We start from the raw sequence: 115,343 nt of genomic DNA, 5'->3' as shown, positions 1-115,343 counted from the left end.
CCTTGATAGGCATCTGCTCCGCCATTTCCAACAAGGTGGCATCGTTAAACACCACATAAGGCGGGATATTTTCTTCGTCGGCAATCGATTTTCGCAACTTGCGCAATTTGGCAAACAGTTTGCGATCGTAATTGCCGCCGTAGGACTTTTGGTTACTGCTGCTGCGGGCCTTCAGGCTCTGGATGCGCGGTACCGCCAATTGCAGTTCCAGCTCACCCCGCAGCACCGGGCGCGCGGCCTCGGTCAGTTGCAGCGCCGAGTGCATGGCAATGTTCTGGGTGATAAAGCCCAGGTGGATCAACTGACGCAGCACGCTGGTCCAGTGTTCGGTGGTCTGCTCGCGGCCAATGCCGTACACCGGCAGTTTCTCGTGTCCGTATTCGCGAATACGCTGGTTATTGGAACCGCGCAGCACCTCGACAATGTATCCCAGCCCGAAACGCTGGCCGACGCGATACACACAGGACAACGCCTTGCGCGCATCTTCCAGCCCATCGTAACGCTTGGGAGGATCCAGGCAGATATCGCAGTTGCCGCAGTTCTGGTGTTTACCTTCGCCAAAATAGTTGAGCAGCACCAACCGGCGGCAGGTTTGCGCTTCGGCAAAAGCCCCCATGGCGTTTAACTTGTGGCGCTCGATATCCAGTTGCTGCCCGGCGGGCTTTTCCTCCAGACAGCGGCGCAGCCAGGCCATATCGGCCGGGTCATACAGCAGGATCGCCTCGGCCGGTAAGCCGTCACGCCCGGCACGGCCGGTTTCCTGATAATAAGATTCGATATTGCGCGGAATATCAAAGTGCACCACAAAGCGCACGTTGGGTTTGTTAATGCCCATGCCAAAGGCGACGGTGGCGACCACTACCTGCAAATCGTCGCGCTGGAACGCTTCCTGCACCTGCGCGCGGCGGTCGTTGTCCAACCCGGCATGATAGGCTCCCACGCTCAGCCCACGGCTTTGCAGGCGGGCAGTGGTGTCTTCGACCTTGGCGCGGCTGTTGCAGTAAATGATGCCGCTTTTGCCACGTTGGTCCTGCACGAAGCGCCACAGTTGGTCGAGCGGCTTGAATTTCTCCACCAGCGTATAGCGGATGTTTGGCCTGTCAAAACTGCTGACCTGCACCAGCGGATCCTGCAGCGCCAGCAGGCGCACGATATCGCCACGGGTGGATTCGTCGGCGGTGGCGGTCAGGGCGATCACCGGCATATCAGGGAAACGTTGCTTCAACAGCCCCAATGCACGGTATTCAGGCCGGAAGTCGTGACCCCACTGCGAAATACAGTGCGCTTCATCCACCGCCAGCAAGGCAGGTGGGTTGCCGCCGAGCTGATCGAGGAAACTGTCCATCATCAGCCGCTCGGGGGCGATATACAGCATTTTGATCTGGCCGCTGCGGCAACCCGCCATCACCTCGAGCTGCTGCTCACGCGTTTGCGTTGAGTTATAGCAGGCAGCGGCGACGCCATAGGCCAGTAACTGATCAACCTGATCTTTCATCAATGAGATCAACGGGGAAACCACTAACGTCAGGCCATCCATCACCAGCGCCGGGATTTGGTAACACAACGATTTACCGCCGCCGGTCGGCATAACCACCAGGCAATCCTGCCCGCCGATCGCCGTGTTGATAATCGTTTGTTGACCCGGTCGGAATTGCTGGTAGCCGAAGGTATCGCGTAATACCTGCTCGGCCAGCAACTCTTTGTTTATCACTGCTGCGGTTGACACACACTTCCCCATTTTTTGCTGCGATACGCCGCCTTTATGACGGCCGGATTACATAATATCGTTAAGCATGACACCAACGCCAACCCGTGTCTGCCGGAAGTTGTAATCAATCAAGGATTCGCCGTAACCGCTGAACACCTGAGTGTAGAAACGCACGTGCTTGCTGATCGGGTAGCTCCAGCCTAATTCCGCGCCGCCATAACCGCTGTTCCAGTTGTAATGGCTGTCGACACTGAACACGCTGTCACCCCAGGCATAGCCCACTTTCAGACGGTAATAGCCCATGTATTTGGTGATGTCCGGGTTATCGTCACTGCTGTCGCTTTCCGAAAAGCGGAACCAGGGCTTGAGATCCACCTGCCAGTTGCCGTTTTGTGCCATAAAGCGCGCATAACCCCGGTTCCAGCTGCGTGAAGTGGGATCAGAACGGCCGTTGGACTGGTGATTCAAGCCCACTTCAACGTCACGCAGCGTCCAGCCGGCGAAGCTGTAATCGGTCGCCCACCCCAGGAACACCTGCGGTTCGTAGTTGGTCTCACGGAACGGGGATGACTCACTGTGGTTAGAAAGCTGCCACCAGGAGCGCTGAGTATAAGAGGCGCCCAGCACCGAGTTATCACCGGCAATGCCACGCCACAGTGGGAACGCCAGGCTGAGTTGGAATTTGACCTCGTCCTTGCGGGCATTATCGGCCCAGTTATAGGACTGGATGGCCTCTTTGTTGATATTGCTGGTATCGGTATACAGCACATAGTTGGTGTCATACGGATACAGCGTGAATGGGTTGTCGTGATCCTGCAGCATATTGGCAATAATGCTGCCGCGCACCGCCGGCTTATCATGAATTTGCTGCTCTTTGGCTTCTTCCGCCTGAGCCAGCGGAGCCGCCGCCAGCGTGGCCAAAATGAACCCTGACAAAATGCGCATAACGTTCCTCACCCCAACAAAATTGACAAATTCTGAAATAAAAACAGGCCATTTTACACACAAAGGGAGTTTTACAGCAGTGCGGCGTGTATTTATTGGATTAGTCTGGAAAGCAACAAAATATAGGCATAATATCAACAAACGGTTAACCTGGACTGACCAGTTAGCTTCCCCTACTACACAGAAAAGAATGGGTATTTATGTCTACCACACCACTGACACTTGAAGCCGCCCGCCAGAAAATTGGCGAGATCTTTGTTTATCACATGCCGTTTAACCGCGAGCTGGGCCTGGAACTGCGCCGTTTTGACGACGACTACGTGGAGCTGAGTTTCACCAACCAGCCCAAGCTGGTGGGCAATGCCGCCCAGAAAATTCTGCACGGCGGCGTGATCGCCTCGGTGCTGGACGTCGCCGCCGGGCTGGCGTGCGCCGGCAGCGTACTGATGCGTCTGGATCCGTTGATCGAAGAAGAAGTCGCTACTCGTCTTTCCCGCATGGGAACCATAGATTTGCGCGTTGATTATCTGCGCCCTGGCCGTGGCGAGCATTTCGTCGCCGCCGCCAGCGTATTGCGCAGCGGCAATAAAGTCGCGGTCGCCCGCGTCGAACTGCATAATCACGATGGCCTGCATATCGCCAGCGCCACCGCTACCTACCTGGTCGGGTGATTGTGTGCGGTGAGCGTCTTAAGTACACTCACCGCATCTCCGTTTTACCCATCTGAGTAACGTCATGGACGCACAGCAAACACGGCAGGGCATCTTCTTTGCTCTGGCCGCCTATTTTATTTGGGGCATCGCCCCTGCCTATTTCAAGCTGATCCAACAGGTGCCTGCCGATGAGATCCTCACCCATCGGGTGATTTGGTCGTTCTTCTTTATGCTGGCGCTGATCACTCTCGGACGTAACTGGTCACAGGTGCGGGCCGCCTGCCACGACCGTAAGCGGCTGTTGCTGCTGGCGGTGACCGCGTTGCTGATCGGTGGCAACTGGCTGCTGTTTATCTGGGCGGTGAATAACCACCATATGCTGGAAGCCAGTCTGGGCTATTTCATTAATCCGCTGGTGAATGTGCTGCTGGGGATGTTGTTCCTGGGCGAACGCTTCCGTCGGATGCAGTGGTTGGCGGTGGCACTGGCTTTTGCCGGTGTCCTGATCCAGCTATGGCAGTTCGGTTCACTGCCGATTATCGGCCTGGGGCTGGCGTTCAGCTTTGCCTTTTACGGCCTGCTGCGCAAGAAGATCGCCATCGACGCGCAGACCGGCATGCTGATCGAAACCCTGTGGCTGCTGCCGGTAGCGGCCGCCTATCTGTTCCTGTTCGCCGACAGCCCGACCAGCCACCTCGGTGCCAATGCCTGGTCGCTGAACCTGTTGCTGGTGGCCGCTGGTATCGTCACCACCATACCGCTGCTGTTCTTTACCGCTGCGGCTACTCGTCTGCGCCTGTCAACGCTCGGCTTCTTCCAATACCTCGGCCCCACGCTGATGTTCCTGTTGGCCGTGACCTTCTACGGTGAAACCGTCGGACAGGACAAGCTGGTCACCTTCGGCTTTATCTGGGCGGCGCTGCTGCTGTTTATCCTCGACGCGCTCTACACCCAGCGTAAACTGCGCTGAGGTCAGAGCTAGGTTGAAGCCGGCGTGGCGTGGTTGGAAATAAACCGCGCCATCGCCGGCCCCGTCAGCAGAATAGTGAACAGCCGCAGTGTCTGCATCGCCATCACAAAAGACATGTCTACCCGGCTGCCGGCGGCAATGATCGCCACGGTATCCAATCCGCCTGGGCTGGTCGCCAAATAGGCAGTCATCAGGTCTACCGGCAGAAAGTGCGTCAGCATCCACGCCAGCAGGCCACAAAACAGCATCAGCGCGACGATCGACACCACCATCTGCGGCAGAGTCCGCAATGCCAGTAGAAATATCGGCCGGGTAAAACGCAGCCCGACGCTCCAGCCAATCAACGTATAAGCCAAGGCCAGTAGCCACTCTGGTATCTGCAGCGCCATAGTACCGCTGGAATGCAGCGTCGCACCGATGATCATCGGCAACAACAGCGCGCCGGACGGGATACGCAGCCGAGGCCCTAGCCAGGCACCGACCATGGCTACGCCCAGCGTCGCCGGAAAGCGCCAATCCAGCGACGGGAACCATTCCAGCGCCGCATTGCCGTGACCCGCTTCATCGCCCAAACCAATGCGGGCCACCATCGCCGCTGCGGTCGCGACAAACAGTACCCGCAGATACTGCATAAATGCCACCAATCGAACGTCTGCGCCAAAATCACCGGCCATCGCCACCATCGCCGACGCTCCGCCGGGGGATGAGCCCCAGGCACCGGTCGGCCCAGGCAGGCCGCTAAAGCGCACCAGGCACCAGCCGGAAATGCCACTGGCCAGCAGCGTGGCGATCAGCACCAGCAGCACCAGCGGCCAGTCATCGAGTAACGGCGTGAGAATAGCGGGAGAAAGGCTTTGTGCAATCATGCAGCCCAGCACCGCCTGCGCAGCGATAAACAGGTAGCCGGGAATGCGCACCGTGGCGCCCAGCAGCCCCATGGCTACGCCGACAATCATCGGCCCCAGCAACAGCGCAGCAGGAATATGGAAGGTTTGCAGGCCAAATCCCAACACCAGCGAAGCCAGCAGCAGGATTGACCATTGAATCAAGCGGGGGAACTTCTCCATCAAAACGCATGCCTTACAGACAGATAAGCCGTGGGGGCATTCTAACCCTATTTAGCAGGCTAAGCGTTGGCCAACGGCAGAAATATCGGGCGAACAGGTTCGCCCGTCAGCTTACAGCCAGTTCTTGCGTTTGAAGTACAGATAAGGGGCCAGCCCCGCCAGGATCATCAAACTGATGGCGCCGGGATAACCGAACGACCACTTCAGCTCCGGCATAAACTCAAAGTTCATCCCGTAGCTTGAGGCCACCAGCGTTGGCGGCAGGAACACCACCGAAACCACCGAGAAGATCTTGATGATGCGGTTCTGTTCGATGTTGATAAAGCCCATCGCCGCCTGCATCAGGAAGTTGACCTTCTGGAACAGCGATTCGTTGTGCGGCAACAGGGATTCGATGTCGCGCAGCACTTCACGCGCCTGTTCCAGCTGACCGGTTGGCAGCCGCGCCTTGCGCACCAGGAAGTTCAGCGCCCGTTGGGTATCCATCAGGCACAGACGGACCTTCCAGCCGATATCTTCCAGTTCGGCCAGCGTCGACAGCGCCTCGTCGTATTCATCACCCTGATGGCCTTCCATGATTACCCGGCTGAGCTTTTCCAGATCGCTGTAGACGTTTTCGATCTCGTCCGCCAACTGCTCAATCTTGGTTTCGAACAAATCCAGCAACAGCTCGTAGGCGTTGCCGTCAACCATCGTCAGATTACGGGCACGCATGCGGTACAGGCGAAACGCCGGCAGTTCACGCTCACGCAGGGTATACAGGCGACCATCGCGAATGGTGAAAGCCACGGTGGAGTTGCCGGCATGGTCTTCCGCATCTTCAAAATAGAAAAAGGAGTGAATATGCAGACCGTCTTCGTCTTCGAAGAAACGCGCGGAAGCTTCGATATCGTCCAGCTCCGGGCGTGTCGCCAGGCTTTGGCCCAGCTCGTTTTGCACGCGCTCACGTTCGCCTTCTTCCGGCTCAACCAGGTCAACCCACAGTGACGTAGTGAGGTCATCGGAGTCATCCAACTCCAGACGGGACAGGCGGCTGTTATCTAATTTAAACGCGCTTAGCATCTGCTAAAACTCCCTTGGGGTGACAGGGGTAAACAACGCGTGGAAGCACAGAAACAGGGGGATGTTGTATCACCAGCTTGTTTCAGACCATGTAAGGATCTGACTCATAGCGACACTGAAGAGGTCGCCGACAACCACGAAGGCTATCAGCTCAATGGGATAGCCTTAGAAGTTGCACCTGTTGTTGTCCAGGTCAGTGAGCCAGTATCTACTGGGTGTGTCCAAGGCGTATGTCCTCATTGATAATAGTGCGCGCATGTTACGCCGAGAAGAAAAAGTCTGTCAACCGGTTAGGTCCGATAATTGCGCAACAATTCATCGCTATAACCGATGGGGGAAATCAGCAAAATCGGCGATAAAGGGTAACGAAAAAGCTGCGACGATCTCTGACCACGCGCAAGAATGTTGCTAAGATTAGGCCACGATAAGCTTGCGGACTTTACCGATGAAACAAATTACCGCCCACGACCTGACCGCCATGAGTGAACAGGCCGCTAAAGTGGCACGCCTGCGCGCGCACCGTACGTTACACGAAGAGTTGAGCGACCCGGTGCAGCGACTGGCAATTGCCATGGAACCCGGCACCTATATCCGCCCCCACCGCCATCCGCAAACCTGGGAGCTGCTGACCCCGCTGCGCGGCCGTTTTGTGGTGCTGCAGTTTAACGAGGACGGCGTCGTCACCCAGCGCACCCTGCTCGGCGAAGAAACCAAAGTGCTGGAGATGCCGGCGTTTACCTGGCATGCCGTGCTGTCGGTTGATCCGGGTGGCGTGGTATTCGAAGTGAAGCAAGGGCCTTATCAGGCGCTGTCGGAAGAAGACTGCATGCCGTGGGCACCGCAGGAAGGGGCCGAAGGTACCGAAGCGGTGATGCGTTGGTATGCCACCGCGCAGATCGGCGATCGCTATACCCATACTGTTTGATGTCACCATAGGGGCGATAACTCGCCCCTGCCGGCACCGGGTTTACACCGCCTCCAGGCGGGCGTAAGCGGCCACCAGCCACTTGATGCCTTCACCCGGAAAAGCAATCTGCAGCCGGCTGTGTTCGCCGCTGCCTTCCAGATTGACGATAGTCCCTTCGCCAAACTTGGGGTGGCGCACTCGCTGGCCCAGCTTGTAACCGGTGTCGTTTTCGCTGATCGGCGTGCCCATGCGGCGATGATTCGCCGGCCGTGAGACGCTGGCGCGCAAACGCACTTCTTCCACACACTCCTCCGGCAGTTCGCCGATGAAACGTGAAGGCCGGTGATAAACCTCTTTGCCGTACAGACGCCGGGTTTCGGCATAGGTCAGCGTCAGTTTCTGCATGGCGCGCGTCAACCCAACGTAGGCCAGACGGCGCTCTTCTTCCAGCCTGCCGCCTTCGTCCAGCGACATTTGGCTCGGGAACATCCCCTCTTCCATTCCGACGATAAACACCTGCGGGAACTCCAGCCCCTTGGCCGAGTGCAGGGTCATCAACTGCACCGCGTCCTGATAGGCATCGGCCTGCCCCTCGCCCGCTTCCAGCGCAGCATGTGACAGAAACGCCTGCAGCGGCATCAGATCCTGATCTTCATCCTGATAGCTGTACTGGCGCGTTGCCGTCACCAGTTCCTCAAGGTTTTCGATACGTGCCTGACCTTTTTCGCCCTTCTCCTGCTCATACATAATGAACAGCCCCGAATCGCGGATCACCCGATCGGTCTGAACGTGCAGTGGCATATCGGCGGTTTCGTGCGCCAGTGAGTCCACCAGCTCGGTAAAGCGTTGCAGCGCAGATGCCGCCCGCCCGGCCAGCACCTTGTCCTGCAACAGTGCGCGGGTGGCCTGCCACAGGGTCAATTGACGATCGCGGGCCGTACGACGCACTTCGTCCAGCGTCCGGTCACCAATGCCACGCGTCGGCGTATTCACCACGCGTTCGAACGCAGCATCGTCGTTACGGTTGGCGATCAGCCGCAGGTAGGCCAGGGCATCCTTGATCTCCTGACGCTCGAAGAAGCGCTGTCCGCCGTAAATACGGTATGGCATCGCCGTTTGCAGCAGCGCCTCTTCCAGCACGCGTGACTGGGCATTGCTGCGATAAAGGATGGCGCAATCATTCAGCGCACCGCCGTTTTCCTGCCAGGCTTTGATACGGCCCACTACGAAGCGCGATTCATCCAGCTCGTTGAAGGCACAGTAGACTGAGATAGGCTCGCCTTCGCCGCCTTCGGTCCACAGATTTTTCCCCATGCGTCCGCCGTTGTTGGCGATCAGGGTGTTGGCCGATTTCAGGATATTGCTGGTCGAACGGTAGTTCTGTTCCAGAAGTACGCTTTGCGCACCGGGGAAATCCTTCAGGAAGCGTTGGATATTTTCCACCTGAGCGCCGCGCCAGCCGTAGATCGACTGGTCATCGTCGCCGACGATCATCACGTTGCTGTTATTGCCGGCCAGCAGGCGGATCCAGGCGTACTGAATGCTGTTGGTATCCTGAAACTCGTCCACCAGCACGTTGGTGAAGCGTTCGCGGTAATGATTGAGGATATGCGGCTTGTTCAGCCACAGCTCATGGGCACGCAGCAACAGCTCGGCAAAGTCCACCAGCCCGGCGCGATCGCAGGCTTCCTGGTAGGCCTGGTAGATACGCAGCCAGGTCGCTTCCACCGGGTTGTTGTAGGTTTCAACGTGCTGCGGGCGCAGGCCCTCATCTTTTTTGCCGTTGATGTACCACATTGCCTGACGCGGCGGCCATTGCTTCTCGTCGATATTCAACGCTTTGACGATACGCTTGAGCAGGCGGAACTGGTCGTCGCTGTCAAGAATTTGGAAATCCTGCGGCAGGTTGGCATCCAAATGATGAGCGCGCAGCAGCCGATGAGCCAGACCGTGGAAGGTACCAATCCACATGCCGCCCTGGCTGGTGCCAATCAGGTGTTCGATACGGTGGCGCATTTCCGCCGCCGCCTTGTTGGTGAAGGTCACCGCCATAATGGAATACGGCGAGCAGTTCTCTACCGCCAGCAGCCAGGCGATGCGATGCACCAGCACCCGGGTTTTACCGCTGCCCGCGCCGGCCAGTACCAACAGGTTGCCACGTGGCGCCGCCACGGCTTCGCGTTGTTTTTCATTCAGGCTGTCGAGCAGATCGGAAACGTCCATAGGCACCATTAATTGGTAAGGGAAAGCGCGTCAGAGACGCGATTCCACTGGGAATTTATACAGAGTTCTGGCAGGGATTATAACAATGCTGTCAGCGATGCCAACTGCGAAATCTCAATATGTGGCAGCAGACGGCTGTCGGCGGCCTGCATCAGGCTGCGCTGGCGGTCGTTGATCCAACAGGCCTGCAGACCGGAACGCAATGCCCCGGCGACGTCGGTGGTCAAATCATCACCCACGTGAAGAATGCGTTCCGGAGCCACTCCCAACCGCTCGGCGGCCAGTTGATACATGTCCTGATAGGGCTTGGCGCGGCCATCCGGCCCGGAACGCAGCACAAACTGGAAGTAACCATCCAGCCCGCACAGTGCCGGGTCGGCATTGCCGTTGGTGATCGCCACCAGCGGGAAACGTTCACCCAGCGCTTTCAGGGTGGTATGGGTTGCTTCCGGTACCTCGATGCGGCTGCGCCACAGCGCAAAGTTCTGCATCGCCGCATCGGCGCCGTCGGCGGCTTCGGCATCGCGCAGCCCCTGACGACTCAGCGCCAAATGGATAGCGCGCCAGCGCCACTGGGTGACATCGTGGTAAATCTCTGGATCCTGTTCGCGCAGCTCCTGGCGCAGGCGATGAAAATCCGCCGACTGGAAGTGGTTCAGCCCAGGATGATAATTCTGCAGAAAAGCCACCGACTGCAGCTCGGTCTGTTTGATCACCGGCCGATTGTCGTACAGCGTGTCGTCCAGATCAAAAGTCAGCGCCGCCAGCGGTCGCAGCGGACGATAAAAATGCATCAGGATTTCCCCCGTTTGGCGCGTGGATGCGCAGCATCGTACACGTTCGCCAGATGTTGAAAGTCGAGGTGAGTGTAGATTTGAGTGGTGGTCAGATTGGCGTGGCCGAGCAGTTCCTGCACCGCACGCAGATCGCCGCTCGACTCCAGCATATGGGTGGCAAACGAGTGGCGCAGCTTGTGCGGATGGATATGGCTGTTAACGCCCTGTTTGACGCCCCACTCGGCAAAACGCTTTTGCACGTTGCGGGTCGAGATGCGCTTGCCCTGGTTGGACAGGAACATCGCGTCGTCTGACGGCCCGAACAGATCGCGCATCGCCAGCCAGTGTTCAAGCCAGGTCACCGCAGTGCGGCCCACCGGCAGTTTGCGTTCCTTGCTGCCCTTACCCAACACCCAGATTTCACCGGCGGCCAGATCGACATGGCGACAGTCCAACCCCACCAGTTCCGAAAGACGCAGCCCGGCACCGTACATGACTTCAAGCATGGCGCGATCGCGCACCGCCAAAGGATCGTTAAGATCGATATTCAGCAGCTGATTCATTTCATCAACGTCGATGTTTTTCGGCAGATGACGGCCGCTGCGTGGCGTTCGGATCCCTTTGGCCGGGTTTGCAATCAGCATACCCTGGCTGACCTGCCAGTCGAGAAAACTGCGCAACGCCGACAGGCGCAGCGCGAGGCTGGAAGACTGTAATCCGGCACGTTTACTGCGCGCCGCAAGCTGACGGACTTTGGCGGCGTCCAGCAACGGCCACTCCGTGACGCCAATTTCCTGCGCCAGCGCCATCAGCGCCTGCAGTTGACGCGAATAACTCAGTTGGGTGAGCGGGCTGAGCTGGCGCTCGACCTTCAGATAGCGCAAAAAAGCGTCCACCGGCTGTTGCAGGCTGGCCGCCAGCGGGATCATGCGCGTTCGACCCAGCGTTCCAGCAGTTCCGGCAGCATGCGCGCCAGTTGATTGAGCATCACGGTGCCCATGCCCTGCTGATAGTGTTGCGTATCGCGGCTGCTGAAAATCACCATGCCCAGTTCGCCGTCTTCACCCAACATCGACAGCGCTACCGAGCCGACCAGCTTGGCCTGCGGCAGCAGCAACAGCAGCTCAGGGCCATTGAGGCTGCCGAGGAAATGCTGTTGATCACCCAGGCGCTGAATGCGCAGCGGTTCGAACGACGAACGCGTCAGGGCAAGGTGGGTGAAATCGGAAGGCGCACCGATTTTCCAGCTTTCAGAAAACAGGCGAATATTGGCGCCGGCCAAACCGAAACCGCGCGCCCAACGCTGCAGGCGGTTGAGCATATCCTGCAGGCTGTCGGCGGTGGCCAGATTGGCCTGCAAATGCAGCAGGCTGGCAAACAGCGTTTCGTTGGCGCTGGCCTGCTCCATCAGCAGGGTGATTTCTTCTTCCAGCCGGTTGATATGGTTGCGCTGGCGGGCCAGATGCCACTCGACCAGCGACACGGTACCGCGAACGGGATGGGGAACGCGCATCTGTTCCACCAACCGCGCATTGCGGATAAAGAAGTCCGGGTTTTGCAGCAGAAACTGCATCACGGTGTCGTCGTCAAGCTCAATGCCTGCGACAGCCTGGTCCTCAACACTCTTCATAGATGAATAAATCCGTCATATACATGGGTTGCCGGGCCGGTCATAAACAGCGGGCTGCCCGGTCCTTTCCAGCGAATATGCAGGCTGCCGCCCGGCAGTTCTACATGCACCTCTTCTGACAGCAATTCCTGTTGGATCCCCACAGCCACTGCCGCACAGGCGCCGCTTCCGCAGGCCTGGGTTTCGCCGGCACCGCGCTCATACACGCGCAATTTGATGTGCTCACGGCTGACAATTTGCATAAAACCAATGTTGGCCCGTTCAGGGAAGCGCTCATGCCCTTCCAGCACCGGCCCGAGCAATTCCACCTTGGCGGTTTTTACATCATCTACCTGTAAAACACAATGTGGGTTGCCCATCGACACCACGCCGCACAGCACCGTATGTTCCGCCGCGCGCATGATGTAAGTCTTTTCTTCTTTGGTCGCGCGAAAGGGCACCGTCTGTGGATCAAAGTTCGGCTCGCCCATGTTCACACACACCAAATCGTCATCGGTGACACTCAGCACCATACGTCCGGTCTGGGTGCTCACGCGAATATCGCGCTTGTTGGTCAGCCCTTTCAGCCGCACAAAGCGGGCAAAACAGCGAGCGCCGTTGCCGCACTGCGCCACTTCACTACCGTCGGCGTTAAAAATGCGGTAGTGGAAATCCAGTTCCGGATCGTAAGGCGGTTCTACCACCAGCAGCTGGTCAAAGCCAACGCCCAAGTGCCGATCGGCCAAACGGCGGATCAGCTCGGGTGAAAAATAGACATTCTGTGTAACGGCATCGACCACCATAAAGTCGTTGCCCAGACCGTGCATTTTGGAGAACTGCATATCATACTCCGCTATCCGTCTTGGTTTGCGGTGGCCTGTGCCGCCGCAAATAGGGTGTTACTGAGCGCTCATCGACGGTTTTTGCTGAGAGCTGGAAAGTTCCTGCTGATTTTTCTGTACCTGTTCGCCAGTCTGAACCTGAGTGGCCGGTTTCTTAGTGCTGGCCGGATCGGCTGGAGGGAAGTACAGCGGGCCTTTCAGACCACAGCCGGAGAGCCCGGCAAGCAGAACTGCCATCAGCGCATAGCGTAGTTGTTTTTTCATTTGCATTAATGCCTGTAATTCATGCGTCCAAGGTCTCTATAATCGCAGGTGGATCATGAAAAGCAATAGGAATTGATTATGAACGACAGTGAGTTTCACCAGTTGGCTGACCAACTGATGCTTAATATTGAAGAGACACTGGACGATTTTGACGGCGATGCGGATATCGATTACGAAACCAACGGTGGCGTAATGACGTTAAGCTTCGAAAATGGCACCAAAATTGTCATCAATCGCCAGGAGCCACTGCATCAGGTTTGGCTGGCAACCAAGACCGGCGGCTATCACTTTAACTACCGTGATGGCGTGTGGCTCTGCGATCGCAGCGATCGTGCGTTCTATCCGTTGCTAAGCGAAGCCGCCAGCGCACAGGCCGGCGAAGAAGTGAAATTTGCCTGAAAATAGCCGCACTCACCGGGGTTCAGTTAACTGAGCCCCTGTGATATCAGTGCAGCTGGAACTGCTGTTTCAGCGGCTGAGCCGCGCCGTCAGTCAGCGGAACGCACAGGCTCGACAACACGTTACTGCGGAACGGGATCACCTGAGTGCGGCCATCAAGCTGCACTATCTGGTAAAACTGCGGCAAATTGAAGTTGATGAAGCTGGAACCGTAGGTGAAGCGATCGTGCGAGGAAGAGTAGAAGCGGCTGACGTCGCGCACCAGCTCCTCTTTACTGCCTTCACAATGGTGATAAACCTCAACGCGGTTCGACTCATCCAAAATATAGATGTTAAAGCCCTTGTCGTCCGACGTGTCCTCAAAGAAGAACTGAATGATCCCCTCACTGGCGAAACCATCCACCACCGGCGGCAAATGCACCTGATCGGTTTCCACTTTGATCGACAGGCCATGCAATTTGTTGTTGGAAATCGCCCCGTAGAATTCCACCGCGTTTTCCAGCTTTTGCACCGACACGCTCAGCCGCTCGAAGAATAGCCCCCAGGTCTGGCCGGCAACCCGCACCGCTTTAAAGCGGCCCGGTTCCAGTCGGGTGCTGGACAAGCGCAGCTCAATGCACTCTGACACCAACTGCTGAATACGGGTACGGATCAAACCGCGCAGATGCTGGCTGTAGCAGAACACCTCTACCGATTCTGGTGGGGCGGCGTCCTGATGCATTTTGCCAAGAATGGTCTTCAAGGCTTCCAACACCGATTGCTCTCCGCTGAAATGCAGGGTACGCACTTCGTTCCAGGAGTTGCGGTACAGCAGATCGATACTGCCCACCAGGCACTGTTGCTGCTGGCCGAAGCTGAACACATCGAGCTTGCGGAAATCGAAATGCACCACCTGATTGCGGAAGGCGGCGGTCGGATCGTTTTCCAGATTGACAATAATCGCCAAATGGCGAATTTCACATGGGCTGTACAGCGCTTTTGGCGTCGGTGCCGCCAGCCGCAGCGGGAAGTGGTGCGACACATCGGCCACCAACTCCTGCAGTTTGGCGGTGTCACACAGGTTGCCGCTCTTGATATGCAAACGGGTCTTCGGCGTCAGCAGGCCGTTGAAATAAGCCCAGGCCACCAGCTTGTTCAGGTAACGGTTATATTCCAGCGGTTGATGGCTGACAATCGAGTCCATGGCCGGTGCCTGGTTGTACAGGTACCAGCCGGTGCGGTTGGCGCGGCCAACCGGCACGTGAATAAAGGTTAAATCGTCTTCTGACAGGTCCGGCGAAATCTGCGGGTTCACCAGCGTCACCTTGCCGGGCAGCGCTTCAAACGCGGCGTACAGCTTGCGGGTCAGCACGCCGATATCCTGCGGGCTGGCACTGACGCTGAGGTTGTTGCGACGGGCGAAGCGGATCAGGTTGCGGTAGCTTTGCATCATCGCATCCAACAGTTCGTTGTGCGCTTCCCGCACCCGTGCGATTTTCCAGTTGGCGCGATTATCCAGGATAGCCAGACGCTCTTCGTCCCAGCCCCATTCGCTGACCAACTGGCTGAGGATCTCACGGCGCCAGCCGACGCATGCGTTGGCACGCGACAGTTTTTCACAGACTTTAAGGTAGAAACAGCGGCGGACCAGATCGAGGCGGGTGGTATCGTTGATGGCGTTCAGATAATGCGTGACGCGTTCGAGCATCATACAGTAGGCGTCAAGACCAAAGCAGACGATTTCACCCTGATGCAGACGCTGTTTGATGTCCATCGCCAGCAATTGAGTATTCGGGTATTCCCAGGAGTACGCTTCCAGCAACAGGGTCTTCAGCACCGCCTTGTATGGCGAGTCGATGCTTTTGTACAACTGCCACAGGCTGGCACCGAAATATTCTTCCGCCGACAGCGTACCCAAACCACCGAGATCCAGCCATTCGTTCGGCGTTAGCGCGCCTTGCGAGTACAGCGACAACACATATTCATCGTAATGTGATTCTTCGTCGCCCGGCACCATGTTCCACAAAATACGTTTGCCGGCCAGGCGCACCGCGGTACGGTAAAATTCGTCCAGCAGCAGGATATGTTGGGTAGAACCGCAGTCTTCACCGCCCAGGCTGCCGCTTTCGTTATGGCGGAACCGGTTTTCATCGATCAGGAAGAAGCTGACTTCCACCCCCATCGACGCCGCCCATTTTTCCAACAGGCTGCATTTCTGCTGCAGGCGGTTACGCTCTTCGTTATCCAGCCAGGACTGGTGGCACACCCAGATATCGAGATCTGAGCTGCAACTCTGGCCGATCGACGACGTGCTGCCCATCGAGTAAACCCCGGTAATCGGCAGTTCACCACTGGCAGGCTTGTCAAACGGGCTGCCCCATTTGTCTTCTAAATCGTTGAGGTATTCTTGCTGGGTTTCATCAGGCGTGTAGATGCAAACGCCATGGGGAACGTTACCGTTCAGATAACCTGGCATCAGTGGGTGGTGGTGGTGCAATAAGGTAGGCAGCAGACTGTATACCCGTTGGAACGCGGGCTTCATGGCCGCTAGGGCGCGATCGATTCTTAATTGATTGATCGCATCCAGTCTCTGCTTCAATGTCTCGATGTAGAGGTACAAGACGTCTCGCCTGATTATCCCGGTATTTAGAAAAAAACCCGTATTCCATAAGCGCCGTTAGTGTTGGAAGAATATTTGGCAACTTATTGCTGGAAACGTGATCAATCTAACACCTTGCTGATTGACCGTAAAGGAAGTAACGCTTCACTATTATTGTAGCGCCACTCCAAACGATTTACCCGCAGTGTTAACTGCCCCAAAACACATCACACGTCCCGTTGATTCCGTTGTCCTTTCTTCGCCTGCGGCTTCTTGCACTGACAGTTTTCACACTCAGTGGTAGGATGAACGGCGAATTATAAAAACGGTAACAAGCATGTTAGACAAAATTATTCGAATTGCCACCCGACAAAGCCCACTCGCTCTCTGGCAGGCACATTATGTGCAGCAGCGCCTGATGGCCAGCCACCCTGGCCTGCAGGTTGAACTGGTGCCAATGGTCACTAAGGGCGACATTATTCTGGATACGCCACTGGCGAAGGTCGGTGGTAAAGGGCTGTTTGTTAAGGAACTTGAGCTGGCGTTACTCGATGGCCGCGCCGATATCGCCGTCCATTCGATGAAAGACGTCCCGGTAGATTTCCCCGCCGGCCTGGGTTTGGTGACCATTTGCGAGCGCGACGATCCACGCGACGCATTTGTATCCAATCGTTTCACCTCGCTCGATCAACTGCCGCAGGGCAGCGTGGTTGGCACCTCCAGCCTGCGCCGCCAGTGCCAGTTACGTGAGCGTCGTCCGGACCTGATCGTGCGCGATCTGCGCGGCAACGTTGGCACCCGTTTGTCAAAACTGGACAACGGTGATTACGACGCCATTATTCTGGCGGTCGCCGGGCTCAAGCGCCTGGGACTGGAACAACGCATCCGCAGCCCGCTTAGCCCGGAAGAGTGCTTGCCGGCGGTAGGTCAGGGTGCGGTGGGCATTGAGTGCCGCCTCGACGATGAAACCACCCGTGCGCTACTGGCCCCGCTCAATCATGCCGTCACCGAAACCCGCGTTCGTGCCGAACGTGCGATGAATACCCGGCTGGAAGGCGGTTGTCAGGTGCCGATCGGCAGCTATGCCGAACTCGATGGCGACAGCCTGTGGCTGCGTGCATTGGTAGGCTCCCCGGATGGCAGTCAGATGGTGCGCGGCGAACGTCGCGGCCCGGCAGCGCTGGCGGAACAAATGGGCATTGAGCTGGCGGAAGAGTTGCTGGCGCAGGGCGCTCGCGAAATTCTACAGGATGTTTATCAGGGAAATCCTCCGGCATGACGATTCTGGTAACCCGCCCTTCTCCTTCGGGAGAGCAATTGGTAAGCCGACTGCGTGCGCTCGGCCGGGTTGCCTATCATGCCCCGCTGATCGATTTCGCCCCTGGCGGCGATCTGCCCAAACTGCCGCAGGCGTTGCAGCAACTCAATGATGGCGATTTGGTGTTTATCCTGTCGCAACATTCGGTCAGCTACGCCAACTCGGTGATGGGTCGCGTTGGGCTGCCATGGCCGGCCAGGTTGGCCTATTATGCTATCGGCCGTAACACCGCACTGGCGATGCACCGCATCAGCAGCCTGCCGGTGGAATATCCGCGCGAGCAGGAAATCAGCGAAACGCTGCTCCTGTTGCCGGCGTTGCAGAATCTGGACGGTAAGCAGGCATTGATCCTGCGCGGCAACGGCGGGCGTGAGCTGCTCGGCAACAGCCTGAGTGAGCGCGGCGCCGCCGTCAGCTATTATGAATGTTATCAACGCAGCCCGGTGCATTATGATGGCAGCGAGCAAAGCGCCCACTGGCAACGTGCCGGTGTTGATACGCTGGTAGTCACCAGCGGTGAAATGTTACAACAGCTCTATACTTTAGTTCCTGATTACTACCGTTCATCGTGGCTGTTGCGTTGCCGCCTGGTCGTAGTGAGTGAACGCCTGGCTACCCTCGCCCAGGAATTGGGCTGGAGCACAATTCGGGTAGCTGATAACGCCGATAATGACGCGCTGATCCGCGCGCTACAATAAACCTGACTATGGGATGTGCCACTATGACGGAACAAAATACCCCCTCCGCCCCGGTTGAAGAGCCAACCCCAGTGGCTGATAGCCCCAAGCCACCAGACGCTAACCAGCGTAAAGGTAAAAATACCGGCCCGATATTGGGCGCGATCGCCATCGTGCTGGTTATTGCCCTTGGCGCGGGTGGCTATTACCACACACATCGACAGGCACAGCAGTTGATCTCCGCCAATCAAAACTTGCAGCAGCAGCTCGAAGCGCTGAAACAGAGCCAACAGCAGGAAAAAAACGCGCTGGAAGGCCTGTTGCAGCAACAGGGAAAAACGCTGGATGCCGCCGACCGCGAGCAAGCGACCCTGACGCGACAACTGAGTGAACTGCAAGAAAAAGTCGCCATCATCTCCGGCAGCGACGCCAAAACCTGGTTACTGGCACAGGCCGACTTCCTGGTGAAAATGGCCGGCCGTAAACTGTGGAGCGATCAGGACGTGACTACCGCCGCCGCCCTGCTGAAAAGTGCCGATGCCAGCCTGGCAGACATGAACGATCCGAGCCTGCTCGAGGTTCGTCGGGCGATCACCGAAGACGTCAGCACGCTGTCCACCCTGACCCAGGTGGATTTCGACGGTATCATCCTCAAGACCAATCAGTTATCCAATCAGGTTGATAACCTTCGCCTGGCGGATAACGACAGTGACGAAGCGCCGATGGATCAGGACAGCGGTGAGCTGTCGAGTTCGATCAGCGAGTGGCGACAAAACCTGACCAAAAGCTGGCACAACTTTATGGCCGACTTTATTACCGTTCGCCGCCGTGATAGCAGTGCCGAACCGTTGCTGGCGCCGAACCAGGACATTTATCTGCGCGAGAATATCCGTTCGCGCCTGCTGGTTGCCGCTCAGGCGATCCCACGCCACCAGAACGAAGTGTATAAACAGTCGCTGGAAACCATCTCGACCTGGATCCGCGCCTACTTTGATACCACCGACCCGGCCACGAAAGCTTTCCTGGAAGAGTTGGATGCCCTGAGCCAGCAGTCAATCACCATGGACGTGCCGGACCAGTTGAAAAGCCAGCCACTGCTGGAAAAACTGATGCAGACCCGGGTGCGTAATCTGATGACCCAGTCCCCTGCCGCTCATCAGGAGGGATAAGCCATGTTACGCGTGCTATTTCTGTTCCTGGTGCTGATCGCCAGCGTGGTGGTCGGGCCGATGTTGGCCGGCCATCAGGGCTATGTGCTGATTCAGACCGATAACTACAATATCGAAACCAGCGTCACCGGCCTGGTGATCATGGGCGTCCTGCTGTTTGTCGTGCTGCTGGTGATCGAATGGATCCTGCGCCGCATCTTCCGCACCGGTGCTCATACCCGCGGCTGGTTCCTGGGGCGTAAACGTAGCCGTGCGCGCAAGCAGACCAAGGCCGCGCTGATCAAACTGGCTGAAGGCGATTACAAGCAGGTCGAAAAACTGCTGACGCGCAACGCCGATCACGCCGAACAGCCGGTGGTGAACTACCTGCTGGCCGCCGAGGCCGCGCAGCAACGCGGTGACGATTTCCGCACTAACCAATACCTGGAACGCGCCGCCGAAGCCGCCGACACCGACCAGTTGCCGGTAGATATCACTCGCGTGCGTATCCAACTGGCGCAGGGCGAAAACCATGCCGCACGTCACGGTGTCGATCGCCTGCTGAACCAGGCGCCGCGTCACCCGGAAGTGTTGCGTCTGGCCGAGCTGGCTTATCTGCGCACCGGCGCTTTTGCCTCGTTGCTGGAGATCCTGCCGTCGATGAGCAAGATCAACCTGCATACCGAGGCTGAACTGCAGGTCCTGCAGCAGCAGGCCTATATTGGTTTGATGAATCAGGCCATGGCAGATGAAGGCAGCGAGGGTCTGAAACGCTGGTGGAAAGATCAGAGCCGCAAAACTCGCCATGAGGTTCCGCTGCAAATCGCGATGGTGGATCACCTGATCGAATGCAATGACCATGAATTGGCGCAGGAAATCGTACTCGATAGCCTGAAGCGTCAGTACGATGAGCGTCTGGTGTTGTTGATCCCGCGCCTGAAGTCCGGCAATCCGCAGCAGTTGGAAAAAGCGCTGCGTCAGCAGGTGAAGCAACACGGTGCCACACCGCTGCTCAACAGCACGCTAGGTCAGCTGTTGATGAAACACGGCGAATGGCAACAGGCTGCCGATGCATTCCGGGAAGCACTGAAACAGCGCCCGGATGCCTACGACTACGCCTGGTTGGCGGACGTGCTGGATAAGCTGCACCGCTCGGACGAAGCGGCCCAAATGCGTCGCGAAGGTCTGATGTTGACCCTGAAGCAGAACGGCGAGTCATAACGGCATTATCGAAAGATCAAAGCGCGGCATGGTTGCCGCGCTTTTTTTTCGCCTGTCGCTTATATTCAGGCAAAAAAAAACACTTGCCGCGGTGGCAAGTGTATAAAAAAGCAATCAGGTCTAGGACAACAGGGGCGGTGCCTCACTCAACGTTATGCCCGGAGTGTGATGTCTGCGGCTGCAAGCAACGCTGACATCGTTCTGGTGGGCAATAGGCACCTTAAATCGGCTCTGCGTCATTCCCAGGGTTTATGAAGCCTAAGGCAAACATAAGAGGTGGAATGAGCATCTACGAAATAGATATTGCACTTGGCGTGCCAACTTTGGGAAAAGTGCCATTTAGCTTGAAGGAAAAAATTTAATTCTTTGAATTAAAAGAGATTTAATCGTCATATTAAATTTATCGCCTCTCATCGGATATAAACCCACTCTCCCCCTGGCCCCAGCAGATATGTCGCCTTATAACGACGACTTAAGCCAAAGTGATTTTTATCTTATTAAATCATAATGTTATATGTCTCAACCTGGCGACAATGCGCCATGCCGATGTCGCTGAAAACCAACACGGCTCCAGAAACCCATAGCAGGACAACAGGAAGTTAAAAGTGAGGTTTACCGAATGGCAGAAAGCGAAAAGCCCGTTCATTGCTGAACGGGCTTTTCTGAATGTGGTCGGCGAGAGAGGATTACTGCATCTGCGATGCCGCCCTGCGGGCCGTTGCTAAAGCAACGTTGTCTCGCTGCGCTCGGCTCAAACCTCCTTCGGAGGTGCTCATCCTATAAACTACAGACGTAAAAAAACCCGCTAAAAGCGGGTTTTCTTGAATGTGGTCGGCGAGAGAGGATTCGAACCTCCGACCCACTGGTCCCAAACCAGTTGCGCTACCAAGCTGCGCTACTCGCCGATTTCTTGTTGCAGATACTACCGAATTTTATCGCTTATGTCTATGTAAATATTAAATTTATTAGACATTTTGTGTGTGGTGCGAAGAGAGGGACTTGAACCCTCACGTCCGTAAGAACACTAACACCTGAAGCTAGCGCGTCTACCAATTCCGCCACCTTCGCACAGTCACAAAACAGCTTACAATTCTTCACTTCTCTTAGGAAGTGGGGTGGCTAATGGGACTCGAACCCACGACAACTGGAATCACAATCCAGGGCTCTACCAACTGAGCTATAGCCACCATTACTTCTTAACTACTTCACGCGGTAATACTACCACCGCAGCTCTTGCACACAAACTTAATGGTGCGCCCGACAGGATTCGAACCTGAGACCTCTGCCTCCGGAGGGCAGCGCTCTATCCAGCTGAGCTACGGGCGCATAGCGCCGTTGCGGGAGGGGATACTACGGTTTTAACCCAATCCTGTCTAGTGCTTTTTCGCAGAAATGTCGCGTTTGATTACGCTTTGCTCAGTCCCGCGCAGGAAAGGGCTATCCGTAGCCCTTTTTCACCGGTTATTGCTGGGTTTCTGTCCGTTTTTCAGCCGGATGATGTTTCTTGTGCATCCCGAAAACAAAGTAGCACAGGCTGACTGCCGCCAAGAATATTGCCCCGACCAGCAAAGAAATACGAGTATCCGGGTTAATTCCCATGCCGATCAGCACGCAGACCAGAAAAGCGATGGTCAGATAGTTCACATAGGGGAACATGATCGACTTAAAGCTGTGGGTTTTGATCGCTTCCTTATGGGCTCGGCGGAAATACAGTTGGCTAATCAGCACCACAAACCACGGCACCATACCCGGCAGCACGCTGGCGCTGTAGACATAGACAAACACCGCCTGCGGATTGGGGATCAGATAATTCAGGCCAGAGCCGACCAACAGACAGGCGATGGTCACGGCAATACAGTTCACCGGCACGCCGTTGGCAGACAGCCTGGTCAGTGAGGCAGGGAGTTGACGGTTTTTGGCCAGCGCATACAGCATGCGCCCCCCGCTATACATACCGCTATTGCAGCCAGAGAGTGCAGCGGTCAACACCACGAAGTTAATGATACCGGCAGCGGCAACGATGCCGATTTTGGCAAAGGTCAGTACAAATGGGCTGCCGGTGGTGCCGATACCGTTCCATGGGAAGATGGTGACAATGACAAAAATAGCGCCGACGTAGAAGATCAGGATGCGCCACAGGATGTTGTTAATCGCGCGTTTCAGCGTCACCTGCGGGTTCTTGGCCTCACCGGCGGTAATGCCGACCAGCTCAACCCCCTGATAGGACGCCACGACAATACACAGCGCAAACAGGAAGCCCTTCCAGCCGCCGGCAAAGAAACCGCCGTGCTCGGTCAGGTTGGCAAAGCCGATAGGCTGCCCCCCATTGCCAAAGCCAAACAGGATCACTCCCAGCCCCACCAGAATCATCACAATGATGGTGGTCACCTTAATCATGGCAAACCAAAACTCCAGCTCGCCGTACAGGCGTACCGCCGCCACGTTAGCCAGCGCTACCATCGCCACCGCGATCAGCGCCGGCAGCCACTGCGGGATCTCCGGGAACCAGAACTGCACGTAGACCCCAATGGCGGTAATTTCCGAGATGCCGACGGCAATCCACATAAACCAATAGCCCCAGGCCGTCAGATAGCCAAAGTAAGGACTCATATATTTATGTGCATAAACGGCAAAGGAGCCTGCGACCGGTTCAAGGAACAGCATCTCGCCCATCGAACGCATAATAAAGAACACGAACAGCCCGGCGATGATATAAGCCAATAATACCGACGGCCCCGCCCATTTCAGCGTGCTGGCCGAGCCCATAAACAGGCCAACGCCAATGGTGCCGCCCAGAGCAATCAGCTCGATATGCCGGGCTTCCAGCCCCCGGTGTAGTCCTTGCGGTTTTTCAGTGTGTGGCATAAATCCTCGATAATATTCTTTTGATTGTGTCTGCATGCCGGCCGTTACCGGTCGTTATTGTTTTATTGAAAAATAGCGTAAATCATCTCCCGCCGCTCTGGCGGACATCAGCTTGTGATAGGACGGTCTTACGGCGGAGAAAAACGTCGTTCAATGCGGCCACATCTGGCGCCAACAGCTGGGGATAATTTCTGGGCGGTATCGTTTCGCATTTTGCCGCTATAAGCAAACCGCAATTTAAAACTTTATGGAATAAACATGGAGGGGTTTAGCGGCTGAGGTTATAGAGTGCTGGATAATTGGCCACAAAGCAGATTAATTGAACAACTCATTGCGTCGGGGCAGAAAATCCGCCCCAACGCCTTGATTACATCTTGCCGCGATAATAGTAACTCACGAACTTCAGCAACCGCAGTTGGCGCCCAAGACGGCTCGGCTGGCTGAGCAGCCGGTAGAGCCATTCCAGGCCGAGGTTCTGCCAGACCTTTGGCGCACGCTTAACGTGCCCGGTAAATACGTCGTAGGTCCCGCCTACGCCCATATACAGCGCTTGCGGATGCACCTTGCGACAATCACGCATCAGGATCTCCTGTTTTGGCGATCCCATCGCAACCGTCACTATCGCGGCCCCGCTGGCACGGATACGTTCAAACAGGGGTTCACGTTGCTCCGGCTTGAAATAACCGTCCTGGCTACCGACCAGATTCACATTCCACTGGCTGCGCAGCTTCTGTTCGGTTTCTGCCAACACCGACGGCTTGCCGCCAATCAGGAACACCGGCGTGCCTTCACGACCGGCGCGCTGCATCAGCGCCTCCCACAGATCGGCTCCCGCTACCCGAGACACGTCGGCACCCGGATATTTACGGCGGATTGAGCGCACCATGCTGATGCCGTCGGCATACTTATACTCAGCCTCGTCCAGCAAGGCATGCAGCTCAGTGTCCTGCTCTGCCGTCAGGATTTTTTCGGCGTTCATGGCAACCAGCGTGCCGCGCTTGACCCGGCCGCCGTCAAACAGAAAATCCATGCATTGCGCCATATCGCGAAATCCCCACAGGCTGAAACCGCGCAGCTCATATTTGGGAACCGAGATTTTTGCTTCCATCTTATTATTACCCTTACAAAAGGCCGTCGGCCCGCACAGAAGAAGCAGGCGGTGTCAGCGTTCGCGAACGCTGCACTCGCGCCTTAATCAATCCGGCAGTATCAAACAGCCAGTACAGCAATTTTGCCATCAGCAAACAGACGCCGAAAATGAGGCAGAAGAACACCACCCGCGAGACAAACGAATCCACCCCTTCTCGCGCCAATACGATGATGTTGAATACCGCGCCAAAGCAGAAGCCCTGCAATATGGCGGCTTTATAACGGTTCGATTCGCTTTTGCCCATCTCATACAGCCAGTCGAACCACTTGATGATCATACCCACCAGCACCGCGCCAACAGGAATAAACAGCGCGCCCCCCATCACCACCAGCGAACCGATCAGCGTCGGTGAGATCGCCAGGCCAGAATGGTTATCCAGCACTTCCCAGGTGAAATAGTTGGCAGTATTGAGCACCGTGTCCGGTCGGCCCGGCCATAGCCAGCTCGGAATAAACACATAGAAATCACGCACTATCGGCGCCAGCCCCTGGAAATCAATCTTGTCGTAGTTTTGCAGCAGCAACGCCAAATTTTCCCACGGCGAGAAGGTGTCACGCGTCAGATAGAGGAAGGTATAAAACGCCTCGGGGCCACTGACGTCCAGGCTGTAGCGCTTTAACGCCAGCCAGAACATGCCGACAATGCCGAACACCCCCGCAGCAACCAGCATCCACAGCGAGATCCAGCCGCGCACGATACCGATAAACAGGAATAGCGAGAAAGCGATAATGATATTGGCGCGGGTGCCGCCAACAATCACATAGGTGAGGATGCCAAAAGCTACCGTCGCCGCCAGGAAAAAGAACCAGGCTCGCAGATCCTGCTTCAGGAAATACACCACCAGCATCGCCGGAATGAAGAAATAGAAGAACCGCTTGAGCGCCACGCCCGACACGTCACTGGAGAAAATCTGGCTGTATGAGTTGAGCTTGAACAGCAGAAAACCGTTTTGCAAAAAGAAAATGCCGACGGTAACGATCGCCACCAATGCCAGTAAAATCCAGGTCAGATGGGTTTCAACCCGGTTCATGCTGAATACCGCTTTACGCGGTTGCACGCTACGCTTGCGCAGCCGGGTTTTATAGCTGACGTAGTAAATCGCATAAAACGCGGTGGCCGAGAGGATGGCATACAGCAAGAACTCGACCGGCACCACCTCAACGTCAAACTGAAACACCAGCAGGCAGGTCAGCGGGAAGCCGAAGTAAAACGTCAGCAAATACAGCAGCGAAAAGAACACGTTGAAGTTAAAACGGACGCGCCGAAACTCCTGATAGGTCAACGTCAGAACAAACAACGTGCCAATCAGGTAGACGACAAATAACCCGCCAAATTGCGCCAGCGTCATGAGTTATCCCCTGCCGCCAGGGCTAATGCCTGTTGCCAGCCATCAACGTAGTTGGGATTAAAGAACGCGATCGCCTGCTTGTCCACTGACGCCAGTTGGCGTTGCGCTTCACGCACTACCGCCTCATCCAGAGAATCACCGTAGAACAGCACCGGCAGGTGCTGCTCCGCCAGATCCTGCCAGAACGGGTTCTGCCGGCTCAGCACGAACGGCACGCCAAACTGGATCAACAGGCAAAGCGTGCCGATACCCTGCTGGCGGTTAAAGATAAAGTAGCCAAGATCGCACTCGCGCAGAATGTTCAGGTAGTCGTCGAACGCCACCTGCTGCGTCAGCACCTGCAGATTGCTGGCACTGAACAGCGCCAGCCCGGCAGTGCGGACCTGTTCAATATAAGCCTCGTTGTTGGCCGGATAACCCATCGGCAGGATCACGCGTACATCTGCGCCAAACTGTTGATGAATCGCTTTCAGTGCCTCAACGTGCCGGTTGGTGCGATCGCCGGAGTTACCCACCAGAATGGTCATCGGCCCAGCCAGATTTTTCTCGACGCTGATACCGGTCAATGCCGGATCCATCCGCGTCGGGAAATACAGCAGGGAGGCGGGCACACGCGCATGCCGCTGTTGATAGTGGATCACATCGCCACGGGTAGCGAATACGCGTCCGACGCGGCCTTGTGCAATGCGGCGCAGCAAATAGAACAGGCGGAATTTCCAACTGGTGGCGTTTTCATACAGGTCAGCGCCCCAGATATGCCAGCTGACCTGATGGGCTTTGATTTTGCCGCTCAGCAATGCCAGCCACAACGTCGGGTTAAACTGCCCATGGAAGAAGAAACGCTGGTCGCGATCGGCCTGAGCACGGGCTATAACCGCCATCGCCAGGCTTTTCTTGTCCGGATGACATTCAAGGTTCAGCTCGGGGAACGGCCCTAACGCAGCGGTATCTTTGGCAGCCACCATGAAATGGCGTGTCTGATCGGACGGCAAGCGTTTCGCCAACACGTCGTTGAAGAAACGCAGCACCGTCTGATTGTGATGCGGGATGTCAGATCCCAATACGTGAATCAGTGTAGTCATACTCGTCTACGATAAAGAATAAATACGCAGCTACAGAGCGTGAAATACACGATGTAGGTTGCCATGTAGGCCTGTGCCGCACCCAGCGCGCCGTGCAAAGGGATCAACCAATGCGAGAACAGCGTCAACAGCAGGAACTGGCTGACTTCGGTCAGGATATAAAAACGCAGCGACGCCTTGGCAATAACCAGGTAGCCAAATACATAAGCACCCACCTTCAGCACATCCCCCACCAGTTGCCAGGCGAACAAATCGCGCATCGCGACGAACTTGTCCGTAAACAGCAACCAGATAGCGAAATCGCGTAGCAACCAGACCGTGAAGCTTGCTGCCGCCACCGCAGGCAGCACAAATTTTAGTGAGCGTACAATCTCCTGCGAGATAGCGCTTTTTTCCTTTAACCGCGACAGCGTTGGCAGCAGATAGACGGTAAACGAGGCGGTAATAAACTGCAGATACGCATCGGAAATGCTGCTGACGCCCTGCCAAATCCCCACCTCTTCCCAACTGTAATGGCTTGCCAGCAGGTTACGCATCATCACATAGGCCACCGGCAGCGTCACTGAGGTGATCAGCGCCATAATGGTGAACTTGCCGAGATGGCTGGCCAGCGCCTTGTCCCATGCCAGCGCCAAATAGCTCAGCGGCAGGGTTTTGCGTCGCCACAGCATAAAACCGGCGGGCAACACTACCAATGCCGGTACCAATGCCAACCCCGCCAGCGCACCTTCATAACCGCCCAGCTTGAAGCACAGGTAGTAGGCCACCACGCCAATCAGGCTGCCGCCAATCACCGCCAGCGCATTGCCCATCGCATCGCGGTAGCCCTTCAGCACCGCCATAAACAGGTTGGCGTAAGCAATACCCATCTGAATAAACGCCACCGCCCGCACTACGCCGACATAATCAGCATGGCCGAATAGCCCGATACTGATAGGTTTGGCCGCGAACAAGAACACCAGCGCCAACAGCGTGGAAAAAACCAGCACGATGGTCGACGCCGTGCCAACAGCCAACCGCAACCGCTGCGGATCCTGATGATATTCGGCAACGTATTTTGTGATGCCGTTAAAAATCCCGGCACCGGACAACACGCCCAGCACGGTAATCAACTGGCGGAAGTTACCCGCTTGCCCCACCCCGCTGGGGCCAAAGGCCACCGCCAGCAGTTTCACCACCAACAGCCCCACGCCAATCTTGATAAGCGTAGAGCCGGCGGTCCAAATCGATGCTTTTGCCAGCGACATATCAGGCGAAGAAGTTGAGAATGGTATTGATCACCGTGCGCTGAGTGACATCAGTCATATTGTAGAACAGCGGCAAACGTACCAACCGCGCGCTCTCCTGGCTGGTGAAGCGATCTTCCCCGGCAAAGCGGCCAAAGCGATCGCCCGCCGGGCAATCATGCAGTGGGATGTAATGGAATACCGTCATGATCTCGGCTTCTTTCATATAATCGATAAACGCCGTACGGTCTTCAACATCGCGCAGTTTGATATAGAACATATGCGCATTTTGCACGCAGTCTGCCGGGATGCTCGGTAGCACGATACGGCCCGCCTCGGCTAACGGCAGGAAACTGTCGTAATACTTCTGCCACAGCGCCAGACGGCGTTGGTTGATGCGGTCAGCCGCTTCCAGTTGGCCCCACAGATACGCGGCCTGCAGGTCGGACATCAGATAGCTGGAGCCGATATCACGCCAGGTGTACTTATCCACCTGCCCACGGAAGAACTGGCTGCGGTTGGTGCCTTTCTCACGAATGACTTCCGCCCGATCAATCAGCGCCGGATCGTTAATCAGCGTAGCGCCACCCTCACCGCCTGCGGTGTAGTTTTTGGTTTCGTGAAAGCTAAAGCAGCCAATATGGCCGATGGTACCCAGCGCTTTCCCCTTGTAGGTGGACATCACGCCCTGCGCCGCATCTTCCACCACAAACAGCTCGTACTTCTTCGCCAGCGCCATGATGGTGTCCATCTCGCAGGCTACACCGGCGTAATGCACCGGTACAATGGCACGGGTCTTATCGGTGATGGCCGCTTCGATTTTGCTCTCATCGATGTTCATGGTGTCAGGGCGCAGGTCGACAAACACCACGGTGGCACCACGCAGCACGAAGGCGTTGGCGGTTGAAACAAAGGTGAAGCTCGGCATGATCACTTCATCGCCCGGCTGGATATCCAGCAGGATCGCCGCCATCTCCAGCGAGGCGGTGCAGGACGGCGTCAACAGCACCTTCGGGCTGCCAAAACGCTGTTCCATCCACTGCTGGCAACGACGGGTAAATCCACCGTCACCACACAGCTTGCCACTGCCCATCGCAGCCTGCATATAGTCAAGTTCAGTGCCAACAACCGGTGGTGCGTTAAATGGGATCATGTCTTCCTCTGTATAACCAATACGAGGTGCTTTCAATAGCAGCACCCTGTCGTTGATAGAGCCGTAGTGCGGCGATGTTACCGAACTGGGTCGCAACCCGCAGACGCTGCAGTGACCGTTGGCGGCACTCGGCAATAACCGCCGCCATTAATCGAGAGCCAATTCCTTTGCCTGCCGCGCCGGGGAACGCCGCCAGTAGACCAATGCGGGCCTCCGAGCCACCGAGTTCACGCAGGCTGACAAAGCCTTCCGGCTGCCCAGTATCGTCGAGTACCAGCAGGCATTGATGGTCAAAGGTGCCCAATACCGCCTTTTCTATCCATTCGGCATAAAAGCGGCCGCTGTCCTGGGAGTGATACCAGGGGGCGCGGAAACGGCTGGCGGTGAATACGCCGGCTGCCGCTGCGCGCAGCATCGGGATATCGGCCGGCACCGCCGGGCGAATGGCCTGCGTAACCTCGGTATGAAGTGATGCACATTCCGTGCCGATATTCAGCACCAGATCGACTTCACCCTCAACCAGTTGGAAGCCCAAACGGGTCAAGCCGTCCACCAAAGCAGTCTGATGCGCCGGAATTTTGGCCTGCACTAATGCGTAGCCATCCAGTTCGGCCTCGGTGAGCATCGGAGCCGCCGTAGAGAAATTGAGTTTGGCGCTGTTAAGGGCGAAAAACTCAGTTTCCCAGGCTAATGGCTCAATACTGGCGTGGGCGTGCATGCAGCAGATCCAGCAGATATTTTCCATAACCGGTTTTGAGCAACGATTGTGCGGCGCGTTTCACGCCCTCATCGTCCAGCCAGCCGTTACGCCAGGCAATTTCTTCCAGACAGGCAATTTTAAAGCCCTGACGTTTTTCCACCGTCTGCACAAAGCTGCTGGCTTCCAGCAGGCTGTCATGAGTACCGGTATCCAGCCAGGCGAAGCCGCGCCCCAGCAGTTCAACCGTCAGTTCGCCACGCTCCAGGTACATCTGGTTAATGCTGGTGATCTCCAGCTCTCCGCGCTCCGAAGGTTTCACCTGTTTGGCGAACTCCACAACCTGGCTGTCGTAGAAATACAGCCCAGTCACCGCCCAATTGGATTTAGGCGCTTTCGGCTTTTCTTCGATCGACAGCGCACGGAAATTATCATCAAACTCCACCACGCCAAAGCGCTCGGGATCCATTACCTGATAACCGAACACGGTAGCGCCCTGCGTACGGGCGGCAACCGTCTTCAGTTTCGGACTAAAGCCCTGGCCAAAGTAAATGTTGTCACCCAGCACCAGGCAGCTCGGCTCGCCGGCGAGGAATTCTTCGCCAATCAAAAATGCCTGCGCCAGGCCGTCAGGACTGGGTTGTTCGGCATAACTGAGGTTAATGCCGAACTCTTCGCCGCTGCCCAATAAGCGTTTGAACGAGGGTAAATCTTCTGGGGTAGAGATGATTAAAATGTCGCGGATCCCCGCCAGCATCAAAACTGACAGTGGATAATAAATCATCGGCTTGTCGTAAATAGGTAATAGCTGTTTGGATACGCCGCGGGTAATCGGATGCAAGCGTGTGCCGGAACCGCCCGCCAGAATAATACCTTTCATACTCACTCCAGAATCCACAGGGCTACCGCTTAAGCGGTGGCCTCGCTAAATTTAGTCGGATAAACCTAAACGTTCACCCGCATAGGAACCGTCCTGAACGCGACGCCACCAGATTTCATTGTTCAGATACCAGGAAACCGTTTTGCGGATGCCGCTTTCAAAGGTTTCCTGCGGGCGCCAGCCCAGCTCCCGGTCAATTTTTCCGGCATCTATCGCGTAGCGCATATCATGGCCCGGGCGATCCTTGACGTAGGTAATCAGGTCGCGGTATTTCTCCACGCCCTGTGGCTTGTTCGGCGCCAACTCTTCAAGCAGGTCGCAGATGGTCTGCACCACTTCAATATTCTTGCGCTCATTGTGGCCGCCGATATTGTAGGTTTCCCCTACCACGCCTTCGGTAACCACCTGGTACAGCGCGCGAGCGTGGTCTTCGACATACAGCCAATCACGCACCTGCGCCCCATCGCCATACACCGGCAAGGGTTTACCGGCAACGGCATTGAGGATCACCAACGGGATCAGTTTCTCCGGGAAGTGATAGGGGCCGTAGTTATTGGAACAGTTGGTGACCAGGGTCGGCAGACCGTAAGTACGCAGCCAGGCGCGAACCAGATGATCGCTGGAGGCCTTCGAGGCCGAATACGGGCTGCTTGGCGAGTAAGGCGTGGTTTCGGTAAACAGATCGTCCGTACCGTGCAGATCGCCATACACTTCGTCGGTGGAAATGTGGTGGAAACGGAAGCTTTGCTTCTTTGCCGCGTCCAGCGGCTGCCAATAGTGGCGGGCCGCCTCCAGCATGGTGTAGGTGCCCACCACGTTGGTTTCAATAAATGCCGCCGGGCCGTCGATAGAACGGTCAACGTGGCTTTCTGCCGCCAGATGCATGATCACGTCCGGCTGGTACTCGGCAAACACCCGATCCAACGCCGCGCGATCGCAGATATCCACCTGTTCAAACGAATAACGAGGGTTATCGGCAACCACCGAAAGCGACTCCAGATTGCCCGCGTAGGTGAGCTTATCCAGCACCAGGACACTGTCCTGCGTGGCTTCGATAATATGCCTCACGACCGCGGAACCAATAAAGCCGGCGCCTCCAGTGACTAAAATACGTTTCAACGCCAAACCCCTTTGGTATCCACGATCCAGGACTGCGTAATCTCTTCCGGCTTGATCGCCTTGAACTGTTTATGATCGACCAGCATCACGATCACATCCGCCTGCTGCAGCGCTTCTGGCAACTCTTTCAGCGTCACGTGGCCTACCAACGATTTCGGCAACTGTTCCACGTTCGGCTCAACGACCAGCGTTTCTCCCACGTGCCAATCGGCAATCAGATGGGCCACTTCCACCGCCGGACTTTCGCGCAGATCGTCGATATTTGGCTTGAAGGCCAGGCCGAAACAGGCAATTTTCACTTCTGAAGCGCGCTTGTCGGTCGCCGCCAGACAGTCGGCAACGGCCGCTTTCACGCGATCCACTACCCACAAAGGTTTTCCGTCATTCACCAGACGCGCAGTATGAATCAAACGTGCCTGCTGCGGGTTTTGCGACACGATAAACCAAGGGTCGACCGCGATGCAGTGTCCGCCAACGCCAGGGCCTGGCTGCAGGATATTCACCCGCGGATGGCGGTTGGCCAAGCGAATAAGCTCCCAGACATTGATGCCCTGATCGGCGCAAATCAACGACAGTTCGTTGGCAAAGGCGATGTTCACATCACGGAAGCTATTTTCGGTGAGTTTGCACATCTCTGCAGTACGTGAATTGGTAATGACACACTCGCCTTCGAGGAAAATCTTGTACAACGCGCTGGCGCGCTCCGAACATTTTGGCGTCATGCCGCCAATAACGCGGTCGTTCTGAATCAGCTCAACCATCACCTGCCCTGGCAGAACGCGCTCTGGGCAATAAGCGATATTCACATCAGCGGCTTCACCCGCCTGCTGCGGGAAGCTGAGATCGCTGCGCGCCTCGGCCAGCCACTGCGCCATCTGCTCGGTGGCGCCGACCGGAGAGGTGGATTCCAGGATAACCAGATCGCCCTTTTTGAGCACCGGTGCCAGAGATTTGGCCGCAGCTTCTACATAAGCCAGATCCGGCTCATGGTCACCTTTAAACGGCGTTGGCACCGCAATCAGGAAAGCGTCCGCAGCCAGGGGTTGGGTCACCGCCTGCAGGTAGCCGCCGTCGACCGCGTCTTTCACCACTTTATCCAGATCGGGTTCAACGATGTGGATCGCGCCGCGATTAATGGTATCCACCGCATGTTGGTTAACATCTACGCCCACCACTTTTTTCTTGCGGGAGGCAAACGCCGCCGCCGTTGGCAGACCGATGTAACCCAGGCCGATAACCGAAATAGTGTTAAAACTCATAGTGTCACCTGATGATTCTTCAAAGCTTCGAGAATACGCTGGCAGGCATGCCCGTCACCGTAAGGGTTATGCGCCCGGCTCATGGCGTGATATTCGTCTTCGTCCGTCAGCAACTGGGTAACCGCATCAACAATTTTGGCTACGTCGGTTCCCACCAGACGCACCGTACCCGAATCGACCGCTTCCGGCCGTTCGGTGGTATCGCGCATCACCAGCACCGGTTTGCCCAATGACGGCGCCTCTTCCTGAATACCGCCCGAGTCGGTCAGGATCATATAAGCGTTGGCCATCAGGTACACAAAGGGCAAGTAATCCTGCGGGTCGATCAGGATGATGTTATCGATCCCTTTCAGAATGCGGTTGACCGGCTCGCTAACGTTGGGATTGAGATGTACCGGGTACACCACCTGCACATCGGGATGAGTGCGGGCAATTTCTGCCAGCGCGCTGCAAATCCGCTCAAACCCGCCGCCAAAACTTTCACGACGGTGGCCGGTCACCAGGATCATTTTTTTGTCGGCATCCAGGAACGGGTAGCGTTGTGACAGGCTGTCATGCAATGCCACATCATTCATCACCCGATCGCGTACCCAGAACAGCGCGTCAATCACCGTGTTACCGGTGACGAAGATATGATCGTCCGGTAACAGTTCGCGCAATAGGTTCTGACGTGAGTTTTCCGTCGGGGCAAAATGATACATCGCCAGATGGCCGGTCAGCTTGCGGTTAGCCTCTTCCGGCCATGGGGAGTAAAGGTCGCCGGTACGCAGACCCGCCTCTACGTGCCCAACCGGGATACGCTGGTAAAACGCCGCCAAACTGGTCGCCAGCGTGGTGGTGGTATCACCATGAACCAGCACCACGTCCGGTTTGAATTCTTCAAGAACGCCTTTCAGGCCTTCCAGAATACGGCAGGTGATCTCACTCAATCCCTGGCCGGGCTTCATGATGTTCAGGTCGTAATCAGGCACTATCTCAAATAACCGCAATACCTGATCCAACATCTCACGATGCTGTGCCGTAACGCAGACTCTTGATTCAAAGGCTTCATCCTGAGCCAGGGCATGTACCAGCGGGGCCATTTTGATGGCTTCAGGTCTGGTGCCGAAAACAGTCAACACTTTCACAGCGAATCTCTTATTGTCGGTTAACCGCAGGCGTACCTGCGAATTGGGCGCTTATGCGCCCTTCAGCGAATTATTATATTATTTTTAATTACGCGGCCGACGCACCAGGGCAACACCTGCGCCAACCAAAGCACCCATCGCGCCCCACATGATCAACCAGAATATCCGCCGTGGGCTATCACGTTTTACCGGTTCTTCCGGGGTCCGCAAATAGCGGTAAGTCTGAAACTTCTCGTCCAACGTCGGGCCGACGTTTAATGTCGACAGCATCGCACGATTTTGATCGTAATCGAGATCGAAGGTTGGCCCTGAAGCCTGTAGCCCTTCCAAACGCGCCTGCAGCATAGGTTTACCCAGCAGGAACAGGTCGGAGTCCGGCAGTTGCTCTGTCGGCGTATCGGTCTGAGTACGGCTGATACCCTGCGTCTCGGCAATCTTCAGTGCCTGTTGAATGGTATTCAATTCACGCTTATACACTGCCGCCGCCACCGCTTCCTGACGCTTGACCTGCGCCTTCATCGAGGTGGTACGGGCCGCCCAGGCACCCTGGATCTCTTCGTTCAAATGCTGCGCAGCGCGGTGACTGGCGAACGCCACATATTGACGCAACAGACGGTTGGCATCCGCCGCCGTTTCCGCCGTCAGCTTCACGCCGTCGTTCGGCACTTTTTTATCATCACGCGGTGTGAACTGAATATTGTTAATCAGTTCGTCGAGCAATGCCGCATCGGCAGCGGCATCGCCTTCCTGGCGCTGCTTGTAATAATCGCTCTGCAGCCAGAAATCGCGACGCGTATCGTAGGCCGCCAACTGCATAATGAATTCATTATAGGCTTCGTCAGCAATGCCGGGTTGATCGGTGCTGGCGGCCGGCATGGTCCGCACGTCCAGATTACGCAGGAATTGTTGCTGGGAATAATATCCCCCCAACGCATTCACTGTTGGCCGATCGGTAATCGCCGTCGCACTCCACTCCTGTTTCACCAGGTAGGAAACCATCAGCGCCACCACGGCGAATAACACCGCAATACCGATAATCCATGGCTTACCACGCCACAGGGTGCAGCACAGGCCGCGGATATCGAGTTCGTTATCCACCGCCGGGATATTCTTGTCAGACCTTGTTTCTGGATTCATCACTGCCCAAAAGCCTCTGGTTAAGATACTTGCTTATTGCCGTTCGAACGCCGCAGACGACGCTTGATACGCTTAATGTAACGTGCAACACGCCAGGCGCGTTTAATGCAGTAGCCGTACAAGAAGAAGGCAAGCAAGAATAATGCCAACATTACCCATTCAGGGATAAAAGTAAGGCGTTCGCCAAGCACGCCGATAGCCGCCAGCAAGGCTGCCGCCAGGGTAATCAACACGAAAGCCTGCCGTGGCGTAAAGCCTGCGCGCATAATCAAATGGTGAATGTGTTGGCGGTCTGGAGAGAAAGGGCTCATCCCTTTACGTAAACGGCGGTACATGATCGCAATCATGTCCATCAGCGGGATGGCAATAATCCACAACGCGGTAACCGGATTGATGGAGTGAGCTTTGCCCTGCGAACTTTGCACCAATAGCCAAATGGCGGTGAAACCGATCAGCGTGCTACCGGCATCCCCCATAAACACTTTATACCGGCGGCCAAGAATGCCGAGGTTAAGCAGAATATAAGGAACGATGGCGGCAATCATTGCGAAGCACCAGAAGGCCAGGTCAGAATGACCGCTCAGGTACAACAACACGCCCAGCGCACCGAAAGACACGCACGACAGCCCACCCAGCAGGCCATCAATACCGTCAACCATGTTAAAAGCGTTGATGGCTGCCCAAACGGCAAACAGCGTAACCAGGTAGCCAAACGGCCCCAGCAGCATTTCCCAATCGCCCAGCACATGACCCAAACTGCGCAGGTAAAGTCCGGCGAAAACCATCATCGCGATGCCGACCAGTGCCTGAACCAGCGCACGAATTTTCACGCTGATATCGAAACGATCGTCAAGAGCACCAACGAACACTAATATCCCCGCGCAAGCGAGGTAGAGTTTGCCATGCGCAATCGTTTGGTCAGAGATAAGAAAGGCGAAGCACAGCCCGGCATAAACAGAAATACCTCCGACCAGAGGGATCAGCCCCTGATGGCGTTTACGGTAATTAGGTTTATCAACCAGACCAATACGTTTTGCTGCTTTACGGGCAACAAAGAGAAAAGCCAAAGAAAACAGGAAAACAAATAGAATTTCAGTACTCATAGTGAGTAAGTTCACAGTTAACAAGATCTCTGTAGAAGATAAGGCAGCTTAACACGGGCGACAGGTTGCGCCATGGTATCCCGCTACCTTTCAGTCATTTCCTATGACGACAGCCATTCATTCTTATTCCACCGTGTTTGCCCGCTGTTTCGGCAGTAACAATGCGCGAACGACGAAACGCCGACCGCAAATAAGATGAATTCTCAGTAAGTCACGAAAATAACTTACGTTTCCATTTCTGTTACTTATCGTATCTTCCAAAAGCAAAAAACGCCACGACTAGGCGTGGCGTTCTTGGAATATTTACTCAATTATGAGCGCATCGTCATTATGAGCGCTTCATCATATCGAAGAATTCATCGTTGGTCTTGGTCATGGCCAACTTGTTAATGAGGAATTCCATCGCATCAATCTCACCCATTGGGTGAATGATTTTACGCAGGATCCACATTTTCTGCAGTTCTTCAGAGGTGGTGAGTAATTCTTCTTTACGGGTACCAGAGCGGTTGTAATCGATAGCAGGGAATACGCGCTTCTCGGCGATTTTACGCGCCAGATGCAATTCCATGTTGCCGGTACCTTTAAACTCTTCGTAGATAACTTCGTCCATTTTCGACCCGGTATCGACCAGCGCGGTAGCGATGATGGTCAGGCTGCCGCCTTCCTCAACGTTACGTGCCGCACCGAAGAAACGCTTGGGACGATGCAGGGCATTGGCATCCACACCACCGGTCAACACTTTACCGGAAGCCGGTACCACGGTGTTGTAGGCACGCGCCAGACGAGTGATGGAGTCAAGCAGGATGATCACGTCTTTCTTGTGCTCAACCAGACGCTTGGCCTTCTCAATCACCATTTCTGCAACCTGAACGTGGCGAGATGCCGGCTCGTCAAAGGTAGAAGCGATAACTTCACCCTTCACCAGACGCTGCATCTCGGTCACTTCTTCCGGACGTTCGTCGATCAGCAGGACCATCAGCACGCAGTCTGGGTGGTTGTAAGCGATGCTCTGCGCAATGTTCTGCAGCAGCATGGTTTTACCGGCTTTTGGCGGAGCAACAATCAGACCACGCTGACCACGACCAATCGGCGAAGCCAGGTCCAGCACGCGTGCTGTCAGGTCTTCGGTTGAGCCGTTGCCGCGTTCCATCCGCAAACGGGAGTTGGCATGCAGTGGGGTCAGGTTTTCGAACAGGATCTTGCTACGGGCGTTTTCCGGTTTGTCGTAGTTAACTTCGTTAACTTTCAACAGGGCAAAGTAGCGCTCGCCTTCTTTTGGCGGACGAATCTTACCGGAAACGGAGTCACCTGTACGGAGGTTAAAACGGCGGATTTGGCTAGGGGATACGTAGATGTCGTCGGGGCCTGCAAGGTAGGAACTGTCTCCAGAACGGAGGAAACCAAATCCATCCTGCAATATCTCCAACACGCCATCGCCGAAGATATCTTCTCCACTTTTCGCATGTTGCTTAAGGATAGAGAAGATAATGTCCTGCTTGCGCATGCGGGCAAGGTTTTCCAGCCCCATATTTTCGCCGAGAGTAATCAGCTCAGAAACCGGCGTATTCTTTAATTCGGTAAGATTCATAGTGGTGGGTTCTTAAACTCGGGGTATGTCTCGAACTTACATCGTGAATGGTATGGCAGCGGGATATCTCTTCCGGCTTTCTGGTGGTTGCATTGGCTTCCCTTGTTCATCCCAAAACTTAGCGAACTAAGCTGCGGAGACGCTTTCGGTTGCCGACTGGCCACGCCTTGAAATCCATTGGATATTCGTGCCTGTTTACTGGACGTTCGATCACCGGGCGCTGAGCCGTCACGGTAAGAAATGGCTTACAGAGGACGCGCGCAATGACGGTTTAAGATCGAAGGTACCTTAAAATTGATTTTGCAAAACCTTTTGATTGCTAAAACGCGGGCTGAGTTCATTTTTTCTTTCAACGCCAGCGGTTCAACACAGAGTAAAGCTTTAGATTTAGACTCTTTAGATTTAAAACTTCGGGCAAGTTCTATATGCAGTATGGTTAAACTTAACACGCTTCTGGGCAGGCGTCTAGCGGTGAATTGAACATCCCCGCCAGACGCCTGTATATCCCCGTTGTCTCTCACGCGGCAGCGTTTTTAGCCGCCGCATCACATCCATTGGGCATAGGGCTTCCCGCCCGATTACAGATTCGCGTTAAGGAAATCTTTGAGCTGACCTTTGGACAGCGCACCAACCTTGGTCGCGGCCACTTCACCGTTCTTGAACAGCAACAGCGTAGGGATACCACGGATACCGTACTTGGGTGCGGTTGCCGGGTTCTGGTCGATATTCAGCTTGGTGATGGTCAGCTTGCCTTCGAACTCTTCGGCAATCTCATCCAGAATCGGAGCAATCATCTTGCACGGCCCACACCATTCAGCCCAGAAATCGACCAGGATTGGCCCTTCAGCTTTCAGCACGTCGGTGTCGAAGCTGCCGTCAGTCAGGTGAATAATTTTATCGCTCATGTTCTACTCCAAAGGATTGTGTCTACCTTGTTGGTGTAGCATTAACCAACCTAAGGTGACTTTATTTCACCGGATACGCTTTCGTAAAGCAATAGTTAGCTGATATTCTACCACACTATGAGCAAAACACACTTGACCGAACAGAAGTTTTCCGACTTCGCCCTGCACCCGTTAGTCCTTGAAGCCCTTGAAAAGAAAGGGTTTCAACATTGCACGCCTATCCAGGCGTTAGCATTGCCGCTCACGCTCTCTGGGCGTGACGTTGCAGGTCAGGCGCAAACCGGTACCGGAAAGACGTTGGCATTTTTAACGTCTACTTTTCACTATTTGCTTTCTCACCCGGCGAAACAGGATCGCAAGATCAACCAGCCGCGCGCCTTGATAATGGCGCCAACGCGTGAACTCGCGGTGCAGATCCACTCCGATGCGGAAGCCCTGTCCCAGTCCACAGGCCTGAAAATGGGTCTGGCATACGGCGGCGATGGCTACGACAAACAGCTGAAAGTGCTGGAAAGCGGCGTGGATATCCTGGTGGGAACTACCGGTCGTTTAATTGATTACGCCAAACAGAACTATATCGATCTGGGCGCGATCCAGGTTGTGGTGCTGGATGAAGCCGACCGCATGTACGATCTGGGCTTTATCAAAGACATTCGCTGGTTGTTCCGCCGCATGCCTGCGGTCGATCAACGCCTGAACATGCTGTTCTCTGCCACCCTTTCCTATCGCGTACGCGAGCTGGCTTTCGAGCAGATGAACAACGCTGAATATGTTGAAGTGGAACCGGAACAGAAAACCGGCCACCGCATTAAAGAAGAATTGTTCTACCCGTCCAACGAAGAAAAAATGCGTCTGCTGCAGACGTTGATCGAAGAAGAGTGGCCTGACCGCTGCATCATCTTCGCCAACACCAAGCACCGCTGTGAAGACGTTTGGGGCCATCTCGCTGCCGATGGTCACCGCGTAGGCCTGTTGACCGGCGATGTGGCGCAGAAAAAACGCCTGCGTATTCTCGATGACTTCACCAAGGGCAACCTCGATATTCTGGTCGCTACCGACGTCGCTGCCCGCGGCCTGCATATTCCGTTGGTTACCCACGTCTTCAACTACGACTTGCCTGACGACTGCGAAGACTACGTTCACCGTATCGGTCGTACCGGCCGTGCCGGCGAAAGCGGTCATTCCATCAGCCTGGCTTGCGAAGAGTACGCGCTCAACCTGCCGGCGATCGAAACCTATACCGGTCACAGCATTCCGGTGAGCAAGTACAACAGTGATGCGTTATTGAGTGACCTGCCTGCGCCGAAACGCCTGGCACGCCCACGCGGCGGCAACGGCCCACGCCGTAACTCCGCGCCACGTCGTGGCGGTGCGCCACGCAATAACCGTAAACGTTCAGGCTGATAGACCATGCTCAGTTCCAGCGCACTTTATGCCGCTATCGACCTTGGCTCCAACAGCTTCCACATGTTGGTGGTGCGCGAGGTGGCCGGCAGTATTCAGACTTTGGCGCGCATCAAGCGCAAGGTGCGTCTGGCTGCCGGGCTGGATCAAAACAATCTCCTGTCGCATGAAGCCATGCAGCGCGGCTGGCAATGCCTGAAGTTGTTCTCCGAACGCCTGCAGGACATTCCACGCGCACAGATCCGAGTAGTCGCCACGGCTACGCTGCGTCTGGCGTCCAATGCCGATGAGTTTCTGCAAACCGCAGAGCAAATTCTCGGCTGCCCGATCCAGGTGATCAGCGGTGAAGAAGAAGCACGGCTGATCTACCACGGCGTTGCCCATACTACCGGCGGCCCGGATCAGCGTTTAGTGGTCGATATCGGCGGCGGTAGCACCGAGCTGGTTACCGGTACCGGCGCACAGGCGGCTCAGCTGTACAGCCTGTCGATGGGTTGTGTCACCTGGCTGGAGCGGTTCTTCAGCGATCGTAATCTGGGGCTGGAGAATTTCGAGCGGGCCGAACAGGCTGCACGTGAAATGGTGCGTCCCATCGCGCCACAGCTGCGTCAGCACGGTTGGCAAGTCTGTGTTGGTGCTTCCGGCACCGTTCAGGCGCTGCAGGAAATCATGGTGGCACAGGGCATGGATGAACGCATCACCCTGTCCAAACTGCGCCAATTGAAACAGCGCGCCATTCAGTGCGGCAAGCTGGAAGAGTTGGAAATTGAAGGGCTGACGCTGGAGCGGGCTCTGGTGTTCCCAAGCGGGCTGTCGATCCTGCTGGCGATTTTCCAGGAGCTGGGCATCGAAAGCATGATGCTGGCCGGCGGCGCACTGCGCGAAGGACTGGTCTACGGCATGTTGCATCTGCCGGTCGAACAGGACATCCGCAGCCGTACCATTCGCAACCTGCAACGACGTTATCTGTTGGATACCGAGCAAGCCGAGCGCGTCAGCCAACTGGCCGCCAACTTCTCGCAGCAGGTGAGCAATGAATGGCAATTGGATGCGCGATGTCGCGAGTTATTGCACAGCGCCTGTCTGATCCACGAAATCGGCCTAAGCGTTGATTTCAAACAGGCGCCGCAACACGCAGCCTACCTGATCCGCCATCTGGATTTACCCGGTTTCACCCCGGCGCAGAAAAAACTGCTGGCCACCCTGCTGCAAAACCAGAGCAACACTATCGATCTGCCACTGCTGAGCCAGCAAAACGCCCTGCCGCCGCGTACGGCGCAACGTTTATGCCGGATTTTACGCCTGGCCATCATCTTCGCCAGCCGTCGCCGCGACGATACGCTGCCGGCGGTACGCCTGCGTGCCAATAATGATGATGAGCTGACGGTGATCCTGCCGCCAGGTTGGCTGGAGCAGCACCCGCTACGGGCGGAGGCGCTGGATCAGGAAAGTCATTGGCAAAGCTATGTTCATTGGCCGTTGATACTGGAAGAACAACGTTGATATGACAAGGGCGCGAATAGCACCCTTGAGTTTGATGACAAAGTTGTCTTTGAATCCGAGAGACCCGGGTCTAGCGCACCGAGGGGCGCTCCGGCGGGCAAGCCGCTACGACCCCTTCGGCACGCTCTCCCTAATAACGGGCTTTGTCAGTAGTCTGAAGGGCGCCAATAGCGCCCTTAATTTTAACTTCCGCCTTTAGCCTTGGCCAACTGGGCGCGAATATTCGCCAGATGGCTCTGCCCTTTTTGCATCCGTTCTTGCGGGCTCACCACCTTACGCTCACTTTCCCACGCCAGGTCATCCTGCGGCAGCTCCAGCAAGAAACGACTGGGTTCCGGCCGCACCAGTTCGCCATATTGGCGACGTTCGCGACACAGGGTGAAAATCAGCTCTTTTTGGGCGCGAGTGATCCCCACATAGGCCAAACGCCGCTCTTCATCGACGTTATCCTCGTCAATGCTGCTCTGATGCGGCAATAACCCCTCCTCCATCCCCACCAGGAAGACATAGGGGAACTCCAGCCCTTTGGAAGCATGCAGCGTCATCAACTGAACCTGATCCAGTTCCTCGTCGCTTTCGCCGCGTTCCATCATGTCGCGCAGGGTAAAGCGCGTTACCACCTGGGTCAGCGTCATTGGCTCGTCCAGCTCGCTGCCTTCGAGCATTTCCGTCATCCAGCCGAACAGGGTATTGACGTTTTTCATGCGCATTTCGGCGGCTTTCGGGCTGGGTGAAGTTTCAAACAGCCAACTTTCGTAATCTACGCCGCGGATCAGATCGCGCACCGCGGCTATCGGTTCACGCTCCGCCAACTGAGCAATCCCGTCCAGCCAGTGAGTGAAGCGTTGCAGCGACTCTAACCCACGACCGGTCAGATGCTGGCTCAGGCCGAGATCGAAACTGGCGCGGAACAGGCTTTTGTTACGTTGATTGGCCCACTCACCCAGCTTTTGCAGCGTTGCCGGGCCAATCTCACGCTTTGGCGTGTTAACGATACGCAGAAATGCGCTGTCATCATCCTGGTTAGTCAGAACACGCAGGTAGGCCAGCAGATCCTTGATTTCCGGCCGCGAGAAAAACGAGGTGCCACCGGAAATTTTGTAAGGGATGCGGTTTTGCATCAGCATTTTTTCAAACAGCCGTGACTGATGGTTACCGCGATAAAGGATCGCATAATCGCCGTAGTTGGTTTTCTTCACGAAGTGATGAGCAATCAGCTCACCCACGACGCGCTCGGCCTCATGATCCTCATTATTGGCGGTCACCACCTTCAGCTCTTCGCCGTAACCCAGCTCGGAAAACAGCCGTTTTTCAAACACGTGCGGGTTATTGGCGATCAGGATATTCGCCGCCTTCAGGATACGCTCGCTGGAGCGGTAGTTCTGCTCCAGCTTAATCACCTGCAGTGCCGGAAAGTCTTCCTTCAACAGCACCAGGTTCTGTGGACGCGCACCACGCCAGGAGTAAATCGACTGATCGTCGTCACCCACCACGGTGAAACGCGCGCGGTTACCCACCAGCAGTTTCACCAGTTCGTACTGACTGGTGTTGGTGTCCTGATATTCATCCACCAACAGATAACGAATACGGTTCTGCCAGCGTTCGCGCACTTCTTCATTGCGCTGCAGCAGCAGAGTCGGCAGCAGGATTAAATCGTCAAAATCCAGTACGTTACAGGCACGCATATGCGCGTGATACAGGCCGTAGCAATGCGCGAACAGCTTGTCGCGTTCTGAACGCGCCAGCTCTATTGCCTTCTGGGGATCGACCAGATCATTCTTCCAGTTGGAGATGGTGGAAATCAGCTGCGCTACCAGCGTCTTGTCATTCTCCAGCCATTTCTCGGTCAGTTCTTTCAACAGCGCCAGCTGATCCTGATCGTCGAAAAGTGAGAAGTTGGACTTCATCCCCAGCGCGACATATTCACGTTTGATGATTTCCAGCCCCAGCGTGTGGAAAGTGGAAATCATCAGTCCGCGTGCTTCTTTGCGCCCCATGGTTTGCGCCACACGCTCTTTCATCTCACGCGCCGCCTTATTGGTAAAGGTCACGGCGGCGATGTGCCGCGCCTGATAACCACAGTTGTGGATCAGGTGAGCGATTTTGTTGGTGATGACGCGCGTCTTGCCGGAACCGGCACCGGCCAGCACCAGGCAGGGCCCGGTAACGAATTCGACGGCTTGTTGTTGGCTGGGATTTAATCGCATGGCGCTTTATTGCTCGACTTTATAACGTAGGAGGGGATTGTAGCAGAAAGCGTCGATGAGATTTAACGGGTATAATCAGCGCAATTTCTGTATCGATAAAGGCAATACCATGGCAAAGACGGCGTGCGCCCTGCACATTCTGGTAGATAACGAAAAACTGGCCGATGAACTGCTGGCCAAGCTTAAACGCGGCGTCAGTTTCGACACCCTGGCGCGCAAATACTCAACTTGCCCATCAAAACGCAATGGCGGCTCTTTGGGCGAGTTCAACAAGGGCACCATGGTGGCCGCCTTCGATAAAGCGGTGTTCAGCATTCCGCTGCTCAAGCCCTACGGCCCGGTCAAAACCCAGTTCGGCTACCACATCATCAAAGTGCTGTATCGCAGCTGATTGAGGGGGCAAGCGCCCCCTCTATTCTTACTGTGCGCTGGTCTCCGGCGCTGGAGCGGTATCGGTAGGTTTAACTTCTTCCGATACCACGGCAGGTGCCGGGGACATAATGCCGTTATAGGTTTCCTGTAACTGCTTCATGCTCATCTCTGGCTCGCCTTTCGGCTGCATCAACACCAGGGTCGCATCTTGCGAAAGCTGAAGTTTCAGCTCCTGATTCAACGCTTCCAGCGTCAATCCGCTCAGGAACTCCTGGCGCAGCTTTTGATACTGCTCCGGCGCGATATCCACTACGCCACTCTGTTGCGAACGCAGGCGCTGGCTCATCAACACGTCCGTATCGGTGCGGGCATAGGTGGCAAACAGTTTGCTGAGCTGATCGTTTTTCTGCGCCAGCAGGGCGTTAAACTCGTCTTGCGACAAACCGTTATTACGCACGTTAGCCAACTCGCGGGCGATAAAGCCCAGGCTGTTGTTCAGGTTGTTGTTTGGCGTGTCCAGATGGATGGCACATTGGGCGCGTTGGTATTGCACCCGGCAATCGAAGCCCAGATGCAGGTTTTTCTGGTCACTCTTGTCCAGCACCTGCTGGAGATGCCAGAACAACGCTTCGCGAGCCATATCCCCGCGCCAATAGCGGCTCAGATTTTGCGAGTCACGGATCGGATGCCAGGGCGCATCCCACATGATCGACAGCGTATCCTGTTTCACCTGCTCGCTGATCAGGCTGACCGGCTGCGGTGGCAGGGACGTCAGCGTTGGCATCAGGGCCGGCGTTTCACGCTTGCCTTGCAGCGGCGAGAAGGCTTTGTTGATTTGCTCACTCAGGCTACGGCTGTCTACCTTGCCCACCACGTACAGCGTCATCGCGTCCGGGGTGTACCACTGCTGGTAGAATTTCTTCAGTTGATCAACATTCACCGGTCGCTTGGGTGGCTGGGCCGGATCGTGTGCCAGCATCGTCGAGCCTTTCAGGCGATAGCGCCACCAGGCATCTTTGGGATTCGGTGGGAAAGTGCCAACCGGATCGATGCTGGAGTTGACCACCGCATGCACCGTATGTTCGTCGATCGCCAGCTTGCCGGTGGTATCGGAAAGCCACGTCAGCGCTTCTTTCAGCAGGTCTGGGCGGTTATTCGGCAAACTGAGATTATAAATGGTGAAGTCATAAGAACTGATGGCCGGCGGCAGTGGGCGGTCGCTGTCTACGCTTTGTTGCCACAGTGAACGCAACTGCGGTGGCGTAAAGCTTTCGCTGCGCGCCAACGACAGGCGCGGCAACAGATGGGCGAAGCCAATCTGCTGTGAAGACTCCACTAAAGAGCCAGTGTTAACCATCAACCGTAGTTCGACGCGATCGCTCGGCCGCTGCGGTGTGTCTAATATCTGCCATGAAAACCCGTTGGCCAACGCCCCCTGCTGCCAGGCAGGGTCGGGTTGTAGTGCTTCAGCCTGCACGCTGCTGTTGGCTGCAGCCAACAGCAGCCCACCTGCTATGAGATGAATTCTGGTGCCCTGCATGTGAACCCCTACTTAATGACTATCCAATTTCTTTATGCAAATGCGGATATTCCATTTACCGGAATATTAGGCTGCGACCAACAGCCTACAAACAAAACGCCCTGAGTTTCACAGTGGGGCGGAAAGCAGAAAGTGTACCATCGAGTTAGACCGCGCGCCTTTGCGGATGTCACTCATTAGTGTGAAAAATAATGGATAACCGTATTTTTAATGCAAGAAATCATTACGCGGGGGGATAAAACATCACCGATTGCCGTGGCAACCGGTGATTTGAGGATAAAATCAGGCCGAAGGCAGTGTTTTATCGGCTCCTGAGCCAGGCTTGTTGGACAGGGTGTCATGCAGCTGCTTTTCATCCAGCTGTTTACACCATTTTGCCACCACCACCGTGGCCACACCGTTACCGACCAGGTTGGTCAGCGCACGGGCTTCGGACATAAAGCGGTCAATGCCCAGAATCAGCGCCAGACCGGCCAGCGGCAGATGACCGACGGCGGAAATGGTGGCGGCCAGCACGATAAAGCCACTGCCGGTCACCCCTGCAGCCCCTTTAGAGGACAGCAACAGCACCACCAGCAGCGTGACCTGATGGATAACATCCATATGGGTGTTGGTCGCCTGCGCGATAAACACCGCGGCCATGGTCAGGTAGATTGAGGTGCCATCCAGGTTAAAGGAATAGCCGGTCGGAATAACCAGGCCCACCACCGATTTTTTGCAGCCCAGCTTTTCCATCTTGTCGAGCATGCGTGGCAGTACCGACTCGGAAGAAGAGGTCCCGAGCACGATCAACAACTCTTCTTTGATATAGCGAACGAACTTGAAAATGCTAAAGCCGTTGGCGCGGGCAATCGAGCCCAGCACCACCACCACGAACAGAACGCAGGTGAGATAGAAGCAGGCGATCAGCTGACCGAGCTGCAGCAGCGAGCCCACGCCGTACTTGCCTATGGTGAACGCCATTGCCCCAAAGGCACCCAACGGCGCCAGGCGCATAATCATATTGATGATGCCGAAGATCACGCGGGAGAAGCTTTCAATCACATTAAAGATCAGTTGGCCCTTATCGCCCAGGCGATGCAGGGCAAAACCGAACAGCACGGCAAACAGCAGCACCTGCAGAATATTGCCGCTGGCGAAAGCACCGATCACGCTGCCGGGGATGATGTCCAGCAGGAACGGGACAATGCCCTGCTGCTGGGCCTGTTCGGCGTAAACCGCCACCGCCTTGGCATCCAGCGTGCCAGGGTCGATGTTCATCCCGGCACCCGGTTGTACCAGGTTGACGATCAGCAAACCAATCAGCAGCGCAATGGTGCTGACAATTTCAAAATAGAGCAGTGCAATCGCACCGGTGCGGCCTACGGCCTTCATGCTCTCCATGCCCGCGATACCGGTCACCACGGTACAGAAGATCACCGGAGCGATGATCATTTTAATCAGTTTGACGAATCCATCGCCCAGAGGTTTCATCTGCGCGCCAATGTCAGGGTAGAAATGGCCAAGCAGGACACCCAGCGTAATCGCTGTCAGCACCTGAAAATAGAGGCTCTTAAAGATAGTGAGTTTCATATGAACATCCTTTGGGGGGGAAGACACGCACCAGGCGGTAGTCTAGTTATCTCGCCTGTTCATCGCTTGCGCGGAAAATAACACCCACCTAACAACATGGAAATAATTTGTTGCACCAATAGATACATGTTGATACGAATTTAAGAGCTGAAACGCGCCAGCCCAAATGCAAGGCTGTAAATTGCGTAACCCATTGTTTGCACTAACGCGAAAGAGGTAGGTAACACTGGCGATTTTCGGACGGGATTATTGGGCGACGTGGCTGTCACCCATGGCGAAAGGCAAAAGGGGGATCAGGCCGGAGGCCGGCAGAACTCGGCTTCAAACTCACTGCGCGGTAACGGACGTGCAAACAAAAAGCCCTGGCCGCTATGAATACCCTGCTGCAACAGCCAGTCACGCTGCTCGGCATTTTCGACGCCTTCGGCCATCACCGGCAGCGCCAGCACCTCAGAAATCGAACTGACAATACGCACCATAGCGTCGTCCGTCGGCAGGCCCTGAATAAAGCTCTTGTCGATTTTAATCAAATCGATCGGCAGGCATTTCAATCGGTTGAGGTAATTAAGGCTGGAATATCCCATGCCGAAGTCATCCAGCGCGATGGAAAGCCCCAAATCGTGTAACTCCCGCAACAGCGCCAACGCACGATCGAGATCGTCAATACGCACCGTTTCGGTAATTTCCAGCAACAGCTTGCGCGGATCAATCTGATACTGCGCCAGCAGGCTCTTCAGGTGTGGAATAAAATCTTCATGCTTCATCTGGATTGGGGAGACATTGACCGCCAGCGGCAGCGTAATGCCACGGGCCTGCCAATCGGCCAGGATCAGGCAAGCCTCTTCCAGCACCCAGTTGCCGAGCGGCACAATCACGCCCAGTTCTTCGGCTAATGGAATAACGTCTGCCGGCAGGGTAAAGCTGCCGTCGTACTGCTGCCAGCGCAGCAAGGCCTCGGCGCCGATCACCGAGTTGGACTGCATATCGACCTGCGGCTGCAAAAACAGGGTGAAACGACGCTGCTCGATGGCATGCAGAATTTCACTTTCCTGCGTCAAACGCTTTTGAGTGCGTTCCGTCAGGCTGGGTTCGAAGAACAGCACCTGATTTTTGCCTTCGCGGTGCGCCGACATCATCGCCGAGGTGGCACTGCGCAGTAGCTGCTCCGCGCTTTCCCCCGGATTAAGATAATGGGCGATACCGATGCTGGCGCTGGGTCGCAACGGCATCTCCTGCAGGCTCAGCGGCGCATTAATCTGCGCCATGATACGACGCGCCAGTTGCATGGCGTGGAACGGACGCTCGACGCCTTTGGCCAAAATGGCAAACTCGGTTTTGCTTAGCTGCGCCAGCACGCCGTTTTCATCGATGCACTCACGCAGCTTCTTCACCAGCGTCAACAGCAGCACTTCTCGCATTGCCGGATTGAGCACGCCGGAGGCCTCATGCAGGGTTTCAATGCTGATCACCAGCAAGTTAAAACGCTCGGGCCGCAGGCTGGAGGCAATATGCTGCTCCAGCAGGGCGGTGAACAGCGCCTGATTTGGCAGCTCGGTGACCGGATGATGGGTGCTCATGCGGCTCATTTCGGCATAGGCTTTGGCCAGCCGCTGCTGATTGCGGTTGTAGTTGCGCACCAGCAGCCCCAGTTCGTCGTCCTGGTGTAACGCCGGCAGCATCAGTTGATGGTATGGCGCCTCTTCCTGGGAAATATTTTCCAGCTCTTTGGCCATCGCCCGCAGCGGATGCACCATCAGCCGGTTCATACACCAGCTAATGGAGACCGACAGGATCAGCGCCAGCAGCAAATAGGTCGATAACATGGTCGACAACATGCTGAGAATGAACTGGTACATGCGGAACGAATCGGCCTGCAGCACCAGATAAGCCAATGGCTGCGGGTTGGCCGGCACGCGCTCCAGCGAATAGAGCGGAACGGAAATCTGGATTGGCAGCTCGAACAGGCGAGCAATCAGCGTCGGTACCGGGCGTTCCGGCGGAAAATTGGCGTGTAATGCCTGGAATTCGTTCGGCAGTACGATATCCGCCCGGCTCAGAATGCCGACCGGCAGCAGGGTGTTCAGCACCCGCTTGGTTTCCGGCACGTCCATGCGCAGCACGGCCTCCGCCAGCGGCTGACGTACGGAATGAGCAATATTTTCCAGTTGCTGGGCATAGTCATCCCTGCGCTGCTGCACAAAATGGAATAACTGGATCACGATAAAGATGCAGATTGTCACCAGCGCTACGCCGGAAACCGTTGCCATCTGTTTAATCGTTAATGAACGCCTGACCCGCAAACCTGCTCTCCGCTAATTCGGGCTGAAATAAAAAAGGGATGAATAATACCCATCCCTCGGACCGGTCTGAGTATACTCGATTGTCTGCTGTTTTTATCTTGCCATACCCAGGACAAAACCAAGAAAACCGCGGGTTTCAGTATTTTCCTAATGAAACGCGGCTTATAAAGCCGGTTATTAGTGATAGCGCCCCTCGGTGCGCCAGGCCCGGGTATCTCAGGCTATAGACCAAACTCACACAGGGTAGCAAAACTACCCTGTGCCGACACTCTGAATCTACCTGAGTTGGGTTACTTGAAATCGGCGTATGGCGTCAGCGGCTGCGGCGGTAAATCCAGGTCGCCTTGCCAACCGGCCATCGAATAACGCAGATAGATTAACGCGTGGCTTGGCGTATAGTCCTTCGCCTGCTGGATATCAAGCCCGGCACCCAGCGTCCAGTGCGAGCTGAGGCGTCGCTCGACAATGGCCCGCAGGGTATAACCGACACCGGAAGAGGAACTGCCGTCTTCTACCGCAAACTTGTCCGGCAGCGAGTCCGGGATCAGCCCTTGCAGCGGATAACGTTGCTGACTGTTGGTTTTCGAATGGGACAACGACACCGACCCACCCAGCTCCCATGACCAGTTCTCGGTTCGCTGACGATAATTGACCGGCACCGCCAGCGACATATATTGCTGCGGGCTGTAATAGCCGCCCTGGCCGAGAGAATAACCACTCAAATCCTTCTGATAGTGCCACAGCATGGTGTTCAACCCGACGGTGACGCGGCGGTTATCTTCATTGATCAGCTTGTAATAATAACCGGCCATAAAGCGTTCACGTTGGTTATCCTCAACGTTTTTACCGGTCAACTGATGCGCGCTGAGATCGGCCCAGACGCCATGCGCCTCGCCGCGATCGTAGCTGCCGCTCAGGCTGACCCCTGTGGCGCGCACGCCGCCCCAGGTGGTGCCGGTGTTCGGGTCTTTGGTGCCGCCAAACGCCAGCAATGAGCTGGAAATCGGCCGCCGCGATGCCGCCAGCGTCCAGCCAATGTGGTTCCAGTCACTGCTGTAGGCCAGCCCGCCGACCCAGTCGACCACGTCGAAGCCCATCGGCGTGGTACCGATATCCCCCGCCCAGCGATCGTTCTTCCAGCCAACCGCCACGCTGGTGCCGGTGGCTTTCTGATGCTCGTCGCCGCTACACCCCTGGGTATTACAGGTGCCAAAGGTCTCGTAATATTTACCGCTGCCGTCGGTAGAGAAACTGCCGGCATCCAACTGCACGGTATCGGAACGGAAAAATGCCCGCCCGTCGTACAACGGCATGTCCACCTGCAGCATGGTGTCGTGCGCTTTGTAATCGGAGATACCGCCGGTGCCGCTCGAACCCCAGTAATCGTGATCGAGCGTGACGTTAACGTCCTGCTGACGGTACAAATCTGCCGCGTCCGAGCGAATACCCCGCTTGAGCCAGTCGTCGCTCGGGTTGTTGCGTGTCAGATAGGTGTAACTGTCGTTATCCTGCGGCACGCTCGGCGTAATGCCGCTGGCCACCATCGCCTGTTTATAATCCTGTTGCGCCAACGCCGGTTGGAGTTGGTCGCGCTCGAGCCGGGCCGCATCGCGGTAAATCAACGCCTTCGACTGGCTTGCCGGCTCTGATTGGGCCGCGGTTTTTAGCCGGGTAAAGATATCGGTGGCTTTTTGCGGTTCGCCAACGGCATACCAGGCATTAGCCTCCCGTCGCTCGCTGTTGCCTGAGGGGGTTGGCTCCGGCGCTTTGGTTTGCAGCCGCTGGCGTGCCTCGTTCAGCTTGCCCTGCGCCACATAGGCCTCGATTTCGCCCAGTCGCGCATCCGGGTTATTCGGCTCGCGCGTCCGTACCCGCTGATAGTCGGCCAGTGCGGCGTCATAGTCACCGCGTGCCAGCGCCCAATCGGCCAACTGGAGATCGATTCGGGTGTCCGCCGGCTGTCGGCGCAGGTAAGCCACTGCACCCGGCTCGTCACCTGCGGCACGCAGCCGCTCGGCATGTTCCAGCGTCGCCTGCATTTTCAGTCGCTGCGCCAGTTCGCGCATATTGTCGTTCCACTGCGCGCTGGGCAAAGTATTCAACTGCGCCAGCGCCTGCTGGTCGCGATCGCTGCCGGAGAGATACAGCGCATAGGCATAGGCCAGTTGCGGGTTGCCGCGCTGTTTTTGCGCCAGCCGACTGAACAGGACATCCGCCTGCTCTGGCTGTCCGGCCTGACGCAGCGTTTGCGCGTAGTGGTAGGTCAACCAGACGTCATCGGGGTCCATCTGCTGGGCGCGGCGATATTTTTCCGCCGCCTGATGCCACTGCTTTTGCTGTGCCAACTGCTCGGCCTGCTGCTTGAGCATATCGAGCTGCAAACCTTCGAGCGTACTGCGCAGTTTGTTTTGCTGGCTGCGCGGCAGACTGTTGAGATAGGCCAGCGCCTTTTCCGGCGACTGACGCTGATAGATATTCACCAGACCGCGCACCGCACTGCCGCTGCCCGGATCCAGCCGTAGCGCCTGCTGATAAAAACGCTCGGCGGCGGCGTCATCTTTACGCGCCACCGCAACGTCACCCAGGCCGATCACCGCACTGCTGTCGGTGTTGTCGAACTGCCGCGCCTGTTGGTATTTTTGCTGCGCCAGCGCCAAATTGCCGGCTTTCAACGCCTTGTCACCTTCGTCGACCGCCAGCCAATAGCTGTTGCTCTTGATCAAACTCTGCCATTTACTGCTGCCATAGCCGCTTTTATCGGCCTGCAACGCCTGGCGGAACAGGCTCAACGCTTGCGGACGGTTACCTGCGCGGGAATAAGCCTGCCCGAGCGCGCCCAGCACTTCGGCGTCATTGGGAGAAGCCGCCAGCGCTTTCTTCAGTTCTGGAATGGCGGCACGGCTGCCGCCCTTGTCGACCTGCGCCAGCCCGCGTACCCGCGCCAGATAGGCCGGGTCGGACAACAACGCCTGCTGCCGGGCCAGCTCCTGCCGGGCGCTGACCGCCTGATCGCCGGTCTCAAATACCCCGAGAAAACGGTTCAGAGCCGCCACGCTTTGCGGGCTGACCGGCATGGCTTTCACTTTATCCAGCCACAGATCGGCGGCATCCCCGCGACCGGCCGGGTCCGCGGCCACTTTCTGCAGTAAATCATAGGCCTGAGCATCGCGATCCTGACTAAACAGCATCCGCGCCAGCGACATGCGCAGCGGCACGTTGCCGGAATATTGCTGATCCAACGTCTGCAGTTGTTTCAGCGCCGCCGCTTCCTGCCCGGGCAGCCGAGCCACCAGCCGCCAGTATTCCACCGCCAGCTCAAGCGTCGGCGGATCCCCATGGAACAGAGCGTCATACTGCGCCTTGGCCTCCGGCAAACGACCGGCGGTCGCCATCAGCCGCGCCTGCTGCAACTTTTGGCGGGTTTCCGGTTGGGTCAGCAGCATATTCATTTCCGCCTGGCGATAGGCGCTGGACTGCGGCGCAATCTTTTTCAGCTTATCCAACTGCTGTTGCGCCAATGCCTGATTCCCCTGGCGTAACGCCAGGCGCATACGCGCTGAAATCACCTCCGGGTTGTTCGGATCCATCAGTTCAAGCCGGTAGAGCGATTGGCGAACCAGCTCATCTTTGTTGCCGGCCTCGCCAACCCGTACCTGCTCCAGCAGCCACTGTTCCGGCGCGACGGTTTCTGCCCCCTGCGCCTGCGGTAGCATTGCCAGACTTAAAGGCACCAGACCCAGCCAGTTTATTCGGAAGTTACGCATTGGCCGCCCCAGGAGGGTTGAAGTTCACCCTGCCGATTAAAACGATAACGTTGTTGATCCCATCCCTGGCCAAACAGCGCCAGCGAGGCGCTGAAATAGGCGTTGTCGCCCGGCGGGTTTTGCTTAATGCGCTGGCGTTGTACCTGTAACGCCTCGGGTTGATTGGCCAGCATCGGCAACATCGAGGCAGAAAAACCCACCGGGCCGTTACCCGTGGTTTTGCCGCTGGCGGTGTCGGTTTTCTCCGGCGGCACGCCCTGTTGAACGGTGAGCTGTGCCATAGGTTGCAACTGCTTGAGCAGCGCCGCCTTGTGTTGATCGTCGTCCGCCAGCATACCGGCCCACAAATAGGCCCGGATGGCGTCGTAGCTGCCGATGTTCGGCTTGACGGTGTCCGGTTGCCAGCCTTTGCCCACCTGCCACACCACCCAGTCCGGCAAGAAGCCGTGAGGGGCCGTCTCCAGCCATAGCCGTTGATTGGTTTGCTGCATCGCACGCCATGGGCCGTTCAACGCGGCAAAACGCGCCAACAGTTGCGGCGGCAGGTAGCTTGGGTTGAGCCGCCAGCGATCTTCCGCCACAAACCCCACCTTACCCGGTAACAACATCAGCCCCAGACCGGGAATATCAGCCACTTCTTCACGGGCAATCCGCTGCAACAGCAGAGTACCGAGAGTTTGATAGCGACGGCTTTTCCACAGGCGCCCCGCCTCCAGCAGGTTATAGGCAATCCACAGATCGGAATCGGAGGCCGAATTACTGTCCAGCACCGTCCACTGCTTTTTATCGTCCTCACCCCATAGCCAGGCCGGCAAATGGGCGCTGAGATCGCCCGCCGCCAGATTATTTTCCGTCCACGTCAGCAGTTGGTCGAAAGCAGGTCGATCGTTGGCCACCAGCGCGAAGAACAGGCCATAACTCTGGCCTTCCGAGGTTGTGATTCGATTCGGGCTACTCGGGTCGATCACCCGCCCCTGCTCGCTGATATAAAACTGTTTGTACTGTTGCCAGGCCGGCCACTCGCAGGTGGCTACCGCGCTGAATGAGCACAGTAGCAACATGCCGAAGGTCAGACGCTTCAATGCCGCAGGCATAGCGATTAGTCCCGATCTTCAGGCGACAGGCGACGACGGCTGAAGGCTTTCAAACCACGCCACAACAACAGCGCCAGGATCACCACCACCACGACCGCAATCACTGCCAGCAACACCGGGTGAGTCGACAGCGCATGCCAGATACGCTCCCACCACGGCAGGTGACCGACGTAATAAACGTCGCCCACGCGCAGGCTGTTCACCCCGGATTCCCGGATCACCGCCACCGAACCAAACACCGCCGCACGCTTGCCACTGTCCAGCAGTGCATTGTTCAGCAGGTCGTAGCCACGCGGGCTGTCGGCCAGCAATGCCACAATGCTGCGCTGATCGTTAAACGGTGACTGCACGCCAACAATCGCCGACATGGCCCCTTCTGAACTGATGGTGGTTTTGCTGTCCGCCTTGGTATCCTCCGCCAGCACGTCCATGGTCGGCAGCGGCAACTGCCGCGTCGGCTGCTTCACCCAGCTCTGGGTGGCATCCACCAGCAGGTTGATTTTTTTGTCGTCCCGCAGTTCCGGCGGAATAGTGCCGATCATCAGAATATCGGCATCGCGTTCCTTGGCCTGCGACCAGTCGTCACTCACCGTCACCGCCAGCGCCGGATAACCGGTCTGAGCGCCGATAACGCCCATCGCGTTCAGCAATGCGCTGACCTGCGATGGCTGTGGCTGCTTGTTCACCAACACCAGGGTCTGCGAAAGATCGGCCAGACGGCTGAAAGGGAAACCGGCATTGGCAAAGGCACGCAGATCCGGCATCGCCATAAAGTGGCGGTAACCGGAGAAATCAATGGTCGATGAACCGTCGATCACCGCATGGTTGGCGGTGAAGGAATAGGTTTCACAGCGTCCTTCGGCACCGCTGGCGAGCAGGGTGGTGTAGTCAAAGTCGAAACGCAGTTGGTTGGTGGCTCCCAGCCGCAGCGCCGGGATATTGACGCTCTTGTCCGAGTCGATCAGCCCCTGGGTCAGTGGCAAACGTAACAGTTGAGCGCCCTGCTCATGCTCCGGCACCAGCGAATAGGCCTGCACAAACTGGTTGTTCAGGCTAACGCTCAGGCGCGAGCCGTCCTGAATGCGCGGCGCGGTGTAGCGATATTTCAGATGCATATCAATGCCGGTACTGCGGATCAGGAACAGGTCCGGCGGCAGATTCATGGTCAGCGAGATCGGGCCAGGCTCGATGCCGCTGGTCTGCAGTTGTTCAGCATACTGCTGCAGCTCGGCAAAGGTCATTGGCCTGTCGGTACGCACCCAGTTAGGCGCGTCATACGGCTGGCGCGGCGCCAGTTGTTCGACCTTGTCCACCGTAACATTCTGGCCACGGAACAGGATGTTACCCTGCGCAATGCCTTTCACGGCGGTGATCAGGTCGTTGTCGTCACGGCCCTGCACCAGCAGCAGCTTGATGTACGGATTATCCGGATGGCTGATCATCTCCACCGTCGGGCCGTTGACCGGCGGATAATCGCGCAAGAAGTCCGGGCGCTGCTTGTTGGTGGCAAAAACGATGGCATGCTGCTCCGGCAGCTTGTTATACAGCGTCGGGAACGACTGGCCGCGCCACTGCGCTTTGCTGCCGAACCACGAGGCCAGAATGCCCGCAGCCCGCTGCTGGGTGATATCCGGCTGGCCGGCAAACACCATTGGCAAGGTCAGCGGCCGGTTGTCGCGACTGTCGAAGAACGGCTCCGGGAAATGCGAAAGCTCGTTTTTCACCGGCAGGGTTTGGTAGCGTAGATTCAACGAACTGGATTTGCTGACTTCGAGCCACAGCGTGGTGCTGGCCGGGTTTTCACAAATGTTCTGGTAATGACCAACGAACACCAACCGCACACGGTTAAAATCGGTGATATAGCGCGGATCGATCGCCATCTGGATACGATTGGGTTTGCCGAGCTGCTCTTTGGCGAGAGTGGTCACGCCCATCAGTTCGTCATTGAGGTACACCTTGACGTGCGACTCCACCGGGATCAGCGAAGGTGACGGGGTGAATTCCAGGTCGAGCATCGCCTGCGACACCACTTCATCGCTGCGCACACCGAATTCAACCTGGCCATCCGGCCGGGTGCCACGCAGGGTAAAGGTGCCCGGCGGCGGCGCAATCTTGGCAAACGGCAATTGCACGTCACGCACCGGCGCATTCGGATCCTGCGGCGCGACCGATCCCATGGGTGTCGTAACCGCTGCGTCGGCTGGCACCGCCAGCGGCGGTTGTGCGGCAACGGTCGGCGCGGTGGCAGTTTCAGCCTGAGACAGGGTGCTGATGCCTAAGGCCAGGGCGGTAAACCAGGTTATTTTTCTCGTCATCGTATCATCATCAATGTTAGAGCCTGGGGGCCAGGCGAGTAAGCGGGCGGTTTGCCTATACCACTGTCTCTTTTTGGCTGAAGGCCGGAGCCCTGCCGACGCCGTGCGGGATAAATGACACTATCCAGCCAATCAGCGTCGTGGTTCCAACCAGCAGGCGGCGCACCATCGGCGGTGCGTAATCCGCCATACGTATATAACCCCGGAAGCCCAGCGCCAGAACGTCGCGCAGGCTTTCGATCGGTTTATCTTCAGGGAACCCGTCCTGCCACAACGCCCAGGTATCGGCGCGGGCAAAGGTGCACTGAATAAAATCAATATGTTCACGGGTGCTAAGGCCTACCATGCGGATGCCCACCTTGCTGCCGAAGGCGCGCGTGACCACGCACGGGAAGCTGTATTCCTGCTGACCGCGTTTGAGCAACAACGACGCCTTGTCACCGTCTTTCAGCGCGTCCGCCACGCGCATTTCAATCCCCACCCCGCCGTCGGAGTAATCGCGCAGCGTGCAGGGGAACAGATGGCCGTCGGCACGAGCAATGGCGGCCGGCATGGCAATCTCCACCCGGTGCGCCTGGCGAACTTGCTTGGCCTCTACCGCCACCGCCACCGCGCCGCCGAGGATGGTCATGTTGTACAAGACCCACACCAGGCTGATGATCACCGTCATCACTTCATCCGCCGGGCCGTAGCCCAGACGCCAGACGCCGAAGAACAGCCCGGCCAGATTCAATATCACCAGGAACATATAGGGCCGGGTAATCACCCAGTCGACATGCTCCTCCTCAACCAGCCCGCCTTTGGCGGTCACGTTGAATTTACCCTTGTGCGGATTGAACAGCGCCACCGTGGTCGGCCGGGCGATGTACCAGGCCAGCACTGTCTCGTAGATCTCGCTCCAGAAAGAGTGGCGGTATTTGCCCTGAATACGCGAGTTGGTCAGGCTGGCGTGGATCATATGCGGCAGCACGTACAGCGCGATCGCCAGCGCCGGAGCAAAGATGATATAGGCGTGCAGCAGCAGGAAAGCCAAAGGCGCGGTGAGGAAGATCAGCCGCGGAATACCGGAAAGGAAGTGCAGCATGGCGTTGGCGTAACACAACCGCTGCGCCAGTTTCAGCCCCTTGCCGAACAACGGGTTATCCAGCCGGAAGATCTGCACCATGCCCCGCGCCCAGCGAATACGCTGGCCAATGTGCGCCGACAGGCTTTCGGTCGCCAGCCCCGCCGCCTGCGGGATACGGATATAGGCAGAGGTGTGCCCGCGCCGGTGCAAACGCAGCGAGGTATGGGCGTCTTCGGTAACGGTTTCCACCGCAATGCCGCCGATTTCATCCAGCGCACTGCGCCGCAAGATAGCGCAGGAGCCGCAGAAGAAGGTCGCGTCCCACATGTCGTTGCCGTCCTGCACCAGGCCATAAAACAGCGTGCCTTCGTTCGGTGTCTGGCGGAAACGCCCGAGGTTGCGTTCAAACGGATCCGGCGAGAAGAAGTGATGCGGGGTCTGCAGCATCGCCAGTTTTTTGTCTTTGAAGAACCAGCCCATGGTCAATTGCAGGAAAGAGCGCGTCGGCACGTGGTCACAGTCGAAAATCGCCACAAACTCACCGGTCGCCTGTTTCAGTGCGTTATTGATGTTACCGGCCTTGGCGTGTTCATGGGTTGGCCTGGCAATATATTTCACCCCCACCTCTTCGGCGAAGGCCTTGAATTCAGGCCGGTTGCCGTCGTCGAGAATGTAAATGGTGACCTTCTCTTTTGGCCAGTCGATGCCCAGCGCGGCGTAGATAGTGGGCTTCACTACCCCCAGATCTTCGTTGTAGGTTGGCACCAGCAGATCGATGGTCGGCCAGGTCGCGCTGTCGGCAGGCATCGGTACCGGCTGACGGTTAAGCGGCCAGACGGTCTGGAAATAGCCCAGCACCAGCACCACCCAGGCATAGGTTTCCGCCACTAGTAACAGCAGACCGCAGGTCAGACTGAGCGGATCGTCCCAGTTCAGCGTGGCGGTATAGCGCCACCACAGGTAGCGACAGGACACGGTCAGCGACAGCACGATCAGCATCAGCGCCGGCAGGCGGCCCGGTACCCGGCGCACCACCATGGCGATGCCCCACAGCAACAGCACAAACACAAACTGCGCAGGCAGGTCGAACGGCTGCGAAATACACAGGATCGCCAGGATCGCCGCCAATACGCCGACAATAATAAACAGCACGCGGCGCACTCGCTGGTTCATCCGGCTCAGCCGTGCTACCGAGCGCTGCTCCAGCCCGGCATTTTCCAGCCGTTGCGGGATAGTTTTCAGCCAGTTGGCGTAGCGCAATTGCAGGCGCTGCCAACCGGCGAAACGCTGATGGTCCATCGGCTCGCGATCGGTACGGAACACCAACAGCCACAATCCCTGCACCAGATAACGCAGCACATCCGCCGGCCGCGGGCGGCTAGACGACAGATGCGGGAACCAATAGGCACGACCCGCCCGCAGCCGTTGCCAGCCCGGCGATTCAAAGCGCAGAAAAATCCAGCCCAACGCCACCAGCAGCGTAGTGAAAAAGGCGGTAAAGGCCGATGAGCCATGGCGACGATAGGCGCGATAACGCGTCTGCACCGCCTGTTGGACCGGCGGCACCAGCAGCAGGCTCATCACCCGGCTCATGGCGCCGTATCCTTCAGGTTGATCAGACACCAGTTGGCCAGCGTCAGCACTTCATCTGCGGCCAGGCTTTCCGGTCGATACTCGCCCAGCGGCTGCTTTACCGCCAGCGCCTCGGCCATCGCCTCATCACGGTGGATAACCACCGGCAACAGCCCGCCCAGGGTTTGCAGCCATAGCTGATGCAAATCCTGCTGGAGCTGGCTGGCAGCGAAATAGTGGTTAATCAGGAAACGGCAGCCTTCCGGTAACGCCTGTTGATGCAACCGCACCTGGCAGTTAGCGTCCGGGGCGATCAGCATAAATACGCAGTCAGCCAACGGCAGTGCCTGCGCGGCCAACAGGGGGTCATCCGCCGGCAAGTCCAGCAGGATCCAGTTGTACTGCGCACTGGCGCTTAGCTGCGCCAGATTCTCCTGCCAGCGGGTGGGATGTTGCCGGCAATATTGTTGTAAATTTAACCGTTCTGCCGCGGTGAGCTGACCAAAGGGCAGAAAGTCGAGGTTTTCGCAGTAGCGCATCGCGCCCTGCTGCCATTCTCCGCCGTCCTGCTCCGCCCTGGCCCAGCCGCGTGGCAGCTCAAACGGCGTATTAAAATGCAGACGCAGCAGGTTATCCGGCGCGAAATCGACGGCCAGCACCGACTCGCCCAATTGCTGTAATGCCCACGCAAGCGCCGCGGTGACCGACGTTGCGCCCATCCCGCCTCGCAAACCCTGCAGCGCAATCACTGGCATAAATTAGTGGCTCCCCGTGTTCTGCACCAGTTCGGCCAGCAGCGGCCAGCGAGTCATCATCTGCGTTAAACGCTCCTGACGCGAAATATCGATATAACTTAATTTGGGTAAGGAAAATGCATGACTGAGGGCCAGCAGATCATCCTGTGTTTCTGGCGGTACTACTGCATGAAAGCGCGTTAATTGATTATTCATTCTGCCGCCTTTAAAAATAGGCTAATGTTAATTAACTATAGCAACGTAATAAAAAGACATGGCCAATAAGATGATTCCTAACAGATATTATTACACAGAATGTAAGATTTGTTATTATTGATCCCAATGATAATATGACTGAATAGCAATGCTCAGTTGGCCACGACGACACTTTCAACGAAAGTAGAAACATAACCTATGGCGCAATCTTTCTCATTAGGTATTCGGCAGGTTTGGGAAGAACTGTCTGTCATGCAGGCCCCGGGTCTGTATTGGGTGAATATCGACCGTCAAACCGATGCTAACCTGCTTTGCCAACAAACCATAGCCGCCCAGGCCGCAACCAGCCAGGTGGCATTGATTTGCAGTGGGGATAAACCTGACCGGCTGCTGGCCGAGCTTGCCTCACCGGCGCTGAAAAAAATTCCGCTGTACCAGCTGCCGGAAAAAAAAGCCGCGCTGACGCATTTCAGCGACGACCTGATGCGCGCCTTAAAACCCCAAAACCGCTTATTGATCCTGTTGGCCCATGCCAGTTTGTGGCAAACCTTCACCAGTGAAGAACTGCGCGACTGGACCCGCACTACCGGCGCCTGGTTACGCCGACAAGGCTGCACGCTGCTGATCCTCAGCCACGGCGGCGGCGTCAACAAGCTCAAGGGGCAACTCAGCGCCCAGCACCGGATCCTTAACGGCCTGTCCAGCCTGCAGTGGCAACAGGACAGCGCACAGTATTTGGTTAACTGGTGGAGTACCGAAAACGGCATCAATGCCAACCAACTGCTGACGCTGTATGCCGGTGAAAACGGCTGGCAGGGTGACGATGACAACAACAAACCCTCGCCGACCTCCATTCGCAGCGATGAAGGACTTTATCTGGCCCAACAGAGCATTCTGGAAGGTGCGCCGCCGCTGTCGGCCAACTGGCAACTACTGGAAAGTAATGCGCTACTGGCGCAGCACGGCATGCTGACACTCTCGGCAACGTTGATTTTTGCGCTGTACCAAAGCGATGAAATCGATGCACTGGCACACCAAATCCACAGCCTGCGCCGCCAACGCGGCAACGGGCTGAAAATCGTGGTGCGCGAGATGAGCGCCAGCCTGCGTTACAGCGACGAACGCCTGCTGCTGGCCTGCGGCGCCAACCTGATTGTGCCGCACGTGGCACCGCTGTCGCGCTTTCTGACCATGCTTGAAGGCATCCAGGGGCAGCGCTTCTCACGCCACGTTCCGGCAGATATCGACGCCCTGCTGGCCGGGTTGCGGCCGTTGCAGTTGAAGGGCTACATGCGGCCGGATGATTTTAGCCAGGCAGTCATTTCGCTGATGGGCAACACGCTGTTGCCGGAGGACGGTAAAGGCGTGATGGTCGCACTGCGCCCGGCGCCGGGGCTGCGTGCCGAACAGGCGATGACCCTGTGTTTTTTGCGCCGCTTCGGCGACGTGATGACCGTGGTGCAAGGCCGGCTGGTGCTGTTCCTCTCCACCTGCCGAATTAACGATTTGGATACCGCCCTGAAATTTATCTTCCGCCTGCCGGTAGGCGAAGCCTTCAGCAACCGGGTGGTCTGGCATCAGGACGTAGATATTATTTCAGAAATCAAACGGCTGGCGCACAACGCCCCGGTTCCGTTGGGCGCGGCGACCGCCGCGGTGGCACCACGTCAAACCGCCGCCGAGGCAGCAAGCCCGCAGGAACGCCGTCAACCGGTGGCCTTCACGCTAACCACCACGGCACAGGAGAACAAGCATGTTGAATCTTAGCGATATTGTGCAGTTGATTATCCTGTGCGCCATTATTTTTATTCCACTGGGCTATGCCTTTCATCGGCGTTTCCCGCACTGGCGTCAATACTGGCAAAACCTGTTGTTATCACCGCGCTATTTAAAATCCGCCGGGTTATGGGTGCGCGAAGGTTCTTCATCCCAGATTAAGCGTAAAAATAGCCATGAAGCCAACAAATAACCCGCAATCCGATAACTCCCTGTGGCGCTACTGGCGTGGGCTGGGGGGCTGGAACTACTACTTCCTGGCCAAGTTTGCCCTGCTGTGGTTCGGTTACCTGAATTTCCACGCACTGCCAAACCTGGTGTTCATGGCATTTTTGTTGATGCCGATACCGGCGCTGCGCGTGCATCGCTGGCGACATTACCTGGCAATCCCGATCGGTTTCGCGCTGTTCTATCACGACACCTGGCTGCCCGGCATCAACAGCATCATGAGCCAGGGCTCGCAACTGACCGGCTTCAGTGCCCAGTATCTGCTGGAGTTGACCAACCGCTTTATCAACTGGCAGATGATTGGCGCCGCCTTTGTGATGCTGATTGCCTATCTGTTTTTATCCCAGTGGATACGGGTGACGGTGTTCACCGTCGCCGCGCTGGTGTGGCTGAACCTGGTCAATATTGCCGGCCCGGCAGTGTCACTGCTGCCCGCCAGCAGCACCGCTTCCACCAGCGGCACACCGGCAGCGACAGCCCCGGCGGCTGGCGGTGATAGCGCCCCGGCGGACAGTGCGCCACCCACCAGCGCCAACCTGACGGCCTATCTGAACCAGTTCTACGATAAGGAAAAGGCCCGCGCCACCGCCTTCCCGGCCAGCCTGCCTGCCGATGCTCAGCCGTTCGACCTGCTGGTGATCAATATCTGTTCGCTGGCCTGGGCCGACATGGATGCGGTGAAACTGGAAAACCACCCGCTGTGGTCGAAGATGGACATCATGTTCGACAACTTCAACTCGGCGACCGCCTACAGCGGCCCGGCGGCCATCCGTCTGCTGCGCGCCAGCTGCGGTCAACCCTCACACCACGATCTGTATCAACCGGTGAATCAGCAGTGCTATCTGTTTGATAATCTGGCCAAGCTGGGCTTCAAAGAACAGCTGATGCTCGATCACTCCGGCGTGTTCGGTAACTTCCTCAAAGAGCTGCGTGAGCAGGGGGATATACAGGCCCCGCTGATGTCTCAGGCCGGTATCGGCAATGAGTTGGCGTCGTTTGACGGCGAACCGATTTACAACGATCTGGAACTGCTCACCCGCTGGCTGAGCCAGCAGCAAAAGGCCGGCGATACCCGCAGCGCCACCTTCTTCAACGTCATTCCGCTGCATGACGGCAACCGTTTTGTCGGTTCGAACAAGAGCGCCGACTATCAGCCGCGGGCGCAAAAACTGTTCGACCAGTTGAATACCTTCCTTGATCAACTGGAGAAGTCCGGGCGCAAGGTGATGGTGGTGATTGTGCCGGAGCACGGCGCAGCGCTGGTGGGCGATAAAATGCAGATGTCCGGCCTGCGGGATATCCCCAGCCCGAACATTACCCATACGCCGGTGGGCATCAAACTGGTGGGCATGAAAGCGCCACATCAGGGCAGCCCGCTGCAGGTTAAAACGCCGAGCAGTTACCTGGCGCTTTCCGAGCTGGTCGCCCGCCTGGTCGACGGTAAAGCGTTCACCGCCCCGAGCGTAGACTGGCAGGCGCTGACGCAGAACCTGCCGCAGACGGCGGTCATTTCGGAGAATGACAACGCCATCGTGATGCAATACCAGGGTAAACCGTACATCCGCTTGAACGGCGGTGATTGGGTGCCTTACCCCCAGTAAATGCAGCTAAGAGTCTGGCCCGTTATTATTAAGCACGCCTTCGGGCGTGCTTTTTTATAGCCGATATCAGGCAAAGTTAAACTTAAGCGATTCAATTATTATGATCGTGCGAAGATTCCTAACTAACGATTATTTCGTCAGGATTTCGTTAAGAGAAATAAGCGCTATTAATACGAATTAATTATTCGCTCAATAAACTAATTAATAAACCAATGGGTTTAATCAAAAAAATGCCGGCGTAAATGCCGGCATTCTAATTAATCGTGATTGATAACAAAGTTATGCCGCAGGATTTTCATCCTGATCGACCGCAAAGCAGGCCACCATCTGTTCGCCGTATTGCTTCAACTGGGGCTGCAACTGGGTACATGGTCCAAAAGCACGACGGCAGCGGGCATTGAATGCGCAACCCGGCGGTGGATTCATCGGGCTGGGCAGTTCGCCGGTCAGTTTGATGCGTTCACGACGCATATCCGGATTCAGACGTGGCGTCGCAGACAACAACGCCTGGGTATACGGATGACGCGGGTTGTTGAAAATGGCATCTTTGCTGCCCTTTTCCACACAGCGACCGAGGTACATCACCATCACTTCGTCGGCAATATGCTCAACTACCGACAAATCGTGCGAGATGAACACATAGGACAGCCCCAAATCCTGCTGCAGATCCATCATCAGATTCAGTACCTGCGCCCGCACCGAGACATCAAGGGCGGAGACAGGTTCGTCGGCAATCACCACGTCCGGGTTAAGCATCAGCCCGCGTGCGATAGCAATACGCTGGCGTTGACCGCCGGAAAACATGTGCGGGTAGCGATCGTAATGTTCGGTTTTCAGGCCGACCTTGGCCATCATCTCCAGCGCTTTCTCACGACGTTGCGCGCTGTTTAGCCCGGTATTGATCTGCAGCGGCTCCTCGAGGATCTGCCCGACCTTTTTACGTGGGTTAAGCGATCCGTAAGGATTCTGGAACACAATCTGGATCTTCTGGCGCCGCAGCTTCTCCGCGGTGACGTCCGGTTTCAGCAGATCCTGCCCCTGATAGTACAGCTCACCGCCGGTCGGCACTTCAATCATCGTCAACAAACGGCCCAGCGTTGACTTGCCACAGCCGGACTCGCCCACCACCGCCAGCGTTTTGCCACGCTCAAGGGTGAAAGAGACGCCGTCCAGCGCTTTAACCAGCCTTTCCGGGGCAAAGATGCCCTTCTTGACCGGGTAGTGTTTCTTCAGGTCAATCGCCTGCAATAAGGGTTGGTTCTGGCTCATACGGTCGGCCTCCCCGCATCATCCAGCGGTGTGTGACATTTAACCTGACGGCCGGGAATGGTGCGTAATTCCGGCTCTTCAACGCGGCAGCGCTCATTGGCGTACGGGCAACGAGGGTTGAGCAAACAGCCGCTTGGGCGGTCATATTTGCCCGGTACCACGCCCGGCAGCGAAGCCAGGCGCGCCTTGTCAGCCGCGAACTCCGGCAGCGCGCGCAATAGCGCCTGAGTATAAGGATGTCGCGGTGCGCGGAAGATTTCCGATGCTTTACCGGATTCCACTACCTGACCGGCATACATCACGATGATGTGATGCGCCGCCTCGGACACCAGCGCCAAATCGTGGGTAATCAGCAGCAGCGCCATATTTTCCCGCTGCTGCAACTCCAGCAGCAGCTCGATAATTTGCGCCTGGATGGTCACGTCGAGTGCGGTGGTCGGTTCATCGGCAATCAGCAGCTTCGGCCGACAGGCAATTGCCATGGCGATCATCACGCGCTGGCTCATCCCACCGGAAAGCTGGTGCGGATACACGTCCAGCCGCGAGGCCGGATCGGGAATGCCCACCTGCGTCAGCAGGTCGATAGCCCGCTGGCGGCGGGTGCGACGGTTGCCGCCCTGATGCACCTTCAGCGCTTCCATAATCTGGAAACCGACGGTGTAGCATGGGTTCAGGCTGGTCATCGGATCCTGGAAGATCATCGCCACTTCCGAGCCCACCAGTTGGCGGCGCTCTTTTTCGGAAATTTTGCGCAGATCCTGGCCGTTAAACTCCAGCTTTTCGGCCATTACCTTACCGGGAAAATCGATCAGCCCCATAATCGCCAGCGAGCTGACGGATTTGCCGGAGCCGGATTCACCGACGATCCCCACTACCTGGCCCTGCTCCACGCTGTAACTGATACGGTCTACCGCGCGGAAAGGGGTGCCTTCGTCACCGAAGTGCACCGAAAGCTTGTCTACATTTAATAACGCCATCTCTCTCGTCCTCTTTACTGCTTGAGTTTGGGGTCGAGAGCATCACGCAAGCCGTCCCCCATCAGGTTAAATGCAAGCACCGTCAGCAGGATCGCCACGCCAGGGAAGGTTACTACCCACCAGGCGCTTTGTGCGAACTGCAGTACGTCGGAGAGCATGGTGCCCCACTCCGGCGTTGGCGGTTGTGCACCCATACCCAGGAAGCCGAGAGCGGCCATATCCAGGATAGCGTTCGAGAAACCCAGAGAAGCCTGAACGATCAGCGGCGCCAGGCAGTTTGGCAGGATATTGATAAACATTTGGCGCATCGCACCGGCCCCCGCCACGCGTGAAGCGGTGACGTAGTCGCGGTTCACTTCCACCAATACCGCAGCACGGGTCAGACGCACATAGTGCGGCAAGGCGACAAAGGTTAACGCCAGTGAAGCATTGACGATCGACGGACCGAAAATCGCCACCAATACCAACGCCAACAGCAGGCTGGGCAACGCCAGCATAATGTCGACGATACGCATGATGATGGCATCCACCACGCCGCCAAAGTAACCGGCCAGCAGGCCCAGCACCACGCCCATGATCAGCGACAGCACCACCACCAGGCAGCCAACCAACAGTGACAGTCGGGCGCCGTACATCAGGCGCGACAGCACATCGCGGCCAACGTCATCGGTACCCAGCAGATATTGCCAACTGCCGCCTTCCTGCCAGACCGGCGGTTTGAGCAGCGCATCGCGGAACTGATCCGCCGGCGCATGCGGTGCCAGCACCCCGGCACCGATGGCAATCACAAACATCAGAACGATATACACCAGGCCGACAACGGCCCCTTTATTGCGCTTGAAATAGTGCCAGAACTCCTGGAACGGGCTCATCGGCTTCGGCGCACCTTTAACGACAGACTCAGTGACTTGAGACATTAGAGCGCCCCTTATTTCTTGTGGCGAATACGCGGGTTGACCACGCCGTAGAGCACGTCTACCAGCAGGTTAACCAGAATAATCATACAGGCGACCAGCAATACGCCGCCCTGAACAACCGGATAGTCGCGACGTTGCAATGCGTCCATCAGCCAACGCCCCAGGCCCGGCCAGGAGAAGATGGTTTCGGTCAGGATCGCACCGGCCAACATGGTGCCGACCTGCAGGCCGATCACCGTCACGACCGGCAGCAAGGCGTTACGCAGCGCATGCACCACAATCACCCGCATACGGCTCACGCCCTTGGCGCGCGCGGTACGGATGTAATCTTCGCCCAGTACTTCCAGCATCGAGGAGCGCGTCATACGCACAATGACCGCCAGCGGGATGGTACCCAACACTATGGCCGGCAGGATCATATGCATCACGGCGTCAGCGAAATCGCCCGGTTCGCCCCAGATCAGGGTGTCGATCAGCATAAAACCGGTCAACGGCAGGCTATCGTCAAGGAACACCGTATCGCTGACCCGTCCCGATACCGGCGTCAGGTTCAGCTGCACCGAGACCAGCATGATCAACATCATGCCCCACCAGAAAATCGGCATCGAATAGCCGGTCAGTGAGATGCCCACCGCGGTATGATCGAATATTGAGCCTCGCCTGACCGCCGCCAGCACCCCAACCGGAATGCCCACCAGCACGGCGAAAATCATCGCGCAGAGCCCCAACTCCAGGGTGGCCTTGAAGCGCGGAACGAACTCTTCCCAAACGGAGATTCGGCTTTTAAGCGAGGTACCCAGATCGCCATGCAACACGTTGGATACGTAAGTGAAATATTGTTGATAGAGCGGTTTATCCAGCCCCATTTCCGCCATCAGGTGTGCATGGCGTTCTGCGGAGATCCCGCGTTCCCCGGCCATGATGGTCACCGGGTCGCCGGGGATCATATGGACGAATGCAAAAGTCAGCAAAGTGATGCCGATAAACGTTGGGATAACTAACCCCAAACGTCGGAGTATGAACTGCAACATATCCCGAACTCTCTGTATCAATGCCCGGCAGCTCATCGTCCGCCAGGCTTATTAAAGCTCACACACCTCTGGTGCTTCTCTGCCTACGGGCAACCCCACCCCTCCCTTAAAGAGAGGGGCGTGGTATTAACCGGTAGTAAAATTAATCCAGAGAGACATTCTCAAAGTGATGCTTACCAAGCGGATCCACGACGTAGCCCTTCACTTCCTTACGCACTGGCTCGTAAACGGTGGAGTGGGCAACAATCAGCGCCGGAGCCTGATCGTGCATCACTACCTGAGCCTGTTTGTACAGTTCGATGCGTTTGTCGTGGTTCGATTCGGCGCGCGCCGGTTGAATGAGATCTTCAAACGGCTTGTAGCACCAGCGAGAATAGTTGGAGCCATCTTTAGCCGCGGCGCAGCTAAACAGCGTGGCGAAGAAGTTATCCGGATCCCCATTGTCGCCGGTCCAGCCCATCATCACCGTCTGATGTTCGCCCGCTTTGGCGCGCTTGAGGTATTCGCCCCACTCATAGGTTACGATTTTGGCTTTCACGCCGATTTTCGCCCAGTCAGACTGGATCATTTCCGCCATGCGGCGCGCGTTCGGGTTGTACGGACGCTGTACCGGCATTGCCCACAGATCGATGGAGAAACCGTCTGCCATGCCCGCTTCTTTCAGCAGTTCTTTAGCCTTGACCGGATCGTAGGTGTAGTCTTTCACCGCGTCGTTATAGCCCCACATGGTCGGTGGGATCAGGTTCTTGGCCGCCTGGCCTGCACCCTGGTACACCGCGTCGATGATCGCCTGCTTGTTGACCGCCAGGGTCAACGCCTGGCGCACCTTCAGGTTATCCAGCGGTTTTTTCTCAACGTTGAACGACAGGTAGCCGACGTTCAGCCCCGGTTGCTCCATCAGATTGATGGTTTTGTCCTGCTTCATGCGCGCGATGTCAGCCGGGTTCGGGTACGGCATCACCTGGCATTCGTTTTTCTGCAGTTTGGCGTAACGCACGGAAGCGTCTGGCGTGATGGAGAACACTAAACGGTCAATCTTCGGCTTGGTGCCCCAGAAACCGTCAAACGCCTTGTAGAGAATCTTGGAGTCTTTCTGGTATTGCAGCAGTTGGAACGGACCGGTACCGATTGGGTTCAGGTCAATTTTCTCCGGGGTGCCGGCCTTCATCATTACGTCGGCGTATTCGGCAGACAGAATAGAAGCGAAGTCCATACCCAGGTCAGCCACAAACGGGGCTTCCGGACGGGTCAGCACAAAGCGAACGGTGTAGTCGTCCACTTTCTCGATTTTGGCGATCAGCTTCGGCATGTCCATGCCTTCAAAGTACTCATAGCTGCCGCCGGAGACTTTGTGATAGGCATTTTTCGCGTCCAGCTGGCGTTCGAAGGAGAACACCACGTCGTCGGCGTTGAAATCACGGGTCGGTTTGAAGTCTTTGCTGCTCTGCCACTTCACGCCTTTACGCAGGTGGAAGGTGTAGATTTTGCCGTCTTCGCTGACATCCCATTTTTCAGCCAGGCCCGGCTGCAGTTCGGTGGTGCCGATTTTGAATTCGACCAGACGGTTGTAAATAGGCACCGAGCTGGCGTCATAGGTAGTACCCGAGGTGAACAGCTGCGGGTTGAACCCTTCCGGGGAACCTTCAGAACAGTAAACCAGAGTCTTGGCTTGCACGCTGGCCGCAACGGTCAGCGCAATCAGCCCAATACCGAATTTCAGAATCCCTGTTTTTCCCAAGGAACTTGTCATCGTTTGTGCTCCATTATGTGATGTGATGTGTGTATTACCGCCAGAGCCTGTATTTTTTATTGCGCGGCCTGTGCAGTCGTGCCCGAAGGCTGGGAGGGATAATTGCGCGAGAGAGCCGGGTGGAACGCCTCCCGGTGGGGGCGTCTGAGCGCGTGGAATTCACTCAAACAACTCTCGCTCTTACCCCTGAGGCTACCAAATTGCCAACTGTTTGGGGTGTCGTCAATATAACCAGTGGGGATTTACGCAGACTGTGAGAAACAGCAAACAAACATAAAAAAAACCTTTTTTTAACAGTGGCAGCATGAAAACTTATGCTATGCGGTCATTTTTAGTTCGATAGGCTGTGTTGCAGAAAGTTGCTGGTGTTTAACTCCGATAAAAAACTAAAAAAGTTTGTTGCTGAATGATGAATATCTGAACGGTTATTTTTGTGATCGGCGTAAAAGACAGGACGAAATGCTGTCCTGTCACCCGAAAGGGTGAGGCGTCGGCGCATTTTTTTAGCCGGGTGACGCCACAATCTATTCACCGTAAAAAAACTTTCGTCTGTTAAAAAGCCGGGGGCAAAAGGATATCCCCCGGCAACGTGCTACAACCGATTTATTGCGTGCCGGCGCTGTTGCCCAGGCTGCTATTCATATTGTTCAGAATATCTCCGTTATCGGCGTCGATTTCCCAGGAGAACAACCCGCCCAACTGCTTATCCAGCACATACTTGCCCTTCGCCTGCACCGAGCGGGCATCGTCGAAGGTGATCAGGTCACCGGTGGAAGGTTTGAACACATAAGGCGCTTCGGCAGTGGCGTCGTAGCTGTACTGCCATTCACCGCTCATAAACTCATTGGCGATTTGGCGATAATCCACGATGCCATTTTCCCAGGTGCCTTTTACCGGGCCGGTCGCGGTGCCGGTAAACGGAATGTTGTTCTGGTAGCCGTTAACACCGGTCCAGCCGCGGCCGTACATGGCAGTCCCCACCACGATTTTGCCCGGCTTCACTCCCTGCGTCAGCAGCGCGTTAACGCCATTCACCGTGGTATAGGCCGTATCCGGTTTCCAGGACGGCGCTTTCAGTGCGGTCTGATGGCCCAGGTTTTTCAGATCGAACGCGCCGTAGAAGTCGTAACTCATCAGGAAGATGTGATCCATCGAGTTCTGCGCAGTGTTGTAGTCCACCTTGTCGATTTTGTCCTTACCGGCGCTGATCGCAGAGGTCAGTTCATACTTGCGACCGGTTTCCGCGGAAAGCTGATCCAGCATCGCCCGCAGTTCTTTCATCAGTTGCACATAGGTCGCCCCATCCTGTGCGCTGCCCAGTTTCGGGTTAGCGCCCTGCCCGCCCGGGAACTCCCAGTCGATATCCACGCCGTCAAAGAACTTCCAGGTTTGCAGGAACTCTTTCACCGAGCCGACGAAGCGATCGCGCTTGGCCTTGTCACCCATAAAGAAGAACGGGTCGGACAGGGTCCAGCCACCAATCGACGGCAGGATTTTCAGGTCCGGACGAGCCTGCTTCAGCGCCATCAACTGACCAAAGTTGCCTTTGTAGGGGTCGTCCCAGGCGGTCACGCCTTTTTGCCCTTTCTGCAACGCGGCGAACGGATCGTGGATCGACACCTTGAAGTCTTCACGACCCTGGCAAGAGCGTTGCAGCGCCTGGAAACTGCCTTCGATCTCTTTCAGACTGTCGTTGATGCCGTCACCGCCGCAGATTGGAATGAAACCGTACAGCAAATGCGTCAGGTTCTGTGCCGGCAGTTTATCGACGGTGAAATTACGGCCGTAAACGCCCCATTCAACGAAATAAGAACCGACCACTTTGCCGGAGTCTTGTTTATAAGGCTTATTCTTTTCCAGCAACGGTTCTTTTAATGGCGCCAAATGACTGCCATCGGTATCCGCCACTACAATTTCGGTGGCATCGCTGGCGGTACAACCATCAGCATTACATAACGCCACCTGCATTTGATAACGGCCGCCTTTATTAACCTTAAAGTTTGCCGTGCCCGAAGCGCCGGTTGAGGCACCGCTCCAGACTTCTTTGCCATTTAATAATACTTTTGCCGTGGTACCGGTATCGCCATTCCATAAATTCCATGAAACGGAAACGTCGGCGGCATTTTTCACCTTCACCAGGTTATTATAAGCCGTCGCCGCCTGATCAACCTCGACAATGGCGAACTTGGTATTGCCCCAGGCCAGCGTAGGCTTGCCCGGCACGGCGGCCTGCGCCGCAGAGCACAGCGTGCTGCCGATCAGCAACGCCAACAGCGGTTTATTAAATTTGCGCATAACTGATTCCTTTATTCCGAGAGGATAAACGTAAAATATTTAATGACGACCGCCGATTGTCGGACAAAAATAATTCCGCAATAACTCTGGCCGATTAAAATGAATAACTAAGTATTAATCTTTCCCACGTAACGGAAATCTATCATTCCCATTTCGTGTATTCAGACTATAGATAAATTAATCCTTAAAACAATAGCGCTATCAACCGGGTTTTATTGAGCAATAATGAATTAATTTAATAATAGATAACCAGCAGCAGTGGGAATCAGGATAGTGAATTAAATACAGGGAAAGGATAAATATTCGTCATGGTTTTGATGTCGTAATTGACATCAAATTAATTTTGATGGTAGCGTAAACATCAACAAGGAATGTTCAATGCCGGCAACACTGGTCATGAAGAGGCGCATTTGGCTGGACACAAACAGTTTGCTTAGTTTGGTTGTCTGGGACGTCACCCCCTCGATAAGAGGCAGCAACCATAAATACAAGTATCGTTTGGCCTATGTAGTAAAGGATGAATGCCTATTGCGCTATGACAATGAAGCGGGTAAAGGCGACCACAAGCATCTCGGCATCGCCGAGATCCCAATAGAATTTATTGATATCAATAAGCTGGTTGATGATTTCGTTACAGAAGTGAACCAGCTGAGGAGGCCGAAATGCGCACTCTAATGGTCAGTGTCATGCCTGTCCAACAGGCGATCGACGGGCTTAAAACCGATTTTTCCAAAGCATTATCCGGCGCGGATATGGGCAGCAGGCTGATATTCCCGGATGTTAAAACGCTAACCTATGTATTGCTGAACAATAACCGGATGGCGCTACTCGAGGAAATGACAGGAGCAGAAGCAATGTCAATCCGCGAACTCTCCAGACGAGTAAATCGAGATTTCAAAGCCGTACATACGGATGTCCAGGCTCTGCTGAATGCCGGAGTTTTAGATAAGAAAGGCACGAAGATTATCTTCTCGTACGACGAGATCCATTTTGACTTCGTCACCGGCAAGGCCGCCTAAACTACAGACGAAAAAAAACCTGCTTTAAAAAGCAGGTTTTCTTGAATGTGGTCGGCGAGAGAGGATTCGAACCTCCGACCCACTGGTCCCAAACCAGTTGCGCTACCAAGCTGCGCTACTCGCCGATGCGGGGCGCATCTTACTGCTGACGATATTACGCGTCAATCACTTTCTCGTCCCGGTCAATCAAGTGGTGATAAAAGCGGCATAAAGCGCGCTACAGCAGCCCACAGCGCGCTTTTTCATCATGCCTTGGCAGTTTTCAGCGCCGGTGATTGAGCACGCAAGAACGGCAACAGGAACAACGCAGACAAACAGGCAGCGATCGAGATCACCACGAAGAACCCATTCCAGTGCCAGATTTCCATGATGCGGGCAATCGGGTAACCGGACAACGCTGCCCCCAGATAAGCAAACAGGCCGACAAAACCGGTTGCCGCCCCGGCAGCATCCTTGTGCGAACATTCCGCCGCTGCCATGCCGATCAGCATCTGCGGACCAAAGATAAAGAAGCCGATAGCAAAGAAGCAGGCCGCCTGCAGCAGGAAAGTAACACCCGGCATGATCCACAGCGCCGCAACCGACAGGAAGATGCCGATGGCGAAGATCAGGTTCATTGGCCCACGGTTACCGCGGAACAGTTTGTCAGAGCCCCAACCGGCCACCAGCGAGCCGATAAAGCCGCCCACTTCGAACAAGGATATCGCCGAGTTGGCGGTCATCAGCGAATAGCCTTTTTCCTGGGTCAGGTACAGGTTACCCCAGTCGTTGATGGCCGTACGCACGATGTACACCAGCACGTAAGACACCGCCAGCAGCCAAATGTATTTGTTGGTCAACACGTAGCGCTTGATGATTTCGCGGTTGGTCAGCCCCTGGCCTTCCGATTCCTGCACCAGTTCCATGGCATCGTTACGCCATTTACCCACGCTGGGCAGCCCCATGGTGGACGGCTTGTCACGCAGGCGCCAGCACATCAGCAGCCCCAACACCACGCCGATAATACCCGGAATAATCATGCCGTAGCGCCAGCTAAAGTGCAGCGAGATAAAGCCGACCAGCAGCGGGATTAACGCACCGCCAAAGTTATGCGATGTATTCCAGATCGCCCACCAGCTACCGCGCTCGGAGCGCGAGTACCAGCTTGTGAGGATTTTCGAACATGGCGGCCAACCCCAGCCCTGGAAGAAGGCGTTGAGGATCCACAACGTCCCCAGCATCAGCAGCGAAGAACTGAGACCGAAGAAGATATTGAGTATGCCGGTCATAATCAGGCCCAACCCCATAAAATAGCGCGGGTTGGAACGATCGCTGATCATGCCTGAAATAAACTTCGAGCAGCCGTAAGTGATGTAGAACAGCGTACCGAGAATACCGACGTCGGACATCGTCAGGCCAAGATCGCTCAGCATTGCCGGCATAATGAAGTTGAAGCTTTTGCGCGTGAAGTAAAACGCGGCATAGCCGATGTACATCGTCCACATCAGCTGGATGCGCCAGTATTTATAGCTGGCATCGATCTGTTTTTGATCGGTAACCGGCGGCACATCATCGCGGCTTTTAAGGAAAGACCACATGTGAAACCTCAGAGAATATGAAAAGTGCCGCTATCATGCTGCGCGCGCGCGAAAATGACTTACGCCGGATTCCCGACGCGCCTAGGAGTATTTCCTAGTTTGGCCCTTCCGCCGGTGAAACTGTGGGTAAGATCACATTCAAACAGGTGCCATTCTCCGACGTCAGTCGCAGGCGGCCGCCCAGCGCACTGATGCGCTCCTGCATGCCGCGCAGACCATAACCCGGCTCATGATGGGCCAGATCGATACCGACGCCGTTATCGCGAATGGTCAGTAGCACCTGCGGCAACCGCCCTTTGCGCTGACGAAGACGTGCATCCAGCTCAATCCGGCTGGCGGCGGCGTGACGACAGACATTGGTCACCCCTTCCTGACACACCCGATACAGCGTAATTTTCAACGTCTCATCCAGCAACTCATCCGGCACCTGCCACTGCATCACACTCACCAGCGACGTATCCTGCGGCAGCGATTCGCGCAGCATCGCCGCCACCGCCGCCGACAGCGGCAAATTATTCAACGCAGCCGGCCACAGTTGCGTCAACACGTCGTGGACGCCGTCATATACCCGCAGCGCCAGCGTATCTATCGCCTCGGCGCAGCCCATCACCTGCGGCTGTGGTGCCAAACGCTTGATAATACTGGCCTGGGTGCGGATCACGGTGATGGTTTGACCGACCTCGTCGTGCAGCTCCCGCGCCACCTCGCGCCGGGTCTGTTCTTCTGCCGTGACCAGCGCGCGCGCCAGTTGGCGGTTTTCCGTCAGCCGCAGCCGAAGTTGCTGGTTCAGCTCACGCTGGCGTTGAATACCCGCGCCGAGCAACAAACCGGTCAGGCTCTGGGCCAGCAGCGACAACAGTAAATCACGGTGCGATTCGGGCTGTGGCGGTTCGTTGGCTACCAGCACCACCCCATTAAGCAAGGTTGCCAACAGCGCGCCCTGCCAGCCGTAGCGATAGGACATAAAGACTATCGGGATGGCCAGACAAAACGGCGCGAAGCGGCGCAGCTCTGCGGCATTAACCTGCTGTTGCAGCCAGATACTGAGCGCAAACAGCAGCAAATAGCTGGCCAGATGGCGCAACCTTAGCGTCACCGGCTTATGGATCAGGCCCGGTTCAAGCGGTACCCAGATCTGCCGTGCCAGATAGTGCCACAGCAGCAGACAGGTTGGGGCAATGGTGAAGCCACCCGCCAGCCCCAGCAACAGGGCTCTGGCACCCTCGCCGTTCACTAACTGCCACACCAGCGCCTGCAGCAACGCGGCCACCGCCACTACCGCGCCCTGCATCAATGGCCATTGCCATTCGCTGTCGCTTTCCTGATGCCGCAGCAACCAGGGGGAGGCCACCAGACTGAGCAACACCGTCAACACCAGCACCACCACCGAAGCCCACAGTGCCGGCCCGTAACCGAACTGATCGGCCAACACCACCATCAGCAGCAGATCGGCCAACAGGATGCCCGGCCAGAAGCGGTAAGGGCTTTGCAGCAGAATGCCCATACGCAGACCAAACGGGAACAGCAACAACGCCTGCCACGGCGGGTCGATCAGCGCGGTGCCAATCCCCCACAGGCAAAATGCACTGGTGGCATAGATAAAGAACAACGCCAGTTGGGTGATCAGGCGTTGCATCACAGGTTCAGCATCCGCTTCGCCAGCTCGACGTTGTTGTTGATACCCAGCTTGGCGAACAGATTGGCGCGATGCACGTGTACCGTTTTGGGTGACAGCCCCAGCGCGACAGCAATCTCCCGCACCTCCTGTCCTTGCGCCAGCAACAGTGCGATTTCGCGTTCACGGCGCGTCAGTGGGTCCACCTTCACTCGCGCCAGTTGCTGGGCGATTTCAGGCATCAGATACACGCCACCGCTGGCGACGGTGCGTACCGCGGTGATCAAATCTTCCGGCTTGCAGCGTTTGGACAAGAACCCGCAGGCACCGCGTTCCAGCGCCAGCTCCACCAGCGCCGGGTTGTCATGCATCGACAGCATCACCACCCGAATACCGGAGGGAATGTCCGCCAGCAGATCCAGCCCGCTGCCGTCCGGCATCGAAATATCACAGATACAGATTTCCGCCTCCAGACCGGGCAGGCCGGCGCGTGCCTGAGCCGCGCTGCTGAACTCGCCGACCACCTGAATATCCGGCTCCAGCGACAGCAGTTGCACAAAGCCCGATCGCACAATGTCATGATCGTCAATAAACGCCACGCGCAAGGTCATGGAAATCTCCGGTCCGAGGGGGAAAGTGCGCAAGTATAGCGCAAGCCTGAGCCAGATTAGTTGATGAAAGGAAGGTATAAGCAGATTTTACCGGGCGCAGTGCGCCCGGTATGGGAGAGGTTACAGCTCGCTTGGCGACGCTTTTTCCTGCGGAATATCGCACCAGTTGTTTTTGGCCACGATGCCGCCGTTCGGCGAGGTATAACCGAGGCAGCCGAGAATGGTATCGAACAGCTCAACATGGCGGTGGGTCTTGCCAACCCGCTGCTGCGCCTGCAATTGCTCAAACGCTCCGCGATGCTGTGGATCTTCCAGGAACTTGTCGGATGCCCATACCATCATTGGCACGCGGAACTGCTCCACCGGCGCCATTTCACGCGGCGTGCCGTGCAGGTGTGAATTCTCGCCGATCGATTCGCCGTGATCGGAAGAATAGAACACAATCGCCTTCTTCTCACGTACCTGATCAATCACATTGGCGATAAAGCTGTCGGTATACAGCACCGAGTTATCGAAGGCGTTAACCAACTGGTCCTTGGAGCAGAAATCGTCAACGCCGATACACTCCGGCTGATAACGCGCGTAGCTACGCGGATAACGCTGGGAATAGAGATAATGTGAGCCCTTGGTGTGCAGGATCACCAGATGCTTGCCCTTGGGATAACGGGCCAGCGACTCCTTCATTTCATCCACTAGCAGCATATCGTCAACCGATTTGCCGTCGTTGCGCTTTTCGGAGGCGATCATCTCGCGGAACGAATAGTTGTTCACTTCGGTGTTGTTATAGAACCAAACCTCACTCTGCATGGCGAACAGCTCGGAGGTAAAGCCCAAATCTTTCATTACCGCGAACACGTTTTGCTCTTTCAGAGTCCGTTGCGGGTTATCTGCCGTGCCGCCTTCCCGCACGAACATACAGCGCAACGACAGTTTGGTGGCGGTATCACAAGACGTGCCGCGGAACGCCACCAGATTTTTCTCTTTGGACAGCCGTGGCGTAGTGTCGCGGTCGTAGCCAAGAATGCCCATGTGATCCCAGCGCGTGGTTTCACCAATGATAAACACCACGTAGGTATCATCAATATCGGCCGGTGCAACATAGGTAAAATTCTTGGCCGGGTCGAACAAATTGGCCTGATCCTGACTTTCGTCATAACGGGTGTAGGCAAACAGACCCAACGCCGACAGCCAGTTGGATGGCAAATAGGAATGTGCAACCACGCCACCGTAGCTTGGCAAATCCACATTGGTGATTTTTTCCTGCGCGCTTTGCTCGTTATCCAGCATACGCAGCGGCACCCAGACCAGCGCCACCACTGCCACCAGCACCACCAGCGGTTTTATCCGGTGTCCGGGCGTTTTCAGTTGCTCGATCAGGGTATAACGCAGGTTGTTTTTCCAGATGCACAGCAGCGGCAATGCGCTGAGCACTACCATCCACAGCACGAAGTGCATACCGACCACTTCTTTCGACAGGTCGATATCGGTGGTCATCACCGACACCACAATGCCGTAGCCGATCACCACGTTGAAAAACGTCATGTAATAGCTGGCGGCCACGGAAATCAGCACCAATAGCGAGGCAATAATCCGGTAGAACAGCCGGCCGCCGAGCGAGACCAGCCGCATAATAAAGAAGGTGAACAGAACGATGGCGATAACCTCGGTTACCGCAGAAATGACCTTAATCCCCTGAATGCCGTGCGAAAACGAATCAAAGCGACGATAGAAAACGGAAAGGTTCAAAAAGATGCCGATATAGATCGCTAACAATAACGATAAATTCTGCTGTGATAGCGATTTAACTTTGTTCATGTAACGCGGTGGCTCCGGGGGCTTTAACAGTTCTGAAGTCAGTCAGACATTCGATGCGGCTGCAGGTTCAGCCGATCGGCAATAAGCGCTATTTTGGGGGTAAGAATCAAGAGAATTCTCACAAAATAACCATTTTTGCCATTTTTTGTGCAAGGGATAAAGGGGCACGAGACGAGAAATGGAGGGCTGAAACCCTCCATTTGTTCCGTGATATTGGCGGAAATCTTACTTAACGTTAAGCGTTACATCAATATTGCCGCGAGTGGCGTTGGAATAAGGGCAGACCACGTGGGCTTTTTTCACCAGGTCTTCCGCCACGCTGCGCTCGATGCCCGGCAGGGTGATATCCAACTGCACTTCGATGCCGAAACCGTTGGGGATTTCGCCAATACCGACGGTGCCGTCAATTTTGGCTTCGGCCGGGATTTTCACTTTTTCTTTCGCCGCGACAAACTTCAGTGCGCCGAGGAAGCAGGCCGAATAACCGGCAGCAAACAACTGTTCCGGGTTGGTGACTTCACCGCCCGCGCCGCCCATTTCTTTCGGCACGCCCAGTTTGACATCCAACACGCCGTCAGATGAGGTCGCACGGCCATCGCGGCCACCGGTTGCGGTGGCATGAGCACGGTACACAACTTTTTCAATCGACATACATCATTCCTTCTTTCTGGTTGGAGGCAAGACGGCAATTCCTGCAGGCGGAACGTCGTCATTGGTATATCTTTCACGATTAAATCGCACACTATATATTTACTGCTTACTTCCAGTGTAGTCCACCCATGCCGATCCTGCTGCCGGCACTGGGGGTCAAAGCTGGTTGATTAGCTTGCCACGCAGCTTTTCCAACTGCTGTTTGATATTGACGATTTCATCGAGGCTGCAATCGGTAGCGCACATGACCGCTTCCGGCACCGACTGCGCTTTTTCACGCAGCGCACGACCGGCATCGGTTAACGCAATAATCACCTGCCGCTCATCGGTGGTGGCACGGTAACGCGCTAACAAACCGGCGGTCTCCAGGCGTTTGAGCAATGGCGTCAAAGTGGCGGAATCGAGAAATAGCCGTTCGCCAATGTCCGTGACCCTGATTTCGTCCCGCTCCCACAGCACCAGCATCACCAGATATTGCGGATAGGTGAGTTCAAGCTGGCTCAGCAGTTTGCGATACACCTTATTCAGCGCCAGGTTGGCGGAGTACAGGGCAAAGCAAAGTTGCTGGTCGAGCAGCAGCAGGTTTTTCGTCGCGGGTTGTTCGGTGTTTTCGATTTTCATGCTCTGAATATAAGTAGTGCGCGATGTAATCGCAAACTATTTTTTAGTCAATATGCTACCTTGTTAAAAGCAGGGGATGCCACAGCGAGGTGCTGTGTGGAGGAAAAGGACATGACAGACACTCTGGCAGAACGCGCGCGCCGCTACGCCACCAAGGCCCATGCGGCTATCGATCAGCGCCGCAAATACACTAATGACCCCTACATTGTTCACCCGCAGGCGGTAATGGAAATCGTCAGCAGCGTGCCGCACAGCGAAGAAATGCTGGCCGCCGCCTGGCTGCACGACACGGTAGAAGATACGCCCACCACTCTTGGCGATATCGAAAGCCACTTTGGGCCACAGGTCGCGAGCCTGGTGGCGATGCTGACCAACGTCAGCGGCACCGGTGACGGCAACCGCTTCGAGCGTAAAAACCGCGATCGGCGCCACAGCGCCAAGGCTTCACCGCAGGCCAAAACCATCAAGCTGGCGGACCTGATCGACAACACCCGCTCACTGCTGGACTATGACAGCCATTTCGCCAGAACCTATCTGATCGAAAAACAGCGGCTGCTGGAAGTGCTGACCGAAGGTGACCCGACGCTATGGCAGCAGGCGCATCATATTGTCGAAAAGGGGCTGGAAAGGCTGCAATTGCCACCGCATAACGTCCCGGCAAGCTGGTTTGAACATGCCCGCCGGCGCTACCGGGAAAGCGATGCGGCATAGCCGACAACCACTTCAGTGCGCAAAATAATGCATACCGCCATCCACCGGGATCACCGCCCCGGTGATATAGCGCGCCTGCGGGGAACAAAGAAACGCGGCCAGATAGGCCATATCCTCCGGCTCACCAAAATAGCCAATCGGGATATTCTGTTCGATAAACGCCTGGCGGGCGGCCTCTGTCGGGTGCAATTTTTCACGCACCTGCTCGCTATTAATCCGCCCGGGCTGCAGCGTATTAACCGTAACCCCTTGCGCCGCCACGTTGCCTGCCAGCCCCTTGGCCCATAGGTGCAACGCCCCCTTGGCGGCGGTGGCAGCGTTCAAACTGCGCGGCTCCATCGAGCCACTGATGTTGATCACCCGTCCCCAGCCCTGCGCCAGCATCCGGGGCAGCAACGCATGGGTTATCCGACGCGCCGGGGTAAAGTTCAGAGCAAAGGCTTCTTCCCAACCGGCATCGCCTTCGCTCAACGTGGTCGGGCGAGCCCCACCGACCGCATTAATCACAATATCGATGGTCCCGAACTGCTGTAGCGCCAGCGCCAGCATGCTGTCGAGCGCTTGCGCATTGGTGATATCTGCCGCGATGACATAGGGCCGTATGCCACCGGCTTGCTCAACCTCATCCGCCAGGGTCTGCAAGCGGTCTTCCCGGCGCGCCGTCGCCACCACAGTCACCCCCTGCGCCGCCAATACCCGAACCATGCCTGCGCCAATCCCTTCGCTGGCACCGGTCACCAACGCGATACGCCCCTGCAGATGCAAATTCATAAGGTATCCTAATTGAATAATTCAATCTGGTTACAAAGATAACGCCATTGAATCACGTCCCAGTCTGTGTGAATATTCCGTAAACTCGCGGCAATACTGTGCAGGAATTCACTGATGTTCGATTGGCAGGATTTAAAACACTTCGTGGTGCTGGCACGCACCGGTTCATTGTCGGCAGCGGCACGGGAGCTGGGCTGCGATCACGCCACGGTAGGGCGTCGGGTGGCGGCGCTGGAGAAAGCTCTCGGCCTGCCGCTGATCCTCCGTCTGCCGCGCAGCACGCCGCTGACGCAGGACGGAAAGGTGATTGCCGGGCTGGCGACTGACATCGAAAACCAAAGCCACGCCATAGTCCGCCATGCGCGCAGCATTGGTGAAACACCGCAAACCCAGGTGCGTATCAGCGCCCCGCCGTCGATTGCCGCGCGGGTTATTGCCCCGCAGATTGCGCAATTTCACCAGATTTTTCCGCATATTACGCTGATACTCTCCGGCGAATCGGCGATCGCCGAACTGGATCGCGGTGACGCCGAAGTGGCGGTACGCATGGTGCGGCCACAACAACCGGACCTGCTGATACAGCGCATCGGCATGATGCGCTATGCGCTGTATGCCACGCCACAGCACGCCGCCCTGCCGGAGGCGGCGCGGGCCTTCATCGGCTACGATCACCACTACCAAAACCAACCGCATCAACAGTGGCTACAGCAGCTGTTGCAGGGCCGTCCGGTGGTATTTCAGGCCAGCGATCTGTTCTCGTTGCAAGAAGCCGCACGATCGGGACTAGGAGCGGTAGTATTGCCGACGTTTGTTGCCGATGGCGACCCAGACATGGTTACACTGCCCACTGCAATCGCTGCCCCGACCCGCGAGCTGTGGCTGGTCACTTACCCGGACCTGGCCCGCTCGACGGCCGTGCGCGCGGTAATGAATTTCCTGGCCGAAATCATCGGGGAAAAATGCCCACTGACACGCTAAAACATAAGGCATGCTAATTTGATACTGGACAAATCTTACGCGGCGGATTATTACTGGTCACCACAGAATGGACTTTAGGGACTGGTTGAGAGCATGACTTTGCGTACTGAATTTGGACGAATTCTGATTACCGGCGCAGGCGGCCGGGTGGCGACGGCATTCCGTCAATCGGTGGGAAATCGCTATCAACTGCGGCTGGCGGAAAAAGACCTCGGGCTGCTGACCAACCTACAGCCGAATGATGAGATCATCAGCTTCGACATTGCCGACATCGCCGCCTGCCGCGCGGCCTGCGCCGGCATCGATACCGTGCTGCATCTGGCGGCCGATCCTTCTCCTGACGCCGACTTCTGCAATTCATTGATGGATAACAACATCCTCGGCACCTTCAATATTTTCCGCGCAGCGAAGGACGCCGGTTGCAAACGCGTGGTCTTCGCCAGCAGCGCGCAGGCGGTGGAAGGTTATGCATTGGATTACCAAATTCGGCCGCAGGACGCACCCAAACCGAAAAATCTGTACGGCGTCAGCAAGGCATTCGGCGAAGGCATCGCCGCCTACTTTGCCCATCAGGAAGGACTTTCCGCATTGTCGGTGCGCATCGCCAACTTCACCACGCTGGAACCAGGTGAGCAGCTCAGCGCTCGTGATATGAGCGCTTTTCTCAGCCACCGCGACGCCGCCGATCTGCTGGAACGTTGTCTGCGTATTGAAGGCGTACACCATGCGGTGGTGCACGGCGTTTCCAACAACCGCTATAAGCGGCTGTCGCTGGAGGAAACCAGCCAACTGCTGGGTTACTACCCACAGGACGATGCGTTTAGCATCCTCGGTTTCGGCTAAAGTTTGCTATCAATACGCTGCAGCAGGTAAGGGAAAAACGGGTTGGAGGCAATGCGCATTAGCGAATCGAGGTCCACCACCAGCACCGAGCGTTCACCACGCGCAGCAAGCGTGCCGAGGCTAATACCAAACTCGCCACGCTGCACCGGGAAACGACCATAAAGCGAATCGCTTACCGGGAATGGCAACGCCACATGCGACAACGAATAAATATCCGCTGGGTAAGTCATGCCCAGCGGCTGCTCACTTACCGTCGTTGCCCCGGCTGGCGTTACGCTGGCGATCGCCTCACTGCTATCCGGTGAGGCGTTGGCAATCACCGTAGTCTGGTAGCGGCGTGGGGGCGCAGGCAGCAATTGGCTGACCGCCGCCGCCGCGTTTGGCCGCAGCAGCGGGCCGAAGTTGACCGTACGATTGACGTCAAACAGCACCAGTTCGCTGCCGTTAGCCGGCAATTCGTTGTATAACGCGCGGATCACCGCCCGGGTGCTGACGGTAGAATCCATCACCGACTGGAAGGTCAGCACCGGCGCTAATTTATCCAGTTTACCGTCACGCGCCGCCCGGGCGATTTGCTGTTGCAGACCATTACTGAGCAGATAAGACTGACGCGCTCCGTTCACCGGGAACGAGTTGTATTTGAAAGGGTTAAATTCCGGCAAGACGCCGAGCCACGCGGCCTTGGCAAACGCCGGGAACACCGCAGGCCAACCGGCAATACCGGCGAAACGGGCAAAACTGGTGACGCCAATCATCGGTGAGATCAGGATCAACCGCTGCGGTGCCGCCAATTGCGGATCGTCCAATGCATCCAGCGCGTACTTCATCGCCAGCGCACCGCCGTTGGAAAAGCCCACGATATGCAGCGGCTTGTCGCCCCCGGCCTTACTGCGCGCCTCACGTACCGCTAGCCGCGTTGCCGCCAACCAGTCTTGCCATTCAATATCGGTCAGGGCGCCCGGCACCGTGCCGTGTGCCGGCAGGCGAATGCCGACCGCCACATAACCATGCTGACGGTAGTTCTCGGCAATGTGCCGCAGGCTGTAAGGGGAATCGGTCAGGCCATGTAACAGCACCACCGCCCCACGCGGTTCGCCCTGTGGCAGCAGCTCATAGGAACGGTTCCAGTCACGGGCAAAGTGCTCCGGATACACCGGACTGCCGTCAAAATAGCGATTAAGCGGAATACGTTCGCTGGCGGAGAGTTTGTCCGTGACGTTGACCTTCACCTCATCAAACACCCGGCTCTCTGCGGCCAGATAACCCTGCCAGTCGGAGTTGTCCATTTCGGCGGCCGACAGCTCGTGTGGCACAAAGGTATGCCACGGCTCCAGCGCCGGACCGCTCTGAGTATCGTAAACGCGCACCGCAAACAGCGTGAGCAATACGGTGACAGCCACAATCGTCAGCCGTTTGGTCCATTTAATTATCGCCCTGGAAGGCATGCCCACTCCTGAATTCACGGTTATCCCAGCAGCGATTATAGAAGTTAAATGCCCGCAGGGGCAGCTCGACGATCGCCGGGCGTGACCCACCGATTTTTAGAACCTGCTCACAGAACCTGCATTTCCCCGCCATTCTGGCGGATAAAAATTGATCTGCCGACGGAATGTTTGTAGGTTTTCTGTAACGATACACTAAAACGTTACAGTTAAAGACCGGACACAAAGTATCGTACCCGTTCCCCCTGTCCCTACAGCGTTACTCCACAGGGGAAATCATCTTCACCACCAGCATCGCAGGCTGTCTGCGATCGGGAGCCAGGCTGATGAAATCACTGACATGCCGTTTAACGCCGCGTCTGTTTATCACGCTGTTATTTATGCTGTTTATCTTGCCACTGCGCGCCAATGCCGCCGAAGTTAGCCTGAGGGTATATTCATCGCTACCCGACGATGGTTACTCCGCGCACGCCATCTGGTTTCACCGTTTCAAACAGAATCTGGACCAGCGCCTGCCGGGCAAAATCGCCCTTAATTACTTCCCTAACGGCATGCTTGGTAAAGAAGCCGATGCGGTCCAGCAGGTACGTATCGGCGCGATCGACATGACTATCTCCGGGACTTCCATCTGGGGCACGCTGGTGCCGGAAATCGGCGTGCTGGATCTGGGCTATCTGTTTGACGACAACCAGCAACTGGGTCAGGCGCTGGATGGCCAGGCGGGTCAACTGCTGAGCGCCCTGCTGGCCAAGCAAAGCAATATCAAGGTGCTGGGCTATGGTTTCAGCCTGGGCGCACGCAACATTTACAGTAAAAAACCGCTGCAGTCACCGCAGGATCTCAACCGGATGAAAGTACGCGTACTGCCGGCCCCCAACTTTATCGCCACGCTAAAAAGCATGGGTGCCACGGCGATCCCAATGCCCGGCGGTGAGGTTTACTCCGCACTGCAAATGGGAGTGATCGACGGTGTGGAACATGACGCCGCCACGGTCTACACCAGCAAGTATTACGAGATTGCCAAATACGCCACGCTGACCCGCCATATCTACAACCCGATTGTCGCCACCATCAGCCAGGCGGCGTTCCAACGCATCCCGCAACCGCTGCAAGCCGACTTCTTGGCGGCAGCCAGCGAAGCGACGGTTTATGAACGCAAAATCGCAGCGGAAAAAGAAATTCAGGCGATGGACAAACTGAAAGCCGCCGGTGTGATCTTTACCGAAACCGACCGCGACTATTTCCGCCGGCAAACACTGCCGCTGCAGGCGGCATTTAGCGGGAAATACCCACAGGCCAAAGCGGTGCTGGATGCCATTCATGCCACAGCGCAGCCCTAACGCACGCCTGGCGGAGGATTTGCTATGACCCTTCCTGTAACCCTTGAAATGAGCGTAAAAAAAGTGGCCATCCTGACGCAGTTAAGCCGCGGTCTGACCCGCTTTACCGCCTGGGGTGGCGCACTGGCGCTGCTGATCAACGTGGTGGTGGTGTTCGCCTCGGTGATTTGGCGCTACGCGCTGCACAGCCCGATTGAATGGGCGGAAGAAGTGGCGCGCGCGCTGATGGTAACGCTGGTGTTCTTCGGCGTCGCCACCTCCACCGGGCGTGGCCGACACATCGGCGTCGATCTGTTCCTGCGCTGGGTGCCCGCGGTAGCCCGACCCTATGTAGTGCATGCCAGCCGCTGGGTGCTGGTACTGGTGGCGCTGGGCCTGACGGTGTCCAGCTTCAGCCTGGTGGGTATTTCACTGCCACAGACCACCGAACACGGCCTGCCACAGGCGATCTTCGTGGTTCCGGTGTTCATCGGCGCGGCAGTGATGCTGGTCAGCGCGCTCGATCACGCCTGCCAGGCATCGTTGAAAGTGGTGTTAATCAGCGCCGCCGCCGTCGCTCTTCTGGGCGGCGCTGGCTACCTCAGCCTGCATGCCCCGCTGGGGTTCAGCTCGCTGCCCGCCGCGCTGATGCTGGCCTGCTTTATCCTGGGCATCATCTCCGGCGTGCCAATCGCCTTTACCCTGGGCATGTCGGCTATGGTGTTCTTTCTTAGCGATCCGTCGCTGCCATTCGTGTTCTTTGCCCAGCAGGTGACCGCCGGCGTCGATCATTTTGTGCTGCTGGCCATTCCGTTCTTTCTGCTGGCTGGTGCGGTGATGGAGGTCAACGGCATGTCGTCACGGCTGGTTGAGCTGATCGTGCGCGGCATGGGGCGTTATCGCGGTGGCCTGAATATGACCACGATTGTATCGATGGCCTTCTTCTCGGGTATTTCCGGCTCCAAACTGGCAGACGTCGCCACGGTCGGCGGCGTGCTGATGCCCGCGGTACGCCGGGCACGCCAGCCGGCCGCAGAGTCTGCCGGGGTGTTCGCCGCTTCGGCGATCATGGCGGAAACCATCCCCCCCTGCGTCAATCTGATCGTGATGGGCTTTATCGCCAACATTTCGATTGGCGCACTGTTTATCGCCGGCCTGATCCCGGCGCTGTGCCTGCTGGTGTTGCTGCTGATTGCCGCCGTGATCTTCGGCAAGCGCATCAACGTCGATGACGCCTACCCGGTGCGAATGCCAACCCGCCAACTGCTGATCGGTGCCGCCGTCGGGCTGGTGATGATTTTGATGATCGGCAAGGGCGTGGTGGCCGGTATCGCCACCTCCACCGAGATTTCCGCCTTTGCCGTGGTTTACGCCATCGTGGTCGGTCGGCTGGCCTTTGGGGAACTGACCCTGAAAGCCACGGTGAAACTGTTCGTCGACACCGCCGCGCTGTCCGGCATGCTGTTGTTTATCGTCGCCTGCGCCACCAGTTTGTCCTTCGCTCTGACCATCGAGATGATCCCGCAGCAGTGCGCGCAACTGTTGGTCGCCATCGGCGCGGACTACGGCCCGTGGCTGTTTCTGCTGCTGTCGATTGTCATCCTGATTATTTTCGGCGCGGTGCTGGAGGGGGCCCCGGCGCTGATTATCTTTGCCCCCATCCTGGTCCCTATCGCCACCCAGCTCGGCTTCAACCCGCTGCACTACGCCATTGTAATGATTCTGGCGATGGGTTTCGGCCTGTTTTCCCCGCCGATCGGCCTGGGCCTGTACACCACCTGCGCCATTTGCGGCGTTCCGATGCAGGACGTGATTAAACCTATGGCCAAGTACCTGCTGATCATCCTGCTCGGCATCATTGTTATCGCGCTGTTCCCGGCGCTCACCACCTGGCTGCCCACGCGGCTGGGCTACTGATTTTCTCAAGCAAGGAGTCACACCATGTTCTCTGATTTAACCAACAAACGCGTGTTGATCACCGGTTCCACCGCCGGTATCGGATTGGCAACCGCCGCCCTGTTCGCCCAACACGGTGCCAGGGTGGGGATTAACGGCATGCGCAGCGAACCGCCGGCAGAAATCGCCGCCTTCCCCGGCGAATGCGCGTTCTTCTCCGCCGACCTATCGCGTTCCGCCGGCTGTGAAGCGTTGGTGGAAGCCTTTGTCGCCCGCTTCGGCGGCATCGACATCCTGATCAATAACGCCGGTGGGCTGGGCGGCCGCAACGGGCTGGAAGCGATAGACGACGAGTTCTTTGATCGAGTGATGGACCTGAACTGCCGCTCGGCGCTGATGGTCACCAAATTCGCTATCCCTCACCTGCGCGCTTCGGCACGCGAGAGCGGCGCTACCGCCAGCGTGATCAGCACCGGCTCCATCGCTGCACGCGAAGGTGGCGGCATCGGCGCCGGTCTGTATGCCAGCGCCAAAGCCTGGTTGCACAATATTCATCGCAACTGGGTGAAGGAGTTCACCCAGGACAACATCCGTTTCAATATCGTCTCACCGGGCAGCATCGACACCGCCTTCCATCAGGGTAAAAGTGAAGAAGTGCTGGGCAAGATGTGCGCCTCGATCCCGATGGGCCGCTTTGGTCGCAGCGAGGAAGTGGCACCCACTTACCTGTTCCTGGCATCGCATAACTGCAGCGGCTACATCACCGGGCAGATTATCGACGTCAACGGCGGGCAGATTGCGCCCTAAGGGTCTGTGACTCACTTTCGGCCGCGTGATAAAGTCGGGGTAATGGGCTAATGCAAAACGGGAATGTAATGGCGAATATACGTGATGTGGCACGTCATGCCGGAGTGTCGGTCAGTACGGTTTCCAACGTGCTGAACGGCCGGGTCGATCAGATGCGCAAGGATACGTTGGCCCGTATCGAACAGGCGATGGCGGCGCTGCAGTACCAACCGAACCGTGCGGCGCAGCAGCTCAAAACCGGGCAGGTCAAAATGCTCGGCCTGCTGGTGCCTTCGATCGTCAACCCCAGCTTCGCCGCACTGGTGCGTGAGATTGAGCTGGCGGCCAAGCAAAACTACGGCTATCAGGTGTTGCTGGGCGATACCCATCGCCAGCAGGAAGAGGAGATCCGCTTTCTCGACGATTTGCTGGCGTTAGGCATCCGCGGCGTGGTGGTGGCCTCCACCTTTTACGATCGCCCCCATTTCCGTGAGGCTCTGAAACGCGGCCTGGTGATGATTAACTACGACGAACGTGCCCTGACGGCCCCAGGTGAAACGGCGCTGCCGATCGACAGCGTGTCGATGGACAATAGCGCCGCAGGCAACATGGCGGCCCGGCATCTGATCGCCCAGGGCTGTCGCCGTATCGCTTTCGCCACCGCCTCCGGCATGACCAGCAGCCGCGCCAACAAGATTGCCGGCTACCGGCAGGCACTGGAGGCGGCCGGGCTGCCGGTCAGGGTGATCGAAGGCAAAGCGCAGTTCGCCTACGGCGATGCCGAAATGGCCGAACTGGGGAAAACGCTGGCTGAGCAGATCTGCCAGAGTGAACCCCGGCCGGACGGCGTGGTAGCGTTGAACGACATGCTGGCCATCGGCATGATTTCCGCCTTCCAGCGGCTCGGTGTGCGGGTGCCGGAGGATATCTCGGTTGTCGGCATCGATAACATGTTTCTGTCCGAACTGTTCAACCCGGCGCTCAGCTCTGTGGCGCCACCGCTGCGTGAGATGGCGGTAAAAATTGTCGATCGGCTGATCGGCCGGTTAGAAAACCCTGAATTGCCGGTGGAGGAGTTTTTATTTGCTCCCAGCCTGGTGTGCCGCCAGTCGGTCATTAACGCGTAATCCCCGGCGGGGTCGCTGCCCCGCCCTCATTCACATGAAACTCCTGGCTGCGCTAACGCGCGGCGGGGTTTCGCTGCGCCCAAATCGCAGCAGGAGATTAAAAATGAATAATGAATCTTGCGTTTACTGCCATCCAACCGATGAAATCGTGCTGTGGCAAAACCCGCTGTGCCGGGCGATATTCATCGCCGACAGCCCCTTCCCGGGCTGGTGCCGGGTGGTTTGGCATGAACATATCGCCGAACTGAGCGATTTACGCGACGACCAACGCAACAGCATCATGGCGGTGGTGGCGCAGGTTGAGGCGCAACTGCGGCAATTGCTAACGCCGGCGAAGATCAATATCGCCAGCCTGGGCACCGCGCTACCGCATTTGCATTGGCATATCATCCCGCGTTACCTCGACGATTCGCACTTCCCGGAACCGGTCTGGAGCACGGCGCTGCGGGCGCCAACGACGAAAACGCTGCCGGAGAATTTTATTGAATTAATGCAGGAGCGGCTGGCGATAACGCTGGGGGCATGATACTACGCCGGGCGATGCCCGGCGTTTTCAACTTGATTACGGCTTTTCGGAGATTTTGCGCAGGTATTCGTTATTTTTAAACGCAATAATGATCATTTCAAAGCAAACGCGAGTGAACACGCCGCCGATGATGATCGCGAACAGACCACGGAAAAACTCACCGTAGAACATCGCCCCAATCCCACCAACAATAATGCTCAGCAGGCACAGCCAGTAGACACCGGTGATGATTTTCGGAGTCAGCATCGCATCAAAAAAGAAAATGTTTTTCATTGTAAATCCTTCCTTAGGCCAGTATTTAATTATCCCAGAGGCGCCACATGGGTGCGGCAAGCCTTTTTGTCACGCCGGTTATGATAGCGAGTAACACGATGAAAAGCGCCCAGAAATCAGCACGCCATTACATAAGGGTTGAGGATGTTTAACAAAACAGGCAACAAAATACTCGGCGGTTTGGCGGCGTTGCTGCTGCTGAGCCAAAGCGCACTGGCACAGGAAACGCTGAACTTCGTGCGGCACGGGGAGAAACCCGCCAACAACAGCGGGCAGTTAACCTGCAAAGGGCTGAACCGCGCACTGGCACTGCCGGACGTGTTGCTGAAGCGCTACGGCAAACCGGACTACATTTTTGCCGCCGGGCCGAAGGAAAACAAGCTCGGCAGTTCACTGCGGGCGCTGTCGACCATCATGCCCACCGCCGTGCGCGTCGGGCTGCCGATTGGTATTCAGTTCCACGCCGATGACATCACCGGGCTGCAGCAGGAGCTGCTCAGCGAGCAATACCAAAACTCACGCATTTTCATCGCCTGGGAACACAAGAATCTCGATAAGGCAGTGAAGGCCATCGTGGCCGCACGCGGCGGTGACGCCAATTTGGTGCCAAAATGGCCGGGCAGCGACTTCGACAGTATCTTTGTGGTGACGCTGGATCAGGACAAGGTTTCATTCAGGCAGGAAAGTGAGGGTTTGACGCAGTTGGCGGAGATCTGCCCTGCTGCGGGATAAAGCCAAACCGCCTTTGGCGGGTTCGGTGAGATGACATAAGGGAGTCTCATCGGGCCTGACTCATTTTATCTGGCTGCTGACGGCGTCATAAGCCCCAACTCAACACCCAACCGAATCGCCTGCCGGGCGTTACTGACGCCAAGTTTAACCACAATATTTCTCATATGAAACTTCACCGTACTCGGGGAAATACTGGCGATGGCGGCAATCTCGCCATAGGTTTTCCCCATACTGGCCCAATACAGCACCTCACTCTCCCGTGGGGTAAAAATGGGTTTTTCCGTATCCGCATGATGCTTCCGCCGGTTGGATGAGACCGATCCTGCGAGACGGTACATTTGTTCATTGATATCGATCAGCAACATTTGCATGGCTCCGCGATCTGATGAGATCCGCTTTTCCAGATCCTCTTCTCCACTGCCACCGAGGATAACCGATAACAATGCCAGGCTATTCATAGAGTCGTGCAACACAAAGGTGAAGCCGTTAACAAAGATGTACGACGTTGTTTAAGTGAGCGTCTCCCTCTCCCAAGGGAGAGGGAACAATATCACCTTAAGTGACCGGCATTTCCTCCTCAGGAAGCGGCTTTTTTATACTGCGCTAATGGTCCAGATAGAGATAGTGCATCCAACTGGTCATGCGTAGCAGTACCTTGCGCATGACCGCCACGTGGGTAAAGTGGTCGGAATAAACTGCCACCTGCGAAAAAATGCCGTCAGGTAATTCATCGATTTCACTGTTGGGTGCCAGCTCAATCACCGCCAGCACACCATCACTGCCGGCAGCCACACTCAGCGATTGTAGCGTCCCTTGCGCCTGGTAAGACCCGCCGGGGACAACCGGCAGAATTCTGATCAATTTACCGGGGAATACCTGGCCGGGAAATGCATTAAACACCACTTCGGCTTCGTCGCCGGCCTTAAGACGCAGCAACGAGTTTTGGCGGAACTGAGCAATGATTTGCCGTTTTTGCTCAGGAATAAACACCATCACCGGCCGCAGCGGAATTGCCGCGGCGTAGGTCCCTGGGCGGATCAGCACCTGGGTCACGTAACCGTCGCTGGGAGCGCGTATCACCGTTTGATCAAGATTATATTTGGCCTCTGCCAACTGCGCCCTGAGGCTAACGATTTGAGACTGTTCCCCGTTAATCACGCTGTCTAACTGACTTTTTATTTGCGCTTGCTCCGCCACGGAACCTTTTACCAGCGCATCTTGCGCCAGATAGTTCTGCCGGGCGTTATCAATATCACTTTCCGAAAATGGATTGACCTTGGCCTGGCTGCCTCGGACATAACGCTGATAGTCTTTATATAACCGGTCGCGCTCTGCACTAACCCGAGATGTGTTGGCAATCGCTTCGTCGAGCTGCCCTTTAAGCACCTGAGTATTATTAATCTCGGTGACCAAATCAGCCTGAAGGCGATTGACCCGAGCCTGATAGCGTGCGGGATCTAATTTAAACAGCACTTCACCTTTTTTTATTAATACGTTTTGCTTCTCGGTTACTTCGCTAACCACACCAGTCACCTGTGGCGTAATAGGGATTGAAATAACCGCTTTCTGCGCCAAATAAGTATAGGGGTGGTTATAATTCATTAGCAGAATTAACGCCCCAATTAAAAACACCCCACCTAATGCAGCCGTGGGCACGGTCCATTTATTGACCGGTATTTTGAAAATCTTAAATATGGACCAGGCAAAAGCGACATAAGTCAGGATAATGAGCAGATCCATGGTGGCTACTCCGAAGGCGGCGTTTTATTATCCGCCAGTTTCAACTCCAGCTCCGCCACACGTTGCTGCAACTGTGCGAACGACGCCTCCTGACCTTGCATACCCCAACCACGCTCGGGGCGATATAAAGTAGCCCATATCCATAAAAACGGCCAGATCACGTGCAGAGTAAATAAACTTACCCAGCCCGCGACATGGATAGCATCGGCATGCGGATGGTTGCGTGCCTTGGCAATAAGATAGGGAATATCATGCAGAATAATAATCCCATAGAAAATAATAAGGAAAACCAGAATAAGTACACCCAACGCGAAGTAATTAAGAAACATAACTGCCTCTCATTTGCGGAACCCGTGCTCACTGGTAAAGATAGACGCGTTTTTAGCTTTTTGTGCTAAAACTGGGTAAGTTTATTTCGGCGGGTGTACCTTACAGAAAATGAACCAAAATAGATAACAACGGCACTTTGATTTTATGGGATTTTTAGGTTTAAGCGGAAGAACCGTTACCACTCTGACGAGTAGCACAAACCATCCAGTAATAATGATTATTATTAAAGGTAAACTCATTCAAAACCTGCAGCCCCAGTTTGCGCGTATGTGCCGCATAAGAGCGTGGGTTAATTTTATTCACAAATGTGACCAAGACATCAAAACGCGATGACATTTGTTTTAATGCAAACGCAAACAGCGCTTCAAGCACCCCGCTGCCCCGAACCGAAACGTCGACACAGATCGGACCGTATTGGTAAGAGTTCTCCACCGTCAACACCTGGCCGGCAAACTCACATTCTCCCAATCTGCCAATCATGTGCTCAAATAAAGGCCAGGGTGCCCAAAACTGCCAGGAAGCGGCCATCACGAATGCGACAATCTTACCTTCCTGTCTGGCGACAAACAGCCCTTGTTCTTGCTCGATCAACGCGACCATTTGCTCATAGGTCAGCAAAGTGGTCACAAAACCATCTTTCTTGTCTTCCTCACTGATGGTTGCTACCTGATACCGCTTGAGCAGTTCAGTCACTTGTTCAATATCAGCCACATTGGCCACACACAATTCCATGCAAACCTCCTCGAAAGTCAAAAATAGCCCAGTTTTTTTAGAAAATTATCATTGCAGTAAAAATTAATTCTCTGTATCCCATTAAAGTTACCCTTTGATAAATAACAAACGGCGCAGTCACAGGAATATAAACCCTGGTAATTCATCAACCCGAACTGACAAACTTTCTGCGAATGAACACGTTGAATTCATTATTTCCAAGCCTTGCTAGCTAAACTACTATCAAAGTAATCTGTTTTATACGTACAGATCAGAGCGATATGGAGTGGAACAGATGCCGATGGAGCAGACGGAAGCGGGAAGACAGGGCAGCCTGTACCGTCAGATTGCCGAACAGATCAAACAGGCAATCCACGCAGGATTTTTACCTGCCAATACACGTTTGCCGTCGGTAAGAACGCTGGCCACTCAATACAACATCAGTCTGACAACCGCACTTAAAACCTTGCGTACCCTGGAAGATGAACATTACGCCGTAGCCAAACCCAAATCCGGTTTTTTTGTCGCACCAAAAAGACATTCGCTGCAAAAGGGCGCCGTTATCGTGGAACAGCCACGTGAGATTGCGCCGCTGGATGAACAAACCGAACTGCACATGGCAATGGTGGGGGAGGATTGCCGCGTTCGTCTGGATCTGGCTAATGGTGATAGCTCTTTGTACCCCATCAAAAAACTGAGTTTGATCATGCGCCAGCTGGGTTATAGCAAGCCATTTTTGCTTGGTGATACGGTCAAAGGCTCTGGCTATGCGCCGTTAAAAACAGAAATCGCCCGACGAGCGATAGACTACGGCTGCAACATCAACCCGGATAACATTTTAGTGACCAACGGCTGCGTGGAGGCACTGTCGCTCTCGCTGATGGCGACAGTAAAACCGGGAGATGCGGTTGCCGTTGAATCGCCCTGCTATTTCGTTTTATTGCAAATGTTGCGTCATCTCAAACTACGCGTGATTGAGGTTGAAACGGGTAACGAAGGCTATGTTGATAGCGAAAAGCTGGTTGCGCTGTTCCAGAGAAAAGCGGTGAAGGTGTTTGTCACCCTCGCCAATGTTAATAACCCTCTGGGCAAAACCATACCGAACGAGAAAAAAGCTCACATCGCGCGGCAGGCCGATGAAAACGGTGTGATTATTATTGAAGATGACACCTTTGGCGACATCTCCTTTGGTGTTCAACGACCATTTCCAATGAGGGCCTTTAGCCCCAATGTCATCCTGTGCAGCGGTTTCTCTAAAACCGTGGCGCCTGGCATGCGTGTCGGTTGGGTTCACAGCAACCATTACATGCGAAAAATCACCTCGCTAAAATACACCTCGACCATGGGTTCACCCATATTGCCGCAGGCAACCATTGCCGAATTACTGAGCAATGGCGGATACGACGCCCATCTGCGCAAACTCAGGCATAAGTTGGCTAACCTGGTGAACAAAATCCGTCAGGTAGTGCTTCTAGCATTCCCCCCGGGCACAAAAGTCTCTGAGCCTGAAGGCGGTTATGTGCTGTGGGTGGAAATGCCGAAGAATGCCTTGAACGTACGTTCACTGTTTATCAAGGCGCGTAATGCCGGGATCGGTATCGCCCCCGGGCATATTTTTGCCACGGATAACCGCTACGATCACTGTTTCCGACTGAATGCAGGCTTTGGTTATAACGATGAAGTTGAACAGGCAATCGCCCAGCTTGGGCAATGGTGTACTCAATCACTTGTGGGGCATGAAGGGGGTTGATTGGCGGAAGATCACAGGAGTCGAACCTGCCCAGGACCGCTGGCGGCCCCAACCGGATTTGAAGTCCGGCCGCCCCACCGGGGACGAGGATCTTCCTTCGGGAACAGGAAGCAAGGGGCTGATTATAGCGCAGTTTACCCTTGGCGCTAAGAGGGAAATAGTGCTAGCCCCCGGCACTATGCCGGAGGCAGGCAGGGTTAAGGTTTCAACAGTTCCTTCACGTCCAGCAGGATAAACTCGTTGTCATCCGCCACGTTCGGCTGACGGCTGGAGGAGAACGGGAAGTTATTATCATTGCCGACGATGATATGGCTGCCATCCACCACGTCCACGTTTTCAATGGTGAAAAACGGGAATGTCAGCACGCCGTTGTTCAGCGGTTTGCGCGCCAATTTGTTCGGGTCCTGAATGTTCATCAGGTCAATATAGGCCAATTTATCGACCGGTTTACCGACGTTGTCGTCAGAAAAGGCAATTTTATATACCCGTTTAAACTTCGCCACCTGACTGAAGCAGTTGTCTGTGGGGGCACCCGCAGCGCAGGCTTGGTCCGCCGTGCCTTCGTTATTATCGCGCTCGATCACCAGGCCATGAGTGGCGTCGATCATATTAAAATCGCCGATGGCGTTCTGGTTGTCTTCCAACACGTATTGCCAACTGCGCCCGGTCCAGGCCTGTTGTTTCACGTCAAATTCCAGCACCCGCAGGTAGCGTTTGCCATCGATGTTCTCGAATTTTTCACCGTCCCACAGCGCACCTTCCAGCAACGGGTACAATTTGCTGCCGTCCGGTGATGTCGCCATGCCCTCAAAACCCTTGGAACGTGCCACCTGGAAGTTCTGTTTGCCATCCGGTGCGCCCGGCAGGGTCAGCGTCGGGTTATCCGGCGACTTCACCACCTTGCCGTCGACCTTGGTATCGAACACCGCCAATACCTTACCGTTTAGATCGGCCTTAATCAGATAGGGGCCAAACTCATCGCCAATCCACAGGGCATTATCGGCAAACTGGAAGCTTTCCGGGTCAAAATCGCTGCCGGTCAGGTAACGTTTATCGGTGCTCTCATTGATGATATGGAAGGGGACATTTTTGTCCGGATCGTGCAGAAACACCGTTTTCAGCGGCGTCACCGTGCCGTTGTCAAAGTCGATTTTGTAGTGATTGAGGTACAGCATGGCGTCCGGCGAATTGGCCTTGCTGCCAAAACCATTGTCGGTCAGCACCCAGTAGGTACCGTCGGGCATATGTTTGATGCCGGAATGGCCCTGCAGCGGCTGCCCGTTGATCGGCAGGCCAATACCGGTCATGCGATCGGCGGATTTACCCGCCACGCTGCCCAGTTCGGTCACGCGTTTGCCGCTGGTGTATTTACCGCTTTGCTGTAAATCGGCGGGGGCATCCTGCGGTGCGGCAACGTTGGATTTCACCGCCAGTAACGCGTGCCCGGCCAGGGTTGCCGGCACCGGTTGGGCTTGCGCCCATAGGTTAGTGCTCAGCGCCATACAGCCGGCCAACAGTGCCTGGCGGGTTTTGGTTATGTGCATGTCTTGGTTCCCTTTTTGTTGTTATCACCCAGAAGTAAAAGCAACGTCACTATAGGGAACCGCAATGACAGTAATATTATTCGGCGAACGCCCGCCGGTAGCTGTGCGGATGGAAGCACCAGGTGATGGCGATCAGCACCACCACCAGCAGCGCATGGATTTGCCAATCCAGCACAAAGCCGCCGCTGTAATCACGCAACAGGCCGGAAATATAAGGCGTGGCTCCCGCCAGCAGGAAACCTATGCCCTGCATAAAGGCCACCAATCGCCCCGCGGCCGCTGGGTGCGGAATATGATCGAGCGCCAACACCAGGCACAGCGGGAAGGCGCCGCCCAGCCCCAAGCCGGAAACCAGCACCCATAGCCACGGCAACGTCTGCGGCAGATAAATCAGGCCGATGAAGCCGATCAACTGCATGACTAATGCCAGCAATAACAACGGCCGTCGATCCAGCGATCGCGCCAGCGCCGGCAACAGCAGCGCCCCGACGACCTGCCCAAAGGTCATCAGTGCCAACAGCGATCCGCTGGCCTGCGGCTGCCAGCCGAGCTGCATATAATACGGCGGCAGCCAGGCGATCAGGCTGGTATAACCGCCATTGATCAAACCAAAATAGGCACCGAGCAACCAGGCACGACGGCTGAACCACAGGCTCGGCCCAGAGGAGGTTCCGGATGGCGTCAGGCGTGCCAGGCTACGGCTGACCGGCCACCAGGCGATTAACGCCACCAGTGCAGGTACCGCCCACCAGGCCAATGCACGGTGCCAGTCATGGCCGACACTCATCAGCCAGGGGGTCATCGCCGCCCCCAGACCGCCACCGCCCATCAGAGCCGCCGACCACAGCCCGGCTACCAGCGCCATCTGCTTGAGAAAGTGATGTTTGATAATGCCGGGCATCACCGCCTGGATCACCCCAATCCCCAGTCCACCCAACACCGCGCTCAGCAGTAATTGCGTGCTGCCCGGTGCCAGCTCACGCCAGGCGGCCCCCAGGCCAATGGCCAACAGGCTCAGCACTACGCTGGTACGCTCGTCGAACAGGCGGTTGATCGCCCCACCCGCCAGCGCCATCAACCCCATCATCAGCACCGGCAAGGTGGTCAGCAGCGCCGCACCGCCAAAGCTCAGCCCGGTGGCCTGTCGCAACGTCGGCAATAACGGGCCGATCGAGGTCAACAGCGGCCGCATATTCAGGCCAATCAGCACCAGCGCCCACAGCAGGGGGTTGAACCAGCGGCGTAAGAAAGGGGGAGCAACAAATTGATTTAACACGGTCTATTCCTGAACTTCCGGGATGAAGAGTGCGGGGTCACAGAGTGGCAGCCGCAACGTTGCCTTACTCTAGGCTTCCCCGTTAGTATTGGGAAATTAAATAATAAAATAGCCAACAGTGGAAAAATGAATCGTTACCCGATGTTCAATCCGCAGTTACTGCTCAGCTTTGTCGCAGTATGCGACAGCAACAGCTTCACTCGCGCCGCAGAGCGGGTGTTTTTGTCGCAGTCGACCGTCAGCCAACAGGTGCGCCGCTTGGAAGAAATGCTGGGTAAACCCCTGTTTGAACGTTCGTCCCATCAGGTACTGCTGACCGAGGAAGGCGTCAAGCTGTTGAGTTATGCGCGGCGCATCATTGCGCTGAATGAAGAGGCGCACGATGCCTTGACCGGTATCTGGCGCGACGGCGTACTGCGGTTGGGGATGCCGGAGGATTTTGCCGCCCCCACCACCGAACTGCTGGCGGAGTTCAGCCGGGCGCATCCGCATCTGCGACTGGACGTCACCAGCGGCCTGAGCGCCGATCTGCACAGTGCCTACGCCCGTGAAGAGCTGGATCTGATCCTGGTTAAACAACGCCGTAGCCAGCCGCCGCGGGCCGCCCGGCCGGAACCGCTGCTGTGGCTGGACAGCTTGGCCTTCCCGGCAATAGAACAGTCACCGGTACCGCTGGCGGTGTTCCCGCTCAATGGGTTATATCGCGATGATTTGTGTCAGGCGCTGGATAACCTCGGCAAGCGCTGGCGTATTGGCTACAGCAGCGCCAGTCTGGCCGCACTCACCGCCGCATCCGCCGCCGGGCTGGGCGTCACCCTGCTGCCGGCCGGCTGCCGCTTGCCCAGCCATCGGGTTCTCGGCAGCGCCGAAGGGTTGCCGCCGATCGACAACATTGAGCTGGCGCTGTACTACCGCGACGGCGCCCCCGCAGCCACTCCCGCGCTGGCCGAACGGCTGAAGGCGTTTTGTGGGTTGGCGTGAGAAGATTATTCCAAAAGTTGCGGATGTTTGAGCTGCAGCCAATCGTTAACCGCCAGCCAGAGTGCGCCTGCCTGTTCCAGACAGGCGGACACCGCCGCATCCGTCACCAAATCACCTGAATAATCGGCGATGTTACGTTGTTTCCTCAAAGCATCCAGACAGATCATTGCCTCACGCGAAATACCCAGGGTCAGCGGCAATGATTGGATCATGAGTTGATGATGACCGGGTTTATGGGTCGAGGTCCGAAAACCCTCCGCCTGCAGGGCTGCATTGGCGATTTGCATGACCGCTTTATACGCCGTGTCAAAACGCGTTTCATTGCTGAGCAGAGTGATACTGGCGTCATGTCGATTACGCGCAGCGGCGGAGAGTAATTTTCTGATTGCACCCGCGTCAGGCTTTATTGCCTCCAGGCCAAGGCCGATCAGGTTGTCTAACGTCATCCTTGTCTCCCAAAATCCCTAGCTGAGGCTTACTCATAATATCCTGAATAAAAGCTGAATTTTCCGCCAAAGCCGCCTGCCACTCGACTGGCGAGTACAGCTTGGGGTTAATTTCCCTACCCAGCTCCTGCTGCAGAGGGTAAAACGCGTTGATCACCTCTGAGAATGACAGGTTGCCGACGATCAGGACGTCTATGTCACTGTCATCCTTGGCCTTACCACTGGCAATCGAACCAAAAATAAAGGCCAGTTCAAACTCAGCGTTAAGTTCAACCAATGCCTGGCGCAAACGCTCGACCATCCCGGAGGTTTTGCGGAAAATAGCCACCAACTCAGGAAAAATCAGGCAATCAGGGTTAGCCCGATAGCAGATTTGGTTTCCCTGTTGCTGTCTGAGCAAGATGCCGCCCTGTGCCAGTTTGTTCAACTCTTTATGTAAGGTACCGGCCTGAGTTGCGGTCTGACGCGCAATTTCTCGCACATGAAATGCCTTTTCTGGCTTATTTAGCAACAAAGTTAACACTTTTCGCCGATATTCACTGAACAGGAGAGCAAGCAAAGGATCGTACATAGCGCCTCGTAATGTAGCCTTATTAGCTACAAATGTAGCCAATAAGGCTACATTAGACAAGCAAACCCTAATACCCAACCTCGCCATAACGCCCACGGTAATCTTTGGGCGTCATGTCATAACCTTTCTTGAACACCGAATAAAAATACTGCAGTGACGGGTAGCCACACATCTGTGAAATTTCGTTGATGGTCAACGAGGTAGCCGTCAGCAGGTTGCGGGCGCGATCCAGCTTTTCCTGATGGATCATATGGTGGATAGTTTCGCCGGTTTCATCCCTGAAGCGTTTTTCCAGGTTGGAGCGCGACAGGCCAATCGCGTCCAGCACCTGCTCGACCTTGATGCCCTTGCAGGCGTGATGGCGGATGTAATGCATCGCCTGAATTACCGCCGGATCGCGCAGCGAGCGGAAATCGGTAGAACGACGTTCAATCACCTTCACCGGCGGCACCAGAATGCGCTGCAGCGGCAGCTCACGGCGATCGAGCAGTTGGTGCAGCAGTTTGGCGGCACGATACCCCATCTGACGGGTACCCTGCGCTACCGAAGACAGCGCCACCCGCGACAGGTAACGCGTCAGTTCTTCATTGTCGATACCGATCACGCAAAGCTTTTCCGGCACCGCGATGTCCAGATGTTCGCACACCTGCAGCAAATGGCGCGCCCGCGCATCGGTCACCGCGATGATGCCAGTCTGCTGCGGCAAGGTCTGCACCCAGTCCGCCAATCGGTTCTGCGCGTATTGCCAGTTATCCGGCGCGGTGGCCATGCCCTGATATACCACGCCCTGATACTGCTCCAGCGCGACCCGCTGGCGGAAAGCATGCTCACGCTCCTGCGCCCAGCGTTTACCGCCTTCACTGGGCAAACCATAGAAGGCAAAACGATTAATGCCTTTTTCTTTCAGGTGACTGAATGCCGCCTCCACCAGCGCCTGATTGTCGGTAGCAATGTAGTGCACCGGCGGATAGTCCTCATCACGGTGATAAGAGCCGCCCACCCCGACAATCGGCACCCGGACGTTATGCAGCAGTTGCTCGATGGCACCATCGTCGAAATCGGCGATCACCCCATCGCCCAGCCAGTCCTTGATGTTGTCGATACGGCAGCGAAAATCCTCTTCGATAAAGATGTCCCAGTCACATTGTGAGGCCTGTAAATACTCACCTACGCCCTCAACCACCTGGCGGTCGTACACTTTATTGGCGTTGAACAACAACGTAATGCGAAAGCGCTTTTCAAACATGCCACATCCCCGGTAAACGAACTGCCCTCTGGGTCTGGGATAGCACAACTATCTGCAAGAGCAGCAGGCATCACCTCATAACTGTGAGCTCAGACGCTATTCTTTTATGCCCGGCGCTTGGTGGCGGAGTCCATCCATACCGCCAGCAGCAAAATGGCGCCCTTGACGATGTACTGCCAGAAGGTCGGCACGTCCAGCATGCTCATGCCGTTATCCAGCGACGCCATAATGAATGCGCCCATCACCGCGCCGGCCACGCTACCGATGCCCCCCGCCAGGCTGGTGCCGCCAATCACGCAGGCGGCGATGGCGTCCAACTCGGCGATATTACCCGCCGAAGGCGAACCGGCACCCAGGCGCGAACTGAGGATCAACCCGGCAATCGCCACCATCAGGCCGTTGATCGCGAACACCGCCAACTTGGTGCGCTCGACGTTAACGCCCGACAGCCGCGCAGCGTCAATATTGCCGCCGATGGCGTAGATCCGACGGCCAAAAGCGGTGCGGGTGGCCATAAATATCCCCGCCAACATCAGTGCGGTGAGGATCAGCACCGGCGTCGGTACCCCGCGGTAATCATTGAGCAAATAGATAGCCCCGAGCACCAGCAGCGCCAAAATGCTTTGTCGGGTGACGTCACCGCCTGCTGTCGCCACCGGCAAACCGAGCTGGGCACGCCGACTGCGTCGCCGCCACTGCCAGGCGACAAACAGCATCAACCCAACGGCACCGATGCCAAAACCCAGGCCGTCCGGCAAATAGCTCTGGCCAATTTGCGACATCGCCCCGCTGGTCGGCGCGACCGTGGTGCCATTGGTAATACCGATCAGGATGCCGCGAAAAGCCAGCATCCCAGCCAGGGTAACGATAAACGACGGAACCTTGCGATAGGCCACCCACCAGCCGTTCCAGGCCCCCAACAGCAGGCCGGCCAGCAGCGTCACCACGATGGTCAGCGGCAGCGGCCAACCCAGCCAGACGTCAAAAATCGCCGCCGCCCCGCCCAGCAGGCCCATCATTGAGCCGACCGACAGATCGATTTCTGCCGAAACAATCACGAACACCATGCCGACCGCCAAAATGCCGGTGATCGCCGTCTGGCGCAGCAGGTTGGAAATATTACGCGCGCTGAGATAGGCCCCTTCGGTGGTAAAGGAAAAGAACAGCATAATGACGACTATCGCCGCCAACATCACAAACACCTGCAAATTGATGGATTTTAGTTTCACTATGGGGTTTTTCTCCACCATTGCCGGCACGATCGCTTCAGATTGCGTGTTTTTCGACATCTTTTTCACTCCTCAATGCGGCTTCCATCACCTGTTCCTGGGTCAAACCCTGGTTGACCAACGAAGCCTTGATACGCCCCTGGTGCATCACCAATACCCGATCGCTTAATCCCAACACTTCAGGCAGCTCCGAAGACACCACGATCACCGAAATACCCTGCTGGACCAGCTGATTGATTAACTTATAGATTTCGTGTTTGGCACCGATATCGATACCGCGCGTCGGCTCATCCAGAATGAGAATTTTCGGCTTCAGAAGCAGGCATTTGGCGAGTATGGCCTTCTGCTGGTTACCGCCGCTCAGCCGGGCTATCGCCAGTTCGGGTGAGGAAGTCTTCACTTTTAACTGCGCCAGCGATTGACGAATGGTCGCCTGTTCCCGGGCATCATCAAGCACCGTCAGCACGCCGCTAAAGTCGCTCAGCGCCGCCAACGTCATGTTGGCCCCCACGCCCATCACCGGCACGATGCCATCACGCTTGCGATCTTCCGGCACCATGGCAATGCCATATCGCATCGCCTGGCGGCAATTGTTGATGACGGCCGGCTGGCCATTGAGGCTAATGCTCCCCTGCCAACGGCCAGGGTAGACGCCGAACAGGCACTGCATGGTTTCGGTACGCCCGGAGCCGACCAGCCCGGCAACCCCGAGGATCTCGCCGCGTCGCAGGGTGAAAGAAACATCGTCCACCCGACGAACGTGACGGTTCACCGGGTGCCAGGCGGTGAGATTATCCACCTGCAGGATCACCTCGCCGATATCATGCTGTTGCTGCGGATAGAGCTCGGTTAATTCGCGCCCAACCATCATGGCGATAATATCGTCCTCGCTCATTTCCGCTGCCGGGCGCGTACCGATATGCTTGCCGTCGCGGATCACGCAGATCAGATCCGAGATCGCCTTCACCTCATTGAGCTTGTGCGAAATGTAAATGCAGGCGATGCCGTGATCGCGCAGATCCTCGATGATCGCCAGCAGCGTAGCGGTTTCACTTTCGGTCAGCGACGCTGTCGGCTCATCGAGCACCAGCAGCCGCACCTGCTTGTTCAGCGCCTTGGCAATCTCCACCAGCTGTTGCTGCCCCAGGCCCAGTTCGCCGATCGGGGTGTTGGGATCCACCGCCAGCTTGACCTGCGCCAGCATCCTTCGGCAGCGCAGATACATGGCGTCATAATCCATTACGCCGTACCGGCGCCATTCATTGCCGAGAAACATGTTTTCCAGCACCGTCATCTGCTTCACCAGCGCCAGTTCCTGATGAATGATGGCGATGCCTTTCTGCTCGGTGTCGCGAATATTTTTCGCCGCTAATAAATCATCAGAGAAATAAATATCTCCCTGATAACTGCCGTGCGGATATATACCGCACAGCACTTTCATCAGGGTGGACTTTCCCGAACCGTTTTCACCACACAGCGATAATACCTGGCCTGCCTCTAACTTCAGGCTGACATTATCTACCGCCTTGACCGCACCGAATTGCATGGTGATATTTTTCATTTCTAATAGGCTGGGCATTATTCCCTCCGGATTACCGGCTTGCGGAATTAATTAATCTCGGCTTTTTTATGGAAACCGTCGGCAACAATGGTGCTGTCGATATTCGATTTATCAACCGGAATAGGGGTTAATAACCAGGATGGCACGTCTTTGCTGCCGTTATTTAATGTGGCGTTAGCCTTCGGCTGTTCACCCTTGCCCAGTTGCACCGCGATGCCCGCCGCCTCGTCGGCCAGTTTGCTGATTGGCTTATACACCGTCATGGTCTGGGTACCGGCGACAATGCGCTTCACCGCCGCCAAATCGGCATCCTGACCGGAAATAGCCACCTTGCCCGCCAGGCCCTGCGCGGCCAGCGCCTGGATAGCGCCGCCGGCGGTGGCATCGTTGGAAGCCACTACCGCGTCAATCTTGTTATTGTTGGCGGTCAGCGCATTTTCCATGATTTTTAATGCGTTTTCCGGCAACCATCCGTCGACCCACTGATCGCCCACCACTTTGATTTTTCCGCCGTCAATAAGCGGTTGCAGCACCTTCATCTGTCCCTGGCGGAACAGCTTGGCGTTGTTATCCACCGGCGAGCCGCCCATCAGGAAATAATTGCCCTGCGGCACCCGCTGCACCAGGCTTTGCGCCTGCAGCTCACCGACCTTTTCATTATCAAAGGAGATGTAAAAATCGATATCGGCGTTATTGATCATGCGATCGTAAGCCAGCACCTTAATGCCTTCCCGCTTGGCCTCGCTGATGACGTTGCTCAACACCTTGCCGTTGTAGGGAATAATCACCAGCACGTCGACGCCGCGGTTGATCATATTTTCAATCTGCGCCATCTGGGTTTCTTCATTGCCATTGGCCGACTGAACAAACACATCCGCCCCCAGCGCTTTGGCTTTGCTGACGAAGATGTCGCGGTCTTTCTGCCAGCGCTCCAGGCGCAGGTCGTCGATCGCCATGCCGATTTTGACTTCTTTGCTCTGCGCCGGTTGGCTCGCCAGCGCCAGCAGCGCACAGACCGAAAGGAACACAGGTTTGAATTTCATCTTATATACCTTTGTTATTTAACGGGTAGGGGCAATAATTAAAACGGACTGGTGATGCAACTTAGAGCGGATTGTTATCGGTTATTTAATATTCAGCAATTACTGATTTTTACCGGCCAATTATGATTTTTGGTTTAATGTTGTTTTTATGATGGCGGTCATGCTTTCGCGCTGAAAAACAGCAGGTCGACAAATAAAAGTGAATTAAGCCTTAAATAAACTGCGGTTAATAACCAATTATGAGATCTGTCGCACATTTAATAATTCTGTGAATTTAACTGTGAAATAACGTAATTGAGCAGCCTGTCGCAAACTCCGAAGATAAAGCCATCCCGTAAACCGGGCATTGCTACCCAGGAGTCGATAATGCAATCTTATTTTGATCAGCTTGAGCAAGTGCGCTACGAAGGCCCCACCAGTAATAATCCGCTGGCCTTTCATCATTACAATCCGGATGAACTGGTGCTCGGCAAGCGCATGGCGGAGCACCTGCGCTTTGCCGCCTGCTACTGGCACACCTTCTGCTGGAACGGTGCGGACATGTTCGGCGTCGGCTCGTTCGATCGCCCCTGGCAGCAGCCGGGCGACGCGCTGGCGCTGGCCAAACGTAAGGCCGACGTGGCGTTCGAGTTTTTCCACAAGCTGAACGTTCCCTATTACTGCTTCCATGACGTCGACGTCTCGCCAGAAGGCGCCTCATTAAAAGAGTACCTGCACAACTTTGCGGTCATGACCGACGTGCTGGAAGAAAAACAACACAGCAGCGGGGTAAAACTGCTGTGGGGCACCGCCAACTGCTTTACCCATCCGCGTTACGGTGCCGGTGCGGCCACCAACCCGGATCCGGAAGTCTTCAGTTGGGCCGCCACCCAGGTGTTCACCGCCATGAACGCCACCCAGCGTCTGGGCGGTGAAAACTACGTGCTGTGGGGCGGCCGCGAAGGCTATGAAACCTTGCTGAATACCGATCTGCGCCAGGAGCGTGAGCAAATTGGCCGCTTTATGCAGATGGTGGTGGAGCACAAGCACAAAACCGGTTTCCAGGGCACCCTGCTGATCGAGCCAAAACCTCAGGAGCCGACCAAGCATCAATACGATTACGACGTCGCCACCGTGTACGGCTTCCTCAAGCAGTTTGGCCTGGAGAAAGAGATCAAGGTGAATATCGAAGCCAACCACGCCACGCTGGCAGGCCACTCGTTCCACCATGAGATAGCCACCGCCATCGCGCTCGGCATCTTTGGTTCCGTCGATGCCAACCGGGGCGACCCACAGTTGGGCTGGGATACCGACCAGTTCCCGATCAGCGTGGAAGAGAACGCGCTGGTGATGTTCGAAATTCTCAAGGCCGGGGGCTTTACCACCGGCGGGCTGAACTTCGATGCCAAGGTACGCCGTCAAAGCACCGACAAATACGACCTGTTCTATGGCCATATTGGGGCTATGGATACCATGGCACTGGCGCTGAAGGTCGCGGCAAAAATGGTGACCGACGGTCAGTTACATCAGCAGGTATCAAAACGCTATGCCGGCTGGAATGGTGAATTGGGCCAGCAAATTTTGCAGGGCAAACTGTCGCTCGAGGCGCTGGCGCAGTACGCTGAAGGACATGCACTGGCGCCACAGCACGTCAGCGGCCGCCAGGAACAGCTTGAAAACCTGATGAACCGCTATCTGTTCGGCTAACTGACCCCGCGCGGCACTCGCCGCGCCTTTAAGGATCTTTCCATGTATATCGGCATCGACCTCGGCACGTCCGGCGTAAAAGTCATTTTGCTCAGTGAGCAGGGCCAATTGCTCGCCAGCCACGGTGAGTCGCTGCCCATCTCCCGCCCTCATCCCTTATGGTCAGAGCAGGCCCCGCAGGACTGGTGGCACGCCACCGATCGCGCCATGCTGGCGCTGGGCAAGCAGCACAGCCTGCAACAGGTGAAGGCCATCGGTCTCAGCGGCCAGATGCACGGCGCCACGCTGTTGGACGCACGGCAACAGGTGCTACGCCCGGCCATTTTGTGGAATGACGGCAGAAGCGGCGCGCAATGCCTGGCGCTGGAACAGGCGGTGCCACAATCACGGCAAATCACCGGTAACCTGATGATGCCGGGCTTCACCGCCCCTAAACTGCTGTGGGTGCAACAACATGAACCCCAGGTGTTTGAGCGCATCGATAAGGTGCTGTTGCCCAAAGATTATTTACGCTGGTGCATCACCGGCGACTTCGCCAGCGACATGTCGGACGCTGCCGGCACCGGCTGGCTAAACGTGGCGCAGCGCGACTGGAGCGACGAGATGCTGGCCGCCTGCGGCCTGACCCGCCAGCAGATGCCGCAACTGTTCGAGGGCAATCAGGTCACCGGGCAAACGCATACCGAACTGGCCCGGCGCTGGGGCATGTCCCCGGTACCTGTGGTGGCCGGTGGCGGCGATAATGCCGCCGGGGCGATCGGTGTCGGGCTGTATCAGGCCGGGCAGGCGATGCTGTCGCTCGGTACCTCAGGGGTTTATTTTGCCGTCAGCGACGGCTTCCTCAGCAACCCGGCCAGCGCGGTGCACAGTTTCTGCCATGCGCTGCCCGACACCTGGCACCTGATGTCGGTGACCCTCAGCGCCGCCTCCTGTCTGGACTGGGTTTGCAAACTGACTAACGTCGAAGACGTCGCCACCCTGCTGCGCAATGTCGAACAGGCCCCCCCGGCGGCGGCTCCGCTGTGGTTCCTGCCCTACCTGTCCGGCGAACGGACGCCGCATAACAATCCGAACGCCAAGGGGGCATTCTGGGGCCTCACCCATCAGCACGGGCCGAACGATCTGGCGCGTGCGGTGCTGGAAGGCGTCGGTTTCGCTCTGGCAGAGGGCATGGATGTGCTGCACGCCAGCGGCCTGCAGCCCACCAGCATCACCCTGATTGGCGGCGGTGCGCGTAGCCCGTTCTGGCGGCAAATGCTGGCGGACATCAGTGGTCAACGGCTGGAATACCGCACCGGCGGTGACGTCGGCCCGGCGCTGGGGGCCGCGCGGCTGGCCCAAATCGCACTGAACCCGCAGCGCCCACTCGGCGAAATGCTGCCCGAGCTGGCATTGGAGCAGGTGCATACCCCTAATGCCGAGCGCCATCAGCAGTACGCCACACTGCGCAGCACCTTCCGCGAACTCTATACTCGCTTGTTGCCGCTGATGTAAAACCAGTGGGGGCATTAGCCCTGCCCCCTTATTATTGCCAAATCGAATAGTCGCCAGTGGCAAATGTCACTGCCAACCCGCCGGCTCCTCTCCTAAATTGGTGGCTGTCTTTTGACGCACTTCACCTCTGGATTAAGGAACTGAACGTGGAAAAAAACCAACAACAAAGCCGCAGAGCTTTCCTCAGCCAAACCGGCAAAATTACCACTGCCTGTGCGGTGATCGGCCTGACCGGCGGCGTGGCGCAGGCCGCCGTCCCCACTGGCAGCCCTTGTTTACCGGAGGCCCAGCCCATGACCCTGACCGACAACCACTACTGGCTCAGCGATGTGCGGCTGGAAGAGGGTTTCGAGTACGATGGCGATACGGTGATCGGCACCCGCACCGCGCTCTATCAGCTTGAAATCAAAGACGGCAAGATTGCGGCCATCCACCCGAAGGATGCCGCAGCCCCCGCTGGCGTACCGCGCTATCAGGCGCAGGGCCAGTTACTGTTACCGGCATTTCGCGACATGCATATCCATCTGGATAAAACCTTTTACAGCGGCCCATGGCAGGCACCGCGCCCACGCCAGGGCAAAACCATCATGGATATGATCGCGCTGGAACAAACATTAATCCCCAAACTGTTGCCCACCTCGCAACAGCGCGCAGAAAACCTGATCGCCCTGCTGCAATCCAAAGGCAGCACCGTGGCGCGCAGCCACTGCAATATCGATCCGGTCAGCGGGCTGAAAAGCCTGGAACACCTGCAGCGCGCGCTGGAAAATCACCGGGCAGATTTTAGCTGTGAAATCGTCGCCTTCCCGCAGCACGGGCTGCTGCATTCCAAAGTCGACGGCTTGATGCGCGAAGCCATGCAGATGGGAGTGCAATACGTTGGCGGGCTGGATCCGACCAATGTCGACGGGGCGATGGAGCAGTCGCTGGATGCCATGTTCCAGATTGCGCTCGATACCGGCAAAGGCGTCGATATCCACCTGCACGAAACCAGCCCGGCCGGGGTGGCAGCCATCAACTACATGATTACCACCGTAGAAAAGAACCCTTCGCTACGCGGCAAAGTCACCATCAGCCATGCCTTTGCCCTGACCGCGCTGAACCCGAATGAATTAGAGGAAACCGCCACCCGGCTGGCGGCGCAGCAAATCACCATCGCCTCGACGGTGCCGATCGGCGGGTTGATGATGCCACTGCCGCAGCTCAGTGAAAAAGGGGTATTTGTGATGACCGGAACCGACAGCGTCATTGACCATTGGTCACCGTTCGGCACCGGCGATATTCTGGAAAAAGCCAACCTTTACGCCCAGCTCTACCGGGGTTCCGACGAGTTCCATCTGTCGCGCGCCATGGCGATTTCCACCGGCGGCGTGCTGCCGCTGAATGACAAAGGCCAACGGGTGTGGCCCAAAGCCGGGGACAGCGCGGAGTTCGTGTTGATCGACGCCAGTTGCTCCGCCGAAGCGGTAGCCCGTCTGCCAACGCGCCGCACCACCTTCCATCAAGGGCGGCTGGTGGCCGGCCAGGTTGGCAAAGCCTGATGCTGGTCCGCTAATGCCACCATGATGGCCGTTTTTGGCCTTCTCCCTTGCAGGATAACGGCTCAGTATGGCGTTATACCTAATTGGCGGAGGGCCGAAAATGTCACATAGCGCGTTATTGATCATCGATGTTCAACAATCATTTCAGCATCGTCCATTCTGGCAAGAGCAGGATCTCCCCGCTTTCCAACAGGCGCTGACGCGGCTGATTGAAGGCTGCCGCCAGCAGGGCGTAGCGCTGGTTGATGTATTTCATGTATCGCCAGAGGGGCCATTTTCGTTGGCGTCCGGCTGGGTAAAACGCCTGCCGTTCCTCGACCATCAGGCCGATGTCACCGTACACAAACAGGTGCACAACGCGCTGACCGAATCCGGCCTGGATGCCTGGCTGCTGGAGCGACACATCAAGCATTTGATTATTTGCGGCATTCGTACCGAACAGTGCTGTGAAACCACCACCCGGGTGGCGGCCGATCTCGGCTATCAGGTGACTTTCGTGACCGAGGCCACGCTGACTTTCCCGATGCAGCATCCCGATGGAGAAGTCTTTACCACCGAACAACTCAAGCGGCATACTGAGACGGTGCTGGTCGACCGCTTCGCCCGCATCGCCAGCGTGGATGAGGCTCTGGCGCAACTCTCACAGGAGTAACCATGCAGCAGGCCGTCTACTTTCTGATGCTGCCCCAGGTGCTGTCGCTGGACGTTAGCGGCCCAGCCGAAACCCTGCGCCTGGCCGGGCAGTTCGGCCTGCACTACATCAGCCCAGTGCCGCAGGTTACCTGCTCGGTTGGCATGACGTTGAGTCAGCTACAGCCGCTGCCTGATCGGCTGGAAGACGGCGCTATTTTAGTGGTGCCGGGCGTCAGTGATTCGCAACATTTCTTCGCCAATGGGCCGGCCGAACAGGCCCGCCGCTGGCTGGCCGCGCTGCAACCCGACCTGCAACAGCAACGTATCACGCTGGTCTGTGTCTGTTCCGGCGCCCTGCTGGCGGCACAGGCCGGTTTGCTCGACGGTTACCAGTGCACCACCCATCACGACGTGATTGAACGCATGCGCCAGCAGGCCCCGGCAGCGCAGGTGAAAGAAAACCGCATCTTTGTTGAAGACCGCAGCGTTTACACCAGCGCCGGCATCACCGCCGGGATCGATCTGGCGTTGCACCTGATTAATCGCCAATGCGGCGCTAGCCGGGCGATGGAGATTGCCCGGGAAATGGTGGTGTATTTTCGCCGGTCCGGCGACGACCCGCAGCTTTCACCCTGGCTTCGCTACCGTAACCATCTGCACCCGGCGGTGCACCGGGCGCAAGACGTGATGGCTGCCGAGCCGGAAGCGGAATGGTCAGTACCGCAGGTGGCGGAAAAGGCCCATGTCAGCAGCCGCCATCTGGCACGGCTATTCCGCAGCCATGTTGGCATCAGCGTGCGTGAGTACCATGAACAATTACGGCTGGCGGTGGCGCAGCAGCGCCTGCAGCAAGGCTATGGGCTGGAGAAAGCGGCGTTGGCCGCGGGATTTTCCTCCGGCCGCCAACTGCGCCGTGCCCAGCAGCGCGGCTCAATCGGCTTATGACACCAACCGTCGAGTGTCTATTTTCTGCAGGCCTATCGACAGCAGCAGGCTAAGCGCCAGCGCCACGCCAAACACCCAGAAGATATCCAGTAACGGATGAGTGGTCAGTTCCAGGTGCCGGTTGCGCATAAAGTTAACGATAATGGCGTGAAAACCGTAGATCGCCAGCGAATGGCGGGAAAAAACGCCCAACCAGCCAATCGGCTCCGGCAGGCAGTTTTTAAACCAGATAACCAAAGACACCGCCGCGATAAACACCAGCGGGCCGCAGTAAATGTAATAGGTATCGGCGAAGTTGCCGTTGATAAACATCTGGCTTTTGGTGCCGTGGATAATCAACGCCACGCTGGCTACAAATCCCAACGCCGCCAGCCCACTGACGCCCCGCCCCTGGGTGTCCATCATGCCAATCGCCCGTCCGGCCAACGCATACAACAGGTAATAGAAGGTATCGCCGTAGATATACAGATTCACCGGTAGCAGGTGCGTGTTACCCAGGGTCAGCGAGCTGGTATTGGGGTTGGCAATCACCGCCAGGATCACCAGCACCCCGGCCAGATAGCGGCGCGATACCGGCTTGACGCTGACCAGCGGCGACAGCAAATAAATGACCGCAATCGCATAGAAGAACCACAGGTGATAGAACACCGGCTTGAGTAACATACCGCGCAGCGACGGCCAGAAGCCGATTTTGGTGAACGCCGCAATATAGATCAACGCGATGGTGCTGTAGAACAGGATGCAACAACCAATGCGGATGAAATGTTTCTTACCTGCGCTTTTCTCACCGAAAAACAGATAGCCGGAAATCATGAAAAACAACGGCACCGAGACGCGTGACAGCGAGTTCAGCACATTGGCGATATCCCAGTTGTGTTCCCCCACCGCCACCCCGCTGGTGACGTAATAGGTGGTGGCGTGGATCATCACCACCATCATGCACGCTACCGCGCGCAGGTTATCTATCCAGCCAATTTTATTACTCAAAGGTCGCCCGCAATATTGTCATCTTCGTTTGTTATAAAGAGGTTAACCAGCGAAAGTATGGGTGGCAACCCTGACGGGCAATATCAGAATGTGCTTAAACAACACCTGATGATTGCCAAGGTGAACAATTGGCGGCAAAATAGCCGCAACAACTCGCTCAGATAGCGTTCCCCGCCCTGACAGTTCCTTATTTATTCTTTACTTTCAGTACGATAACTATGAAAACAACATTACCACCTGCGGCTCGCTTGGGTCGACAGGCGCTTTTATTCCCTCTTTGTCTGGTGCTGTTCGAGTTCGCCACCTATATCGCCAACGATATGATCCAGCCTGGCATGCTGGCGGTGGTGGCAGATTTCAACGCCGGGGAAGAGTGGGTGCCAACCTCAATGACCGCCTATCTGGCCGGCGGTATTTTCCTGCAGTGGCTGCTGGGGCCATTGTCGGATCGCCGTGGTCGTCGCCCGGTGATGCTGGCGGGTGTGGCGTTCTTTATCGTCGCCTGCCTGGCGATTTTGCTGGTGACCAGCATCGAGCAATTTATCTTTATGCGTTTCCTGCAGGGGATTGGCCTGTGCTTTATCGGCGCGGTCGGCTACGCCACGATACAGGAATCTTTTGAGGAATCGGTGTGCATAAAAATCACCGCGCTGATGGCCAACGTGGCGCTGATTGCCCCGTTGCTCGGGCCATTGGCCGGTGCTGCGCTGATCCACGTCGCGCCGTGGCAGAGCATGTTCGTGCTGTTCGCGGCGCTGGCGGCCTTTGCCTTCTATGGCCTGTGGAAAGCGATGCCGGAAACCGCGTCGCTGCAGGGTGAGAAACTCTCGGCCGCCAACCTGTGGCGTGACTATCGCCAGGTGCTGTCCAACCGTCGTTTTGTCTGCGGGGCGCTGGCCATTGGCTTCGCCAGCCTGCCACTGCTGGCCTGGATTGCCCAATCACCGGTGATCCTGATCAGCGGCGAGTCGCTGTCGACGCTCGATTACGGCCTGCTGCAAATTCCGGTGTTCGGTGCGCTGATCCTCGGCAACCTGACGCTGGCGCGTTTGACCGGTAAAAACAGCGTACAACGGCTGATCAAACTGGGTGCAGGGCCAATGATGCTGGGGCTGTTGATCGCGGCGCTGGCTACCCTGTTCTCGACCCACGCCTACCTGTGGATGACCGCCGGTCTGAGCCTGTACGCCTACGGTATCGGGCTGGCCAACGCCGGGCTGTACCGCCTGACGCTGTTCTCAAGCTCCGTCAGCAAAGGCACGGTTTCCGCCACCATGGGCATGCTGAGCATGATGGTGTTCACCGTCGGCATAGAACTGGCGAAAGTGGCCTACGTGTGGGGCGGCAGCGGGTTGTTCAATTTGTTCAACCTGATTAGCGGCCTGTGCTGGCTGGCGCTGGTGGCGCTGTTCCTCAGCAAACGCCGCAGCGGCGACGCAACGCCGACGCCTAACGCCGCATTGTAATGATCAGCACGTGAGGAGAGGTTATCTCCTCACGTGCTGTAAAGTTTGCATTGGATTCAACACCCTCAACTCCGTTTGTCAGCATCCAAATTTATCGCCCATGCTTGCACTTCCTCATGGCTGATAATATTCAGCTGTTCTACATCATTAAGTGCCTCTAGCGTCAAACGTCGCTGTTCTTCCTCTCGAACAGTTTTGTCAGTCCCTACGTTATTTTTTGCAACTAGCAGAAAAGTATTAATATTCATCCTGATCGCCTCGTCCCTAAACCAAAAAACGTAAGATACCCAAAATAATTGGAGTTGCATCAAGGCGGCAAGAGCATGAGTCCCCAGGAGCTT

Annotated in this window: 97 protein-coding genes, 6 tRNA genes, 1 other RNA gene and 1 pseudogene (1 of these 105 only partly in view); 33 read left to right on the top strand and 72 right to left on the bottom strand. The window is 56.4% G+C overall.

Annotated elements, in window-relative coordinates:
- Both recQ and pldA read right to left on the bottom strand, forming a co-directional pair.
- A protein-coding gene (recQ, locus tag M2406_RS22720; protein ID WP_017891275.1) for an ATP-dependent DNA helicase RecQ crosses the window boundary here: on the bottom strand, nucleotides 1-1,726 show its 5' portion. It extends 107 nt beyond the left edge of the window; only the first 1,726 of its 1,833 coding nucleotides appear in the window; the start codon lies at nucleotides 1,724-1,726; its stop codon lies beyond the left edge, outside the window.
- Between the two features lie 48 nt (nucleotides 1,727-1,774).
- A complete protein-coding gene (gene pldA / locus M2406_RS22715) occupies nucleotides 1,775-2,653 on the bottom strand; it encodes a phospholipase A (protein WP_012004663.1) in 879 nt (292 codons plus the stop codon).
- Nucleotides 2,654-2,853: 200 nt separating this feature from the next.
- Between pldA and M2406_RS22710 the strand changes: the two genes are divergently transcribed.
- Together M2406_RS22710 and rarD are read left to right on the top strand one after the other, a co-directional pair.
- A complete protein-coding gene (locus M2406_RS22710; protein ID WP_012004662.1) occupies nucleotides 2,854-3,324 on the top strand; it encodes a thioesterase family protein in 471 nt (156 codons plus the stop codon).
- 64 nt (nucleotides 3,325-3,388) lie between these two features.
- Complete coding sequence (rarD, locus tag M2406_RS22705) at nucleotides 3,389-4,276, top strand: EamA family transporter RarD (protein WP_012004661.1); 888 nt, start codon at nucleotides 3,389-3,391, stop codon at nucleotides 4,274-4,276.
- 8 nt (nucleotides 4,277-4,284) lie between these two features.
- Here the strand turns inward: rarD and M2406_RS22700 are convergent, their stop codons facing one another.
- Together M2406_RS22700 and corA are read right to left on the bottom strand one after the other, a co-directional pair.
- Nucleotides 4,285-5,343: an AbrB family transcriptional regulator gene (locus M2406_RS22700; protein WP_112363626.1), complete on the bottom strand. Its 1,059-nt coding sequence runs from the start codon at nucleotides 5,341-5,343 to the stop codon at nucleotides 4,285-4,287.
- A gap of 111 nt (nucleotides 5,344-5,454) precedes the next feature.
- Nucleotides 5,455-6,405 carry a magnesium/cobalt transporter CorA gene (gene corA / locus M2406_RS22695; RefSeq protein ID WP_012004659.1) on the bottom strand — a complete coding sequence of 317 codons (951 nt, stop codon included), beginning with the start codon at nucleotides 6,403-6,405 and terminating at the stop codon, nucleotides 5,455-5,457.
- A 445-nt stretch (nucleotides 6,406-6,850) separates the two neighbouring features.
- Between corA and M2406_RS22690 the strand changes: the two genes are divergently transcribed.
- Nucleotides 6,851-7,330 carry a WbuC family cupin fold metalloprotein gene (locus M2406_RS22690; protein WP_012004658.1) on the top strand — a complete coding sequence of 160 codons (480 nt, stop codon included), beginning with the start codon at nucleotides 6,851-6,853 and terminating at the stop codon, nucleotides 7,328-7,330.
- 42 nt (nucleotides 7,331-7,372) lie between these two features.
- On the opposite strand, the gene uvrD is transcribed toward M2406_RS22690, so the two are convergent.
- From uvrD to M2406_RS22660, 6 genes are all read right to left on the bottom strand, one after another.
- Nucleotides 7,373-9,535: a DNA helicase II gene (gene uvrD / locus M2406_RS22685; RefSeq protein WP_218218128.1), complete on the bottom strand. Its 2,163-nt coding sequence runs from the start codon at nucleotides 9,533-9,535 to the stop codon at nucleotides 7,373-7,375.
- A 77-nt stretch (nucleotides 9,536-9,612) separates the two neighbouring features.
- Nucleotides 9,613-10,329, bottom strand: coding sequence for a 5-amino-6-(5-phospho-D-ribitylamino)uracil phosphatase YigB (gene yigB, locus M2406_RS22680; protein WP_012004656.1), 717 nt, complete (start codon nucleotides 10,327-10,329; stop codon nucleotides 9,613-9,615).
- Complete coding sequence (xerC, locus tag M2406_RS22675) at nucleotides 10,329-11,240, bottom strand: tyrosine recombinase XerC (RefSeq protein ID WP_012004655.1); 912 nt, start codon at nucleotides 11,238-11,240, stop codon at nucleotides 10,329-10,331. Before xerC ends, yigB begins: the two co-directional genes overlap by 1 nt.
- Nucleotides 11,237-11,941 (bottom strand): DUF484 domain-containing protein, encoded by a 705-nt coding sequence (locus tag M2406_RS22670; RefSeq protein WP_012004654.1) that lies wholly within the window; start codon nucleotides 11,939-11,941, stop codon nucleotides 11,237-11,239. The genes xerC and M2406_RS22670 overlap by 4 nt, the downstream gene beginning before the upstream one ends.
- Entirely contained in the window at nucleotides 11,938-12,762 is an 825-nt protein-coding gene (gene dapF / locus M2406_RS22665) for a diaminopimelate epimerase (RefSeq protein WP_012004653.1), read from the bottom strand. Before dapF ends, M2406_RS22670 begins: the two co-directional genes overlap by 4 nt.
- A 57-nt stretch (nucleotides 12,763-12,819) precedes the next feature.
- A complete protein-coding gene (locus tag M2406_RS22660) occupies nucleotides 12,820-13,026 on the bottom strand; it encodes an LPS translocon maturation chaperone LptM (RefSeq protein ID WP_017891271.1) in 207 nt (68 codons plus the stop codon).
- Nucleotides 13,027-13,104: 78 nt separating this feature from the next.
- Between M2406_RS22660 and cyaY the strand changes: the two genes are divergently transcribed.
- The gene (cyaY, locus tag M2406_RS22655) at nucleotides 13,105-13,425 is read left to right on the top strand and encodes an iron donor protein CyaY (RefSeq protein ID WP_012004651.1); all 321 of its coding nucleotides are present in this window, start codon (nucleotides 13,105-13,107) and stop codon (nucleotides 13,423-13,425) included.
- A 46-nt stretch (nucleotides 13,426-13,471) separates the two neighbouring features.
- Here the strand turns inward: cyaY and M2406_RS22650 are convergent, their stop codons facing one another.
- On the bottom strand, nucleotides 13,472-16,024 hold the full coding sequence (locus tag M2406_RS22650; protein WP_112363628.1) for a class I adenylate cyclase: 2,553 nt from the start codon (nucleotides 16,022-16,024) through the stop codon (nucleotides 13,472-13,474).
- Nucleotides 16,025-16,340: 316 nt separating this feature from the next.
- Here M2406_RS22650 and hemC point away from each other — a divergent pair, with 316 nt between their 5' ends.
- From hemC to hemY, 4 genes are read left to right on the top strand one after another with little or no spacing between them, the layout of a single operon-like run.
- Nucleotides 16,341-17,282 (top strand): hydroxymethylbilane synthase, encoded by a 942-nt coding sequence (gene hemC, locus M2406_RS22645; RefSeq protein ID WP_115183444.1) that lies wholly within the window; start codon nucleotides 16,341-16,343, stop codon nucleotides 17,280-17,282.
- A complete protein-coding gene (hemD, locus tag M2406_RS22640) occupies nucleotides 17,279-18,019 on the top strand; it encodes a uroporphyrinogen-III synthase (RefSeq protein WP_012004648.1) in 741 nt (246 codons plus the stop codon). The genes hemC and hemD overlap by 4 nt, the downstream gene beginning before the upstream one ends.
- Nucleotides 18,020-18,042: 23 nt before the next feature.
- On the top strand, nucleotides 18,043-19,167 hold the full coding sequence (gene hemX / locus M2406_RS22635) for a uroporphyrinogen-III C-methyltransferase (protein WP_012004647.1): 1,125 nt from the start codon (nucleotides 18,043-18,045) through the stop codon (nucleotides 19,165-19,167).
- A gap of 3 nt (nucleotides 19,168-19,170) precedes the next feature.
- On the top strand, nucleotides 19,171-20,367 hold the full coding sequence (gene hemY, locus M2406_RS22630) for a protoheme IX biogenesis protein HemY (protein WP_259191436.1): 1,197 nt from the start codon (nucleotides 19,171-19,173) through the stop codon (nucleotides 20,365-20,367).
- 669 nt (nucleotides 20,368-21,036) lie between these two features.
- On the opposite strand, the gene M2406_RS22625 is transcribed toward hemY, so the two are convergent.
- From M2406_RS22625 to trxA, 20 genes are all read right to left on the bottom strand, one after another.
- A non-coding RNA gene (locus tag M2406_RS22625) (RtT sRNA) lies at nucleotides 21,037-21,164 on the bottom strand.
- A gap of 31 nt (nucleotides 21,165-21,195) precedes the next feature.
- Nucleotides 21,196-21,272 (bottom strand) — tRNA-Pro (locus tag M2406_RS22620).
- Nucleotides 21,273-21,348: 76 nt separating this feature from the next.
- Nucleotides 21,349-21,435, bottom strand: a tRNA-Leu gene (locus tag M2406_RS22615).
- 43 nt (nucleotides 21,436-21,478) lie between these two features.
- Nucleotides 21,479-21,554 (bottom strand) — tRNA-His (locus M2406_RS22610).
- 62 nt (nucleotides 21,555-21,616) lie between these two features.
- Nucleotides 21,617-21,693, bottom strand: a tRNA-Arg gene (locus M2406_RS22605).
- Nucleotides 21,694-21,828: 135 nt separating this feature from the next.
- On the bottom strand, nucleotides 21,829-23,232 hold the full coding sequence (locus tag M2406_RS22600; protein ID WP_259191435.1) for an amino acid permease: 1,404 nt from the start codon (nucleotides 23,230-23,232) through the stop codon (nucleotides 21,829-21,831).
- Nucleotides 23,233-23,599: 367 nt separating this feature from the next.
- Nucleotides 23,600-24,340, bottom strand: coding sequence for a lipopolysaccharide N-acetylmannosaminouronosyltransferase (wecG, locus tag M2406_RS22595; RefSeq protein ID WP_012004643.1), 741 nt, complete (start codon nucleotides 24,338-24,340; stop codon nucleotides 23,600-23,602).
- 13 nt (nucleotides 24,341-24,353) lie between these two features.
- On the bottom strand, nucleotides 24,354-25,730 hold the full coding sequence (wzyE, locus tag M2406_RS22590; RefSeq protein ID WP_012004642.1) for an ECA oligosaccharide polymerase: 1,377 nt from the start codon (nucleotides 25,728-25,730) through the stop codon (nucleotides 24,354-24,356).
- Nucleotides 25,727-26,812, bottom strand: coding sequence for a TDP-N-acetylfucosamine:lipid II N-acetylfucosaminyltransferase (locus M2406_RS22585; protein WP_259191433.1), 1,086 nt, complete (start codon nucleotides 26,810-26,812; stop codon nucleotides 25,727-25,729). Before M2406_RS22585 ends, wzyE begins: the two co-directional genes overlap by 4 nt.
- A complete protein-coding gene (wzxE, locus tag M2406_RS22580; RefSeq protein WP_259191431.1) occupies nucleotides 26,809-28,059 on the bottom strand; it encodes a lipid III flippase WzxE in 1,251 nt (416 codons plus the stop codon). Before wzxE ends, M2406_RS22585 begins: the two co-directional genes overlap by 4 nt.
- Nucleotide 28,060: 1 nt before the next feature.
- Nucleotides 28,061-29,191, bottom strand: coding sequence for a dTDP-4-amino-4,6-dideoxygalactose transaminase (rffA, locus tag M2406_RS22575; protein ID WP_017891261.1), 1,131 nt, complete (start codon nucleotides 29,189-29,191; stop codon nucleotides 28,061-28,063).
- Nucleotides 29,178-29,909, bottom strand: coding sequence for a dTDP-4-amino-4,6-dideoxy-D-galactose acyltransferase (gene rffC, locus M2406_RS22570; RefSeq protein ID WP_259191430.1), 732 nt, complete (start codon nucleotides 29,907-29,909; stop codon nucleotides 29,178-29,180). Before rffC ends, rffA begins: the two co-directional genes overlap by 14 nt.
- A complete protein-coding gene (rfbA, locus tag M2406_RS22565) occupies nucleotides 29,887-30,768 on the bottom strand; it encodes a glucose-1-phosphate thymidylyltransferase RfbA (protein WP_012004637.1) in 882 nt (293 codons plus the stop codon). Before rfbA ends, rffC begins: the two co-directional genes overlap by 23 nt.
- A gap of 51 nt (nucleotides 30,769-30,819) precedes the next feature.
- Nucleotides 30,820-31,887 carry a dTDP-glucose 4,6-dehydratase gene (rffG, locus tag M2406_RS22560; RefSeq protein WP_012004636.1) on the bottom strand — a complete coding sequence of 356 codons (1,068 nt, stop codon included), beginning with the start codon at nucleotides 31,885-31,887 and terminating at the stop codon, nucleotides 30,820-30,822.
- Nucleotides 31,884-33,146 carry a UDP-N-acetyl-D-mannosamine dehydrogenase gene (wecC, locus tag M2406_RS22555; RefSeq protein ID WP_112363600.1) on the bottom strand — a complete coding sequence of 421 codons (1,263 nt, stop codon included), beginning with the start codon at nucleotides 33,144-33,146 and terminating at the stop codon, nucleotides 31,884-31,886. The genes rffG and wecC overlap by 4 nt, the downstream gene beginning before the upstream one ends.
- Nucleotides 33,143-34,273 (bottom strand): non-hydrolyzing UDP-N-acetylglucosamine 2-epimerase, encoded by a 1,131-nt coding sequence (wecB, locus tag M2406_RS22550; protein ID WP_259191429.1) that lies wholly within the window; start codon nucleotides 34,271-34,273, stop codon nucleotides 33,143-33,145. The genes wecC and wecB overlap by 4 nt, the downstream gene beginning before the upstream one ends.
- Nucleotides 34,274-34,357: 84 nt before the next feature.
- Complete coding sequence (wzzE, locus tag M2406_RS22545) at nucleotides 34,358-35,410, bottom strand: ECA polysaccharide chain length modulation protein (protein WP_012004633.1); 1,053 nt, start codon at nucleotides 35,408-35,410, stop codon at nucleotides 34,358-34,360.
- A gap of 20 nt (nucleotides 35,411-35,430) precedes the next feature.
- Complete coding sequence (gene wecA / locus M2406_RS22540; protein WP_112349379.1) at nucleotides 35,431-36,528, bottom strand: UDP-N-acetylglucosamine--undecaprenyl-phosphate N-acetylglucosaminephosphotransferase; 1,098 nt, start codon at nucleotides 36,526-36,528, stop codon at nucleotides 35,431-35,433.
- A 313-nt stretch (nucleotides 36,529-36,841) separates the two neighbouring features.
- On the bottom strand, nucleotides 36,842-38,101 hold the full coding sequence (rho, locus tag M2406_RS22535; RefSeq protein WP_004950874.1) for a transcription termination factor Rho: 1,260 nt from the start codon (nucleotides 38,099-38,101) through the stop codon (nucleotides 36,842-36,844).
- Between the two features lie 578 nt (nucleotides 38,102-38,679).
- Nucleotides 38,680-39,006, bottom strand: a complete 327-nt coding sequence (trxA, locus tag M2406_RS22530; RefSeq protein WP_012004631.1) for a thioredoxin TrxA — start codon at nucleotides 39,004-39,006, stop codon at nucleotides 38,680-38,682.
- A gap of 117 nt (nucleotides 39,007-39,123) precedes the next feature.
- Here trxA and rhlB point away from each other — a divergent pair, with 117 nt between their 5' ends.
- Nucleotides 39,124-40,410 (top strand): ATP-dependent RNA helicase RhlB, encoded by a 1,287-nt coding sequence (gene rhlB, locus M2406_RS22525; RefSeq protein ID WP_012004630.1) that lies wholly within the window; start codon nucleotides 39,124-39,126, stop codon nucleotides 40,408-40,410.
- A 6-nt stretch (nucleotides 40,411-40,416) separates the two neighbouring features.
- Nucleotides 40,417-41,913, top strand: a complete 1,497-nt coding sequence (gene ppx / locus M2406_RS22520; RefSeq protein ID WP_017891253.1) for an exopolyphosphatase — start codon at nucleotides 40,417-40,419, stop codon at nucleotides 41,911-41,913.
- Nucleotides 41,914-42,095: 182 nt separating this feature from the next.
- Here ppx and rep read toward each other — a convergent pair whose 3' ends face one another.
- On the bottom strand, nucleotides 42,096-44,120 hold the full coding sequence (rep, locus tag M2406_RS22515) for a DNA helicase Rep (protein WP_259191425.1): 2,025 nt from the start codon (nucleotides 44,118-44,120) through the stop codon (nucleotides 42,096-42,098).
- Between the two features lie 109 nt (nucleotides 44,121-44,229).
- Between rep and ppiC the strand changes: the two genes are divergently transcribed.
- Entirely contained in the window at nucleotides 44,230-44,511 is a 282-nt protein-coding gene (gene ppiC, locus M2406_RS22510; protein ID WP_017891252.1) for a peptidylprolyl isomerase PpiC, read from the top strand.
- Between the two features lie 27 nt (nucleotides 44,512-44,538).
- Here ppiC and M2406_RS22505 read toward each other — a convergent pair whose 3' ends face one another.
- The 9 genes from M2406_RS22505 to bcsR form a co-directional block, all read right to left on the bottom strand.
- Nucleotides 44,539-46,032 carry a pitrilysin family protein gene (locus M2406_RS22505; protein ID WP_017891251.1) on the bottom strand — a complete coding sequence of 498 codons (1,494 nt, stop codon included), beginning with the start codon at nucleotides 46,030-46,032 and terminating at the stop codon, nucleotides 44,539-44,541.
- A 282-nt stretch (nucleotides 46,033-46,314) separates the two neighbouring features.
- Nucleotides 46,315-47,604 (bottom strand): dicarboxylate/amino acid:cation symporter, encoded by a 1,290-nt coding sequence (locus tag M2406_RS22500; RefSeq protein WP_017891250.1) that lies wholly within the window; start codon nucleotides 47,602-47,604, stop codon nucleotides 46,315-46,317.
- Nucleotides 47,605-47,897: 293 nt separating this feature from the next.
- Nucleotides 47,898-49,904 (bottom strand): biofilm formation regulator HmsP, encoded by a 2,007-nt coding sequence (hmsP, locus tag M2406_RS22495; protein ID WP_012004624.1) that lies wholly within the window; start codon nucleotides 49,902-49,904, stop codon nucleotides 47,898-47,900.
- Nucleotides 49,905-50,194: 290 nt separating this feature from the next.
- Nucleotides 50,195-53,668 (bottom strand): cellulose synthase complex outer membrane protein BcsC, encoded by a 3,474-nt coding sequence (gene bcsC, locus M2406_RS22490; RefSeq protein WP_259191423.1) that lies wholly within the window; start codon nucleotides 53,666-53,668, stop codon nucleotides 50,195-50,197.
- On the bottom strand, nucleotides 53,650-54,762 hold the full coding sequence (gene bcsZ, locus M2406_RS22485) for a cellulose synthase complex periplasmic endoglucanase BcsZ (protein WP_135344762.1): 1,113 nt from the start codon (nucleotides 54,760-54,762) through the stop codon (nucleotides 53,650-53,652). Before bcsZ ends, bcsC begins: the two co-directional genes overlap by 19 nt.
- Before the next feature lie 5 nt (nucleotides 54,763-54,767).
- Nucleotides 54,768-57,077, bottom strand: a complete 2,310-nt coding sequence (gene bcsB, locus M2406_RS22480; protein WP_017891246.1) for a cellulose biosynthesis cyclic di-GMP-binding regulatory protein BcsB — start codon at nucleotides 57,075-57,077, stop codon at nucleotides 54,768-54,770.
- A gap of 55 nt (nucleotides 57,078-57,132) precedes the next feature.
- A complete protein-coding gene (bcsA, locus tag M2406_RS22475; protein ID WP_135345178.1) occupies nucleotides 57,133-59,736 on the bottom strand; it encodes a UDP-forming cellulose synthase catalytic subunit in 2,604 nt (867 codons plus the stop codon).
- Nucleotides 59,733-60,470 (bottom strand): cellulose biosynthesis protein BcsQ, encoded by a 738-nt coding sequence (bcsQ, locus tag M2406_RS22470; protein WP_012004619.1) that lies wholly within the window; start codon nucleotides 60,468-60,470, stop codon nucleotides 59,733-59,735. Before bcsQ ends, bcsA begins: the two co-directional genes overlap by 4 nt.
- A 3-nt stretch (nucleotides 60,471-60,473) precedes the next feature.
- Complete coding sequence (gene bcsR, locus M2406_RS22465; RefSeq protein WP_017891243.1) at nucleotides 60,474-60,665, bottom strand: cellulose biosynthesis protein BcsR; 192 nt, start codon at nucleotides 60,663-60,665, stop codon at nucleotides 60,474-60,476.
- 198 nt (nucleotides 60,666-60,863) lie between these two features.
- Between bcsR and bcsE the strand changes: the two genes are divergently transcribed.
- Genes bcsE through bcsG form a run of 3 tightly spaced genes read left to right on the top strand, consistent with a single transcriptional unit; the run spans nucleotide 60,864 to nucleotide 64,270 of the window.
- Nucleotides 60,864-62,432 (top strand): cellulose biosynthesis protein BcsE, encoded by a 1,569-nt coding sequence (bcsE, locus tag M2406_RS22460; protein ID WP_259191422.1) that lies wholly within the window; start codon nucleotides 60,864-60,866, stop codon nucleotides 62,430-62,432.
- On the top strand, nucleotides 62,419-62,634 hold the full coding sequence (gene bcsF, locus M2406_RS22455; protein WP_017891241.1) for a cellulose biosynthesis protein BcsF: 216 nt from the start codon (nucleotides 62,419-62,421) through the stop codon (nucleotides 62,632-62,634). The genes bcsE and bcsF overlap by 14 nt, the downstream gene beginning before the upstream one ends.
- Nucleotides 62,618-64,270, top strand: a complete 1,653-nt coding sequence (bcsG, locus tag M2406_RS22450; protein ID WP_259191420.1) for a cellulose biosynthesis protein BcsG — start codon at nucleotides 62,618-62,620, stop codon at nucleotides 64,268-64,270. The genes bcsF and bcsG overlap by 17 nt, the downstream gene beginning before the upstream one ends.
- A gap of 279 nt (nucleotides 64,271-64,549) precedes the next feature.
- Here bcsG and dppF read toward each other — a convergent pair whose 3' ends face one another.
- The 6 genes from dppF to M2406_RS22420 form a co-directional block, all read right to left on the bottom strand.
- Entirely contained in the window at nucleotides 64,550-65,539 is a 990-nt protein-coding gene (gene dppF, locus M2406_RS22445; RefSeq protein WP_012004614.1) for a dipeptide ABC transporter ATP-binding subunit DppF, read from the bottom strand.
- Nucleotides 65,536-66,516, bottom strand: coding sequence for a dipeptide ABC transporter ATP-binding protein (dppD, locus tag M2406_RS22440; protein ID WP_037422859.1), 981 nt, complete (start codon nucleotides 66,514-66,516; stop codon nucleotides 65,536-65,538). Before dppD ends, dppF begins: the two co-directional genes overlap by 4 nt.
- A gap of 14 nt (nucleotides 66,517-66,530) precedes the next feature.
- Nucleotides 66,531-67,433, bottom strand: a complete 903-nt coding sequence (dppC, locus tag M2406_RS22435; RefSeq protein WP_012004612.1) for a dipeptide ABC transporter permease DppC — start codon at nucleotides 67,431-67,433, stop codon at nucleotides 66,531-66,533.
- A gap of 11 nt (nucleotides 67,434-67,444) precedes the next feature.
- Entirely contained in the window at nucleotides 67,445-68,464 is a 1,020-nt protein-coding gene (gene dppB / locus M2406_RS22430) for a dipeptide ABC transporter permease DppB (protein ID WP_017891237.1), read from the bottom strand.
- Nucleotides 68,465-68,606: 142 nt separating this feature from the next.
- Nucleotides 68,607-70,214, bottom strand: coding sequence for a dipeptide ABC transporter periplasmic-binding protein DppA (gene dppA, locus M2406_RS22425; RefSeq protein WP_012004610.1), 1,608 nt, complete (start codon nucleotides 70,212-70,214; stop codon nucleotides 68,607-68,609).
- Nucleotides 70,215-70,817: 603 nt separating this feature from the next.
- The gene (locus M2406_RS22420; protein WP_012004609.1) at nucleotides 70,818-72,509 is read right to left on the bottom strand and encodes a glycosyl hydrolase family 18 protein; all 1,692 of its coding nucleotides are present in this window, start codon (nucleotides 72,507-72,509) and stop codon (nucleotides 70,818-70,820) included.
- A 378-nt stretch (nucleotides 72,510-72,887) separates the two neighbouring features.
- On the opposite strand from M2406_RS22420, the gene M2406_RS22415 reads away from it, so the two are divergent.
- Together M2406_RS22415 and M2406_RS22410 are read left to right on the top strand one after the other, a co-directional pair.
- Entirely contained in the window at nucleotides 72,888-73,184 is a 297-nt protein-coding gene (locus M2406_RS22415; protein WP_012004608.1) for a DUF6516 family protein, read from the top strand.
- Nucleotides 73,172-73,528 carry a transcriptional regulator gene (locus tag M2406_RS22410; protein ID WP_041418428.1) on the top strand — a complete coding sequence of 119 codons (357 nt, stop codon included), beginning with the start codon at nucleotides 73,172-73,174 and terminating at the stop codon, nucleotides 73,526-73,528. The genes M2406_RS22415 and M2406_RS22410 overlap by 13 nt, the downstream gene beginning before the upstream one ends.
- A gap of 48 nt (nucleotides 73,529-73,576) precedes the next feature.
- Here the strand turns inward: M2406_RS22410 and M2406_RS22405 are convergent.
- From M2406_RS22405 to M2406_RS22375, 7 genes are all read right to left on the bottom strand, one after another.
- Nucleotides 73,577-73,653 (bottom strand) — tRNA-Pro (locus tag M2406_RS22405).
- A 120-nt stretch (nucleotides 73,654-73,773) separates the two neighbouring features.
- The gene (locus M2406_RS22400; RefSeq protein WP_012004606.1) at nucleotides 73,774-75,105 is read right to left on the bottom strand and encodes an MFS transporter; all 1,332 of its coding nucleotides are present in this window, start codon (nucleotides 75,103-75,105) and stop codon (nucleotides 73,774-73,776) included.
- A 94-nt stretch (nucleotides 75,106-75,199) separates the two neighbouring features.
- The gene (gene uhpB / locus M2406_RS22395) at nucleotides 75,200-76,741 is read right to left on the bottom strand and encodes a signal transduction histidine-protein kinase/phosphatase UhpB (protein WP_115183461.1); all 1,542 of its coding nucleotides are present in this window, start codon (nucleotides 76,739-76,741) and stop codon (nucleotides 75,200-75,202) included.
- Entirely contained in the window at nucleotides 76,741-77,331 is a 591-nt protein-coding gene (gene uhpA, locus M2406_RS22390) for a transcriptional regulator UhpA (RefSeq protein WP_012004604.1), read from the bottom strand. Before uhpA ends, uhpB begins: the two co-directional genes overlap by 1 nt.
- Before the next feature lie 120 nt (nucleotides 77,332-77,451).
- A complete protein-coding gene (gene eptB / locus M2406_RS22385; RefSeq protein WP_012004603.1) occupies nucleotides 77,452-79,146 on the bottom strand; it encodes a kdo(2)-lipid A phosphoethanolamine 7''-transferase in 1,695 nt (564 codons plus the stop codon).
- Between the two features lie 225 nt (nucleotides 79,147-79,371).
- The gene (locus M2406_RS22380; RefSeq protein WP_004950797.1) at nucleotides 79,372-79,797 is read right to left on the bottom strand and encodes an organic hydroperoxide resistance protein; all 426 of its coding nucleotides are present in this window, start codon (nucleotides 79,795-79,797) and stop codon (nucleotides 79,372-79,374) included.
- Between the two features lie 156 nt (nucleotides 79,798-79,953).
- Nucleotides 79,954-80,418, bottom strand: a complete 465-nt coding sequence (locus M2406_RS22375; protein ID WP_017891230.1) for a MarR family winged helix-turn-helix transcriptional regulator — start codon at nucleotides 80,416-80,418, stop codon at nucleotides 79,954-79,956.
- A 111-nt stretch (nucleotides 80,419-80,529) separates the two neighbouring features.
- Here M2406_RS22375 and M2406_RS22370 point away from each other — a divergent pair, with 111 nt between their 5' ends.
- Nucleotides 80,530-81,129: an HD domain-containing protein gene (locus M2406_RS22370; protein WP_012004601.1), complete on the top strand. Its 600-nt coding sequence runs from the start codon at nucleotides 80,530-80,532 to the stop codon at nucleotides 81,127-81,129.
- Between the two features lie 12 nt (nucleotides 81,130-81,141).
- Here M2406_RS22370 and M2406_RS22365 read toward each other — a convergent pair whose 3' ends face one another.
- The gene (locus tag M2406_RS22365; protein WP_259191412.1) at nucleotides 81,142-81,900 is read right to left on the bottom strand and encodes an SDR family NAD(P)-dependent oxidoreductase; all 759 of its coding nucleotides are present in this window, start codon (nucleotides 81,898-81,900) and stop codon (nucleotides 81,142-81,144) included.
- A 114-nt stretch (nucleotides 81,901-82,014) separates the two neighbouring features.
- On the opposite strand from M2406_RS22365, the gene M2406_RS22360 reads away from it, so the two are divergent.
- Together M2406_RS22360 and M2406_RS22355 are read left to right on the top strand one after the other, a co-directional pair.
- On the top strand, nucleotides 82,015-82,878 hold the full coding sequence (locus tag M2406_RS22360) for a LysR family transcriptional regulator (RefSeq protein WP_259191410.1): 864 nt from the start codon (nucleotides 82,015-82,017) through the stop codon (nucleotides 82,876-82,878).
- Nucleotides 82,879-82,971: 93 nt separating this feature from the next.
- Nucleotides 82,972-83,721, top strand: a complete 750-nt coding sequence (locus tag M2406_RS22355; RefSeq protein ID WP_012004598.1) for an NAD(P)-dependent oxidoreductase — start codon at nucleotides 82,972-82,974, stop codon at nucleotides 83,719-83,721.
- Here the strand turns inward: M2406_RS22355 and M2406_RS22350 are convergent.
- The gene (locus tag M2406_RS22350) at nucleotides 83,718-85,166 is read right to left on the bottom strand and encodes a carboxylesterase (RefSeq protein WP_259191409.1); all 1,449 of its coding nucleotides are present in this window, start codon (nucleotides 85,164-85,166) and stop codon (nucleotides 83,718-83,720) included. The two genes, M2406_RS22355 and M2406_RS22350, sit on opposite strands and share 4 nt — an antisense overlap.
- A gap of 323 nt (nucleotides 85,167-85,489) precedes the next feature.
- On the opposite strand from M2406_RS22350, the gene M2406_RS22345 reads away from it, so the two are divergent.
- From M2406_RS22345 to M2406_RS22325, 5 genes are all read left to right on the top strand, one after another.
- Nucleotides 85,490-86,503, top strand: a complete 1,014-nt coding sequence (locus M2406_RS22345; protein ID WP_012004596.1) for a TRAP transporter substrate-binding protein — start codon at nucleotides 85,490-85,492, stop codon at nucleotides 86,501-86,503.
- A gap of 24 nt (nucleotides 86,504-86,527) precedes the next feature.
- Nucleotides 86,528-88,399, top strand: coding sequence for a TRAP transporter large permease subunit (locus M2406_RS22340; protein WP_135344766.1), 1,872 nt, complete (start codon nucleotides 86,528-86,530; stop codon nucleotides 88,397-88,399).
- Between the two features lie 24 nt (nucleotides 88,400-88,423).
- A complete protein-coding gene (locus M2406_RS22335; RefSeq protein WP_012004594.1) occupies nucleotides 88,424-89,185 on the top strand; it encodes an SDR family NAD(P)-dependent oxidoreductase in 762 nt (253 codons plus the stop codon).
- A 68-nt stretch (nucleotides 89,186-89,253) separates the two neighbouring features.
- Entirely contained in the window at nucleotides 89,254-90,291 is a 1,038-nt protein-coding gene (locus M2406_RS22330; RefSeq protein WP_112363421.1) for a LacI family DNA-binding transcriptional regulator, read from the top strand.
- 103 nt (nucleotides 90,292-90,394) lie between these two features.
- Entirely contained in the window at nucleotides 90,395-90,817 is a 423-nt protein-coding gene (locus tag M2406_RS22325; protein WP_017891223.1) for an HIT family protein, read from the top strand.
- Nucleotides 90,818-90,853: 36 nt separating this feature from the next.
- Here M2406_RS22325 and M2406_RS22320 read toward each other — a convergent pair whose 3' ends face one another.
- Complete coding sequence (locus M2406_RS22320) at nucleotides 90,854-91,090, bottom strand: DUF4282 domain-containing protein (RefSeq protein ID WP_012004591.1); 237 nt, start codon at nucleotides 91,088-91,090, stop codon at nucleotides 90,854-90,856.
- Nucleotides 91,091-91,234: 144 nt separating this feature from the next.
- On the opposite strand from M2406_RS22320, the gene M2406_RS22315 reads away from it, so the two are divergent.
- Entirely contained in the window at nucleotides 91,235-91,822 is a 588-nt protein-coding gene (locus M2406_RS22315) for a histidine phosphatase family protein (protein WP_259191408.1), read from the top strand.
- A gap of 65 nt (nucleotides 91,823-91,887) precedes the next feature.
- Here the strand turns inward: M2406_RS22315 and M2406_RS22310 are convergent.
- The 4 genes and pseudogenes from M2406_RS22310 to M2406_RS22295 form a co-directional block, all read right to left on the bottom strand.
- Nucleotides 91,888-92,322, bottom strand: a pseudogene (locus tag M2406_RS22310) (response regulator transcription factor); the annotation flags it as partial.
- Nucleotides 92,323-92,425: 103 nt separating this feature from the next.
- A complete protein-coding gene (locus M2406_RS22305; RefSeq protein WP_012004588.1) occupies nucleotides 92,426-93,562 on the bottom strand; it encodes an HlyD family secretion protein in 1,137 nt (378 codons plus the stop codon).
- A gap of 5 nt (nucleotides 93,563-93,567) precedes the next feature.
- The gene (locus M2406_RS22300; RefSeq protein ID WP_115183469.1) at nucleotides 93,568-93,891 is read right to left on the bottom strand and encodes a DUF3302 domain-containing protein; all 324 of its coding nucleotides are present in this window, start codon (nucleotides 93,889-93,891) and stop codon (nucleotides 93,568-93,570) included.
- Nucleotides 93,892-94,051: 160 nt separating this feature from the next.
- Nucleotides 94,052-94,624, bottom strand: coding sequence for a GNAT family N-acetyltransferase (locus tag M2406_RS22295; RefSeq protein ID WP_259191407.1), 573 nt, complete (start codon nucleotides 94,622-94,624; stop codon nucleotides 94,052-94,054).
- Between the two features lie 274 nt (nucleotides 94,625-94,898).
- Here M2406_RS22295 and M2406_RS22290 point away from each other — a divergent pair, with 274 nt between their 5' ends.
- Nucleotides 94,899-96,353 carry a PLP-dependent aminotransferase family protein gene (locus M2406_RS22290; RefSeq protein ID WP_259191406.1) on the top strand — a complete coding sequence of 485 codons (1,455 nt, stop codon included), beginning with the start codon at nucleotides 94,899-94,901 and terminating at the stop codon, nucleotides 96,351-96,353.
- Between the two features lies 1 nt (nucleotide 96,354).
- On the opposite strand, the gene M2406_RS22285 is transcribed toward M2406_RS22290, so the two are convergent.
- From M2406_RS22285 to M2406_RS22275, 3 genes are all read right to left on the bottom strand, one after another.
- Nucleotides 96,355-96,449, bottom strand: a tRNA-Sec gene (locus tag M2406_RS22285).
- Between the two features lie 101 nt (nucleotides 96,450-96,550).
- Entirely contained in the window at nucleotides 96,551-97,897 is a 1,347-nt protein-coding gene (locus tag M2406_RS22280; protein WP_259191405.1) for an esterase-like activity of phytase family protein, read from the bottom strand.
- A gap of 76 nt (nucleotides 97,898-97,973) precedes the next feature.
- Nucleotides 97,974-99,173: a CynX/NimT family MFS transporter gene (locus M2406_RS22275; protein WP_276552763.1), complete on the bottom strand. Its 1,200-nt coding sequence runs from the start codon at nucleotides 99,171-99,173 to the stop codon at nucleotides 97,974-97,976.
- Nucleotides 99,174-99,299: 126 nt separating this feature from the next.
- On the opposite strand from M2406_RS22275, the gene M2406_RS22270 reads away from it, so the two are divergent.
- Nucleotides 99,300-100,154 (top strand): LysR family transcriptional regulator, encoded by an 855-nt coding sequence (locus M2406_RS22270; protein ID WP_012004578.1) that lies wholly within the window; start codon nucleotides 99,300-99,302, stop codon nucleotides 100,152-100,154.
- 5 nt (nucleotides 100,155-100,159) lie between these two features.
- Here the strand turns inward: M2406_RS22270 and M2406_RS22265 are convergent, their stop codons facing one another.
- The 6 genes from M2406_RS22265 to xylF form a co-directional block, all read right to left on the bottom strand.
- On the bottom strand, nucleotides 100,160-100,600 hold the full coding sequence (locus tag M2406_RS22265) for a DNA-binding protein (RefSeq protein ID WP_259191403.1): 441 nt from the start codon (nucleotides 100,598-100,600) through the stop codon (nucleotides 100,160-100,162).
- Nucleotides 100,551-101,171, bottom strand: coding sequence for a nucleotidyltransferase domain-containing protein (locus M2406_RS22260; RefSeq protein ID WP_259191402.1), 621 nt, complete (start codon nucleotides 101,169-101,171; stop codon nucleotides 100,551-100,553). The genes M2406_RS22265 and M2406_RS22260 overlap by 50 nt, the downstream gene beginning before the upstream one ends.
- Nucleotides 101,172-101,238: 67 nt before the next feature.
- On the bottom strand, nucleotides 101,239-102,417 hold the full coding sequence (xylR, locus tag M2406_RS22255; protein ID WP_017891190.1) for a D-xylose utilization transcriptional activator XylR: 1,179 nt from the start codon (nucleotides 102,415-102,417) through the stop codon (nucleotides 101,239-101,241).
- A gap of 104 nt (nucleotides 102,418-102,521) precedes the next feature.
- Nucleotides 102,522-103,706, bottom strand: coding sequence for a xylose ABC transporter permease XylH (gene xylH / locus M2406_RS22250; RefSeq protein ID WP_259191401.1), 1,185 nt, complete (start codon nucleotides 103,704-103,706; stop codon nucleotides 102,522-102,524).
- Nucleotides 103,684-105,225 (bottom strand): xylose ABC transporter ATP-binding protein, encoded by a 1,542-nt coding sequence (locus M2406_RS22245; protein WP_259191400.1) that lies wholly within the window; start codon nucleotides 105,223-105,225, stop codon nucleotides 103,684-103,686. The genes xylH and M2406_RS22245 overlap by 23 nt, the downstream gene beginning before the upstream one ends.
- 29 nt (nucleotides 105,226-105,254) lie before the next feature.
- Nucleotides 105,255-106,250 carry a D-xylose ABC transporter substrate-binding protein gene (gene xylF / locus M2406_RS22240; RefSeq protein WP_012004572.1) on the bottom strand — a complete coding sequence of 332 codons (996 nt, stop codon included), beginning with the start codon at nucleotides 106,248-106,250 and terminating at the stop codon, nucleotides 105,255-105,257.
- Nucleotides 106,251-106,616: 366 nt separating this feature from the next.
- Between xylF and xylA the strand changes: the two genes are divergently transcribed.
- The 5 genes from xylA (at nucleotide 106,617) to M2406_RS22215 (ending at nucleotide 112,549) form a co-directional block, all read left to right on the top strand.
- Entirely contained in the window at nucleotides 106,617-107,936 is a 1,320-nt protein-coding gene (gene xylA / locus M2406_RS22235) for a xylose isomerase (RefSeq protein ID WP_085115228.1), read from the top strand.
- 42 nt (nucleotides 107,937-107,978) lie between these two features.
- Nucleotides 107,979-109,430 (top strand): xylulokinase, encoded by a 1,452-nt coding sequence (gene xylB / locus M2406_RS22230; protein WP_259191399.1) that lies wholly within the window; start codon nucleotides 107,979-107,981, stop codon nucleotides 109,428-109,430.
- Nucleotides 109,431-109,576: 146 nt separating this feature from the next.
- A complete protein-coding gene (locus M2406_RS22225; RefSeq protein ID WP_017891186.1) occupies nucleotides 109,577-110,971 on the top strand; it encodes an amidohydrolase family protein in 1,395 nt (464 codons plus the stop codon).
- Between the two features lie 100 nt (nucleotides 110,972-111,071).
- A complete protein-coding gene (locus M2406_RS22220; protein ID WP_012004568.1) occupies nucleotides 111,072-111,623 on the top strand; it encodes a cysteine hydrolase family protein in 552 nt (183 codons plus the stop codon).
- Between the two features lie 2 nt (nucleotides 111,624-111,625).
- Nucleotides 111,626-112,549, top strand: coding sequence for a GlxA family transcriptional regulator (locus tag M2406_RS22215; RefSeq protein ID WP_259191398.1), 924 nt, complete (start codon nucleotides 111,626-111,628; stop codon nucleotides 112,547-112,549).
- On the opposite strand, the gene M2406_RS22210 is transcribed toward M2406_RS22215, so the two are convergent.
- Nucleotides 112,544-113,536: an acyltransferase gene (locus M2406_RS22210; protein ID WP_012004566.1), complete on the bottom strand. Its 993-nt coding sequence runs from the start codon at nucleotides 113,534-113,536 to the stop codon at nucleotides 112,544-112,546. The two genes, M2406_RS22215 and M2406_RS22210, sit on opposite strands and share 6 nt — an antisense overlap.
- A gap of 218 nt (nucleotides 113,537-113,754) precedes the next feature.
- Here M2406_RS22210 and M2406_RS22205 point away from each other — a divergent pair, with 218 nt between their 5' ends.
- Nucleotides 113,755-115,002 (top strand): MFS transporter, encoded by a 1,248-nt coding sequence (locus M2406_RS22205; RefSeq protein ID WP_012004565.1) that lies wholly within the window; start codon nucleotides 113,755-113,757, stop codon nucleotides 115,000-115,002.
- Between the two features lie 65 nt (nucleotides 115,003-115,067).
- Here the strand turns inward: M2406_RS22205 and M2406_RS22200 are convergent, their stop codons facing one another.
- A complete protein-coding gene (locus tag M2406_RS22200; RefSeq protein WP_126501188.1) occupies nucleotides 115,068-115,250 on the bottom strand; it encodes a hypothetical protein in 183 nt (60 codons plus the stop codon).
- Nucleotides 115,251-115,343: the final 93 nt, after the last annotated feature.

The organism is Serratia sp. BIGb0163, from assembly GCF_024809935.1.
Classification (GTDB): domain Bacteria; phylum Pseudomonadota; class Gammaproteobacteria; order Enterobacterales; family Enterobacteriaceae; genus Serratia; species Serratia quinivorans.
The sequence above is the reverse complement of the archived record's forward strand: the minus strand, read 5'-3'. Positions and strand labels throughout refer to the sequence as shown.

What these genes read in the sequence shown, in the direction of transcription:
- M2406_RS22340 (WP_135344766.1), top strand. Translation starts at nt 86,528, where the DNA reads ATGACCCTTCCTGTAACCCTTGAAATGAGCGTAAAAAAAGTGGCCATC.
- eptB (WP_012004603.1), bottom strand. Translation starts at nt 79,146, where the DNA reads ATGAACAAAGTTAAATCGCTATCACAGCAGAATTTATCGTTATTGTTA.
- M2406_RS22410 (WP_041418428.1), top strand. Translation starts at nt 73,172, where the DNA reads ATGCGCACTCTAATGGTCAGTGTCATGCCTGTCCAACAGGCGATCGAC.
- xylH (WP_259191401.1), bottom strand. Translation starts at nt 103,706, where the DNA reads ATGTCGAAAAACACGCAATCTGAAGCGATCGTGCCGGCAATGGTGGAG.
- M2406_RS22585 (WP_259191433.1), bottom strand. Translation starts at nt 26,812, where the DNA reads ATGACTACACTGATTCACGTATTGGGATCTGACATCCCGCATCACAAT.
- rho (WP_004950874.1), bottom strand. Translation starts at nt 38,101, where the DNA reads ATGAATCTTACCGAATTAAAGAATACGCCGGTTTCTGAGCTGATTACT.
- M2406_RS22300 (WP_115183469.1), bottom strand. Translation starts at nt 93,891, where the DNA reads ATGTTTCTTAATTACTTCGCGTTGGGTGTACTTATTCTGGTTTTCCTT.
- wecC (WP_112363600.1), bottom strand. Translation starts at nt 33,146, where the DNA reads ATGAGTTTTAACACTATTTCGGTTATCGGCCTGGGTTACATCGGTCTG.
- M2406_RS22600 (WP_259191435.1), bottom strand. Translation starts at nt 23,232, where the DNA reads ATGCCACACACTGAAAAACCGCAAGGACTACACCGGGGGCTGGAAGCC.
- M2406_RS22305 (WP_012004588.1), bottom strand. Translation starts at nt 93,562, where the DNA reads ATGGATCTGCTCATTATCCTGACTTATGTCGCTTTTGCCTGGTCCATA.
- M2406_RS22375 (WP_017891230.1), bottom strand. Translation starts at nt 80,418, where the DNA reads ATGAAAATCGAAAACACCGAACAACCCGCGACGAAAAACCTGCTGCTG.
- M2406_RS22220 (WP_012004568.1), top strand. Translation starts at nt 111,072, where the DNA reads ATGTCACATAGCGCGTTATTGATCATCGATGTTCAACAATCATTTCAG.
- bcsG (WP_259191420.1), top strand. Translation starts at nt 62,618, where the DNA reads ATGAAGCCAACAAATAACCCGCAATCCGATAACTCCCTGTGGCGCTAC.
- dapF (WP_012004653.1), bottom strand. Translation starts at nt 12,762, where the DNA reads ATGCAGTTCTCCAAAATGCACGGTCTGGGCAACGACTTTATGGTGGTC.
- M2406_RS22710 (WP_012004662.1), top strand. Translation starts at nt 2,854, where the DNA reads ATGTCTACCACACCACTGACACTTGAAGCCGCCCGCCAGAAAATTGGC.
- M2406_RS22260 (WP_259191402.1), bottom strand. Translation starts at nt 101,171, where the DNA reads ATGTACGATCCTTTGCTTGCTCTCCTGTTCAGTGAATATCGGCGAAAA.
- M2406_RS22700 (WP_112363626.1), bottom strand. Translation starts at nt 5,343, where the DNA reads ATGGAGAAGTTCCCCCGCTTGATTCAATGGTCAATCCTGCTGCTGGCT.
- M2406_RS22270 (WP_012004578.1), top strand. Translation starts at nt 99,300, where the DNA reads ATGAATCGTTACCCGATGTTCAATCCGCAGTTACTGCTCAGCTTTGTC.
- M2406_RS22315 (WP_259191408.1), top strand. Translation starts at nt 91,235, where the DNA reads ATGTTTAACAAAACAGGCAACAAAATACTCGGCGGTTTGGCGGCGTTG.
- M2406_RS22380 (WP_004950797.1), bottom strand. Translation starts at nt 79,797, where the DNA reads ATGTCGATTGAAAAAGTTGTGTACCGTGCTCATGCCACCGCAACCGGT.
- bcsR (WP_017891243.1), bottom strand. Translation starts at nt 60,665, where the DNA reads ATGAATAATCAATTAACGCGCTTTCATGCAGTAGTACCGCCAGAAACA.
- M2406_RS22415 (WP_012004608.1), top strand. Translation starts at nt 72,888, where the DNA reads ATGCCGGCAACACTGGTCATGAAGAGGCGCATTTGGCTGGACACAAAC.
- dppB (WP_017891237.1), bottom strand. Translation starts at nt 68,464, where the DNA reads ATGTTGCAGTTCATACTCCGACGTTTGGGGTTAGTTATCCCAACGTTT.
- M2406_RS22205 (WP_012004565.1), top strand. Translation starts at nt 113,755, where the DNA reads ATGAAAACAACATTACCACCTGCGGCTCGCTTGGGTCGACAGGCGCTT.
- M2406_RS22245 (WP_259191400.1), bottom strand. Translation starts at nt 105,225, where the DNA reads ATGCCCAGCCTATTAGAAATGAAAAATATCACCATGCAATTCGGTGCG.
- wecG (WP_012004643.1), bottom strand. Translation starts at nt 24,340, where the DNA reads ATGGAAGCAAAAATCTCGGTTCCCAAATATGAGCTGCGCGGTTTCAGC.
- M2406_RS22500 (WP_017891250.1), bottom strand. Translation starts at nt 47,604, where the DNA reads ATGAAACTCACTATCTTTAAGAGCCTCTATTTTCAGGTGCTGACAGCG.
- wzzE (WP_012004633.1), bottom strand. Translation starts at nt 35,410, where the DNA reads ATGAATCCAGAAACAAGGTCTGACAAGAATATCCCGGCGGTGGATAAC.
- rhlB (WP_012004630.1), top strand. Translation starts at nt 39,124, where the DNA reads ATGAGCAAAACACACTTGACCGAACAGAAGTTTTCCGACTTCGCCCTG.
- rffC (WP_259191430.1), bottom strand. Translation starts at nt 29,909, where the DNA reads ATGCACGCCCACGCCAGTATTGAGCCATTAGCCTGGGAAACTGAGTTT.
- rarD (WP_012004661.1), top strand. Translation starts at nt 3,389, where the DNA reads ATGGACGCACAGCAAACACGGCAGGGCATCTTCTTTGCTCTGGCCGCC.
- dppC (WP_012004612.1), bottom strand. Translation starts at nt 67,433, where the DNA reads ATGTCTCAAGTCACTGAGTCTGTCGTTAAAGGTGCGCCGAAGCCGATG.
- yigB (WP_012004656.1), bottom strand. Translation starts at nt 10,329, where the DNA reads ATGCATTTTTATCGTCCGCTGCGACCGCTGGCGGCGCTGACTTTTGAT.
- wzyE (WP_012004642.1), bottom strand. Translation starts at nt 25,730, where the DNA reads ATGACGCTGGCGCAATTTGGCGGGTTATTTGTCGTCTACCTGATTGGC.
- M2406_RS22670 (WP_012004654.1), bottom strand. Translation starts at nt 11,941, where the DNA reads ATGAAGAGTGTTGAGGACCAGGCTGTCGCAGGCATTGAGCTTGACGAC.
- bcsC (WP_259191423.1), bottom strand. Translation starts at nt 53,668, where the DNA reads ATGCGTAACTTCCGAATAAACTGGCTGGGTCTGGTGCCTTTAAGTCTG.
- M2406_RS22330 (WP_112363421.1), top strand. Translation starts at nt 89,254, where the DNA reads ATGGCGAATATACGTGATGTGGCACGTCATGCCGGAGTGTCGGTCAGT.
- corA (WP_012004659.1), bottom strand. Translation starts at nt 6,405, where the DNA reads ATGCTAAGCGCGTTTAAATTAGATAACAGCCGCCTGTCCCGTCTGGAG.
- bcsE (WP_259191422.1), top strand. Translation starts at nt 60,864, where the DNA reads ATGGCGCAATCTTTCTCATTAGGTATTCGGCAGGTTTGGGAAGAACTG.
- M2406_RS22505 (WP_017891251.1), bottom strand. Translation starts at nt 46,032, where the DNA reads ATGCAGGGCACCAGAATTCATCTCATAGCAGGTGGGCTGCTGTTGGCT.
- M2406_RS22280 (WP_259191405.1), bottom strand. Translation starts at nt 97,897, where the DNA reads ATGCACATAACCAAAACCCGCCAGGCACTGTTGGCCGGCTGTATGGCG.
- M2406_RS22335 (WP_012004594.1), top strand. Translation starts at nt 88,424, where the DNA reads ATGTTCTCTGATTTAACCAACAAACGCGTGTTGATCACCGGTTCCACC.
- bcsB (WP_017891246.1), bottom strand. Translation starts at nt 57,077, where the DNA reads ATGACGAGAAAAATAACCTGGTTTACCGCCCTGGCCTTAGGCATCAGC.
- bcsQ (WP_012004619.1), bottom strand. Translation starts at nt 60,470, where the DNA reads ATGCCAGTGATTGCGCTGCAGGGTTTGCGAGGCGGGATGGGCGCAACG.
- xylA (WP_085115228.1), top strand. Translation starts at nt 106,617, where the DNA reads ATGCAATCTTATTTTGATCAGCTTGAGCAAGTGCGCTACGAAGGCCCC.
- M2406_RS22345 (WP_012004596.1), top strand. Translation starts at nt 85,490, where the DNA reads ATGAAATCACTGACATGCCGTTTAACGCCGCGTCTGTTTATCACGCTG.
- dppF (WP_012004614.1), bottom strand. Translation starts at nt 65,539, where the DNA reads ATGAGCCAGAACCAACCCTTATTGCAGGCGATTGACCTGAAGAAACAC.
- M2406_RS22325 (WP_017891223.1), top strand. Translation starts at nt 90,395, where the DNA reads ATGAATAATGAATCTTGCGTTTACTGCCATCCAACCGATGAAATCGTG.
- M2406_RS22350 (WP_259191409.1), bottom strand. Translation starts at nt 85,166, where the DNA reads ATGCCTTCCAGGGCGATAATTAAATGGACCAAACGGCTGACGATTGTG.
- cyaY (WP_012004651.1), top strand. Translation starts at nt 13,105, where the DNA reads ATGAACGACAGTGAGTTTCACCAGTTGGCTGACCAACTGATGCTTAAT.
- xylB (WP_259191399.1), top strand. Translation starts at nt 107,979, where the DNA reads ATGTATATCGGCATCGACCTCGGCACGTCCGGCGTAAAAGTCATTTTG.
- rfbA (WP_012004637.1), bottom strand. Translation starts at nt 30,768, where the DNA reads ATGAAAGGTATTATTCTGGCGGGCGGTTCCGGCACACGCTTGCATCCG.
- ppx (WP_017891253.1), top strand. Translation starts at nt 40,417, where the DNA reads ATGCTCAGTTCCAGCGCACTTTATGCCGCTATCGACCTTGGCTCCAAC.
- M2406_RS22370 (WP_012004601.1), top strand. Translation starts at nt 80,530, where the DNA reads ATGACAGACACTCTGGCAGAACGCGCGCGCCGCTACGCCACCAAGGCC.
- M2406_RS22215 (WP_259191398.1), top strand. Translation starts at nt 111,626, where the DNA reads ATGCAGCAGGCCGTCTACTTTCTGATGCTGCCCCAGGTGCTGTCGCTG.
- rep (WP_259191425.1), bottom strand. Translation starts at nt 44,120, where the DNA reads ATGCGATTAAATCCCAGCCAACAACAAGCCGTCGAATTCGTTACCGGG.
- wzxE (WP_259191431.1), bottom strand. Translation starts at nt 28,059, where the DNA reads ATGTCGCTGGCAAAAGCATCGATTTGGACCGCCGGCTCTACGCTTATC.
- xylF (WP_012004572.1), bottom strand. Translation starts at nt 106,250, where the DNA reads ATGAAATTCAAACCTGTGTTCCTTTCGGTCTGTGCGCTGCTGGCGCTG.
- M2406_RS22660 (WP_017891271.1), bottom strand. Translation starts at nt 13,026, where the DNA reads ATGAAAAAACAACTACGCTATGCGCTGATGGCAGTTCTGCTTGCCGGG.
- M2406_RS22265 (WP_259191403.1), bottom strand. Translation starts at nt 100,600, where the DNA reads ATGACGTTAGACAACCTGATCGGCCTTGGCCTGGAGGCAATAAAGCCT.
- M2406_RS22200 (WP_126501188.1), bottom strand. Translation starts at nt 115,250, where the DNA reads ATGAATATTAATACTTTTCTGCTAGTTGCAAAAAATAACGTAGGGACT.
- M2406_RS22690 (WP_012004658.1), top strand. Translation starts at nt 6,851, where the DNA reads ATGAAACAAATTACCGCCCACGACCTGACCGCCATGAGTGAACAGGCC.
- dppA (WP_012004610.1), bottom strand. Translation starts at nt 70,214, where the DNA reads ATGACAAGTTCCTTGGGAAAAACAGGGATTCTGAAATTCGGTATTGGG.
- xylR (WP_017891190.1), bottom strand. Translation starts at nt 102,417, where the DNA reads ATGTTTGAAAAGCGCTTTCGCATTACGTTGTTGTTCAACGCCAATAAA.
- bcsF (WP_017891241.1), top strand. Translation starts at nt 62,419, where the DNA reads ATGTTGAATCTTAGCGATATTGTGCAGTTGATTATCCTGTGCGCCATT.
- M2406_RS22320 (WP_012004591.1), bottom strand. Translation starts at nt 91,090, where the DNA reads ATGAAAAACATTTTCTTTTTTGATGCGATGCTGACTCCGAAAATCATC.
- xerC (WP_012004655.1), bottom strand. Translation starts at nt 11,240, where the DNA reads ATGATCCCGCTGGCGGCCAGCCTGCAACAGCCGGTGGACGCTTTTTTG.
- M2406_RS22420 (WP_012004609.1), bottom strand. Translation starts at nt 72,509, where the DNA reads ATGCGCAAATTTAATAAACCGCTGTTGGCGTTGCTGATCGGCAGCACG.
- uhpA (WP_012004604.1), bottom strand. Translation starts at nt 77,331, where the DNA reads ATGACCTTGCGCGTGGCGTTTATTGACGATCATGACATTGTGCGATCG.
- ppiC (WP_017891252.1), top strand. Translation starts at nt 44,230, where the DNA reads ATGGCAAAGACGGCGTGCGCCCTGCACATTCTGGTAGATAACGAAAAA.
- trxA (WP_012004631.1), bottom strand. Translation starts at nt 39,006, where the DNA reads ATGAGCGATAAAATTATTCACCTGACTGACGGCAGCTTCGACACCGAC.
- hemX (WP_012004647.1), top strand. Translation starts at nt 18,043, where the DNA reads ATGACGGAACAAAATACCCCCTCCGCCCCGGTTGAAGAGCCAACCCCA.
- hemD (WP_012004648.1), top strand. Translation starts at nt 17,279, where the DNA reads ATGACGATTCTGGTAACCCGCCCTTCTCCTTCGGGAGAGCAATTGGTA.
- bcsA (WP_135345178.1), bottom strand. Translation starts at nt 59,736, where the DNA reads ATGAGCCGGGTGATGAGCCTGCTGCTGGTGCCGCCGGTCCAACAGGCG.
- M2406_RS22295 (WP_259191407.1), bottom strand. Translation starts at nt 94,624, where the DNA reads ATGGAATTGTGTGTGGCCAATGTGGCTGATATTGAACAAGTGACTGAA.
- hemC (WP_115183444.1), top strand. Translation starts at nt 16,341, where the DNA reads ATGTTAGACAAAATTATTCGAATTGCCACCCGACAAAGCCCACTCGCT.
- M2406_RS22355 (WP_012004598.1), top strand. Translation starts at nt 82,972, where the DNA reads ATGACTTTGCGTACTGAATTTGGACGAATTCTGATTACCGGCGCAGGC.
- uvrD (WP_218218128.1), bottom strand. Translation starts at nt 9,535, where the DNA reads ATGGACGTTTCCGATCTGCTCGACAGCCTGAATGAAAAACAACGCGAA.
- bcsZ (WP_135344762.1), bottom strand. Translation starts at nt 54,762, where the DNA reads ATGCCTGCGGCATTGAAGCGTCTGACCTTCGGCATGTTGCTACTGTGC.
- M2406_RS22360 (WP_259191410.1), top strand. Translation starts at nt 82,015, where the DNA reads ATGTTCGATTGGCAGGATTTAAAACACTTCGTGGTGCTGGCACGCACC.
- M2406_RS22365 (WP_259191412.1), bottom strand. Translation starts at nt 81,900, where the DNA reads ATGAATTTGCATCTGCAGGGGCGTATCGCGTTGGTGACCGGTGCCAGC.
- rffA (WP_017891261.1), bottom strand. Translation starts at nt 29,191, where the DNA reads ATGATCCCATTTAACGCACCACCGGTTGTTGGCACTGAACTTGACTAT.
- hemY (WP_259191436.1), top strand. Translation starts at nt 19,171, where the DNA reads ATGTTACGCGTGCTATTTCTGTTCCTGGTGCTGATCGCCAGCGTGGTG.
- pldA (WP_012004663.1), bottom strand. Translation starts at nt 2,653, where the DNA reads ATGCGCATTTTGTCAGGGTTCATTTTGGCCACGCTGGCGGCGGCTCCG.
- M2406_RS22400 (WP_012004606.1), bottom strand. Translation starts at nt 75,105, where the DNA reads ATGTGGTCTTTCCTTAAAAGCCGCGATGATGTGCCGCCGGTTACCGAT.
- M2406_RS22290 (WP_259191406.1), top strand. Translation starts at nt 94,899, where the DNA reads ATGCCGATGGAGCAGACGGAAGCGGGAAGACAGGGCAGCCTGTACCGT.
- uhpB (WP_115183461.1), bottom strand. Translation starts at nt 76,741, where the DNA reads ATGCAACGCCTGATCACCCAACTGGCGTTGTTCTTTATCTATGCCACC.
- dppD (WP_037422859.1), bottom strand. Translation starts at nt 66,516, where the DNA reads ATGGCGTTATTAAATGTAGACAAGCTTTCGGTGCACTTCGGTGACGAA.